Source organism: Buchnera aphidicola (Muscaphis stroyani) (assembly GCF_005080865.1).
Lineage (GTDB): Bacteria > Pseudomonadota > Gammaproteobacteria > Enterobacterales > Enterobacteriaceae > Buchnera > Buchnera aphidicola_AG.
Window position 1 is genome coordinate 173015 of sequence record NZ_CP034861.1, and the last position, 115343, is coordinate 288357.

At 25.8% G+C, this 115343-nt stretch carries 92 protein-coding genes, 3 tRNA genes, 1 rRNA gene, 1 other RNA gene and 8 pseudogenes (1 of these 105 cut by a window edge); 56 read left to right on the forward strand and 49 right to left on the reverse strand.

The window, feature by feature from the left end; all coding sequences use genetic code 11:
• A protein-coding gene (gene folC / locus D9V75_RS00795) for a bifunctional tetrahydrofolate synthase/dihydrofolate synthase (RefSeq protein ID WP_261979435.1) crosses the window boundary here: on the forward strand, nt 1-1127 show its 3' portion. The gene continues 88 nt to the left of window position 1, outside the view; the window shows 1127 of its 1215 coding nt (coding positions 89-1215); its start codon lies off the left edge, out of view; it ends in the stop codon at nt 1125-1127.
• Between the two features lie 286 nt (nt 1128-1413).
• A complete protein-coding gene (locus D9V75_RS00805; protein WP_158344043.1) occupies nt 1414-1647 on the forward strand; it encodes a CvpA family protein in 234 nt (77 codons plus the stop codon).
• Nucleotides 1648-1765: 118 nt separating this feature from the next.
• On the opposite strand, the gene D9V75_RS00810 is transcribed toward D9V75_RS00805, so the two are convergent.
• From D9V75_RS00810 to ispE, 3 genes are all read right to left on the reverse strand, one after another.
• Nucleotides 1766-2713, reverse strand: a complete 948-nt coding sequence (locus D9V75_RS00810) for a ribose-phosphate pyrophosphokinase (protein ID WP_158343335.1) — start codon at nt 2711-2713, stop codon at nt 1766-1768.
• Between the two features lie 83 nt (nt 2714-2796).
• Complete coding sequence (locus D9V75_RS03035) at nt 2797-3075, reverse strand: hypothetical protein (RefSeq protein WP_261979437.1); 279 nt, start codon at nt 3073-3075, stop codon at nt 2797-2799.
• Between the two features lies 1 nt (nt 3076).
• Nucleotides 3077-3676: a 4-(cytidine 5'-diphospho)-2-C-methyl-D-erythritol kinase gene (gene ispE / locus D9V75_RS00815; RefSeq protein ID WP_261979438.1), complete on the reverse strand. Its 600-nt coding sequence runs from the start codon at nt 3674-3676 to the stop codon at nt 3077-3079.
• Nucleotides 3677-3871: 195 nt separating this feature from the next.
• Between ispE and prfA the strand changes: the two genes are divergently transcribed.
• From prfA to sirB1, 3 genes are all read left to right on the forward strand, one after another.
• Entirely contained in the window at nt 3872-4948 is a 1077-nt protein-coding gene (prfA, locus tag D9V75_RS00820) for a peptide chain release factor 1 (RefSeq protein WP_158343337.1), read from the forward strand.
• Between the two features lie 4 nt (nt 4949-4952).
• Nucleotides 4953-5786, forward strand: a complete 834-nt coding sequence (gene prmC / locus D9V75_RS00825; protein WP_158343339.1) for a peptide chain release factor N(5)-glutamine methyltransferase — start codon at nt 4953-4955, stop codon at nt 5784-5786.
• A gap of 159 nt (nt 5787-5945) precedes the next feature.
• Nucleotides 5946-6755 carry an invasion regulator SirB1 gene (gene sirB1 / locus D9V75_RS00830; RefSeq protein ID WP_158344045.1) on the forward strand — a complete coding sequence of 270 codons (810 nt, stop codon included), beginning with the start codon at nt 5946-5948 and terminating at the stop codon, nt 6753-6755.
• A gap of 17 nt (nt 6756-6772) precedes the next feature.
• Here the strand turns inward: sirB1 and nadE are convergent, their stop codons facing one another.
• Nucleotides 6773-7579 (reverse strand): ammonia-dependent NAD(+) synthetase, encoded by an 807-nt coding sequence (gene nadE, locus D9V75_RS00835; RefSeq protein ID WP_158343342.1) that lies wholly within the window; start codon nt 7577-7579, stop codon nt 6773-6775.
• Between the two features lie 129 nt (nt 7580-7708).
• Between nadE and D9V75_RS00840 the strand changes: the two genes are divergently transcribed.
• On the forward strand, nt 7709-8917 hold the full coding sequence (locus D9V75_RS00840) for an acetate kinase (protein WP_158343345.1): 1209 nt from the start codon (nt 7709-7711) through the stop codon (nt 8915-8917).
• A 43-nt stretch (nt 8918-8960) separates the two neighbouring features.
• Complete coding sequence (gene pta / locus D9V75_RS00845) at nt 8961-11093, forward strand: phosphate acetyltransferase (protein WP_158343347.1); 2133 nt, start codon at nt 8961-8963, stop codon at nt 11091-11093.
• Nucleotides 11094-11138: 45 nt separating this feature from the next.
• Here pta and yfaE read toward each other — a convergent pair.
• The 4 genes and pseudogenes from yfaE to gyrA form a co-directional block, all read right to left on the reverse strand.
• A pseudogene (gene yfaE, locus D9V75_RS00850) lies at nt 11139-11419 on the reverse strand (class I ribonucleotide reductase maintenance protein YfaE).
• 1 nt (nt 11420) lies between these two features.
• Nucleotides 11421-12551, reverse strand: coding sequence for a class Ia ribonucleoside-diphosphate reductase subunit beta (gene nrdB / locus D9V75_RS00855; RefSeq protein ID WP_158343349.1), 1131 nt, complete (start codon nt 12549-12551; stop codon nt 11421-11423).
• Nucleotides 12552-12616: 65 nt separating this feature from the next.
• A complete protein-coding gene (nrdA, locus tag D9V75_RS00860; RefSeq protein ID WP_158343352.1) occupies nt 12617-14902 on the reverse strand; it encodes a class 1a ribonucleoside-diphosphate reductase subunit alpha in 2286 nt (761 codons plus the stop codon).
• Between the two features lie 144 nt (nt 14903-15046).
• Nucleotides 15047-17593: a DNA topoisomerase (ATP-hydrolyzing) subunit A gene (gyrA, locus tag D9V75_RS00865; RefSeq protein WP_158343355.1), complete on the reverse strand. Its 2547-nt coding sequence runs from the start codon at nt 17591-17593 to the stop codon at nt 15047-15049.
• A gap of 269 nt (nt 17594-17862) precedes the next feature.
• Between gyrA and D9V75_RS00870 the strand changes: the two genes are divergently transcribed.
• A complete protein-coding gene (locus D9V75_RS00870; protein ID WP_158343357.1) occupies nt 17863-18564 on the forward strand; it encodes a DUF2076 domain-containing protein in 702 nt (233 codons plus the stop codon).
• A 121-nt stretch (nt 18565-18685) separates the two neighbouring features.
• Here the strand turns inward: D9V75_RS00870 and D9V75_RS00875 are convergent, their stop codons facing one another.
• On the reverse strand, nt 18686-19279 hold the full coding sequence (locus D9V75_RS00875) for a peroxiredoxin C (RefSeq protein ID WP_158343360.1): 594 nt from the start codon (nt 19277-19279) through the stop codon (nt 18686-18688).
• A gap of 154 nt (nt 19280-19433) precedes the next feature.
• Here D9V75_RS00875 and ung point away from each other — a divergent pair, with 154 nt between their 5' ends.
• Nucleotides 19434-20090, forward strand: coding sequence for a uracil-DNA glycosylase (ung, locus tag D9V75_RS00880; protein WP_158344047.1), 657 nt, complete (start codon nt 19434-19436; stop codon nt 20088-20090).
• A gap of 116 nt (nt 20091-20206) precedes the next feature.
• On the opposite strand, the gene grpE is transcribed toward ung, so the two are convergent.
• Nucleotides 20207-20743 carry a nucleotide exchange factor GrpE gene (gene grpE, locus D9V75_RS00885; protein WP_158343363.1) on the reverse strand — a complete coding sequence of 179 codons (537 nt, stop codon included), beginning with the start codon at nt 20741-20743 and terminating at the stop codon, nt 20207-20209.
• Between the two features lie 115 nt (nt 20744-20858).
• Between grpE and nadK the strand changes: the two are divergent.
• Nucleotides 20859-21736, forward strand: a pseudogene (nadK, locus tag D9V75_RS00890) (NAD(+) kinase).
• 104 nt (nt 21737-21840) lie between these two features.
• Entirely contained in the window at nt 21841-22152 is a 312-nt protein-coding gene (locus tag D9V75_RS00895) for an outer membrane protein assembly factor BamE (protein ID WP_187306304.1), read from the forward strand.
• A gap of 25 nt (nt 22153-22177) precedes the next feature.
• Here the strand turns inward: D9V75_RS00895 and ssrA are convergent.
• Nucleotides 22178-22546, reverse strand: a transfer-messenger RNA (tmRNA) gene (gene ssrA, locus D9V75_RS00900).
• Between the two features lie 160 nt (nt 22547-22706).
• On the opposite strand from ssrA, the gene grxD reads away from it, so the two are divergent.
• Nucleotides 22707-23033, forward strand: coding sequence for a Grx4 family monothiol glutaredoxin (gene grxD, locus D9V75_RS00905; RefSeq protein ID WP_158343368.1), 327 nt, complete (start codon nt 22707-22709; stop codon nt 23031-23033).
• A gap of 142 nt (nt 23034-23175) precedes the next feature.
• Here grxD and rnt read toward each other — a convergent pair whose 3' ends face one another.
• On the reverse strand, nt 23176-23820 hold the full coding sequence (rnt, locus tag D9V75_RS00910) for a ribonuclease T (RefSeq protein ID WP_158343370.1): 645 nt from the start codon (nt 23818-23820) through the stop codon (nt 23176-23178).
• A 315-nt stretch (nt 23821-24135) separates the two neighbouring features.
• On the opposite strand from rnt, the gene D9V75_RS00915 reads away from it, so the two are divergent.
• From D9V75_RS00915 to ychF, 3 genes are all read left to right on the forward strand, one after another.
• Nucleotides 24136-24750: a Fe-Mn family superoxide dismutase gene (locus D9V75_RS00915; protein WP_158343372.1), complete on the forward strand. Its 615-nt coding sequence runs from the start codon at nt 24136-24138 to the stop codon at nt 24748-24750.
• Between the two features lie 221 nt (nt 24751-24971).
• Entirely contained in the window at nt 24972-25508 is a 537-nt protein-coding gene (pth, locus tag D9V75_RS00920) for an aminoacyl-tRNA hydrolase (protein ID WP_158344048.1), read from the forward strand.
• A gap of 58 nt (nt 25509-25566) precedes the next feature.
• On the forward strand, nt 25567-26655 hold the full coding sequence (ychF, locus tag D9V75_RS00925; RefSeq protein WP_158343374.1) for a redox-regulated ATPase YchF: 1089 nt from the start codon (nt 25567-25569) through the stop codon (nt 26653-26655).
• A gap of 67 nt (nt 26656-26722) precedes the next feature.
• Here the strand turns inward: ychF and thrC are convergent, their stop codons facing one another.
• From thrC to thrA, 3 genes are read right to left on the reverse strand one after another with little or no spacing between them, the layout of a single operon-like run.
• A complete protein-coding gene (gene thrC / locus D9V75_RS00930) occupies nt 26723-28012 on the reverse strand; it encodes a threonine synthase (RefSeq protein WP_158343376.1) in 1290 nt (429 codons plus the stop codon).
• A gap of 3 nt (nt 28013-28015) precedes the next feature.
• Nucleotides 28016-28945, reverse strand: a complete 930-nt coding sequence (gene thrB, locus D9V75_RS00935) for a homoserine kinase (protein WP_158343378.1) — start codon at nt 28943-28945, stop codon at nt 28016-28018.
• 17 nt (nt 28946-28962) lie between these two features.
• Nucleotides 28963-31410, reverse strand: coding sequence for a bifunctional aspartate kinase/homoserine dehydrogenase I (gene thrA, locus D9V75_RS00940; protein ID WP_158343380.1), 2448 nt, complete (start codon nt 31408-31410; stop codon nt 28963-28965).
• A gap of 683 nt (nt 31411-32093) precedes the next feature.
• Between thrA and hpt the strand changes: the two genes are divergently transcribed.
• Nucleotides 32094-32624: a hypoxanthine phosphoribosyltransferase gene (gene hpt, locus D9V75_RS00945; RefSeq protein WP_158343382.1), complete on the forward strand. Its 531-nt coding sequence runs from the start codon at nt 32094-32096 to the stop codon at nt 32622-32624.
• Nucleotides 32625-32780: 156 nt separating this feature from the next.
• On the opposite strand, the gene dksA is transcribed toward hpt, so the two are convergent.
• On the reverse strand, nt 32781-33233 hold the full coding sequence (gene dksA, locus D9V75_RS00950) for an RNA polymerase-binding protein DksA (RefSeq protein ID WP_158343384.1): 453 nt from the start codon (nt 33231-33233) through the stop codon (nt 32781-32783).
• A gap of 311 nt (nt 33234-33544) precedes the next feature.
• On the opposite strand from dksA, the gene truA reads away from it, so the two are divergent.
• The 4 genes and pseudogenes from truA to D9V75_RS00965 all read left to right on the forward strand — a co-directional run bounded on the left by truA (nt 33545) and on the right by D9V75_RS00965 (nt 38925).
• The gene (truA, locus tag D9V75_RS00955; RefSeq protein ID WP_158343387.1) at nt 33545-34351 is read left to right on the forward strand and encodes a tRNA pseudouridine(38-40) synthase TruA; all 807 of its coding nucleotides are present in this window, start codon (nt 33545-33547) and stop codon (nt 34349-34351) included.
• A gap of 1528 nt (nt 34352-35879) precedes the next feature.
• Nucleotides 35880-38357: pseudogene (gene secA, locus D9V75_RS00960) on the forward strand (preprotein translocase subunit SecA); the annotation flags it as partial.
• A 21-nt stretch (nt 38358-38378) separates the two neighbouring features.
• Nucleotides 38379-38501 carry an SEC-C metal-binding domain-containing protein gene (locus tag D9V75_RS03080; protein ID WP_410051788.1) on the forward strand — a complete coding sequence of 41 codons (123 nt, stop codon included), beginning with the start codon at nt 38379-38381 and terminating at the stop codon, nt 38499-38501.
• A gap of 25 nt (nt 38502-38526) precedes the next feature.
• Nucleotides 38527-38925 carry an NUDIX domain-containing protein gene (locus tag D9V75_RS00965; protein WP_158343392.1) on the forward strand — a complete coding sequence of 133 codons (399 nt, stop codon included), beginning with the start codon at nt 38527-38529 and terminating at the stop codon, nt 38923-38925.
• Between the two features lie 21 nt (nt 38926-38946).
• Here the strand turns inward: D9V75_RS00965 and coaE are convergent, their stop codons facing one another.
• The gene (gene coaE / locus D9V75_RS00970; RefSeq protein ID WP_158343394.1) at nt 38947-39594 is read right to left on the reverse strand and encodes a dephospho-CoA kinase; all 648 of its coding nucleotides are present in this window, start codon (nt 39592-39594) and stop codon (nt 38947-38949) included.
• A 106-nt stretch (nt 39595-39700) separates the two neighbouring features.
• On the opposite strand from coaE, the gene D9V75_RS00975 reads away from it, so the two are divergent.
• From D9V75_RS00975 to lpdA, 4 genes are all read left to right on the forward strand, one after another.
• The gene (locus D9V75_RS00975) at nt 39701-40750 is read left to right on the forward strand and encodes a GMP reductase (protein ID WP_158343396.1); all 1050 of its coding nucleotides are present in this window, start codon (nt 39701-39703) and stop codon (nt 40748-40750) included.
• A 238-nt stretch (nt 40751-40988) separates the two neighbouring features.
• Nucleotides 40989-43652 carry a pyruvate dehydrogenase (acetyl-transferring), homodimeric type gene (aceE, locus tag D9V75_RS00980; RefSeq protein WP_158343398.1) on the forward strand — a complete coding sequence of 888 codons (2664 nt, stop codon included), beginning with the start codon at nt 40989-40991 and terminating at the stop codon, nt 43650-43652.
• Between the two features lie 13 nt (nt 43653-43665).
• Nucleotides 43666-44895, forward strand: a complete 1230-nt coding sequence (locus D9V75_RS00985) for a 2-oxo acid dehydrogenase subunit E2 (RefSeq protein WP_158343400.1) — start codon at nt 43666-43668, stop codon at nt 44893-44895.
• A gap of 58 nt (nt 44896-44953) precedes the next feature.
• Nucleotides 44954-46375 (forward strand): dihydrolipoyl dehydrogenase, encoded by a 1422-nt coding sequence (lpdA, locus tag D9V75_RS00990; protein ID WP_158343402.1) that lies wholly within the window; start codon nt 44954-44956, stop codon nt 46373-46375.
• A gap of 171 nt (nt 46376-46546) precedes the next feature.
• Here lpdA and speD read toward each other — a convergent pair whose 3' ends face one another.
• From speD to D9V75_RS01090, 20 genes and pseudogenes are all read right to left on the reverse strand, one after another.
• Complete coding sequence (gene speD / locus D9V75_RS00995; protein WP_158343404.1) at nt 46547-47356, reverse strand: adenosylmethionine decarboxylase; 810 nt, start codon at nt 47354-47356, stop codon at nt 46547-46549.
• Between the two features lie 29 nt (nt 47357-47385).
• Nucleotides 47386-48246 carry a polyamine aminopropyltransferase gene (gene speE / locus D9V75_RS01000; protein ID WP_158343406.1) on the reverse strand — a complete coding sequence of 287 codons (861 nt, stop codon included), beginning with the start codon at nt 48244-48246 and terminating at the stop codon, nt 47386-47388.
• A gap of 199 nt (nt 48247-48445) precedes the next feature.
• Entirely contained in the window at nt 48446-49147 is a 702-nt protein-coding gene (locus tag D9V75_RS01005) for a 5'-methylthioadenosine/adenosylhomocysteine nucleosidase (RefSeq protein WP_158343408.1), read from the reverse strand.
• A gap of 73 nt (nt 49148-49220) precedes the next feature.
• A complete protein-coding gene (gene erpA / locus D9V75_RS01010; protein WP_158343409.1) occupies nt 49221-49565 on the reverse strand; it encodes an iron-sulfur cluster insertion protein ErpA in 345 nt (114 codons plus the stop codon).
• Nucleotides 49566-49973: 408 nt separating this feature from the next.
• A complete protein-coding gene (ftsZ, locus tag D9V75_RS01015) occupies nt 49974-51128 on the reverse strand; it encodes a cell division protein FtsZ (protein ID WP_158343411.1) in 1155 nt (384 codons plus the stop codon).
• Between the two features lie 54 nt (nt 51129-51182).
• Nucleotides 51183-52439, reverse strand: a complete 1257-nt coding sequence (gene ftsA, locus D9V75_RS01020) for a cell division protein FtsA (RefSeq protein WP_158343413.1) — start codon at nt 52437-52439, stop codon at nt 51183-51185.
• 89 nt (nt 52440-52528) lie between these two features.
• Entirely contained in the window at nt 52529-53458 is a 930-nt protein-coding gene (locus D9V75_RS01025; RefSeq protein ID WP_158343415.1) for a D-alanine--D-alanine ligase, read from the reverse strand.
• Between the two features lie 4 nt (nt 53459-53462).
• Nucleotides 53463-54845: a UDP-N-acetylmuramate--L-alanine ligase gene (murC, locus tag D9V75_RS01030; RefSeq protein ID WP_261979445.1), complete on the reverse strand. Its 1383-nt coding sequence runs from the start codon at nt 54843-54845 to the stop codon at nt 53463-53465.
• A 108-nt stretch (nt 54846-54953) separates the two neighbouring features.
• Nucleotides 54954-56018 (reverse strand): undecaprenyldiphospho-muramoylpentapeptide beta-N-acetylglucosaminyltransferase, encoded by a 1065-nt coding sequence (gene murG / locus D9V75_RS01035; RefSeq protein ID WP_158343419.1) that lies wholly within the window; start codon nt 56016-56018, stop codon nt 54954-54956.
• Nucleotides 56015-57222, reverse strand: a pseudogene (gene ftsW, locus D9V75_RS01040) (cell division protein FtsW). The gene murG and the pseudogene ftsW overlap by 4 nt, the downstream one beginning before the upstream one ends.
• Nucleotides 57222-58541 (reverse strand): UDP-N-acetylmuramoyl-L-alanine--D-glutamate ligase, encoded by a 1320-nt coding sequence (gene murD / locus D9V75_RS01045; RefSeq protein ID WP_158343421.1) that lies wholly within the window; start codon nt 58539-58541, stop codon nt 57222-57224. Before murD ends, ftsW begins: the two are co-directional and overlap by 1 nt.
• On the reverse strand, nt 58541-59614 hold the full coding sequence (gene mraY, locus D9V75_RS01050) for a phospho-N-acetylmuramoyl-pentapeptide-transferase (protein WP_158343424.1): 1074 nt from the start codon (nt 59612-59614) through the stop codon (nt 58541-58543). Before mraY ends, murD begins: the two co-directional genes overlap by 1 nt.
• A 2-nt stretch (nt 59615-59616) precedes the next feature.
• Nucleotides 59617-60975, reverse strand: a complete 1359-nt coding sequence (gene murF / locus D9V75_RS01055; protein ID WP_158343426.1) for a UDP-N-acetylmuramoyl-tripeptide--D-alanyl-D-alanine ligase — start codon at nt 60973-60975, stop codon at nt 59617-59619.
• Entirely contained in the window at nt 60972-62465 is a 1494-nt protein-coding gene (murE, locus tag D9V75_RS01060) for a UDP-N-acetylmuramoyl-L-alanyl-D-glutamate--2,6-diaminopimelate ligase (protein ID WP_158343428.1), read from the reverse strand. Before murE ends, murF begins: the two co-directional genes overlap by 4 nt.
• Nucleotides 62462-64163 (reverse strand): annotated as a pseudogene (ftsI, locus tag D9V75_RS01065) (peptidoglycan glycosyltransferase FtsI). The gene murE and the pseudogene ftsI overlap by 4 nt, the downstream one beginning before the upstream one ends.
• Before the next feature lie 115 nt (nt 64164-64278).
• The gene (gene ftsL, locus D9V75_RS01070; protein ID WP_158343430.1) at nt 64279-64533 is read right to left on the reverse strand and encodes a cell division protein FtsL; all 255 of its coding nucleotides are present in this window, start codon (nt 64531-64533) and stop codon (nt 64279-64281) included.
• 1 nt (nt 64534) lies between these two features.
• Complete coding sequence (gene rsmH, locus D9V75_RS01075) at nt 64535-65479, reverse strand: 16S rRNA (cytosine(1402)-N(4))-methyltransferase RsmH (protein WP_158343432.1); 945 nt, start codon at nt 65477-65479, stop codon at nt 64535-64537.
• A 210-nt stretch (nt 65480-65689) separates the two neighbouring features.
• Nucleotides 65690-66166, reverse strand: coding sequence for an acetolactate synthase small subunit (gene ilvN, locus D9V75_RS01080; protein WP_158344050.1), 477 nt, complete (start codon nt 66164-66166; stop codon nt 65690-65692).
• Nucleotides 66167-66168: 2 nt separating this feature from the next.
• Nucleotides 66169-67887, reverse strand: coding sequence for an acetolactate synthase 3 large subunit (gene ilvI / locus D9V75_RS01085; RefSeq protein ID WP_158343434.1), 1719 nt, complete (start codon nt 67885-67887; stop codon nt 66169-66171).
• A gap of 407 nt (nt 67888-68294) precedes the next feature.
• Nucleotides 68295-69374: an FAD:protein FMN transferase gene (locus tag D9V75_RS01090; RefSeq protein ID WP_158343436.1), complete on the reverse strand. Its 1080-nt coding sequence runs from the start codon at nt 69372-69374 to the stop codon at nt 68295-68297.
• A 247-nt stretch (nt 69375-69621) separates the two neighbouring features.
• On the opposite strand from D9V75_RS01090, the gene degP reads away from it, so the two are divergent.
• Nucleotides 69622-71052, forward strand: a complete 1431-nt coding sequence (gene degP, locus D9V75_RS01095; RefSeq protein WP_158343438.1) for a serine endoprotease DegP — start codon at nt 69622-69624, stop codon at nt 71050-71052.
• Nucleotides 71053-71107: 55 nt separating this feature from the next.
• Here the strand turns inward: degP and dapD are convergent, their stop codons facing one another.
• Both dapD and map read right to left on the reverse strand, forming a co-directional pair.
• Nucleotides 71108-71932, reverse strand: a complete 825-nt coding sequence (gene dapD / locus D9V75_RS01100) for a 2,3,4,5-tetrahydropyridine-2,6-dicarboxylate N-succinyltransferase (RefSeq protein WP_158343440.1) — start codon at nt 71930-71932, stop codon at nt 71108-71110.
• 73 nt (nt 71933-72005) lie between these two features.
• Complete coding sequence (map, locus tag D9V75_RS01105) at nt 72006-72797, reverse strand: type I methionyl aminopeptidase (protein ID WP_158343442.1); 792 nt, start codon at nt 72795-72797, stop codon at nt 72006-72008.
• Between the two features lie 262 nt (nt 72798-73059).
• Between map and rpsB the strand changes: the two genes are divergently transcribed.
• From rpsB to dnaE, 9 genes are all read left to right on the forward strand, one after another.
• Nucleotides 73060-73788, forward strand: coding sequence for a 30S ribosomal protein S2 (rpsB, locus tag D9V75_RS01110; RefSeq protein ID WP_261979447.1), 729 nt, complete (start codon nt 73060-73062; stop codon nt 73786-73788).
• A gap of 96 nt (nt 73789-73884) precedes the next feature.
• Nucleotides 73885-74691 carry a translation elongation factor Ts gene (tsf, locus tag D9V75_RS01115; RefSeq protein WP_158343444.1) on the forward strand — a complete coding sequence of 269 codons (807 nt, stop codon included), beginning with the start codon at nt 73885-73887 and terminating at the stop codon, nt 74689-74691.
• Between the two features lie 66 nt (nt 74692-74757).
• Entirely contained in the window at nt 74758-75483 is a 726-nt protein-coding gene (gene pyrH / locus D9V75_RS01120; RefSeq protein WP_158343445.1) for a UMP kinase, read from the forward strand.
• 76 nt (nt 75484-75559) lie between these two features.
• The gene (frr, locus tag D9V75_RS01125; RefSeq protein ID WP_158343447.1) at nt 75560-76117 is read left to right on the forward strand and encodes a ribosome recycling factor; all 558 of its coding nucleotides are present in this window, start codon (nt 75560-75562) and stop codon (nt 76115-76117) included.
• A gap of 95 nt (nt 76118-76212) precedes the next feature.
• Nucleotides 76213-77409 (forward strand): 1-deoxy-D-xylulose-5-phosphate reductoisomerase, encoded by a 1197-nt coding sequence (gene ispC / locus D9V75_RS01130; protein WP_158343449.1) that lies wholly within the window; start codon nt 76213-76215, stop codon nt 77407-77409.
• 87 nt (nt 77410-77496) lie between these two features.
• Nucleotides 77497-78234: a polyprenyl diphosphate synthase gene (uppS, locus tag D9V75_RS01135; protein WP_158343451.1), complete on the forward strand. Its 738-nt coding sequence runs from the start codon at nt 77497-77499 to the stop codon at nt 78232-78234.
• A gap of 99 nt (nt 78235-78333) precedes the next feature.
• Entirely contained in the window at nt 78334-80745 is a 2412-nt protein-coding gene (bamA, locus tag D9V75_RS01140) for an outer membrane protein assembly factor BamA (protein ID WP_261979441.1), read from the forward strand.
• 197 nt (nt 80746-80942) lie between these two features.
• Complete coding sequence (fabZ, locus tag D9V75_RS01145; protein WP_158343453.1) at nt 80943-81398, forward strand: 3-hydroxyacyl-ACP dehydratase FabZ; 456 nt, start codon at nt 80943-80945, stop codon at nt 81396-81398.
• A 161-nt stretch (nt 81399-81559) separates the two neighbouring features.
• Complete coding sequence (gene dnaE, locus D9V75_RS01150; protein WP_158343455.1) at nt 81560-85039, forward strand: DNA polymerase III subunit alpha; 3480 nt, start codon at nt 81560-81562, stop codon at nt 85037-85039.
• Between the two features lie 56 nt (nt 85040-85095).
• Here dnaE and D9V75_RS01155 read toward each other — a convergent pair whose 3' ends face one another.
• Entirely contained in the window at nt 85096-86802 is a 1707-nt protein-coding gene (locus tag D9V75_RS01155) for a proline--tRNA ligase (protein ID WP_158343457.1), read from the reverse strand.
• A 294-nt stretch (nt 86803-87096) separates the two neighbouring features.
• On the opposite strand from D9V75_RS01155, the gene flhB reads away from it, so the two are divergent.
• Nucleotides 87097-88248: a flagellar biosynthesis protein FlhB gene (gene flhB, locus D9V75_RS01160; RefSeq protein ID WP_158343459.1), complete on the forward strand. Its 1152-nt coding sequence runs from the start codon at nt 87097-87099 to the stop codon at nt 88246-88248.
• Nucleotides 88241-90331, forward strand: coding sequence for a flagellar biosynthesis protein FlhA (flhA, locus tag D9V75_RS01165; protein WP_158343461.1), 2091 nt, complete (start codon nt 88241-88243; stop codon nt 90329-90331). Before flhB ends, flhA begins: the two co-directional genes overlap by 8 nt.
• A 123-nt stretch (nt 90332-90454) precedes the next feature.
• Here the strand turns inward: flhA and argS are convergent, their stop codons facing one another.
• Nucleotides 90455-92194 carry an arginine--tRNA ligase gene (argS, locus tag D9V75_RS01170; protein WP_158343463.1) on the reverse strand — a complete coding sequence of 580 codons (1740 nt, stop codon included), beginning with the start codon at nt 92192-92194 and terminating at the stop codon, nt 90455-90457.
• A 314-nt stretch (nt 92195-92508) separates the two neighbouring features.
• Here argS and D9V75_RS01175 point away from each other — a divergent pair.
• The 3 genes from D9V75_RS01175 to D9V75_RS01185 all read left to right on the forward strand — a co-directional run bounded on the left by D9V75_RS01175 (nt 92509) and on the right by D9V75_RS01185 (nt 94278).
• A 16S ribosomal RNA gene (locus D9V75_RS01175) occupies nt 92509-94058 on the forward strand.
• A 55-nt stretch (nt 94059-94113) separates the two neighbouring features.
• Nucleotides 94114-94190, forward strand: a tRNA-Ile gene (locus tag D9V75_RS01180).
• A 15-nt stretch (nt 94191-94205) separates the two neighbouring features.
• A tRNA-Ala gene (locus D9V75_RS01185) sits at nt 94206-94278 on the forward strand.
• 4 nt (nt 94279-94282) lie between these two features.
• Here the strand turns inward: D9V75_RS01185 and gloB are convergent.
• Both gloB and rnhA read right to left on the reverse strand, forming a co-directional pair.
• A complete protein-coding gene (gloB, locus tag D9V75_RS01190; protein WP_158343465.1) occupies nt 94283-95038 on the reverse strand; it encodes a hydroxyacylglutathione hydrolase in 756 nt (251 codons plus the stop codon).
• Nucleotides 95039-95057: 19 nt separating this feature from the next.
• On the reverse strand, nt 95058-95543 hold the full coding sequence (rnhA, locus tag D9V75_RS01195) for a ribonuclease HI (protein ID WP_158343467.1): 486 nt from the start codon (nt 95541-95543) through the stop codon (nt 95058-95060).
• Between the two features lie 51 nt (nt 95544-95594).
• Between rnhA and dnaQ the strand changes: the two genes are divergently transcribed.
• From dnaQ to D9V75_RS01220, 5 genes are all read left to right on the forward strand, one after another.
• Nucleotides 95595-96308, forward strand: coding sequence for a DNA polymerase III subunit epsilon (gene dnaQ / locus D9V75_RS01200; protein WP_158344054.1), 714 nt, complete (start codon nt 95595-95597; stop codon nt 96306-96308).
• A 75-nt stretch (nt 96309-96383) separates the two neighbouring features.
• A tRNA-Asp gene (locus D9V75_RS01205) sits at nt 96384-96457 on the forward strand.
• An 87-nt stretch (nt 96458-96544) separates the two neighbouring features.
• Complete coding sequence (gene lpcA, locus D9V75_RS01210) at nt 96545-97123, forward strand: D-sedoheptulose 7-phosphate isomerase (protein WP_158343468.1); 579 nt, start codon at nt 96545-96547, stop codon at nt 97121-97123.
• A gap of 117 nt (nt 97124-97240) precedes the next feature.
• Nucleotides 97241-97696: a xanthine phosphoribosyltransferase gene (gene gpt / locus D9V75_RS01215; protein WP_158343470.1), complete on the forward strand. Its 456-nt coding sequence runs from the start codon at nt 97241-97243 to the stop codon at nt 97694-97696.
• 117 nt (nt 97697-97813) lie between these two features.
• A complete protein-coding gene (locus tag D9V75_RS01220; protein ID WP_158343472.1) occupies nt 97814-98386 on the forward strand; it encodes a nucleotide exchange factor GrpE in 573 nt (190 codons plus the stop codon).
• A 91-nt stretch (nt 98387-98477) separates the two neighbouring features.
• Here D9V75_RS01220 and D9V75_RS01225 read toward each other — a convergent pair whose 3' ends face one another.
• On the reverse strand, nt 98478-98750 hold the full coding sequence (locus D9V75_RS01225) for an RnfH family protein (protein WP_158343474.1): 273 nt from the start codon (nt 98748-98750) through the stop codon (nt 98478-98480).
• Between the two features lie 123 nt (nt 98751-98873).
• Between D9V75_RS01225 and smpB the strand changes: the two genes are divergently transcribed.
• Nucleotides 98874-99362 (forward strand): SsrA-binding protein SmpB, encoded by a 489-nt coding sequence (smpB, locus tag D9V75_RS01230; RefSeq protein WP_158343476.1) that lies wholly within the window; start codon nt 98874-98876, stop codon nt 99360-99362.
• An 8-nt stretch (nt 99363-99370) separates the two neighbouring features.
• Entirely contained in the window at nt 99371-99838 is a 468-nt protein-coding gene (gene tadA, locus D9V75_RS01235; RefSeq protein WP_158343478.1) for a tRNA adenosine(34) deaminase TadA, read from the forward strand.
• Nucleotides 99839-99848: 10 nt separating this feature from the next.
• Here the strand turns inward: tadA and acpS are convergent, their stop codons facing one another.
• The 5 genes and pseudogenes from acpS to lepA form a co-directional block, all read right to left on the reverse strand.
• The gene (gene acpS, locus D9V75_RS01240) at nt 99849-100229 is read right to left on the reverse strand and encodes a holo-ACP synthase (protein ID WP_158343480.1); all 381 of its coding nucleotides are present in this window, start codon (nt 100227-100229) and stop codon (nt 99849-99851) included.
• Nucleotides 100230-100345: 116 nt separating this feature from the next.
• Nucleotides 100346-101203, reverse strand: a complete 858-nt coding sequence (gene era, locus D9V75_RS01245; protein ID WP_158343481.1) for a GTPase Era — start codon at nt 101201-101203, stop codon at nt 100346-100348.
• Nucleotides 101200-101880, reverse strand: coding sequence for a ribonuclease III (rnc, locus tag D9V75_RS01250; protein WP_158343483.1), 681 nt, complete (start codon nt 101878-101880; stop codon nt 101200-101202). Before rnc ends, era begins: the two co-directional genes overlap by 4 nt.
• 122 nt (nt 101881-102002) lie before the next feature.
• Nucleotides 102003-102963 (reverse strand): annotated as a pseudogene (gene lepB, locus D9V75_RS01255) (signal peptidase I).
• 17 nt (nt 102964-102980) lie between these two features.
• The gene (gene lepA / locus D9V75_RS01260; RefSeq protein ID WP_158343485.1) at nt 102981-104774 is read right to left on the reverse strand and encodes a translation elongation factor 4; all 1794 of its coding nucleotides are present in this window, start codon (nt 104772-104774) and stop codon (nt 102981-102983) included.
• Between the two features lie 274 nt (nt 104775-105048).
• Between lepA and mnmA the strand changes: the two genes are divergently transcribed.
• The 10 genes and pseudogenes from mnmA to pyrF all read left to right on the forward strand — a co-directional run bounded on the left by mnmA (nt 105049) and on the right by pyrF (nt 115331).
• A complete protein-coding gene (mnmA, locus tag D9V75_RS01265; protein WP_261979449.1) occupies nt 105049-106128 on the forward strand; it encodes a tRNA 2-thiouridine(34) synthase MnmA in 1080 nt (359 codons plus the stop codon).
• Between the two features lie 31 nt (nt 106129-106159).
• A complete protein-coding gene (gene hflD / locus D9V75_RS01270) occupies nt 106160-106789 on the forward strand; it encodes a high frequency lysogenization protein HflD (RefSeq protein ID WP_261979442.1) in 630 nt (209 codons plus the stop codon).
• Between the two features lie 31 nt (nt 106790-106820).
• Complete coding sequence (gene purB, locus D9V75_RS01275) at nt 106821-108191, forward strand: adenylosuccinate lyase (RefSeq protein WP_158343489.1); 1371 nt, start codon at nt 106821-106823, stop codon at nt 108189-108191.
• Nucleotides 108192-108298: 107 nt separating this feature from the next.
• Nucleotides 108299-108892, forward strand: coding sequence for a transglycosylase SLT domain-containing protein (locus D9V75_RS01280; RefSeq protein WP_158343491.1), 594 nt, complete (start codon nt 108299-108301; stop codon nt 108890-108892).
• Between the two features lie 122 nt (nt 108893-109014).
• Nucleotides 109015-109793, forward strand: a pseudogene (locus D9V75_RS01285) (enoyl-ACP reductase).
• 375 nt (nt 109794-110168) lie between these two features.
• A complete protein-coding gene (gene rnb, locus D9V75_RS01290) occupies nt 110169-112106 on the forward strand; it encodes an exoribonuclease II (RefSeq protein ID WP_158343493.1) in 1938 nt (645 codons plus the stop codon).
• A 78-nt stretch (nt 112107-112184) separates the two neighbouring features.
• Nucleotides 112185-112829, forward strand: coding sequence for a YchE family NAAT transporter (locus tag D9V75_RS01295; RefSeq protein WP_158343495.1), 645 nt, complete (start codon nt 112185-112187; stop codon nt 112827-112829).
• 51 nt (nt 112830-112880) lie between these two features.
• A complete protein-coding gene (lipB, locus tag D9V75_RS01300) occupies nt 112881-113519 on the forward strand; it encodes a lipoyl(octanoyl) transferase LipB (RefSeq protein ID WP_158343497.1) in 639 nt (212 codons plus the stop codon).
• 109 nt (nt 113520-113628) lie between these two features.
• Nucleotides 113629-114483: pseudogene (gene lipA, locus D9V75_RS01305) on the forward strand (lipoyl synthase); the annotation flags it as partial.
• 104 nt (nt 114484-114587) lie between these two features.
• On the forward strand, nt 114588-115331 hold the full coding sequence (pyrF, locus tag D9V75_RS01310; RefSeq protein WP_410051787.1) for an orotidine-5'-phosphate decarboxylase: 744 nt from the start codon (nt 114588-114590) through the stop codon (nt 115329-115331).
• The last annotated feature ends 12 nt before the right edge of the window (nt 115332-115343 follow it).

Below are 115343 nucleotides of genomic sequence, written 5' to 3' on the forward strand. Positions count from 1 at the left end.
ATTTAAGATCTTTTGTGTTTACTGTAGGAGGTACTAATGGAAAAGGAACCACTTGTGCAATGCTAGAAAATTTACTTTTAAATGCAGGTTATACAGTAGGATTATATACCTCACCTCATCTTTTGAATTTTTTAGAACGCGTAAAGATTAATGGTTGTTTTGTAAGTGAAGAAGAGCATGTTTCTTCTTTTATATCTGTAGAATCAGCTCGACGTACAGTATTATTAACTTATTTTGAATTTATAACACTTTCAGCTTTTCTGATATTTCAAAAAAAAAAATTAGACGTAATCATATTAGAGGTTGGATTAGGTGGTAGATTGGATGCCACTAACATTGTAGATTCAAATCTTTCTATAATTACAAATATAGCAATAGAGCATACTGATGTTTTGGGAAAAGATCGTTCAAGTATTGCATGTGAAAAGTCTGGAATTTTTAGAAAAGAAAAAATTTCTGTAATAGGAGAAAACAATCTACCTGATTCTATTTATGAAATGGCAGAGAAGAAACAAGCAATATTAAAAATAATTAATTTAGATTGGTTTTGGAAAAAAACATCTAATTCTTGGAATTTTATTCATCCATACATTAAATTATTTTGTTTACCATTAACTCAAATACCATTATGCAATGCATCTGTAGCTTTAGCATCTTTCTTTTATGCTGGATTTAGAATTAATGAAACTCTTTTAAGGAACTCTATTGATAAAGTTTTATTACCTGGTAGATTTCAAAAAATTTCTTGTTCTCCTCAAATCATTATTGATGTTGCTCATAATCCAAGTGCTTCTCTGTATCTTTCTAAAAAAATAAATCAATTAAAAATACAAGGTAAATTATATGCAATATTAGGAATGTTAAATGATAAAGATATTTTGGGTATTATTAATCCGTTGAAAAGAAAAGTTGATTTTTGGTATGCTGCTCCTTTGAAACACATGCGTACTGCTAATATAAAAAAATTAAAAAAATTTTTACCCATTCATAAAACTATTTTTTTAAATAGTATTCACGAGTCTTGGAAAACTGTTCAGAAAATTGTTAATAAGAAAGATATAATTTTAGTTTTTGGCTCTTTCTTTACAGTTTCAGAATTTATTCTTGCTAAAAGTTTAGAAAATTAAATAAAAATTAAACGAATGATATTATTCATGGCATTAAAAAATATTTTTTGGAATTTTTTATGTTGTTAGTTGATTATATTATTATATTAATTATTTTTTTCTCTTTTTTTTTTGGTTTATTGCGCGGATTTCATCGTGAATTAAATTCTGCTATTTTTTGGTGTTTTAATTTTTACTTTTTTGATAATTATTATTATTTTTTATTTTTTTATTCGCATATTTTTAAAAAAAATTGTTTAGAAAATGATATTTTAATAGCAACTTTAATCATTATTTTTTTTTTGCAATTAAAAAATTTTTTAATTTTCTTTTAAAAATTTTTATTTTAAAAATTAAATTGTCTCGTTTTAATTTGATCTTAGGAGGAGGTATTGGAATTTTACGTGGCTTATTTTTATCATATCTTTTCTTAATTATATTTTCCTATTTTAATTATAAAAAATATACTTTTTATATAAAAAACTCTATTTTTTTTTCTACTTTTTTACATTTAATAAATTATTGGATAGATTGTTCTTAATTTTTATAGCAAGTACTTTCTTTAAAGTAATTAAAAAACTAAGCACATTCTATATTAGAATTTACACTAGTAATAGTGTGCTTAGAATGAAAATTGAAATAAACATTCTTTTTTTCATTTAATGCTCAAACATAGCGGAAATAGATTCTTCATTGCTTATTCTTCTAATTGCTTCTGCAAGCATTCCTGATAGAGTAAGAGTTCGTACATTTGAAAGAGATTCAATTTTTTCTGATAATGGAATAGTATCACATACTACTACTTCATCAATAACTGAATTTTTCAAATTTATTGGTGCTTTTCCAGAAAAAATAGGATGAGTGGCATAAGCAAATACTCTTTTAGCTCCTCTTTCTTTAAGAGCTTCAGCGGCTTTGCAAAGGGTACCTCCTGTATCTATCATATCATCAACTAAAATGCAATCACGATTAGCTACATCACCAATAATATTCATAATTTGAGAAACATTAGCACGAGGTCTTCTTTTGTCAATAATAGCCATGTCAGTATCGTATAAAAGTTTAGCAATAGCTCTTGCTCTAACTACTCCCCCTATATCTGGAGATACAACAATGGGATTTTTTAGTTCTCTTTGAAGCATATCTTCTAAAAGAATTAAACTTCCGAATACGTTGTCAACGGGAACATCAAAAAAACCTTGAATTTGTTCTGCGTGAAGATCTACTGTTAACACTCGATCTACTCCAATACTAGACAAAAAATCAGCAACTACTTTAGCAGTTATAGGCACTCGTGAAGATCTAACTCTTCGATCTTGACGCGCGTATCCAAAGTACGGTATCACTGCAGTAATTCTTCCAGCAGATGCTCTTCTTAATGCATCAACCATAACAACAAGTTCCATAATGTTATCGTTTGTTGGAAAACATGTGGATTGAATAATAAAAACATCACTTCCTCGAACATTTTCATTAATTTGAACACTAACTTCACCATCACTAAAGCGACCTACAGCTGCACTTCCTAAACTAATATACAACCTATTAGCAATAAACTTTGCTAATTTTGGAATAGAGTTTCCAGCAAATAATTTCATATCTGTCATAAAAAACCTTATTTTTTATTTTTACACCTTGATTCAAAAAATTTAATTTTTGTTATTAGTATAATACTAAATTTTTTTTTGATTTACATCTCTCGTAAAGATATTATTTTATTTTTAAGAAATTGATGATCTGGCGAGATATCGATGCTTTTTGCTATAAATCCTTTCATATTTTTTGGTATTAAAGATAAAATTTTTTGTGCAGATTTTTTATTATTGAATTGAGAAAAAACACAAGATCCTGTTCCGGTAAGGCGTGATGGTGCGTATTGAGAAAGCATTTCAATTAAATTTTTAATCTTGATGAATTTTTTTTTAATTATGTGTTCAAAATCATTACTAAATGAACTTTTTAACAACATTTTAATAGGTTTTTTTTTTTATTCTTAATAGTGGATTTGAAAAAATATTTCTTGTTAAGATTGGAATATTAGGATATACAACTAGATACCATTTTTTTTGGCTTTTAATTGGATACAATACATCACCTATTCCTTCAGCAAGTGCTGTATGTCCCATAATAAAAAAGGGAATATCTGCTCCAACTTTCACTCCTAATGAAGATAATTCTTTCAATGTCAATTGTACATTCCATAATTTGTTTAAGACGATAAGTGTTGTTGCTGCATTAGAAGATCCTCCTCCTAATCCACTACCTATTGGTAATCTTTTTTTCAAAAAAATTTTAACTCCGTAATTTAAAGCATGTTTTTTTTTTAAAATAAGAGCTTGTTTTTTTAATAACGCAGCAGCTCTAAAAATGATATTATCAACATTTAAAAATATTTTTTTTTCATTAAAAATCTGAATAAAACCTGTTTGATTAGGTATAATTTTTAATGTATCTCCATAATCAAGTAATTGAAGAAAAGTTTGTATGTAATGGTATCCATCTGAACGAATGCCTGTTACGTAGAGAAACAAATTAATTTTTGCAGGAGAAAACCATGTAGTATTTATCATTTTAATATTAGTATAAATTGAAAATTTTTTATTATAAATAATTTATTATAATTATAATATAAAATTAAAAAATTATATTACTACAATAATTTAAATTTTCCAAATTTAATATTTTTTAACAGTGAATAAAATACATGTTATTAATGTCAAGTCAAAAATGTTTTTTAAAATAAATGCTATTATATAGGATAATGAATGAATAACTCTATGTTAAATAAATTAAAGTCTTTACATAATCGTTATAAAGAAATTGAAGTTATGCTTTCCGATAAGAATATAATATCAAATTATAAAAAGTTTAAAGATTTATCAAAAGAACACTTAAAACTTTCTGAACTCATGCAATATTTTTCGGAATGGGAAAAATTAGAAATTGATATTAAAAATATTTACTCTTTATTAGAAGATGAGGAGATGTACAGTATAGCTAAAAAGGAGTTATATTTAGTTAAATCAAAAAAAAGAATTTTAGAAGAAAAAATTAAAGTATTATTGTTACCAAAAGATCTTGAAGATGAAAACAGTTGTTTAATTGAAATTAGATCAGCTACAGGTGGTGATGAATCTTCAATTTTTGCTGGTGATTTATTTAAAATGTATACACGATATGTTGAATTTTGTATGTGGAAATTAGAAATATTGAGTATTAGTGAAGGAGAAAAAGGAGGATTTAAAGAAATAATAGTAAAAATTACAGGAAAAGGTGCATGTGGTCGATTTAAATTTGAATCAGGAGGTCATCGAGTGCAACGTGTTCCAGAAACAGAATCTCAAGGCAGAATTCACACTTCAACATGCACTGTTGCTGTTATGCCATTTAGACCTCAAATGGAAAAAGAAGAGATCAATTTATCTGATTTAAAAATTGATACTTTTCGGTCTTCAGGGGCCGGAGGTCAACATGTAAATACAACTGATTCTGCTATTCGCATCACTCATATTCCAAGTGGAAATGTAGTTGAGTGTCAAGACGAGCGATCTCAGCACAAAAACAAAGCGAAGGCTTTATCTATTTTGTCTGCTCGAGTTCATTCGGAAAAAATGAAAAAAAACCATAAAGAAAATTCTTCTATGAGGCGTCTTTTATTAGGAAGTGGAGAGAGGTCTGATAGAAATAGAACATACAATTTCCCTCAAAATCGTGTTACCGATCACAGAATTAATTTAACTATATACAGATTGGATGAAATACTTCAAGGCAAATTAGATTTGCTCATACAACCTATAACTCAGGAGTATCAAGCAGATTTACTAGCTTCTTTATCTGAATAAAATTATGAATATTCGAGAATGGTTAAATCAAACTGCTTCAAAGTTTTATTTTATTAAAAATTTTCAAAATGAATCTGAAATTCTGTTAAGTCATGTTTTAAAAAAAAATCGAATTTGGATTATTGTTAATGATGATTTTGAATTAGATAAAAGAGTAATAAAATATTTAGATGACCTCATTTTTAGAAGATCACTTGGTGAGCCTATAGCTTATTTAACTGGAAAAAAAGAATTTTGGTCTTTGTCTTTAAGCGTTTCATGTGATACTCTTATTCCAAGGCCTGATACTGAAATTTTAGTGGAACAAGTATTATCTAAAATTAATAAAAATTGTTTAAATATTCTTGATTTAGGAACCGGTTGTGGAGCTATCGCTTTAGCTCTGGCCAGTGTTTGTTCTACCTTAAATATTGTTGGTGTTGATAAATCAAAAAAAGCTATTCAAATAGCTAAGTTAAACGCTTTTAAGTTGAATTTAAAACACGTTTCTTTTTTTTATAGCGATTGGTTTTCAAATATAAAAAAAAAGTTTCATATTATTATCAGTAATCCTCCATATATTAGTTTTAAAGAAATTAAATTACTAAAAAAAGATATTTTTTTTGAACCACATAAAGCGCTTTTTTCCAGTAATAATGGACTTTCAGATATTGAATTTATTATAAAAAAATCTTGTAATTATTTATTAAAAGAAGGTTGGTTGTTAATAGAGCATGGATGGACACAAAAATTACATGTACAGCATTTTTTTAAAAAATATAATTTTATTGATATTCAATCGTATAAAGATTATGGAGGTAATGATCGTGTTACTGCTGGAAAAATAAATAATAAATAACAACTTTTTCTGTTTTTGAATTTAATTTTTTACAAAATTAAAACAAAAAAATAATTTTTCAAAAATGTAAAGTCATATTTGGTACAAAATGTATCATCAAATAATTTTTTATATAATTTTTTATTTTTAATCATTTAAAACATGACTATAGCTAATAATATGAAATCGCTTTCCAGTATTAATTTTTCTAAATTATCTCTTTTTGACTCAATTATTGCAACTTCTCGCGCTATTCGAAAAGATTTTCCAACAGATGTAGTTTTGTCTAAATTACATAATAAAATTCAAGAAGCTAAGTCTTATGTTTCTTTAGAAATTGAACCTAATGAAAAGTTAAAAAAATTATTAGAATTATTCTATAAACGTTGGAATTTTGGAGGAGCTAGTGGTATATATAAATTATCAGATGTGCTATGGATCGATAACGTACTAAATACTCATCAAGGTACTGCTGTTTCATTGGGAATTTTGCTGTTACATATTGCTCAAGAATTAAAATTACCGTTAAATCCGGTAATATTTCCTACGCAATTAATTTTGAGAGCTGATTGGACAAATAAGAAAAAATGGTTAATTAATCCTTTTAATGGAGATATTTTAGATAAACATACATTAGAAGTGTGGTTGAAAGGAAATATCAGTCCAACGTCAGAATTATATGAGAACGATTTATATAAAGCTGAATCAATAACTGTTATCCGAAAAATGTTAGAAATATTAAAATCAGCATTAATGGAAGAAAAAAAAATGGAATTAGCACTAAATGCTATTAATTTATTACTTCAAATAGACCCTAATGATCCTTATGAAATTAGAGATAGAGGTTTAGTATATGCTCAATTAGAATGTAATCATGTTGCTTTAACTGATCTGATTTATTTCGTTGAACACTGTCCTGAAGATCCAATTAGTGAAATAATTAAAGTTCAAATCCATGCTATGGAACAAAAAAAAATGGTGTTACATTAATTAAGAAAATGTTGTTTTTATTGAGTCACAGGTTTTTTTCTTTTATGTTTTGTTTGTAAGTATAATTTTTCAATTCTTTTTTTACTTAAATCGTTTATTTTTTTTCCTTCTAAATAATCATCAATTTCGTTATATGTTACACCTAAAACAGATTCATCTGGTTTTTGAGGGTGTTTGTCTTCTAAATCAGCAGTAGGATTTTTTAAATATAAATGTGGAGGACACTTTAAAAATTTTAATAATAATCGACCTTGTCTTTTATTCAATCTTGAAATGGGATTTATATCTGTTGCATTATCTCCATATTTTGTAAAAAATCCAGTAACTAACTCTGCTGCATGACCGCTTCCTACAACTATTCCTTTTTTTACAGCTGCGATGCTGTACTGAACCTTCATTCTTTCTCTAGATTTTTCATTTCCTTTAATGTAATCTGAAATCTCTATTCCTGCTATTTTTAAAGATTTTTCACTATTTAATACTGCATTTTTAATGTTGACATAAATAATTTGATCTGGTTTGATAAAATTAATAGAATCTTTACAATCTTCTTCATCATGTTGATTACCATATGGCATTCTTATAGCTAGAAACTGATATTTTTTATTTTTTGTTTCTTTTCTAAGTTCTTTGGCGGCTATTTGACATAATTTTCCAGTTAAAGTTGAATCTTGACCCCCGCTAATCCCAAGTATTAAGGATTTTAAATACCAATGATTTAAAAGATATTTTTTTAAAAAATTAACACACTTTCTAATTTCTATTGATGGAGTAATTATTGACTTTACTTTCATTAATCGAATAATTTTATTTTGAAGTGTCATTTTGATAACCTTTAAGATTCTTAACAGTATTTTAACAAAAAATATAATTTTAAATATAAAATTATTTTTTATATTTATACAATTATATTTTATTTTTTTTAAATTAAAAAAACAATTAAAAAGGTAATTATATTGAATAATTTAATTTTAGTTTTAAATTGTGGAAGTTCTTCTTTAAAATTTTCAATATTGAATCCTGATAGTGAAAAAAAGTATTTATTTGGTTTAGTAGAAAGATTATTTTTACCAGATACAAGCGTTACTTGGCAATATTTAGAAAAAAAATATCAAGTATGTATAGGTTCAAATATGTCCCATGAAAATGCATTAGATTTTGTTCTGAATCATATTTTCTTACAAGCAGAAAAAATTTTTAAAAGAATTATAGGAATAGGTCACAGAGTTGTTCATGGTGGACATAAAATAAATAAATCAACGTTAATTAACGAAAACATTATTAATATTATTAATGATTCAGTTTGTTTTGCGCCATTGCATAATCCATCGAATTTAATTGGAATTAAAATAGCAATGAACAAATATCCTCACTTAATTAAAAAAAATGTAGCAGTTTTCGACACTTCATTTTATAACAATATTCCTAAAACTTCTTTTTTATACGCTATTCCTTATAGATTCTACAAAAAATATCACATCAGACGTTATGGCGCTCATGGCATCAGTCATCACTATGTTTCTTGTAAAACAGCTCTTTTATTAAATAAAAAATTTAGTTCATTAAATATTATTACCTGTCATTTAGGAAATGGTTGTTCTATTTCCGCTATTTGTAATGGAACATGTGTAGATACTTCTATGGGATTAACTCCATTAGAAGGTCTAGTAATGGGAACTAGAAGTGGAGATATTGATCCTTCAGTAATTTTTTTTATGCACAGAAAACTTAATTTAAGTATAGATGAAATTGAAGTAATTTTGACAAAAAAATCAGGTCTGTTAGGATTAAGCGAAGTTAGTAGCGACTTTCGTTATTTTGAAAAAAATTACACACTAAAAAAAAGTGCAAAAATATCTGTAGATATTTTTTGCCATCGTTTAGCTAAATATATTTCAGCTTATATGTCTTTAATGGAGAATCGTTTAGACGCTTTAGTCTTTACCGGGGGTATTGGTGAAAATGTTCCTTTGATTAGACAATTAACTTTATCTAAATTATCTTTGATTGGATTTAAATTAGATTTTAAAAAAAATTTATCTTTAAAATCGGGAAAATCTGGATTGATTTCTTCAAAAAATTCACATATGGTTTTTGTTATTCCTACTAATGAAGAGTTGGCAATAGCTAAAGAAACTATAAGTATTATTCATAAAACGTAATTTTTTAAAAAAAACAGGTTACTTATTTGATAGCAGGATAATTATGTCACGTATAATAATGTTAGTACCTTTAGAAAATAACATTGGTTTAACATCAATCAGTTTAAGTTTAATATATTTTTTGAAAAAGCAAGCAATTATTAATAATTCGTTTAAACCTTTTTTTTATTTTTCTTTAAAGAGTAATTTTTTAGATAGCACTCAATTTATTATTAAAAAATATTTTTCAAAATTTGTACATACACTTGATGATCAAAATCTTTTTAAACAAAAAATGCATTCTTACAAATATTTATCTTTGTCTGATCAGATTTTTAAGGAATGTTACTCTAAATCTCTTTTATATGAAGTTTTTTTAATTGAAGGAATGAACTATATTGAAAATCAATATTCGTTTCAAATCAATTATGATCTTTCAAAGAATTTAGATTCAGAAATAATATTCATATCTAATTTAAAAAAATTATCTTTAAATTCAATGAAAGAAAAAGAAAAAGAAATAGAAATTTTGTGTAAATTATATAAACATAGCAATGTTTTAGGAGTGATTTATAATAATATTTTTTCTTCTTTTAGGGAAAAAAATAATTTTTTTGATAAATTATTATGTCCAAAATATACACAAAAATGTAAAATTTATAAAATTTTTAAAAAAAATTATTTTAAAAAATCTTCTGTTCCTATATTATCTTGCATTCCTTGGAATAATAAATTAGTTAAAATTTCGATAATTGATGTTTTTAACTTTTTAAATCTAAATGCTCTATATAAAAAACCAATAAATAACTGGATTTTAAAAGAAGTAGTTTTATTTGAAACAAATTGTTGGAGTTTGTTAAGTAAAAATAATTTAAGTTTTTCCTTGATAATATTAAATATTAATATTATAGATGTATTTATTAATTTTTTTAACTCTAAAAATATAAAAATTTGCATTGGAGGAATTTTATTAACTGAAGTATCAAAATCAAAAGAAACAAAAAATTTTTTGTTTAAAAAATTTAAAAATATATGCGCTACTATTTTTTTTACAAAAAAAAATACTATGGACATTTTTGAAAAATTAAAAAGTTTTACTTTTAATATTAATATGAAAAGTAAATCAAGTATTCATAAAATTCAAAAATATTTTTCTAGTTTTTTTTATCATGATTTTTTTAGAAATTTTTTTATAAAAAAAAAATATAATAACTTAAAATATTCACCTAAAAAATTTTGTTTTTTTTTAGAAAAACTATCAAAAAATAGTAAAAAAAGAATAATTTTACCGGAATCATATGATACTCGAATATTAAAAGCAGTTTCTATTTGTCACGAATCTAGAGTTGCTAAATGCGTTCTTTTAGGTCAACCTGAAACAATTTATAGAATATCTGAAGAACAAGGAATAAATTTAAATAGAGAAATTGAAATATTAAATCCTGATCTAATAAGATATAAATATATTTCAAGATTAATAGAGATTAGAAAGAATAAAGGAATAAGTAAATATTCTGCAATAAATCAATTAAAAAATAATACTATTTTAGCAACACTAATACTAGAATCAGGAAGAGTAGACGGATTGGTTGCCGGAGCATCTAATACAACAGCTGATACTATACGTCCAGCTCTTCAACTTATCAAGACTAATCCAGTTTATTCTTTAGTTTCTTCTATTTTTTTCATGTTATTGCCAAATCAAGTTGTAATATATGGTGATTGTGCCATTAATATTAATCCAACTTCTGAAGAGTTAGCAGAAATTGCGATTCAATCAGCAAATTCAGCAAAAATTTTTAACATTGAGCCCAGAATAGCAATGTTATCTTATTCTACTGGATATTCAGGAAATGGAGATCAAGTAGAAAAAGTAAGAAAAGCTACTGATATTGTAAAAATAAAAAGACCAGATTTAATTATTGATGGTCCTATTCAATATGATGCAGCTATTTCAAATACAGTTTCTAAATTAAAATCTCCTAATTCACCAATTTTAGGATCTGCAAATATCTTTATATTTCCAGACTTAAACTCTGGAAATATAACTTATAAAGCAGTCCAGCGTTCTTCTGAATTAATTTCTATTGGACCCATGTTACAAGGATTAAGAAAACCAGTAAATGATTTATCAAGAGGAGCTTCAGTTCAAGATATAATTTATACTATTGCATTAACTTCTGCTCAGTCTGTTTAAATTTTAAAAGATAAAATATAGATATTCAACTATATAATTATTTTTTTAAATTTTAATTTGAATATTTCCATTAGGTTGACAGCAACATGGAAAAATTTCTAATTTATCAGAAAAAGAAGCTATAGGTTGTTTTATTAAATATAATACTTTTCCATGAATTAAACGAATGCGACATGTTCCACAATAACCAGATTTGCATTGGTATTCCATTTTAATATCATTTTTTTCTAAAATGAATAATAATGAAATTTTATGCTTTATAGATAATTGTTTGTTATAAAGTATTTTTTTTTTAAATTTTTTATATAAATAATAGAATAATTCATTTTATAATTTAAAATTCTTAAATTCATTTTTAGATATTTCTGAGTCAATTTGACCAACTAAATAAGAACTAATTTCTGTTTCTTGAGAAGCGGTTTGTACGAAATCGGAAGTTAACCAAGAATTAATCCAAGGTATAGGATTTGATCGTTTTTGAAATGGCATTTTAAATCCAATGGCATTCATACGAATATTAGTAATATATTCGATATACTGACATAATATATCTTTATTAAGTCCTAGCATGGAACCGTCTTGAAACAAATATTGAGCCCATTTTTTTTCTTGTTCTGCAGCTGAAACAAAAATATTACATGCTTCTTCTTTGCATTCTAAAACAATTTTGTTCATTTTTTCATTATTTTCATTATTTCTAAAGATATTTAAAATATGTTGAGTTCCAGTAAGATGTAAAGCTTCGTCTCGTGCAATTAATCTTATAATTTTTGCATTTCCTTCCATTAACTCTCGTTCTGCAAATGCAAATGAACACGCGAAGCTTACATAAAATCTAATAGCTTCAAGTACGTTCACGCTGATAAGAGCTAGATACAGTCTTTTTTTTAACGTATTTAAACTTATATTAATATTTTTTCCGTTGATTAAATGGGTTCCTTCTCCTAGCAAGTGCCAGTAATTAGTTAATTCAATTAACGTGTCGTAATAAATAGAAATGTCTTGAGCTCGATCATTAATATTTTTATTTGAAATAATGTCATCAAATATTAAGGATGGAGAATTAACAATATTTCTAATAATATGAGTATAAGAACGTGAATGAACAGTTTCCGAAAAAGACCATGTTTCAATCCATGTCTCTAATTCTGGAATGGAAATAATAGGTAAGAAAGCTATATTTGGACTTCTTCCTTGAATAGAATCCAGTAATGTTTGATATTTTAAATTACTGATAAATATATGTTTTTCATGATTGGGTAAATTTGTAAAATCAATTCTATCACGAGAAAGATCTATTTCTTCCGGTCTCCAAAAAAATGAAAGTTGTTTTTCAATTAATTTTTCAAAAATACAATATTTTTGTTGATCATATCGAGATATGTTTACTGGTTGCCCAAAAAACATAGGTTCTTTAAGTTGATTATTATTTTTTTTGGAAAAAATTGTATACGTCATTTTTATACCTAATTAGTAAATTTTTTATTTTTTAAAATAACTTGAATTGATGTATTTATCTGATATCAAATAACGCAAGCTCCACTTTCGCAAGTGTCTTTTTCTATTGTTTCGGAGCGAATACTTTGATTATCTTCAGCGTTATCACGAGTATTTTGATAATATAATGTTTTCAAACCAAGCTTATATGCTATAAGCAAATCATAAAGAAGTTGTTTCATGGGAATTTTTTTATTTTTAAATTTATTAGGATCATAATTAGTGTTAACTGAAATAGATTGATCAATAAATTTTTGAATAATAGCCGTTAGTTGCAGGTATCCAGTGTTATTTGGAATACTCCAAAGTAATTCATATTGTGATTTTAGTTTTTTATATTCAGGAACAACTTGACGCAAGATTCCATCTTTTGAGACTTTTATACTAATGAATCCTCTTGGCGGTTCAATTCCATTGGTAGCATTAGAAATTTGAGATGATGTTTCCGATGGCATAATAGCAGATAAAGTGGAATTTCTTAATCCATATTTCTTAATTTTGGAACGTAAAATATCCCAGTCTAAATGCAATGGTTCATTACATATTTTATCAACATCTTTTTTATACGTGTCTATTGGCAATTTTCCTTTATAGTAATTTGTTTGATGAAATAAAGAACATGATCCTTTTTCTTTTGCTAATTCGCAAGATGCATTTAATAAATAGTATTGTATTGCTTCAAATGTTCTATGTGTTAAATTTTTTGCACTTCCATCTGAATAACGCACTTTATTTTTAGCTAAGTAGTAAGCAAAATTAATAACTCCAATTCCTAATGAACGTCTAGAGATAGAAGATTTTTTAGCAGCTATTACTGGATAGTTTTGATATTCTAATATTTCATCAAGAGCACGAACAGATAATTGAGATAATTCATTGAGATCGTTGAGATCTTTGATAACTCCTAAATTTAAAGCAGACAAAGTACATAGTGCAATTTCTCCATTTTTATCATGAATATCGTTTAAAGGTTTAGTTGGGAGAGTAATCTCTAAACATAGATTAGATTGTTTTATTGGCGCTAATTTAGGATTAAATGCACTGTGTGAATTACAATGATCTACATTTTGTATATAGATTCTTCCAGTAGAAGTTCTTTCTTGCATTATTAATGAAAATAAATCGAGTGCTTTTACATTTTTTTTTCTTATTTTTTTATCACTTTCATATTGAACATATAATTTATTAAATTTTTCTTGATTAGAAAAAAAAGAATCGTATAGTTGAGGTACATCTGAAGGGCTAAATAACGTAATATCTGATCCAGATAACATTCTCTGGTACATTAATTTGTTAATTTGAACTGCATAATCCATATGACGTACTCTATTCTCTTCAATACCTCTATTATTTTTTAAAACTAGTAAATCTTCAACTTCAAAATGCCATATTGGATAAAAAATAGTTGCAGCACCACCTCTAACTCCTCCTTGTGAGCAAGATTTTACAGCACTTTGAAAGTGTTTATAAAACGGTATGCAACCAGTATGAAAAGCTTCTCCATTTCTAATAAAACTACCAATAGCTCGAATTTGTCCAGCATTTATACCTATTCCAGCTCTTTGAGAAACATACTTTGTAATAGCGCTGCTTGTTGCATTAATAGAATTTAAACTGTCTTTACATTCTATCAATACACAAGAACTAAATTGACGAGTTGGAGTTCTTACCCCTGACATTATTGGAGTTGGTAAAGAAATTTGAAAAGTAGAAATAGCATTATAAAAACGTTTAATATAGTTCATTCTTAACTGTTTAGGATATTTTGAAAATAAACAAGCCGCTATCAGTATATAAAGAAATTGTGCACTTTCATATATTTTTCCTGTAACTCTATTTTGTATTAAATATTTTCCTTCTAGTTGCTTAACGGCTGCGTAAGAAAAATTCATATCTCTCCAATGATCAATTAAAATATTCATTTGAAAATATTCTTGAGAAGAATAGTTTTTTAATAAACTAACATCGTATTTTCCCATTTTTACCATTTTTTTTACATGATCATATAAAACAGGAGGTTCAAATTGACCGTAAGCTTTTTTTCTAAGATGAAAAATAGCTAATCTTGCAGCCATATATTGATAATCTGGGGCATCTTGAGATATAAGATCTGCTGCTGCTTTGATAATAGTTTCGTGAATATTGACAGTAGTTATATTATTATAAAATTGAATTCTTGATCTTAATTCTACTTGAGATACTGATACGTTTTGAAGTCCTTTTGCCGCCCAATTTAATACTTTATGAATTTTATCTAAGTTTAGTTTCTCTTTTTTTTGATTACGCTTTATAACAAATAAGCTATTATTCATATTTTTTGAACTTATTAAAAAGTATAAAAGTAAAGATGGATTTTAATTTGCTGTAGTAGCGAATAAAACTAATAAAATAAATGGTTAGTAATGTCATATTTAATTAATAATAAATTACTTCAGTTTGCGCACATATATATATGTTTAATGACACATTTTTTTTATAGGTTCAACAATTCTTTGTAAAGCAACAACTTTTTCATTTTTTGATGTTCTAATTAAAATTACACCTTGTGTGTTTCTGCTCAGAATACCGACTTCTGAAACTCTGATTCGAACTAGAGTTCCCGCATCAGTAATCATCATGACTTCATCTTTTTCTATAACTTGTATAGCTCCAACCATTTTTCCATTTTTTTTTGTTATTTTAATTGAAATTACTCCTTGAGTAGCACGTGATTTTATAGGAAAATCAGTTATTTTAGTTCTTTTACCATATCCATTTCTTGTAGTTATAAGAATGCTTTCTTTTTTCTGAGGAATAATTAAAGAAACCACTTTATCATCTTTTTTTATTTTGATACCTTTAACTCCTGATGCAGTTCTTCCCATAGTTCGCACACTTTTTTCTAAAAATTGAACTACTTTTCCATTTTGTGTAAATAACATAACATTATTGTTTCCATTAGTTAAAGCTACTCCAATAAGTTCATCATTGGCTCTGAGGTTGATCGCGATAATTCCAGCAATTCTAGGTTTTTTAAATTCACTCAAAGCGCTTTTTTTGACTATTCCATTCGAAGTCGCCATCAAAATGTTTAAGTTGTCTTTATATTCGTGAACTGGCAAAATTGCTGTAATTCTTTCTTTAGTGCTTAGTGGCAATAAATTTACAATAGGACGGCCTTTTGCATGTCTGCTAGATTCTGGTAATTGATAAACTTTCATCCAATATAATATTCCTCTGCTTGAAAAGCACAGTATAGTATCATGTGTATTTGCTATTACTAAGCTTTCTATAAAATCTTTTTCTTTCGTTTTTGCTGCTGATTTTCCCTTCCCCCCTCTTCTTTGTGCGTTGTAATCTGAAAGAGGTTGGTATTTTACATATCCTAAATGAGACAGAGTTACTACTACATCCTCTTTATTGATTAAATCTTCAATGTTAATATCAGAGTTATGTTCTGTAATTTCTGTTCGTCTTTTATCACTGAAATTATTTTGTATAAATAGCAGTTCTTTTTTGATAACTTCCATCATATGATCAGAATTTTTTAAAATACTAGTTAAAAATTTTATTTTTTTTGTTAAATTATTATATTCTGTAATAATTTTTGTTTGTTCTAAATTAGTTAATTTATTTAAACGTAAATCTAAAATCGCTTGTACTTGTTTTTCAGTAAAAAAATAAAAATTATTATTTAATTCATTAACATCGTTTTTTTCTTTAGTTTGTTTTATCTTATCTTTCTTAATAGGATTAGAGTATATAATTTTTTGAGATGTCCATTTTTGATTCATAATCAATTTTTTTGCTTCTAAAGAGCTTTTTGATTTTTTTAATAAATCAATAATTAAACCTATATTTTCTAACGCAACGCTCAGCCCTTCAAGGATATGTGTTTGATTTTTAGTTTTATGTAATTCAAAAATACTTCTTCTTGTAACTATTTCTTCTCTGTGAGATAAAAAATGTTTTAATATTTCTTTTAAAGATAAAGTTTTAGGTTGTCCTTTGCATAGTGCCACCATATTAATGCCAAAAGAAATTTGAAGTTGCGTAAGAGAATAAAGTTGATTTAATACTATTTCGGACATTGTTTCTTTTTTTATTTCAATAACAATTCTCATTCCGTCTTTATCAGATTCATCTCGTAAAGCGGAAATTCCGTCAATTCTTTTTTCTTTTACTAATTCAGCAATTTTTTCAATTAAACGTGCTTTATTTACTTGATAAGGAATCTGGTAAAAAACAATTGATTCTTTTTTGTTTTTTTTATTTTTTTCTATTTTATTTCTAGCACGAATATAAATTTTTCCTTTTCCTGTTTTATAAGCTTCTTCAATTCCTATTTTTCCATTTATTATTCCAGCAGTTGGAAAATCTGGACCTGGAATATGTTTTATAAGATCTTTTAAAGAAATGCTATTGTTATCCATATAAGCTAAACATCCATTAATTACTTCATATAAATTATGAGGAGGAATGTTTGTTGCCATACCTACAGCAATTCCTGATGATCCATTAATTAACAAATTTGGTATTTTTGATGGAAGAATTTCTGGTATGTTCTCTGTTCCGTCATAGTTAGGTAAAAATTCAACTGTATTTTTTTCCAAATCACTTAGTAATTCATGAGCGATTTTAGACATTCTAACTTCTGTATATCTCATTGCTGCAGCAGAATCTCCATCTATAGAACCAAAGTTTCCTTGTCCATCTATTAGTATATAGCGTAATGAAAATTTTTGAGCCATTCTAACTATGGCATCATATACTGCTGAATCTCCATGAGGATGATATTTTCCTATTACATCTCCAACAACTCTAGCTGATTTCTTATATGCTTTGTTCCAATCATTATGAAGCACATGCATTGCAAAAAGTATTCTTCGATGAACCGGTTTAAGACCATCTCGAACGTCAGGTAAAGCTCGTCCAACTATTACAGACATAGCATAGTCTAAATAAGATTTTTTTAACTCTTCTTCAATATTGACCTGTGGGATCTTTTGTTCAAGGTCTTTCATAAAAACATTGTCTCTTTTTTTTTAGATTGATAACATAATATTAAGTATAAAAAAGTATAACATAATTGAAGTATTGAATGCATTGATAAGAAAAGTATTCTTTACGAGTGTTTTTAATATAGAATAAATTTAAGTTTATAAAAAAATATCTTTTATGTTGTGTATTTTAAACGAACGTATTATGATAGAAATTAATTTTGTATTTTTTGATTTAAAAAATAACTAAACAAGTAATAACTTCTTAAATATTATTAAAAATGAGGTATTATATGAAAGATGAAGAAAAAAATTTAATAGAAAATTTGTTTCATCGCTTAAAAAATACCGAATTAAATTCTGCAAATCGAGATCAATCAGCAGATAATTTGATTCAAAAATTAGTTAGAAAACAACCTTTTTCTTCTTATTATATGACTCAGACTATATTAATTCAGGAAGCTGCTATAAAAAAAATGAGTCTTAAAATTGAAGAGTTAAATAAAAAAGTTGAAAATAACAATTTAGAAAAAACAAAAAAACAACCAAGTTTTTTATCTAGTTTTTTTAAAAATAGCCCTTCTTCCGACTTAACGTCTCATAATCAAAACAATGTTTGGAAAAACAAAGAATCTCCGCTTCAATACCATGCTTCTCCAGTTGTTTCCGCACCTAGAAGTAGTGGATTTCTTGGTAATGCTTTGCAAACTGCAATGGGTGTAGCAGGAGGTATGGTATTAGGAAATATGCTTATGAACGTTTTTGATCATTCAAAACCGGAAGAAGAAATATTTGATACCATTAATCATTCTTCAGAACATCTCGATGAGAATATACCGATTCATGATTCTACTGCTGATAGTAATTTAGTAAATTATGAATCAAATGAATCAGCATATGAAGAATCTGAAAATGATCAATCAAATTCGGAAGATATGAGCTACATAAACAGCAGCGAAGATTGTATTGATACTAATGACGATAATTTTATATAACAGTGTCATTTTTATTTAAAGAATTAAAAAAAATAACATAATTTCATTATTTCAAGATATTAAAAAAATAAAGCCAGCATAAAACATTTTTGCTGACTTTACATTTTTTAATATTTTTTTCTTAATAATACTTTCTTAAATATTTAGATACTCCTTCTAAAGAAGCCTTCATACCTTGTTTGCCTTTCTCCCAATTTGCAGGACATACTTCTCCATTCTGGTTATAAAAATCCATGCAATCAATCATTCGAATCATTTCTTGAATATTTCGACCAAATGGAAGGTCATTAACAACTTGATGACGAACAATCCAATTTGAATCAATTAAAAACGAAGCTCTTAATGCTATACCCATATCTGGATGTTCAATTCCGTACGATTTTTGAATACTATGTTTTAAATCAGATACCATTGGAAAAGTGATTTTTCCGATTCCTCCATTTTTAGTTGGAGTATTTCGCCATGCTTGATGAACAAAAACACTATCAACAGACACACCTACAATTTTAACATGTCTTTTTTTAAATTCTTCATGAATATTATTAAATTCTATGATTTCTGATGGACAAACAAAAGTAAAATCCATTGGCCAAAAAAATAATACGATAGATTGACCTTCAGAATATTTTTTTAAATCAAAATCATTAATAATTTCACCATTTTTTAAAATTGCTGGAGCTATAAAATTTGGTGCATGTTTAGCTACTAAAACCATTGGTTTTCCTATAATATTTATATAAATATGAAAGATAAAATATAAAAAATTTAAATCGTGCTTTTTAGCATGAAATAGAATAAAATCTTTAATAGATTTTTTTGGTTAATAATTTTGTTACATTCTAAAATAAGAGATAAATATTCAAATGAATATAAGTTTAACTTGGAAAGATGTACTTTCTCAAGAAAAAAAAAAATATTTTATTAATATGATGAACTATATTAAACATGAAAGATTAAAAAAAAAAATTTATCCATCCTCTAAAGAAATCTTTAGTTCTTTTATCTTGACAAAATTTAAAAATATTAAAGTTGTAATTCTTGGTCAAGATCCATATTTTTCTAAATTTCAAGCTCATGGATTAGCTTTTTCTGTTCCTAAGAATTCTTCTATACCACCTTCTTTAAGGAACATATTTAAAGAGTTAAATAACAATTTTCATAAAAATCATATTTTTCATCATGGATGTTTAGAGAGTTGGTCAAAACAAGGTGTTTTTTTGCTTAATACTATACTTACTGTTGAAGAAAAAAAGCCTAAATCACATAGTAAAATAGGATGGGATATTTTTACCAATCAAGTTATCTCTATGGTTAATTTACACCATAAATCTTTAATTTTTTTACTGTGGGGAAAATGCGCTCAAAAAAAATCTATTCTAATTAATTCCAAGTATCATTATGTATTAAAATCGTCTCATCCTTCTCCATTATCTGCAAATCGAGGTTTTTTTGGATGTAATCATTTTTTTAAAACAAATGAAATTTTAATAAAAAATAGAAAAAAACCAATTAACTGGTTTTTTTAGTTTTAAAAAATAGAAAAAATTTTAAAATTTTTTCTATTTTTATTTAAAATTAATGATTCATTTTCAATACAATTATTGTGTGATATGTTAATATTTTTTTGTATAAAATATTATTTTTAATTTTTAGAAACTATAACTTTTGCTTTTCTTAAAATTTCGGTATTAAAAGAAAATCCCTTTTTATAAACAGAAATAATACAATTTGGTCTTGTTTCGTTTGAGATTTTTGTTGATATAGAATCATGAATTTGAGGGTTAAAAATGTCTTTTTCTTTTCCTTCAATTTTTATACCAAATTTAAACATCATTTTTAATAAAGATTCTGATGTGAGTTTAATTCCTTCAATGAAAGGTTTTTCTTGAAGATTAAGAGAATGAGATAAATTTAATAAATCTTCGAAAGAATCTACAACAGGAATTATATTTTCAAAAAACTCTTTCATTTTCAAACGTTTAATTTCTTTTATTTTAGTTTCAGTTTTTTTTTTGATATTTTCAATTTCAGCTAATTTTCTTAATTGAATATCATTTATTTTTTTTTTATTTTTTAGTATACGTAATTTTAATTCTTCAATTTTTTTATTTTTTATATTAATTATATCGTTTTCATTATTTGACATTTTTTCTTTTAATTCATTTTTTTGATTATTCATATGTTTCACCATTTTATAATTAACTAATTTATTATAGATTTTATAATAAATGTTTCAAGATAACTCTTTTATCATAATAATATACATTGTTTTCTTTATTGGGAATATTTATGTAATGAAAAAGCATTTTGATTGTATTGGAATAGTTGGATACCCTCGTTATTTGAATGCATTGATCACACATGAAATATTGTATAAATGGTTAATTAAAAAGGGTTATAAAGTTTTTATTGAAAACACTGTTGCAAAAGCATTAAAATTAGACAATCCTAATACTGCTACATTAATTCAAATAGGTCAATATTGTGATTTAGCAATTGTAATTGGAGGAGACGGAAATTTATTGTGCGCTGCACGTATTTTGTCGTATTTTAAAATTAAAATTATTGGAATTAATCGAGGAAATTTAGGTTTTCTTACTGATTTAAATCCTGACAATGGATTTCAAAAATTATCAGAAGTATTGTCCGGAAATTATTTTTCAGAAAACCGTTTTTTACTTCACGTTCAAGTGCATCAAAAAAAAAAAATTTTAAATCTGGAGTCGCAATCAATGAAGTGGTTTTACATCCAAAACATGTTGCTCATATGATAGAATTTGATGTTTATATTAATAAAAAATTTGCTTTTTCTCAACGTTCAGATGGATTAATTATTTCTACTCCAACAGGTTCAACTGGTTATTCGCTTTCAGCAGGAGGTCCTATTGTAGATGCTTCATTGGATGCAATTGTCTTAGTTTCTATGTTTCCTCATACCTTGTCTTCCCGTCCTTTAGTAATAAGCAGTGATAGCATTATTTGTTTAAAATTTTCTAATATAAAAAATAAATTAAAAATTAGTTGTGATAGCCAAATTGCATTATCAATTGAAAAAGGAGAATATGTGTTTGTTCGTAAAAGTAGCTATTATCTAAATTTAATTCATCCTAAAAATTATAATTATTTTAAAACTTTAACTTCAAAGTTAAATTGGTCTAAAAAATTTTTTTAATTTTATATTTAATTTTTTAGTATAATATTAATTAAGTATATTTTTATAAAATCTGTGTAAAATTTTAAAAAATTGTTGTTTTTTCTATGTATAGGAATTATGTAATGAATTATAAGATGATAAGTCTGTTATTAATAGTTGTTTTATTATCTAATTGTTCTTTTTTAGATAAAAAGTCTTATAGTTCTGATGTGTTTCAAGAAGCTTGTTTTAATCAACATAATTTAGAGAAAATTCATTCAGGCATGAGTAGAGATGAAGTAATATATATTTTTGGAGAGCCAATTATTTCAGATATTTTTAATGATGAATATCATTATGTTTTTTATGAATTAAAAAATAAATGTACTTTAAATAGGAAAACATTAAATTTAACTTTTAAAAATAATAAAGTACTTTTTTTTAATATAAAGTAATATTATTTAATTGTTAAAAATTTTTTTGGAGCTGGCGGGATTTGAACCCGCGTCCAAAATTTCTACAAATAAAGTTCTACATGCTTAGTTTTTACTTAACTGAATTCTTTGTCTAATCTGTAAAAACTTATTTTAGACATATATCTTGTACTTTTATGACATATCACTTTCCAAGCAAAGTTTTATGTTTTCTCTTTTAAAATTAACCTTTCTAAGTTTCTTTTTTCCTAAGAGAGAAGGATCAGAAGAAAGGGCTTTATTAAGTTTTTTAAGCTGCTAAAGCGTAGTTTTGTTGATTTTTTGCAGATATTGTTTTACGGTTTTTTTCGAGGCAAACCGTTCCTCGACATGCTCTTTATTTTTTGATAATTTTGTCGAATCCTTAAACAGCCCCATGATAATGATTAAAATATTTTAAATAATAATATCATATAAACAATGAGTTTGTCTATATTTTTATGGTATAAATTTAAACGTATAATTTATACTAAGACTATTTTTAATAGTATAAGTTAAAATGTATACTAGACGATTTTAAAAAAAGGATTAAATGTATGAACGTTGTTGAAAAAATTAAAAATCAAATTAAAAATAATATTATTCTTATTTATATGAAAGGAAATCCTCAATCTCCTAGCTGTGGTTTTTCTGCTCAAGCAGTTAAAGCTTTATCTTTTTGTGGCGAGAAATTTGCTTATGTTGATATATTAAAAAACCAAGATATTCGAATTGAATTGCCAAAATATGCTAATTGGCCTACATTTCCCCAATTATGGGTAGACGGTGAATTGATTGGTGGTTGCAGTATTATCCTTGAAATGTTACATAATGGACAATTGCAAAAATTAATATCAAAGGCAGTCAAAAAAAATAAAAAATAAAAAACTTATTTTTAAAATTTATAAAAAGATATAAAAGATATGACATTACATGGAAACTATTTTTTGAAAGATGTTTTTATGCTTAATGTCATGTCTTTTAATTTTTTGTAAAAAATTAAATATAAAATATTTTTTATCTCAATTAATATTTTTTTATTTTTGTAGGCCAACCACCTAAATATTTCCAACGATTTACTATAGCACAAAAAAGATTGGCGGTTTGCAAAGTATCATAAAGCGCAGAATGAGCTTGGTTGTTATCAAAAGGAAGACCTATAGCTTTACATGCTTTTGCTAGCACTGTTTCACCTACAGCTAGAGCGCTTAATGATGCAGTATCAAATGTAACAAATGGATGAAATGGATTTTTTTTAACTTTTTCTCTATCCATTGCTGCCATTAAAAAATTATGATCAAAGTTAGCGTTATGAGCCACTACAATTCCTTTACTGCATCCTTGCACTTTAATTCCTTTATTTACCATTTTTAATATTGATGTAATTGCTGTTTTTTCGCTTATAGCACCTCTTAATGGATTAAATGGATCAATTTTGTTAAATGCAATAGCGTCGGGTTTTATAATGGATCCTTTAAATGGTTTTATATGAAAGTGAAGTTTACTTTCTTTGTGCAGCCATCCTGATTCATCCATTCTTAATGTAATGATAGAAATTTCTAATAATGCATCAGTTTTAGCATTAAATCCAGCTGTTTCAATATCAATAATAACAGGGTAAAAAGTTCGGAATCGATCGCTTAATAAATTACACTTTTGAGTTGTAGACATCAAAATCTCATTATTTAAAATTACTTCTTATGTATTAATTGAATAATTAATTAATTTTTCATTTTTTATTTTAAAAATTTATTATAAAATAAAATTATATAAAAACAAAAAATTTTAATAATTTTTTAAAATAAAGATATAATATAATTTTATTTTTTAAATTTTAATTTAAATAAAGTATTATACATTACTAATAATGTAAACTAGTGTACTATAATTTATTAAGTTCTTTAATATTTAAGATTAAATTTTAATTTTTATCAAATATTTTTAAATTCTTTTTCTAAAAATTTTTTACTCGAATAGGATAATAAAATGAGCTATGTTTTACCTAATTTACCTTATGAATATAATGCATTAGAGCCTTTTTTTGATAAAGAAACAATGAAAATTCATCATACAAAACACCATCAAAATTACGTGAATAACACAAATTCTATTTTAAAAAAAACTGTTTTTTCTTCTTTATCCATTGAAGAATTAATGTCTATTTTTAACGAAATTGAATTAGAAAATAAAACTGCTTTACAAAACAATGCAGGAGGACATATAAATCATAGTTTTTTTTGGAAAAGTTTAAAAATTGGAACGTTTTTGCCTGAAATTTTAAAAATAGAAATTGAAAAAAAATTTGGAAGTATTGACGTATTTAAAGAAAAATTTGAAAGAATTGCAATTAATCATTTTGGATCAGGTTGGATATGGTTGGTTAATCAAAATGGTGTATTATCTATAGTCTCTACCAGTAATCAAGATAGTCCTTTAATGGGTGTAAAAATATCAAAAACATACGGTTACCCAATTATTGGTTTAGATGTATGGGAGCACGCATATTATTTGAAATATCAAAACAGACGAATAGACTATGTTAAATCTTTTTGGAATGTAATAAATTGGGAAGAAGCCTGTAATCGTTTACAAAATCAATAATATAAAAAAATATGATTTTAATTATTTACATAAAACAAATCTAAAATTCATATTTCCATACTTTCAAGGCATAGAGAATCAATTTATTAAATTTTTTAATAAAATTTTTATAAAACATGCGATATAAAATATATTGTGTGTTTTGATACTTTATAAAATTAAAAAATTTATTAAAATAAAAAATTTTATTTTTTAAAGGATGTTTTTTGAGCATTATTAAAATAATAGTAGGATTATCTAATCCTAAAACAAAATATCATTGCACACGTCATAATGCAGGATCACGTTATGTTTACCAATTAGCTAAACTTTATTTTCAAGTGCTAATAAAAGAAAAAAAATTTTCTGGTTTTACTTCCTCTTTTTTTATTAAATCTAGTTATGTAAGACTATTTGTTCCTGATGTATTTATGAATTTAAATGGTGAATTAGTATATAAAATAGCTTCATATTACGATATAAAATTAAATGAAATTCTAATAATACATGATGATTTAGAACTAAAACCGGGAATAATAAAATTAAAATACAGCTATGGACATAATGGACACAATGGATTAAGAAGTGTTATTAGTCATTTTGGAGATAAAAAAATTAACTTTTATCGATTGAGAATTGGTATTGGTCGACCAATTAATAAAAAACAAGTATCTTCGTTTGTTTTGTCAAATCCTACTGATATTGAAAATATTTTAATTAACCAGTGCATTGTAGATTCTATAAAAAAAAACCATTTCTTAATTACTTCAATAAAGTAATCTATCACAATATTACATAGATCTTTTATTATAATTTGTATATTAAGGTATCATAATAATGAGTTTTAAATGCGGGATTATAGGATTACCAAATGTAGGAAAATCTACTTTATTTAATACATTAACAAAAGGGAATTCAGTAGTTGCTAATTTTCCTTTTTGTACTATCAAACCGAATATTGGAATTGTTTCAGTTCCTGATACTCGCATTGATGAGTTGTCAAAAATTATTAATCCTAAAAAAATCATACGTGCATGTATAGAATTTGTAGACATTGCGGGATTAGTAAAAGGAGCCTCCAAAGGAGAGGGGTTAGGAAATCAATTTTTAAATACTATAAGAGAGTCAGATACTATAGCGCATGTTGTGCGTTGCTTTAAAGATCGTAATATTACTCATATTTATAATCAGATAAATCCAGAAAAAGATGTATCAATTATTAATAATGAATTGATACTGTCTGACTTTGAAACTTGTAATAAAGCAATATTTCAGTTAAAAAAAAACATAAAAATTAATAATCAAGATAAAGAAAAAATATTAATTACATTAAAAAAATGTATGGATTGTTTAAACAATTTCAAAATGATTAAGAATATTTTTTTAGATGATAATGAAAAAAAATTAATTAGTCATTTTCGATTTTTAACGCTAAAACCAACAATGTATATTGCTAATATTGATGATAGTCAAGAATCTCTTATTTTTTTAAATTCTTTAAAAGAAATAGCTAAAAAAGAAAATTCTAAAGTTATTCCGATTTCCGCCCTTCTGGAGTTGGATTTATCCAAAATGGATAATTTGGATCAAAAAGAATTTATGAAAGAATTTAATATAAAACAATTAGGTTTAAATAATATTATTATACAAGGCTATCAATTACTTAATTTAATTACTTTTTTTACTGCTGGAAAAAAAGAAATTCATGCTTGGTCTATTCCCAATGGAAGTACTAGCCTTCAAGCGGCTGATAAAATACATAGTGATTTTAAGAAAGGTTTTATTCGATCTCAAATTATTAAATTTTCAGATTTTTTAAAATACAAAAATGAAGTTAAAATAAGAGAATTAGGAAAATTTAAAACTGAAGGAAAAGATTATTTAGTCCAAGATGGTGATATAATTCATTTTTTGTTTAATGTTTAGTAATCGTTACATTTTAAAAATATTTTAAGAGAGGAAAGTATATTTTATCCTCTCTAATTTTATGAATTTATTCTTCAATTAAAAATTTTTTTAACTTACTAAAATTAGGATTTATATTATGAGATAATAATGGTGAATTAATTCTATTTTTTAAAGATTTTGGCAATAAAATATTATTTTTTAGTATTTTTTCTACTGTATTTTTAAACTTAGCTGGATGTGCAGTTCCTAAAAATAAACCAAATTCACCTGGTTTTAATTGATCTTTTAATAATCTGTATGCAATTGCAGCATGAGGCTCAGATTCATAACCTAATTTAAATAGTTCCTGTAATGTCTCTATTGTCGTATCATCAGATACGCTTCCAAACCTTAGTTCTTTTAAATTCCAACTTTTTCGATGGAATAGTTCTTCTATTCGAGTCCAATTATTAGGTTGACTAATATCCATAGCATTAGAAATAGTTGATATAGTTTTTTTTGGTTTCCATTTACCACTCTTTAAAAATCTTGGAACAGTATCATTTGAGTTTGTACATGCTATAAAAGATTTTATTGGTAAACCAAGAGATTTCGCTAATAAGCCAGCTGTTAAATTTCCAAAATTTCCACATGGAACAGATATTACTAGTTTTTTTTGTTGTTTTTTAGAAATTAAAGAAAAAGCTTCAAAATAGTAGCATATTTGAGCTAATAAGCGACTGATATTAATTGAATTAGCTGAATTTAATCCTATAGATTCTTTTAGTTTTTTATCATCAAATGCTTCTTTTACTAATTTTTGACAATCATCAAAGCTTCCATTAATTGATATAGTTTTTATATTTCCACCTAATGTGCAAAATAACTTCTCTTGTAAATCACTAATTTTTCCCTTTGGATATAAAATAATGACTCTAACATTTTTCATTCCGTAAAAAGCATGCGCTACTGCTGCACCAGTATCTCCAGAAGTCGCAGTTAAAATAGTAAATAATTCATTATTTTTTTTAAAAGACTGTATCATTTGAGCCATAAAACGAGCTCCAAAATCTTTAAAAGCTAGAGTTGGTCCATGAAATAATTCAAAACAACTGATATCTTTTTTGATATCTACTTTTAATGGGTACTGAAATGAAAACGCTTTTTTGACATATTCATATAATTTTTCTTTAGATATTTCATGAGAAATAAATTTAGATAATATTTCAGTACTTCGAGTAATAAAATCCATTTTTAACATTTTTGACAGCTCTTGAGGTTTAATAGTTGGAAGTTTTACTGGAAAAAATAATCCTTGTTTTTCTCCTAATCCTAATTTTATAGCAGTCTCAAAATTTACTTGCTCAGTATGATTTTTTAAATTATAAAGTTTCATTATTCACCCTATTATTCGAGCGCCTTTTAAGTCTAAAGCGCAAATGTGTACAAATCCTGTATTATTTTGTAAATAATTTTTTGATAACCACAAAGATATTTTTTGAGCTATTTCTATATCATCCGAAACAGCAAAAATAGTAGGACCTGAACCAGATATACCACAGCTCATGGCTCCTATTTTTTTTATTTCTTTTTTAGTTTTTAAAAAATTAGGTAATAATTTAATACGATATGGTTCAGCTATAAAATCTCGCATCAATCGTGCGGCTAAATCTGGTTGCTTACTATATAAAGAATGAACAAATCCAGACAGGTATCGACTGTTTTTTATGCAAATTTCTTTCGTGTATTTTTTTGGTAGTATTCCTCTTGCTTCTGCAGTTGAAACATTAATTCCTGGCCAAGCAACAATCCATAGCCAATTTTTAAAACATGGAAGTTGTTGGCTAATTATTTGTGAGTCTTCAAGAATTAATTGTAAACCTCCCAAATAAGACGGGGCAACATTATCATAGTGTATACTTCCTGATATTTCTCCTTCCAACTCTCCCATTAAAGATAAAAGTTCTTGAGAATTTAAAGGATTATTGCAAATTTTATTCATTGCAAAAAAAGTAGAGACAACTGAACATGCACTTGAACCTAATCCAGATCCAACAGGCATATTTTTTTCAAGAACAATGGAAACTGGTACATTTTCATTTATTACATTACAAAATTTTAACCAACATTTCCAAACAATATTTTTTTTAACATCTTTAGGTAGTTTATTGGAAAAAACACCTTTATTTTCTAGTGTAAACTTATTTGATAATGTTACTGTTATACAATCACCTAAATGATTTCCATTGATAGGCTTAATTGCTGCTCCTAAAATATCGAATCCAACTCCAACATTACCAATAGAAGCTGGTGCGTAAATTTTAATCATTTCTATGCTCCTAACATTTATGATATTGTACGCAGTAAGTCAGAGAATACTCCAGATGCAGTAACATTTTTACCAGCACCATAACCTCTTAATACAAGAGGAATTGGTTGATAATAATTGGTATAAAAAGCTAATACATTTTCACCATTTTTTACTGTATATAATGGATCATTAGGATGAATTTCTTCGATCTTTATGGAACATTTTCCCCTTTTTTTTATTATTCCTACAAAACGTAGAACATTGTTTTTTTTATGTGCTTTTTTAACGCGATTTAAGAAAATAGGATCTAATTTCTTTAATTTAATAAAGAATTCATCTATATTACGATATTTTTTAAATTCATTAGGTAATAAAGGTTCAATTTGAATATCTTTTAGTTCAATTTGATATCCAATTTCACGAGCGATGATTAACAATTTTCTAGCTACGTCGATTCCAGATAAATCATCGCATGGATTAGGTTCAGTGAAACCAAGATCTTTAGCTTCTTTCGTTGCTTGTGATAATAATAAACCTTCTTCTAATCTTCCAAAGATAAAAGATAGTGATCCAGATAATATTCCTTTAAAATGAATTAAATTGTCTCCTGTATTAAATAGATTTTGAAGTGTTTGTATCACTGGTAATCCAGCTCCGACATTAGTTTCATATAAAAATTTTTTATTTGTTTTCAAAGAAGCAGATCTTATCTGTTGATAGTACGTCCATTCACTAGTATTTGCTTTTTTGTTTGAAGTAATTACATGAAATCCTTGATTAATAAAATAAACGTATTTTTTTGACAGTAATTCATCAGATGTACAATCTATTATCACTGGATTAATAAAAGAATTATTTTGTACTAAATTACATAGAATTTCTAAATTAAATAATTTTTTTGATTCTAAAAATTTTTCTTTCCAATTATGTAAATCTATGCCTTCATAAGAAGTTAGCATTTTCTTAGAATTTGCAATAACAACGACTTTAATTACTATATCTCTTTTATTTAATATTTTTTTTTGACTAAAAATTTGATTTATTAACTCATTTCCTACTCCTCCTATTCCGATTAAAATAACGTCAATAATATTTTTGTTGAGAAATAAAGCATTATGAACATGTTTTACTCCTGTTAAAATATTTTTTTGATCAATAACTAATGATATTAAATTTTCCGAAGCACCTTGAACAATTGAAAAAATATTAATTTTATTCATACCTAAAACAGAACAAATTTTAGATGCTATGTTATGTTTTTTTTGAATTTGAGAGCCAATAACTGATAAAATAGATAAATTTTTATAAATTTTAAAAGTGTTCATTAATTTTTCTTTTAGTTCTAATTGAAATTCTCTTTCTAATAAAAATTTTGTTTTGTTAGTTAAAGACTCTGATATACAAAAGTTAATTTTATTTTCTGATGATGATTGAGTGATTAATATAATCTTAATATTGTCTTTTGATGTCGTTGTAAATATACGAGATATTATGTTACCTACATTTTTAATTCGACTTCCAGATATATTAAACATTGCTATATGATCAAGATGTGTAACACCTTTTAAGATCTGTTCTTTTGAATCGTTTTGTTGACAAATTAAAGTGCCAACAGATTTTATATTATCTGTATTTTTAATAAAACATGGAATTTTAAATTGAGAAATTGGTTCAATAGTACGAGGATGCAGTACTTTGGCTCCGAAATAAGACAGCTCCATTGCTTCTTGATAAGATATTGATTTTAATAAATGAGCATTTTGAACCTCTCTAGGATCACAGGTAAAAACTCCATTTACATCTGTCCAAATTTCACAGCAACTTGCTTCTAAACAAGCAGCTAAGACCGCTGCGGAATAATCAGAACCATTACGCCCTAATACTACTAACTCTTCTTTTTCATTTCCAGCAATAAATCCAGACATTAAAATAATATTTTTTTTATTTATATTAAGACTACTGATACGATCTTTAGATTTTAATATATCTACTGTAGAATCCAAGTAGTTTCCTATAGAAACTAAACTTTTAACAGGATTTATAATAGATACTTTGTAATTTTTAGCTTTTAATATTTTCTTCATAATAGAAACTGATAGCACTTCTCCACAAGAAATAACGCTTGCTTGAGTACTTTCTGGGCATTTTCCTAATAAAACAATTCCTTTCATTATTTGTTTTAAGTGATGAAATTTTTCATTGATTGTTTTTTTTAATGATTTATATTCAAAATTTACTTGCATTTTAAAAAGATCAGTTATTAATTTAATAAAAATGTCTTCTGCAAAAGTAATACTTTCTGCTATTTCTTTATTTTTTATTGCATTTTCAATAAGATTTACTAGATGATTAGTGACTTTAGCTGGAGCCGAAAGAACTGCTGCAATTTGTTCATTTTTTAGATTATTTTCTATAATTTTAGCTACGCATAAAAATTTTTGTGCATCAGCTAATGAAGTACCACCAAATTTTAATAGTTTCATATTTTGGTTCCTTTATTTTATTTCATAAAAAAAACCCGCGTTAAAGTATGAGCGGGTTTTTAACTAAATATGTATTAGCTCACGCAATGACTAGTTATAATAATAAACACAGTTGCTTCAGTAATAGGATACAAATAAATTTTAATAATTTTTTGAATAATTTTTAGAAGAAGTTTATTTTTTAAAAAAGTATTTAATAAATTAAGTAGTATTTTTTTGAATATAAAACATTTTTATTATTTAATATAATAAAATTTTAACAATTATTTATTTTATCATAAAATTAATTATTTCAATGTTAGTTACAACATTTTAATAAAAACATATTTTTTTACATAATAAACGATGGTTATGTAGAAAATAATAGATAAAAGATGTATAAAATATGATTTAATAGTTGTCGATGTACGTTCAACAAAGAAATAAGAAATTTTATTTTAAAAGTCTCTATTTGATTTCATAAAAAATGGTGTTTTTAATCAGTATTTACAATTTCAAAAAATATAATTTTTATAACATAATGATCATAATCAGTGCAACAGTTAAAAAATAAATATTTATTTCTTTAAATTTAAATCATTTTCTATATAAAAATGATTTTTTTACTTGAATAGGTATCAGTATTTTACTGTTAACTAAAATATAATAAAATTTAAATTTATCATTAAAATTTAGAAGATATCATGAAACATGTGATTGAAGTTATTATTTCCGAAAAAGAGATCGATACTCGTGTTCGTGAGTTAGGAAAAGAAATTACTGAAAAGTATCAATATACTCGTCATAAAATAATATTAATTGCATTATTAAGAGGTTCATTTGTTTTTATAGCTGATTTATGCCGAAGAATTCAAATTGAGCATGAAGTAGACTTTATGACTACCTCTAGCTATGGAAGGGGGGTTTTATCTAGTGGAGATGTAAAAATCATAAAAGACTTAGATGAAGATATTTATAATAAAAATGTTTTAATTGTGGAAGATATTATTGATTCAGGAAAAACTTTAAGTAAAGTGTTAGAAATTTTAAGACTCAGAAGTCCTAAATCATTATCAATTTGCACTCTTTTAGACAAACCAGAATGTCGTGAAGTTAATATTCTAGTTGATTTTATTGGATTTTTTATTCCAGATGATTTTATAGTAGGTTATGGAATCGATTATGCTCAATGTTATCGTCATTTACCGTATATAGGGAAAGTGGTTTTTTCGTAAAAACAAAGATTTAAACTGATTTATATGAATTGTTGTTATGAATTTATTATTTTATCAGACAATTTATAAAAAATTTAATACGTTTATTAAATAGATTTAAAAAAAAGGATACTCGAGGTTATAAATTAAATTAATCGAATATCCTTAATTAAAAATTTAGCCAGTCATTTGTTTTTCTCTAATCTCTGCTAGAGTTTTACAGTCAATACAAAGATTAGCAGTAGGTCTAGCTTCTAATCGAGGAATACCGATTTCAATACCACAAGAATTACAATAACCAAAATCTTGTTCTTTAATTTTTTTTAAAGTAATTTCTATTTTTTTAATTAATTTACGACTTCGATCTCGATTTCTTAATTCTAGACTAAATTCTTCTTCTTGTGTAGCTCGATCAACAGGATCTGGAAAATTAGTAGATTTATCTTTCATGTACAGCAGAGTGTGGTTAATTTCACTTTTTAATTGATTTTTCCATGTTTCAAGTATTTTTTTAAAATGTAATATTTGATTATCATTCATATATTTTTCATCTGTTTTTTTTTGATAAGGCTTTAAACCTGCGCTAGAAAGAACATTTAAAGATGATTTTTTTTTGTTTTTTTTTTCCATAAATTTCTCCAATGATAATATTTTTATATAAACTAAGTATTAATATATATGCGTTAATGAAACTATACTTTAATAAAGCGCATTAATTATTTAAAAATATTTTTTAAGTTTATGTATATTTTGTTTGTTAATCTGTTATAAAAATATTTATATTATAAGTTTTATGAAAAAAAATCAAAGTATTAATAATTTTATAGTGCAGTTTAACTAAACATATTAAATATGGATCAAAAGCTTTTATAAAATTTATCTTTTATAAAAATAAAATTTTTATCATTCATCTTTATAATTACAATACAGGAAGAGTCATTTTGAACGAGATTAAAAATGATAAAAAAAAAATTGCTTTAGGAATTCAGTATGATGGAAGCGCTTATCATGGATGGCAATTTCAGAAAACTGTGTCTAGTGTTCAAGAGGAATTAGAAAATGCTATATCTAGAATATCTAACCATAAAGTAAATGTTACATGCGCCGGAAGAACTGATGCTGGAGTTCACAGTATGGGACAAGTTGTACATTTCAAAACTAATTCTGTTCGTAAAGAATCTTCTTGGACTATGGGTGTAAATACTTATTTATCTAAATATATTTCTGTTCAATGGGTCAGAGAAGTTCCTATTTTTTTCAATGCGAGAAGCAGCGCTATTGATCGATCTTATCGATATATTATATATAATAATACTTTTCGTTCCGGTATTTTTCATAATCAATATAAACATGTTTATAAAAAATTAGATGAATTTAAAATGAATTCTGCATCTCAATATTTATTAGGAGAGCATGATTTTACATCTTTTCGAGCAGTTAATTGTCAATCCAAGTCTCCTTGGAAGAAGATAAAAAAGTTACATGTTTGGCGCTGTAATAACTTAGTGATTATTGATATCACAGCTAATTCTTTTTTATATCACATGGTTCGAAATATTGTAGGTTCTTTAATTGAAATCGGAACATCTAAAAGAAAAAAATATTGGATAAAAGAATTGTTAAATAAAAGAAATAGAATTTATGGAGGACCAACTGTAGAGCCTCAAGGTTTGTACTTATTTTTTGTAAAATATCCTGATTATTTTAATTTACCTAAATTTAAAAATAATTTTACTTTTTTTATCTAAAAATAAATATTAAAAATTTTTTATAAGATATATAAATAGTAAAATAATTATTTATTAATAAGTTAAAATATGTAAAATATTTTTTTATTAATGCTTTTTTTCATTTCTAGTGCGTATAGCATGTTATAGATTTTATTTATATTTTCAGATAATTCAATTAATAAAGGGCATGAGTATTCAAATATCCTATTTTAACATATAGTAAAATAATAAAATTAAAGCCTATCAATTTATTTTCTAAAAAAGATATATCCAATTTTTTATAAAATGTTATGTATCGAAAAACAGATATTGTAATGATACTGAGATAATTTTTTATCTAAGATAATAGAATAAGAGTTCATATTTTGATTTTTCAATTTTTCTGATAAAAAAGAAGAGTTTTATGCAAAAAATCATGTTTTAATAAAGATTTTATAATTAAATTTAACAATATTTCAAATAAAGACAATTTTATTATTTTTTATTTTAGAGTTTAAATTGATTTAAATGATCAATTCTCTTAAACAAAAGAAATAAATGTTTTTATTCCTCTAGTAAAAATTTTTTTCAATTGAAGATAGACTTTTTTATATTTACTATGGAATGGATATGTTTTCTATTACAAAATTTGTTTAAAAAATCTAGTATCTAACTGAATAATAAAAAGTAGTAGTAATCTTACTCAATGATCAGTTAAAAATTTATTGTTAAATAGTATTTAATCATTATGAAAAAAATTAATAAAATAATACACATCTTTAGTTTAAATTAGTTTTGTAAGAAATATAAAATTTTAGATTTTTTATTTAAATAAAATATATTTAAGTTAAGGAAGAAATGATTAAATTCTTGAATTTTTTCTTATTTTTCATTTGAAAATTAATAAATAAATTAACTTTAAATTAGTATGAACTATTATTTAACGCATTTAAAAAAAGCATCTTTATATAATTTTAGACGCATCCAATTTTTTTTAAGAAAATAAATTTATAAATATTTAAACATAAAATTTTAAGAATTTAGCCTAAAAGTTATTTAATTTTATCTTATTATGATTTTTTAAAACTTTTTCAATTAGAATTAAATAGAGATTAAGTCAATAAAATTAAAAATTTATTAGGTTCTAAAATATTTATAGCTTTTGATTGAATTTCAAAAAAAATACAGAAGAAAATTTGTAATATAAAAACATCTGTACTACAGAAATAAAAAAACTAAAAGATTTAGAGATTTTTATAATATTAACGAATTGTTTTACCAGAGAAATTTAAGATCTTTATAGAGGTAATAATCTATGATTTATGTAAAAAATTTGTATTTTCTCATCAAATATTGTTTGAAAATTTTATTTTTTAATAATTTTTTCAAAGTAAATTTAAAAAATATAAAATATTAAATTTAAAAATTCTTTTTTTGTAAATATTATAAATCACTTTTTTATCAAAACTTAATCAGTATTATTATAGATAATGTTTTTGTAAATTTAAAAAATTATAAAATAAAAAATTATTAATCAATCTAAAAATTAAATTATGAGAATTAGAGTATGTTAATAAAATTATTAACTAAAATATTTGGCAATCGAAATGATAGGATTTTGAATAAATTTAAGAAAATAGTTTTTTCTATTAATGAATTAGAGAAAAATTTTGAATTATTATCTGATAAACAGCTACAAGACAATACAAAGTTATTTCGTTTAAGATTAAATCAAGGTGAAACTTTAAATGAGTTATTGCCAGAAGCTTTTGCCACAGTAAGAGAAGCTAGTAAAAGAATTTTTAATATGCGTCATTTTGATGTTCAAATCCTTGGAGGAATAGTATTGAACACACAATGCATTGCAGAGATGAGAACAGGTGAAGGAAAAACTTTAACTTCAACATTGCCTGCATACTTAAATGCATTAAGTGGAAAAGGTGTTCATATTGTAACAATGAACGATTATTTAGCTGAACGAGATGCTAAAAAAAATGCTCCATTATTTGAATTTCTCGGTTTAAAAGTAGGCTTAAATTTATCTAATAAATCTTTAAAAGAAAAAAGAATCGCTTATTTGTCTGACATAACTTACGGAACTAATAACGAATATGGATTTGATTATTTACGTGATAATATGATTTTTTTTCCAGAAGAAAAAGTTCAACGTGAATTAAATTATGCTCTCTTAGATGAAGTTGATTCTATCTTGATAGACGAATCTAGAACGCCTTTAATCATTTCTGGACCTTCTGAAGATAGTTCTAATTTATATTTAGAAGCTAACAAAATTGTTCCTTTTTTAAAATTTCAACATAAAGAAGATTCAGATGATTTTCATGGAAAAGGTCATTTTTCAATTGATGAAAAATCAAAACAAGTTTATTTAACAGAACGTGGATTAATTAAAATTGAAGAAATTCTACGTAATAAAAAATTAATGCATTTAAAAGAATCTTTATATTCTTCAAACAATATAATATTAATGCATCATATAATATCTGCTCTACGTGCTCACAAATTGTTTATTAAAGATATAGACTATTTGGTTAAAGATGACAATGTCATTATCGTAGATGAACATACTGGTCGTACCGTTCCAGGAAGAAGATGGTCAGATGGCCTTCATCAAGCAATAGAGGCGAAAGAAAACGTTACTGTTCAAAATGAAAATCAAACGTTGGCATCTATTACTTTTCAAAACTATTTTAGATTGTATAAAAAAATAGCAGGTATGACAGGAACAGCCGAAACGGAAGCTTTTGAATTTAGTTCAATTTATAATCTTGATACTATTGTGATACCCACTAATCAACCAATGATTCGAAGAGATATGTCTGATCTTGTATATATGACCGAAAAAGAAAAGATTCGTGCTATTATTAAAGACATACAACAGTGTATAAAAAATAATAGACCAGTTTTAGTTGGTACAGTATCTATTGAAAAGTCAGAGCTTATCTCTAAAAAATTAAAAAATTTAAACATTAAACACAGTGTTTTAAATGCTAAATTTCATGCTAAAGAAGCAGATATAATTTCTCAGGCTGGTAAACCAGGATTTGTTACTATTGCTACTAATATGGCTGGTCGTGGAACAGACATAGTCCTTGGAGGAAATTTAGATTCTGAATTGCATAAAAATTCAAAAATTTCTTTAGATGAATTAAAAAAAATTAAAATAAATTGGAAAAAACAGCATGATTTAGTTGTTTTTTCTGGTGGATTGCATATTATTGGCACTGAAAGACACGAGTCTCGTAGAATTGATAATCAATTAAGAGGTCGATCTGGTCGTCAAGGAGATAGTGGCTCTTCACGTTTTTACCTTTCAATGGAAGATTCGCTAATGAGAATTTTTGCATCTGATAAAATTATAAGTATGATGAAAAAATTAGGTTTATCTTCTAATGAAGCAATTGAGCATCCTTGGGTTACTAAAGCTATAGAAAATGCTCAAAAAAAAGTAGAAGCTAGAAATTTTGAAATGAGAAAGCAATTATTAGAGTACGATGATATTTCTAACGAACAGCGTCGAGTTATTTATGCTCAAAGAAATAAGTTAATTAACGCAATTGACATTAAAAAAACAATAGACAATATTTTGCAAGATGTTTTTACTAAAATTGTAAAAATGTATACTACTAAAAATTATAAAAAAAATGAGTGGAAAATTGTTGAATTAGAAAATAAAATAATTACTGATTTTAATTTAAAAATATCAATTAAAACATGGATCTTAAAAAATTCTTGTTTTAATCAAGAACAAATTATAAACAAAATTATTCAATGTGTAAAAACTAATTATTTTAATAAAGAACGCTTAATAGGATCAAAGCATATGAGAACAATTGAAAAATCTATTATGCTGCAGACTTTAGATTCTCTTTGGAAAGAACACTTATCATCTATGGATTATTTAAGACAAGGTATTCATTTGAGAGGATATGCTCAAAAAGATCCAAAACAAGAATATAAATTAGAATCTTTTCATATGTTCTCAAATATGTTAGAACTATTAAAATACGAAGTAATATCTTTTCTGGTAAAACTTGATTATTCTGAAATGAGTAATCAGATAAATTCTGATATTTCAAAGTCATTGTTTAATAATACTCACATTAGTCGAAATAAAGCTTGCACTTGTGGATCAGGCAGAAAATATAAGCACTGCCATGGGCGTCTATAAAATTTTTTAATTGGTAATTCATATAATGAATCATGTACAAGTAGCAATTGGAATAATCATAAAAAATAATAAAGTTTATATTACTCAAGGTCAAAACAAAGATAAAATGTGGGAGTTCCCTGGAGGAAAAGTTAAAAAAAATGAAAATATTATCCATGGATTAAAGAGAGAACTAATTGAAGAAGTTGGAATTAAAATTATAAAATTTAAGTTTTTAAAGTATATTGAATTTAATAAAAAGAGTACTCAATTAAGATTAAATTTTTTTTTAATTCAGAAATGGAAAGGGAATCCTTATAGTAGAGAAAGATTTTTATACAAGTGGATATCTTTTTATGATTTAAAATTTATAAATTTTTTACCTGCAAATTTTGATATTATTAATTTAATTAATGAACATAAAAATATTTATGTAAACTATTAATAATAGATTAAATGTTTTATTTCAATGAAATATTGTTAATTTATTTTTTTTGAAATTTTTTAATTTTTTATTTTTTTTTGATAATAGAGTGTATAAAGAATCAAAATAATAAGAATACCAATCTAGTTTGTGAATTTTTTCGTTGTTATAAATAATATCATCTGATACAGATATTCTTTCATATCGAGTTGATTGTAGGGAAACAATTTTTTTAGCTTCTTCACTATTGATTTTATCTCTTTGAATCATTCGTTTTATTTGAACTTTTATAGGCGCATCAACTAATAGAATACGATTTACTCTTTTTTCTAATTTCTTTTCAATTAGTAATGGAACTACCCATAAGCACCAAACAGATTTTTTTGATTTTATTTGTAATTGACTTTCTTTATATATTTTTGGATGTAATAAATTTTCTAACCATAATTTGTTATTTTTATTATAAAAAATATATTTTTTTAAAACTGATCGATTTATTGAATTATCAATGTTTAGTACTTTTCGTCCAAATTTTTTTTTAATAGCATTAAATACTAAAAAATTATTTTCTATTATTTTTTTTGAAATAACGTCAGAATCGACAACATGAATTCCAATTTTTTTAAAACTATTAGATATAGTAGTTTTTCCGCTACAAATACCTCCAGTAAGTGCTACAATATAAGTCATAATTGTTAATAAATATTGTGATGTAAAGTATTTTAATTAAATATTTTAAATTTAGGTTGTTTCCAAAATTAATAAATAGATCTAATGTAAAGTAGGATGTCAATTCATGCGTATTGAAGAAGATATAAAATTAGGTTTTAAAGATGTTTTAATTCGACCAAAGAGGTCTACACTTAAAAGTCGTTCATTAGTTAATCTTACACGTAATTTTTATTTTAAATATTCTAATCAAAAATGGTCTGGAATTCCAATAATTGCTTCAAATATGGATACAATCGGAACTTTTAATATGGCAAAATCTTTATCAGAATTTAATATATTAACTGCAGTTCATAAGTATTATTCTATTAATGATTGGAATCATTTTATTAAATCATCTTCTAAAGACATATTAAATCATGTAATTGTATCAATTGGAACATCTAATTTAGATTTTATAAAAATTAAGCAGATTTTTCTATTAACTTCTGAAATTAAATATATTTGTATTGATGTGGCTAATGGTTATTCTGAGCATTTTGTATCTTTTTTAAAAAAAATTAGAAATTTTTTTAAAGATAAAATTATTTGTGCAGGAAATGTTGCAACTGGAGAAATGGTAGAAGAACTTATATTGTCTGGAGCTGATATAGTAAAAGTTGGTATTGGACCAGGTTCAGTATGTACTACTCGAATAAAAACTGGAGTGGGTTATCCTCAACTTTCAGCTATCATAGAGTGTTCTGATGCTGCACACGGATTAGGTGGTCAAATTATTAGCGATGGAGGATGCTCTGTTTCTGGGGATATTGCTAAAGCTTTTGGTGGAGGAGCTGATTTTGTTATGTTAGGAGGAATGCTTTCAGGTCATAATGAGTGTTCAGGAGAAATTATTGAAGAAAAATCAAAAAAGTTTATGTTATTTTATGGAATGAGTTCTAAATCAGCAATGAATCTTCATACTGGAGGAATAGCAGAGTATCGAGCATCAGAAGGAAAAACTGTAAAAGTACCTTTTAGAGGTAGCGTTTATGCAACTGTTAGTGATATTTTAGGAGGTTTGCGTTCTTCTTGTACTTATGTTGGAGCTTCAAAATTAAAAGAGCTAACTAAAAGAACTACTTTTATAAAGGTTACTGAGCAAGAGAATTGTGTTTTTAACAATGTTAAAAAATAAGTAAAAAATTAATAGCGCGCAACACATCATTAACATTTGATGTAAAAAATTAATAAAATTAATTATATTATATTTATTTAATTTTATTGATTTTTTATTACTTTATAATTAATGTTGAATTTTTTAATAATACATAAAACATTTTTTTATTGTTTATAAAATTAACTAATTTCATATCTTTAATTAAATTAAATATTTAATTTTTTAAAGATATGTAATAATTTAAGGAATTTATACCATGTCAGAACGTTTTTATGATGACGTGGATCCAGTCGAAACCAGTGATTGGGTGGAAGCGATTGAATCTGTTATACGTAATGAAGGGTTAGAAAGAGCTAAGTTTTTGATTGAACAAATTCTAAAAAAATCTAAGATAAATAGAGTTGATTTTTTTCGGTTCTTTTCTACTAGTGACTATATTAATACTATATCTAAAGAAGATGAAGTTCAATATCCCGGAAATCTTGCATTGGAAAAGCGAATTTGTTCAGCAATTCGATGGAATGCTATAATGATGGTCTTAAGAGCATCAAAAAAAAATTTAGAATTGGGTGGTCATCTATCTTCTTTTCAATCATCAGCAACAATGTATGAAGTTTGTTTTAACCATTTTTTCCGCGCTAAAAACAAAAATGATGGAGGTGATTTAGTTTATTTTCAAGGACATATTGCTCCTGGTATCTATTCTAGAGCTTTCTTAGAAGGTCGTTTGTTGGAAGATCAGATTGATAATTTTAGACAAGAAGTTCATGGCAAAGGTCTGCCTTCTTATCCTCATCCTAAATTAATGCCCCATTTTTGGCAGTTTCCAACAGTTTCTATGGGATTAGGTCCTATCTGTGCAATTTATCAAGCAAAATTTTTAAAATATCTAAAAAATAGAAAATTAAAAAATACTTCTAAGCAAACAGTTTATGCTTTTATAGGTGATGGAGAAATGGATGAACCTGAATCTAAAGGTGCTATTTCTGTGGCTGTTCGTGAAAAGTTAGATAATTTAATATTTATAATTAATTGTAATTTGCAAAGATTAGATGGACCAGTGATTGGTAACGGAAAAATTGTTAATGAATTAGAAAGTTTTTTTTATGGAGCTGGATGGGAAGTAATAAAAGTTATATGGGGTAGCAAATGGGACGTTTTATTAAAAAAAGATAAAACTGGAAAGTTAATTCAATTAATGAATGAAACGTTGGATGGTGATTATCAAACATTTAAATCTAAAGATGGAGCATATGTTCGAAAACATTTTTTTGGAAGATATAGTGAAACGTTAACATTAGTGAAAGATATGACCGATGAAGAAATATGGAAACTTAATAGAGGAGGTCATGATCCTATAAAAATGTTTAATGCTTTAAGAAGAGCTAGTTTTGTCAAAGATAAACCAACAGTTATTTTAGCTCATACTGTTAAAGGTTATGGAATGGGTGTAATTGCAGAAGGAAAAAATATTGCTCATCAAATAAAAAAAATTAATATAAACGGAATTAGATATATTCGAGATCGTTTTAAAATCCCTGTTTCTGATGATAATATTGAGAAATTACCATATATTCATTTTAAAAAAAATTCTAAAGAATACGATTATATACATCAAAAAAGAAAAGAATTAGGTGGTTATCTCCCTTTTCGATTATCAAAATTTACTGCATTATTAATTTTACCAAAGCTAAAAGATTTTAAATCTTTGCTAGAAAAACAAAATAAAGATATTTCAACCACTATAGCTTTCGTACGCGTTTTAAATATTATTTTGAAAAATAATTTTATAAAAGACTTAATAGTACCAATTATTGCAGATGAAGCCCGTACTTTTGGAATGGAGGGTCTATTTCGAAAAATTGGAATTTATAATCTAAGAGGTCAAAAATATATTCCTCAAGATAGAGAACAATTAGCATATTACAAGGAAGAAAAAAAAGGTCAAATATTACAAGAAGGAATCAATGAATTAGGAGCTGCCTCTTCTTGGTTAGCAGCAGCCACTTCTTATAGTACAAACGATTTTCCAATGATTCCTTTTTATATTTATTATTCAATTTTTGGTTTTCAACGAATAGGTGATTTATTTTGGGCGGCTGGTGATCAGCAAGCAAGAGGTTTTTTGATTGGAGGTACATCTGGACGGACTACTTTAAATGGTGAAGGATTGCAGCATGAAGATGGTCATAGTCATATACAATCTTTAACGATTCCAAATTGCATATCTTATGATCCTTGTTTTGCTTATGAAGTTGCTGTTATTATTCAAGACGGGATAAGACGAATGTATGGAGAAATGCAAGAAAATATATACTATTATATTACTACTACTAATGAAAATTATCATATGCCAGAAATGCCTAAGGGAATTGAAAAAGGAATATGCCGAGGCATTTACAAATTAAAAACTTTATTAGGAACTTCATTAAAAGTTCAATTGATGGGTTCTGGAGCTATTTTACGTTCAGTTTGTGAAGCTGCTGAAATTTTATTAAAGGATTATTCTATTACTACTGATATTTATAGTGTTACATCATTTACAGAGTTAGCTAGAAATGGATCAGATTGCGAAAGATGGAATATGCTTCATCCTGGTCAAGAAAATAAAATAGCATATATAAAAAAAGTAATGAACACAGCTCCTGCAGTTGCTGCAACAGATTATATGAAATTGTTTGCTGAACAAATTCGTCATTTTATTCCAGCAATTAAGTATTATGTTTTAGGGACAGATGGTTTTGGTCGTTCAGATAGTCGTGAAAATCTTCGGGATCATTTTGAAATAAATTCACATTATATCGTAGTAGCTGCATTAAGTCTATTAGCAGAATTGAATAATATTAGTAAAATTGTTGTAGAAGATGCAATTATTAAGTTTAACATTAACATAGATAAAATTAATCCTCGTTTATCTTGATAGGTAAAAAAAAGTGGATATCGAAGTAAAAGTACCAGATATTGGTTTAGATGAAGCAGAAGTAACAGAGATATTAGTGACAATTGGTCAAAAAATAGAATTAGAGCAAGGATTAATTACTATAGAAGGAGATAAATCTTCTATAGAAATACCTTCACCTTTTTCAGGAATTGTTCACAATATTAATGTTAAAATTGGAGATAAAGTTAGAACTTCTTCGATTATAATGATTCTTAAAACTAATGTTATTCATGATACTAAAAAAGAAGAAAATTTCCAAAAAATTAAAAAAACAAATTTATTAAATAATAATAATATTGATATTGATGTCAACAGAAAGATTAAAAATAAAAATTTATTTCATGCTACACCAGTTATTCGACGTTTAGCAAGAAATTTAAATATTGATCTAAATAAAATAAATGGTTCTGGTCGTAAAAATCGAATTTTGAAAGAAGATATAATACTATATAAAAAAAATAATTTTTCTGAATTGGGAAAATATAATATTTCAATAGAAAGTTACTCAAATTCTAATCATATAGAAAACGAGAAAATAAAGCTCACTTCTATTCAAAAATTAGTTGGTCATAATTTGTATCAAAATTGGATAAATGTGCCTCATGTAACTCATTTTGATGAAGCTAATGTTACAATATTAGAAGCTTTTCGTAAGAAGTATAATAATGAAAAAAAAGAAGAAAAACATGGTAACAATATTACTATGTTAGTTTTTATTATAAAAGTAGTATCTTATGCTTTAGAAAAGTTTCCGATTTTTAACAGTTCTTTATCTTTAGATAAAGAATCAATTATCTTTAAAAAATATATTAATATTGGTGTTGCTATAAGTATAAAAAACGGATTAGTTGTACCTGTTTTAAGAGATGTTAATAAAAAAAATATTACTCAACTGTCTAATGAATTAATATTGATGTCAAAAAAAGCACGTGAAGAAAAGTTAAGCTCATCAGATATGAAAAAAGGATGTTTTACAATATCTAATTTGGGAAGTATCGGAGGATCTTGGTTTTCTCCAATTGTAAATTCTCCAGAAGTCGCTATTCTTGGTGTTTCAAAATCCACAATAAAACCATTTTGGGATGGAAAAAATTTTGTTCCTTCTTTAATGTTACCATTGTCTTTATCATATGATCACCGTGTAATAAATGGAGCAGATGCTGCTTATTTTATGACGTTTATCAGAAAAGTACTGTCTGATATTCATTTTTTAATCATGTAATTTTATAAAATTTCATTTTAATGATTTTTTTTAAAAATTTTTTATTAAAGAGGTTACAATGCACCAAGAAATTCATGTACAAGTTGCAGTAATTGGTTCAGGTCCATCAGGATATTCCGCTGCTTTTCGATGCTCTGATTTAGGTTTAGATACCATTTTGATAGAGCGATATGACACGTTAGGAGGCGTTTGCTTAAATGTTGGATGTATTCCATCTAAGTCGTTATTACACATAGCTAAAGTAATAAAAGAAGCAAAAGAGCTGTCTGATACAGGAGTTTTTTTTGATAAACCAGTAATTAATATAGAAAAAATTAGAAATTGGAAGAATAGTGTTATACATAAATTAACTAGTTCATTGTCTCAAATGAGAAAAAAAAGAAATATTAAAATTATTCAGGGACATGCAATTTTTGATTCTAATAAAAATTTATTCGTTAAAGGAATAAAAAATGATTTAACTATTCATTTCGAAAATGCAATTATTGCAACAGGTTCAAAACCTATAAAATTACCTTTGATGTCTGAAAATAATTCTATGATATGGGATTCTACTGATGCTTTGTTATTAAACAACATACCTAATCGTTTTTTAATTATAGGAAGTGGAATTATTGGTTTAGAAATGGCAACAATATATAGCGCTTTAGGGTCAAAAGTTGACATAGTAGATCGATTTCAACAGTTTCTTCCTGCGATTGATCAAGATGTTACCAACGTATATTTAAAAGCAATGAATAAAAAATTTAACATATTATTAAATACTCATGTGGAGAAAGTGAATTTTAAAGATAATGTTTTATCAGCAAAAATAATAAGAGAAAGCGGATCTGAAGATCACTTAAACTATGACGCGATATTAGTTGCTATAGGAAGAAAGCCTAATATTGATGCTTTGGGTCTCGATCGAATAGGATTAAAGATTAATGATCTTGGTTTTATTGAAGTAAATCAACAATTAAAAACAAATGTAAAAAACATTTATGCTGTTGGAGATGTAACTGGAATGCCTATGCTAGCTCATAAAGGAATACATGAAGGGCGCATTGCGGCAGAAGTCATTTCCGGAAAAAATCATTATTTTGAACCTAAGGTAATTCCATCTGTAGCATATACGGAACCAGAAATTGCTTGTGTTGGAGTGAGCGAGAGAGAAGCAATTAAAAAAAATATAAACTATGAAGTTGCAAAGTTCTCATGGAGTGGATCCGGAAGAGCGATGGCATCTAATTGCAGTGTAGGATTAACAAAATTAATCTTTGATAAAAATAATAATCAAATTATTGGGGGATCTATAGTAGGAACTAATGCGGGAGAGCTAATTGGTGAAATTGGATTAGCAATTGAAATGGGATGTGATTCAGAAGACATTGCATTAACTATTCATTCACATCCTACTTTAAATGAATCTATTGGTTTGGCTTCAGAAATTTTTCAAGGAACAATTACTGATTTATTAAATATAAAGAAAAATAAATAGGAATTAATATTTACGTAAAAAAGAAAAGATTATATAAAAATTGATCTTCTTTTTTTTACGAAAATATTATTTGATATTTTGATTTTTTAAAAAAATTTAATTTTTTCTCAATAAAACATATTCTATAACTAAAAAATGTATTTTTTAAACAAAAATTTTTTATTTTAACAATTATATTCTATTAGGTTTTGACATTGAAATATTTTTTCCATAATATATTTCTTTCATTTCTTTTAATACTAAACGAGTAATGTGAGAACGTTCTTCTTGTTTTATATCTTCTAAACTAGCGTTAAATAAATAATTTTTTAAATCAAATTCTTTAATTAACATTCGAGTATGAAAAATGTTTTCTTGATGTATATTAACATCAAACATTTTATACATTGATTTAATGTCGTTAGACATAAAATTTTGAACAGAATTAATCTCATGGTCGATAAAGTGTTTAATTCCATAAATATCTCTAGTAAAGCCTCGTACTCGATATTCAATAGTTACAATGTCTGATTCTAATTTATGTATCAGATAATTTAAAGCATTAAGAGGAGATATAATTCCGCATGTTGAAACTTCAATATCAGCGCGAAAAGTACAAATTCCATTTTGAGGATGACTTTCAGGATACGTATGTACACAAATATGACTTTTATCTAAATGAGCAAGAACAGAAGATGGTAATATATTAGTATTATTTAAAATATTAATTTTATCTGAATGTATTGGTTCTTCACATACTAAAATAGTGACACTTGCGCCTTGAGGTTCGTAGTCTTGATAGCATATATTTAAAACGTTAGCACCAATAATTGAACAAGTTTTTTTTAAAATTTTAGTCAACCGAATAGCATTATATTGTTCATCAATATAAGAAATATAGCTATTTCGCAAATAATTAGTATTTGTATAACAAATGTCATAGATACAAAAACTTAGGCTTTTAGTTAGATTATTAAAGCCATGCAATTTTAGTTTTTGCAATTTCTTTGCTCTCTTTTATGAAAGGATTTTTAACTTTTATCTAATGTGTTGAGAATATATTGAGGTAGATTAAAGCTATTCATATGAATTTTAGCATTATAGTAATTAAAGTATAACTGTTTGTTTTTTATTTTTAATTTTAAATCTTTAAAATTAATTTTACGCCATGCTTTATGATCAGTTCCCCAACAAAAAAGCATTGTTCCTCCGTAATAAGTTGGAACATGTGCTTGATAAAATTGTACATCATAAAAATATTTTTTTAATTTTTTGTAAGTAAGAAGAATTTCTTTTTTTTGAAGAAAAAAAACACCATTTTGTGATACAAAAATTCCATTTTTAACTAGACGTTTTTTGCAATTGGAATAAAATTCTAATGAGAATAGTTTTTTACCGCAGCCAATAGGGTCTGTTGAATCTGATATAATTAGATCAAATTTTTTTTTTGTATTTTTAATAAATATTGATGCGTCATCAATAATTAATTTTAAACGAGAATCATTATAAGCATTTTTACTGTGATTAGGAAAATATTTTTTGCATAAACTAATAATATTTAAATCAATTTCAACCATAGTTATGCTTTCAATATTCATGTGACGACATACTTCACGCAGTATTCCTCCGTCTCCACCGCCTATGATTAATACTTTTTTTATTGATTCATGAGAAAATATAGGAACGTGAGTTAACATTTCATGATATATAAATTCATCTTTTTCTGTTGTTTGAACCACTCCATCAATTGTCATAATTTTTCCCATAATAGAATTTTTAAATATTTTTACTTCGTGATATGGTGTTTTGTTTTCATATAATAATTGATCTATTAAAAAATATTGCCCAAGATTATTGTAAAGTTTTTCATGCCATATTTTTTGATTATGCATGGTTATTAAGTATCCTACAAAATATAGAGTTGTAAATTATTTAAAGATGAATGCTATAAATTTGAACATAGTTAAAATAATATAATTTTTATTAGATTTTTTTAAAAAGAATGATAGTTATCTTTCATAATAATTTTTTCTTAAAATATTATAAAACATAAAAATATAAATTCTGTTGTAAATTAAATCATTTATTTAATTATTTAAGATTAATGACATTTTCCAATACAATTTTAACTGCTTTTGAAGATTTATTTGATGCAATGGAAATATTTTTTTTAAAATTTTTAGTAGCACTGTTATCTGAAAAGTCAGATATTGATTTTATAGCTATAAAAGGAACATTAAATTTATAACATACTTGAGCTATTGCAGCAGATTCCATTTCAACAGCTATTGCGGAAGGAAATAATTTTTTTAATTTTTTTACATAGGAACAATCTCTGACAAAAGAATCGCCGCTAATGAGTAATCCATTAAAAAAATTAAATTTAAATTTATAAAAAATTTTTTTAAAAATGTTGTATATGTTAGAATTTATAACAAAATTTTTGGGAAAACAAGGAACTTGTCCAAGATCATATCCAAAATTAGTTAAATTGACATCATAGTAACATATTTTTTTAGGAAAAATAATGTCTCCTACATGTAGCGATTGATGCAAGCTTCCTGAAGAACCATTGTTAATAATAAGATCAGGTTTATATAAATTAATAAGAAGCATAGTTGACATACTGGCACACACTTTTCCTATTCCAGATTTAATCAGTATGATATTAATTTCTTTAAATTTTCCTTTATAAATTTTAAAAGATGATATTTTTTTTTTTTGATATGGATATAAGATATTTTTTAATGTTTTAATTTCGTCTTCAATAGCTGCTATTATTCCAATTTTCATATTTTTTAAATATTTATGTGTTATAAAATAAAATGCATAAATAATAACTAATACACAATAAAATGTATACGTTTTAAATGCTAAATGATGAACCACATCCACATGTATTTTTTGCATTGGGATTAGAAATTATAAATTTTGAACCTTCTAAGTTTTCTATATAGTCAATTTCTCCGCCATACAGGTACTGCAGACTAATAGGATCAATGATTAAATCAGTATTGCACTGATTGATAATTATATCATCTTTATTAATCTTGTCGTCCAAAATAAATTGATATTGAAAACCACTGCACCCACCTCCGCTAATATATACTCTTAATTTTAAATTTTTATTTTTTTTTTCTAAGATCAGATTTTGTATTTTTTGAGCTGCTTTATCAGAAAAATTAATGTATTTTTTAATTTTATTTTTCATTTTTTTCTCAAAATATTTTATATGATATTTATAAAACAATTTTTTTATTTTAATGTAAAAAATTTTATATATTTATACAGTGTAAATGATATTTGTTAAATTTAAATAAGTTAATAAAAAAATTATTAATGTTAATTAATAAAATATTTTTAATTAAATTAAAAAACAATTTTAACATCAAAATCAAAAAAATATTAGAAATCTTATTTTCTATATTTTAGATAAATGTGTAAAATCCATGCGCCGATAGATTCTTGACTATTCATTGGCGCAGGTTATTTGCAAATTAATATAACATAATTATACTTATTTAAAAAAATATATTGACTGTATTAAATAATTTTTTATCAAACAACTATTTTCGTTAATTAATATATATTTATTAATTCAATAAATCCTTAAAAGATATTAATCAGATTTTTTTCTGAGAAAGGAAGGAATATCTAAATATTCTGTTTCTCTGTTTTTTTTATGTTCTTGTTTTATCGCATCTATCTTTATGTTTTTTTTGTCTGATATATTTAGAGATTTATTTAAATATTGGTAACGATAATCCATTAATATTTTTTTAGAAGATTTATTTTTTTCTTGATTTATATCTGCACACATTTCCATTCCAATACCTGTAGCTACTACTGTTACACGAAGAGTGTCATTCATGTCTGGATCTAATGAGGTTCCTATGACTACTGTAGCATTGTCTGAAGCGAAAGATCTAATTGTATTTCCTACTGTTTCAAATTCATCTAGTTTTAAGTCAAATCCGGCAGTAATGTTAACTAAAACTCCACGAGCGCCTGAAAGATCTATATCTTCTAATAAGGGACTTGATATAGCTATTTCAGCGGCCTCTTCTGCTCGGCTCTCTCCTGAAGAAATTCCAGTTCCCATCATAGCATATCCCATTTCCAACATTACGGTTCGAACGTCAGCAAAATCAACATTCATTAATCCTGGTCTTGTAATTAACTCTGCAATACCTTGTACAGCCCCTTTTAAAATGTTATTAGCAGCACTAAAAGCATCTAATAAGGAGATTCCTCTACTTAAAACTTTTAATAATTTATCATTAGGAATAGTAATTAAGGAATCTACATATTTAGATAATTCAACAACTCCTTGATCTGCTACAATAATTCTCTTTTTCCCTTCAAAATTAAAAGGTTTAGTTACTACCGCAACGGTTAAAATACCTAATTCTTTAGCTATTTCAGCCACTACAGGAGCAGCTCCAGTTCCAGTTCCGCCTCCCATTCCAGCTGCTATAAAAACCATATCAGAACCTTCGAGAGCTGATTTAACTAATTCTTTATCTTCTTCTGCTGAAGTTTTTCCAATTTCTGGATTGGCTCCAGCTCCTAATCCTTTAGTTATATTGTTACCTATTTGTATAGTTTGCTCTACTTCTATTTTTCTTAAAGCTTGAGCATCAGTGTTGATTGCAAAAAATTCAACTCCTTCAATTCGTTCACGTACCATATGCTCTACTGCATTTCCCCCTCCACCTCCAACACCAATTACCTTAATTATTGCATTATTACTTAATTCTGAAGGCTCAAACATGATCTGATTCCGTTTATCTATTTTATATTATATAAAATTACTGAATACAATTCTTTAGAATTCTTTTTTAAACCAATTATTAATTTTTTGAATCCATGATTCAATGAAGGAATATTTTTTGTATGTATCCTTCATATGAAAATAAGATTCTTTCCCATATTGCAACAATCCAATTGTTGTTGAATAGCTTGGTTCTTTTATTTGTTCTGTTAATCCAGAAACATTCAAAGGATCTGCAATTCGAACTGGTTTATAAAATATTTTTTCTGCGCATTCTGATAAAAGTTCAATATTAGAAGCTCCTCCTGTAAGTACAATTCCTCCAGATAATTGATATATTTCTCTATTTTTATATAGTTTTTTTTGAATGTGAATGATTCTTTGGTTTACTAAAGATAATAATTCAATATATCTTGATTCAATTACTTCTATTAATGAATCTTGTTTTACATTTTTTTCAAGATGCCCATTCAAATTATAAAAATCAATATTTTTAGATGCGCTATTAGATGATTTTTTTGCAGAACCGTATTGAATTTTGATAGTTTCAGCATGACTATTCGAAGCACTAAAAGCATAAGCAATATCGCTGGTTACTGTATTTCCTGCATATGGAATTACTTGGCTATCTTGTATGGATCCATTAATATAAATAGTAAAATCCATTGTCCCTCCTCCAATGTCAATCATACATACTCCAAGTTTTTTTTCATCTTCAGTTAGTACTGCTTTGCTAGATGCTAAACCTGAAAAAATAACTTGATCAACTTTTAATCCGCATTTCTCTACAGCTTTAACCATGTTTTTGGCTATGCTGTGATGACAAGTAATTATATGAACTTTAACTTGCATACGCATCCCAGATAAACCTATAGGATTTTTTATTCCAGACTGTTGATCAATGGAATATTCTTGAGGAATTACATGCAATATATGATGTTCATTAAGAATCTGAACAGATTTTGCAGTATGTATAACATTTTCGATATCTTTTTTTGTTACTTCATCTTCATCAATGGGAACTATTCCTATTTCATTTTGGCAATTGATATATTTACTAGATAACGATAAGTATACTGAATTTATTTGGCAATTAGATGTAATTTCGGCTTGATTTATAGATTTTTTGATGCATTTTACCACTGCATCCAGATTATTAATACGACCTTTATCCATTCCTTTAGATGAGCATGTTCCAATCCCAATTACTTTAATTTCACCATTGTCAATAATTTCTCCTACTAAAGTTGTAACTTTAGTGGTTCCAAGTTCTAATGCGACTACTAATTTTTTATCTTTTGACGTGATCATCGCTCTTTGACCTGTACTCTATTTCTTTGATAACAAAATATTGTCTTTTTACATCTATCTAATTTTGAGACTTTGATTATATGTTATCTTTATTCAAATTTATTATTTATATTTAAAATGTTTAATACTAAGTCATCAAATGAAATTCCATATTTTTTTGCTGAAATTGGGACTAAGCTTTGATCAGTCATTCCAGGAATTGTATTTACTTCTAACAACCAAAATTGATTTTTTTCGTCCAAAATTACATCAATTCTTCCGCATCCACTACATCCTATTGTTTTCCATGCTTTCATTGCTAATTGTTTTAATTCTTTTTCTTTATTAATCTCTAATTTACTGGGGCAAATATATTGCGTAGAAGAAGAAAAATATTTAGCATTATAATCATAAAAGAAATTTTTTGTAGAAATTTGAATAGTAGGTAATATTTTGTTGTTTAAAATAGATACTGTGTATTCTTTTCCCTTTAAAAACGTTTCAATAAGAACATTGTCATCATAAAAAAATGCGTGTTTTAAAGCTTTTTTAATATTTTTAGAATGATAAACTAACGTAATGCCTATACTAGATCCTTGGCTATTAGGTTTCACGAGAATTGGGAATTTTAATTTTAATATTTTTTTTATAATAGTTGGATATAAAAATTCTTTGATTTCTTTTTTTTGAAGATAAATATAAGGTCCTATCGGAAGGTTAACAGATTTCCATAATAATTTTGTTTGTAGTTTATTGATAGAAATAGAAGAAGCCATAATTCCACTTCCAGTATATGGTATATTTAAATATTCAAGAACTCCTTGAATACTTCCGTCTTCTCCTCCTTTTCCATGAAGGGCAATGTATGCTTTTTTAAAATTCTGTTTCTTCAAATGAATGATAGGAAAATCGCGAACGTCAATTGGGTACGCAGATAGTCCAGATTTTATTAAACTTTTAAGAATAGAATATCCAGACTTTATAGAAATTTCTCTTTCAGAAGAATTCCCGCCTAATAATACTGCTATTTTATTATTCATATTTTCACTTTTTTATTTTTTTAAAGATTTTATACATTATTTCTCCTATATTTCCAGCTCCTTGAATGAGAATAATGTCATTTTCATTCAGACAATTAATAATTGTAGAAAGTATTAATTTATTATTTTTTATAAAAACTGCATTTGTTTTTTTTGTTTTTTTTATATCATGATATAATGATAAGCTATCTGATCCAGAAATAAATGATTCACCTGAAGAGTATACATTTAATATCAAAAGATGATCAACTCTTGATAGCACTTTTATAAATTCGTGATACAAATCTCTTGTCCTTGTGTATCGGTGAGGTTGAAAAATCATGATTAAATTCTTTTTAGGCCAACTTATTCTTATTGTTTTAATTGTTTCAGACAGTTCTGTAGGATGATGACCATAATCGTCTATTAACATAACGGTTCCATAATAGATGTTATTATAATTAATAGAAAATGTTCCTAAAAATTCAAATCTTCTTTGAGTTCCTTTAAACTTTTTTAGTGATTTAACAATATATTTATCTTTAATTCCTTGGTATGTTGCTAAACATATCGCTGCTGATGCATTTAATGCGTTATGTCTTCCGGGTATGTTTAATGTTATATTTAAAGGAAAATGCTGTTTTCTGATTAATTTAAATTTTCCACAAAAATTTTTTTGTTCATAAAAAATTATTTGAAAATCAGCTGTTTTATCAAATCCGTATGTTAATAAATTACATTGTATTTTTGGTAAAATTTCTCGAACGGCACAGTTATCTATACATACGATGGCTATTCCATCTGATGGTATTTTATTTAAAAAATTTAAAAATGTATTTTTTAATTTTTTGAAACTTCCGTTATAATAATCAAGATGATCAGGTTCAATGTTAGTTATAACAGCTATTTTAGGACTTAAATAAAAAAAAGAGGCATCACTTTCATCAGCTTCGACTATAAAGTAAGGGCTACTTCCAAGTTGAGCAGAAGTGTTAATTGATTTTATTATTCCTCCATTAATAAAAGTAGGATTTAAACCACTTGAAATATATATTTCAGTAATCATTGAAGTAGTGGTAGTTTTTCCATGTGTTCCAGAAATCGAAATTCCAAATCTAAAGTTCATTAATGCTCTTAGTATTGTTGATCTTAATAGAACAGGAATATTCATCTTTTTAGCTGCTATAATTTCTGGATTATTTTTTTGAATTGCATTAGATATAATTATAAAATCAACATTTTTAATATTTTTTTCTGTATGCTTAAAATATATAATTGCTCCTTTTTTAATTAATTTATCTGTCATTTTGTTCTTAAATAAATCTGATCCGCTAATTTGATATCCTAATTTTATCAAAATTAAAGCAATACCACTCATTCCAGATCCACCAATCCCAATTAAATGAATTTTTTTATTTTTTTTTTAAAATTAATAAAATCATATTTCTGTAGATAATTCATGATCATTTTTTATTTTTTAATGTAAAACTCTTGAAAAATGTAAAAAATATATTTTTTATTTTTGATTAGCTATTTTACTAATTATACTAGAAATTTTTAATGCAGAATTTCGAACACCAAGAGAATACGCTTTTTTTGACATTATTAACAATTTTTTTCTGTTTAACTTTTGAATAATTTGAACAATGATTCGTGCATTAAGTTTTAATTGATCAACAATTTGTGCGGCACCAATAGAATGCAGTTCCAATGCGTTGAGATATTGCTGCTTATCTTTATGTGGATAAGGTATAAATATTGCAGCCAATCCCACTACGGATATTTCACTTACAGTTAAGGCTCCAGAACGACAAATAATTAAATCTGCCCATCTGTATGCAAGATTGATATGTTCGATAAAATTATCTATTTTATAGTTATAAAATCCATATTGATTATATTTTTTTTCTATTTTTTTTATTGAAAAATTTCCAATTTGATGCCAAATAGTAATTTTTTTTTTTAATAAAAAACAAACTTTTGGTAAAATTTTGTTTAAAATTAAAGATCCTTGACTTCCTCCCATTATTAGTATTCTCAAAGGACCTTTTCGATTTTTGAATCGATGAATAGGTTTAGGAATTTTAACAATATTTTCTCGGATTGGATTTCCTGATACTATGGCGTTTTTTAATGTTCCTGAAAATGCTTGTATATTTTTGGTAGAAATTTTAGATAAAAATTTATTTGTAATTCCTGCTACTTTATTTTGTTCATGTATGATAAGTGGAATTTTTAAATTCCAAGCGGCAATTGCTCCTGGACCAGATACATATCCTCCCATGCCTAAAATAACATCTGGAGACCAATCTTTTATAACTTTCTTAACTTTAAAATAAGAAAATAGTAAACGAACAGGAAGCGATATTAATGTTGTAAAATCAGCATTAATAAATCCTTTAATATTAATGAAAGTAATCTTTATTCCGTATTTAGGAATTACTTTAGATTCTATGCTGTTTTTTTTTCCAATCCAATGAATTTCCCATCCTTTTTTAATTAAATCACATGCGATGGACAGTCCCGGAAAAACATGTCCACCACTTCCTCCTGCCATAATAATTATTTTTTTGCAAATCATCGATCACCTTTCGAAAAAGCTTGTGATGCTCTTATTTTTGTTTCAAAATCTATTCTTAAGAGAAAAAAAATCGATATTAAATTTATTATTAAACTTGAACCACCATAACTAACTAACGGAAAAGTTAATCCTTTAGTTGGTAGAAGACCAGTAGCAGCTCCAACATTGATAAATGTTTGAAAACTAAACCATATACCGATAGAAAATGCTAAAAATCCAGAAAACACTTGTTTCTTTTTTATAGCATTTTTTCCGATATGTATAGCTCTAAAAGAAATTAAAAAAATCATTAATAGTACAAAAAAAGATCCTGCATATCCTAATTCTTCACCTATAATAGAAAATATAAAATCACTGTGAGCTTCAGGTAAATAATGAAGTTTTTGTATTGAATTTCCTAATCCTTGACCAAAAAAATGACCTCTTCCCAGTGCTATTAATGATTGTGTTAATTGATATCCATTACCGAATGGATCTTCCCAGGGATGCCAAAAAGATGTAATTCTTTTAATTCGATATGGATTCATCATTATCAATAATATCAAAGTACAAATACCTATTAAAATAATTGATATAAATTGAACTATTTTTACTCCAGAAAGAAATAAAACAGATAAAACAGTAAAAATCAACACAATTACTGTACCTAAATCAGGTTCAAGTAATAACAAAATTGATTCTAATACTATTATACATATAGGTTTTAAAAAACTCCAAAAACTATTGCTGACTTGATTAATTTTACGTGATAAATAGCTAGATACATAAAGAAATGAAGAAATTTTGCATAACTCTGAAGGTTGCATATGAAATAATCCCAAATTTATCCATCTACAGGATCCGTTTTTTGGATTTCCTATTAATAAAACAAGAAAAAGAAAAAATATGGCGATCATTAGTATTGCACTGCTATTTTTTTTCCAAAAAACCATTGGAATTTTTAAAAAAAAAATGATATTATGAATGTAATAAAAAAATAACAAATTTCTCTTTTTTCAAAAAAAAATGGATCATGATACAAACTTTCTCCTAACGGAAGAGATGCTGAAGTTATCATCACAAATCCAATAACAGATAAACTTAAAGTTAACCATAACAACATTCGATCATACAAAATAGGGCTATATTTTTTAGTACTCTTTTTTTTATTTAAATATTTTTTTTTATTATGTGATTTATTACATAAAAATTTATAGAAAAACATCAACTAATTTCCTTTACTAGTTTAGTAAAAAATTCACCTCTTTCTTGAAAATTAGAGAATTGATCCAAACTGCTGCAACCTGGAGATAATAAAACAACATCACCTGGGATAGCTTTTTTTGAAATTAAAATAACAGCTTGTTCTAAGCTTTTGATATAAATAGATTTTTTTTTATATATTTTAGCAAGACTATTTCCATCTTTTCCAAAACAATAGATTTTAATTTTTAATTTTTTAAAAAAATGCTTTAAACTATTAAAATTTGCCGATTTACTGTCTCCTCCTAGTAATAACCATATTGTCCCTTTAATTTTTAAATTTTTTAAAGCAACTTTTGTGTTTTCTACATTGGTAGATTTAGAATCATTAATCCAATGAATTTGATTTTTAAAATGTATTGTTTGAAACCGATGTGGTAAATTTGAAAAATTTTTTATTGTATTTATTGAATAATTTCTGTCAATTTTAATTTGATCGCATATTGCAATTGATACTAATGCGTTGATGTAATTATGATGTCCTTTTATTAACATTTGATTTGTATTAATAATTTTTTTATTTTTATGACATAAAAAAATTTTTTTTCTGTAATATCGAATTTGATAATTGCTGTTTTTAGTTCCAAAGCTCACGTATTTTTTTAAAGAAAATTTTTCTGAAATATTTAATATTTCATTTGAATTTATTATACAAACATCTGCGTTATTATATACAGATGTTTTTATCTTTTTATACTGTTGATATCCTTCTGGATATCGATTTATATGATCTTCACTAATGTTTAACACAACAGCTATTTTTGATTTTAAATGAAATGTTGTTTCTAGCTGAAAACTAGATAATTCAATAATGTATAAATTAGATTTTTTTTCAAGCATATTTAAAACAGGCAATCCAATGTTTCCTCCTAATGCAGTTTTGTAACCAGCATTTCTGGCTATTCTTTCAACCATTGTGGATACAGTACTTTTTCCATTAGTTCCCGTAATAGAAATAATAGGATATTTTGCTTCTCTAGCAAATAACTCAATATCACTAATAATTTCAATTTTCATTAAACGAGCTTTTTTTAAAATAGGCTTAAATGAAGATATTCCAGGGCTTATAATAATCAAATCTGATTCTAATATCCAATTTTCTTCAAGATTTCCAATTTTATACATAATGTTTTTTGGTATTTGATTTAAAAAAGTAGGTGAATGAGATTCATCTATTATTTTTGGAAGAATTCCTTTTTTTAAAAAGTAATTGATGCATGATATTCCAGTTAATCCCATTCCTAAAATTAATATTTTTTTCCCAAAATAATTGTACGACATTAATGCACCTTTATAGAAGCAATTCCAATTAGTACTGATAAAAACGAAATAATCCAAAATCTAATAATGATAATAGGTTCAGGCAATCCTTTAATTTCATAGTGATGATGAATTGGAGCCATGAGAAAAATTCTTTTTTTTCTGATTTTAAACGATATAATTTGGAGAATAACAGATATAGTTTCTATTATGAATACGATTCCCATAATGATAAGTAAAAATTCTTGGTGTAATAAAACTGCTATTGCTCCTAAAGATCCTCCTAATGAAAGAGATCCTACATCTCCCATAAAAATTTGAGATGGGTAAGTATTAAACCATAAAAAACCTAGTCCTGATCCTGCTATTGACGCGCATAATATAGTTAATTCGCTGGAATTTCTTATATAAAAAATGTTAAAAATATCAGAATAATCAGAATATCCGGTTAATAAAGAAATAAATGCAAAACCGCATGCTAATAATATTAATGGAAAAATGGCTAAACCATCTAGTCCATCCGTTAGATTTACTGCATTGCTAGTTCCTACAACAACAAAATAAGATAAAAAAATATTAAAATAATTGATGTGAAGAACTATTTTATGAAAAAAAGGGATTATAAATTGATGAGGAGTTATATTTTGCCCATATATATAAATACTATATTCAAAAATCAAGGAAACAATGGAAAGCCAGAAATATTTCCATTTTAAAGGAATTCCTTTAGAATTGTTACATTTAATCTTTTTATAATCATCTATAAAACCAATTAATCCATATCCTATTAAAACACTTATTACAGACCAAATATAGAAATTAGATAAATCAGAGTATAAAATTATAGATGTTAGTATGGAAATAATAACAAATAATCCTCCCATAGTTGGAGTGTTTTTTTTTAAAAAGTGTGTTTTTGGTCCATTTTTTCTTATGATTTGATATATTTTTAATTTTTTAAAACAATTTATAAAGAATTTCCCAATGTATATATTAAAAAAAAAAGAAGTTAATAAACTTAATATTGATCGAATTATAATGCAAGTTAATGAATGATAATCATAATTAAGATGTTGATTAATTAAAAAAAACATTTTTATTTATTCTCCTTAATCAAATGATTAACAACTTTTTCCATCTTTGAACTTCTAGATCCTTTAATTAAAATTGTAATTTTTTTCTTTTTTAAAATCATTTTTTTTAAAGTTTTTGCTAATTGACTTTGATGATAAAAATGTCTGCTATTGTTAAAAATTTGAGTAATGTTATTACTTATACTACCAATACTAAAGATTTTATTAATTTTTGATATATTTGCAGTATTTCCTATTACCTGATGATATACAATACTGTTCTTTCCTAATTCAGCCATATCTCCTGTAACTAATATTTTGTATCCTGGCATCTTTTCTAAAACTTTAATTGATGCAATCATAGATGCAATATTTGAATTATATGTATCATTAATCAGAATTTTATTAGGATTTAAAAAAGTTGTTTCTAATCTTCCTGGTATCATTGGTGATTCTAATAATCCTTTTTGAATTATGTGAAGTGGTATTTTTAAAGAAAATGCACATGCGCTTGCTGCCAGTGCGTTTGATACGCTTTGATACCCTAAAAAAGGCAATTTGATCTTTATTTTTCCATATGGAGAATGCATAGTAAAAGATGTATAAGTAACATTTGTTTTTATATCGCTAGCAAAAAAATGACTTAATTTTTTTCTTTGAGTTGAAAAATAAATAGAATTTCTGTCTTTAATTTTTTTTTTCCATTGAGAAAGATGATGACTGTCTAAATTAACAATAGCAGTTCCTTTTTCTTTTAATCCTGAAAAAATTTCTGATTTTGCTTTAGATACCCCCCATAATGATTTAAATCCTTCTAAATGAGCGTAATTAATGTTATTAATTAAAACAATATCAGGTTGTACAATATTAGCAGTATAATGAATTTCTCCAGGATGATTAGCTCCTAATTCCACAACTGCATATTTATGTTCATATGTTAATTGAAGCAATGTTAAAGGTGCTCCGATGTGATTATTTTCATTTTTAATAGTACATATTGTATTTCCATTTCTTTTTAAGATAGAAGATGTCATTTCTTTAACTGACGTTTTCCCTGAAGAACCTGTAATAGCCAGTATTTTTGCATGTGCCATATGACGAATCCAACATGCGATTTTTCCTAAAGCAATAGATGTGTTTTTTACTAGAACATGAGAAATATGAAATTTTATTTTTTCTTGAGTTAAAATAGCAGAGCAATTTTTTTTGATAGCATCTTTTATAAATGTATGCGCATTAAATTTTTTTCCAATTAAAGCAACAAATAAGCATCCAGGAATAAATTCATTTGTGTTGGTTGCAATTTCATGTATAATTATATTTTTTCCGTATAACTTTCCATCAGTAACTTCAGCAATTTTTTTTAATGATATAGGGATCATATTTTTTTCCCCATCAATTGTAATACTGTTTTTTGATCTGAGTAATTAATATATTGATTTCCAATTATTTGTTGATTTTCGTGACCTTTTCCAGCTATTAAAATAATATCATTAATTTTTGATTGAAAAAAAGCATGTGATATTGCATTTCTTCTATTTGGAATAATTAAAATTTTATCTTTTTTTTTACATCCTTTTAAAATATCCTGAATGATTTTAAATGGTTCTTCTCTTCTTGGATTATCATTAGTAATGATAACCTGATCTGATTCTTTTTCTGCAATTGCTCCCATTAAAGATCTTTTTGTTCGATCTCTCTCTCCTCCGCATCCAAATATGCACCATAATTTTTTTTTATAATTCGTTTTGATAGTTTTTAGTGTATTTTCTAAAGCATCAGGAGTATGAGCATAATCAATAATAAAAGTTGGATGATTTATACCATAAAATTGTTGCATTCTACCACATACTGCCTTTAATTGATTTACTGTACGAATTAAATCGGACAATTTATACCCTAGCTCTAAAAGACAAGCCATTGATAATAATAGATTAGTTACGTTAAAATTTCCAATTAAGTAACTAAAAATTTTTCCGCTCCCCCAGCTAGATTCAAATTTAACAAACATGTGATTATTTTTAAATTTAATATTAGTTGCATTCATCCATTTATTTGAATATTTTTTTTGTGTGTCATCTTCAATAGTGACAGCTATAGTATAATGATTAAACAGTTTTTTTAACCAAATTTGTCCATATTTATCGCTTGCGTTAAGTATTATTTTTTTTACTTTATGACAAGTAAAAAAGGACCATTTTGATTTTTCATATTCTTTCATGCTTTTGTGATAATCTAGATGATCTGGTGTTAAATTAGTAAAAATTGCAATATAAAATGGAACATTTTTCACCCGATTCTGAACTAATCCATGTGAAGACACTTCCATTGATACTAAATCAGTTTTATTTATTAATGCTTTTTTTAAAAATGATTGAATAAAAACAGCAGAAGAAGTAGTGTTCATGGTTGGTTTTAAAGATCTATGATCACCGTTTCCTAAAGTTCCCATAACTACAGATTTTTTCCCTAAGATTGTGCTCCATTGACTAATTAAATGTGCAACAGTGGTTTTTCCATTGGTTCCAGTGATTCCAATAATTTTTAATTTATTACCTGGTTCATGGTAAAATCTACTAGATAATGAAGATAGTACTATAGGAAGTTGAAAAAAATAAATTATTGGAATATTTTTAATATAGTAAAATATTCCGTGTTTTTTAAAATCTTGAGTTTCATATAATATTGCTGATACTTTATTTTGAATTGCTTCAAAAATAAATTTTCGACCATCTTTTTTTGATCCTTTAATCGCTACAAATAAATCTCCTGAACTTGTTTTTTTGCTATTTATAGTTATATTTTGAATTGCTCTTTCTGGAATTTTTTGCATCCAGGGTGATAACAAATCTTTTAAATTGTTTCTTTTCATGTAATATTTTGAGTGTTATTAAAAATAATATTTTTATTAAGACAGATAGTTAGGTTTTATATGCGTCATTTTTAGAACTGATTTCATAGTTTTACTAAACACTGGAGCTGCAACCAAACCGCCATAATACTTTTTCATTTTAGGATTATCAATAACAATTGTAAGAGAAAATTTAGGATCATGAGAAGGCACAATGCCTGCAGTATAAGCTATATATTTATTAACATAATGACCATTAGATCCTATTTTTTTTACTGTTCCCGTTTTAACCGCAACTTTATATCCTTTAATTGCCGCTTTAATACCTCCTCCTCCAGATTCGGCGACACTTTCCATCATATGAATTATATTTTTTACATATTTTTCAGGAAAAACTCTGGTTCCATGTTTAGGTTTTTTTATTTTTAAAATAGAAAGAGGACGATCAATTCCATAATTTCCAATTATAGTATACAATCTAGCCAGCTGGAGAGGAGTAACCATTAGTCCGTATCCAAACGAGAAAGTAGCTTTTTCTAAATTTGATAAAACTTTTTTATGAGGTAATAAACCATTTTTTTCTCCAATTAAACCTAAATTTGTTGGTTTTCCTAATCCAAATGCTTTGTAACTATTTAATAATTCTGAAGTAGACATAGATAATGCAATTTTTGAAACTCCAACATTGCTTGATTTTTGTATAATTCCAGTGATTGTTAATTTTTTATGATAGGACACATCTTTTATTATGTGTTTATTTATTAAATATGAATTAGTATTTATAATTGAATCTTTTTTTATTATTCCTAATTTTAAAGCTTGCATAATTACTATCGGCTTAACAGTTGAACCTGGTTCAAACATATCCGTGATGGCTCTGTTTCGAATGGCATTTTTCGTTGTATGTTTTATATTATTAGGATTGTATGAAGGGCTATTAGCCATTGCTAAAATTTCACCAGTTTTTACATTAATTAAAATTGCTGTTCCTGAATCAGCTTGATTTTCTTTTACTGCCTGATTCAACTTTTGATATACAATATCTTGTAATTTTTTATTAATACTAAGCGTTAAATTATTTGCTTTAGATCCGCGAATTAAAGGTATATTTTCGACAATTTTACCTTTATTATCTTTTCTTATTTTTCTTTTGCTGGGATTTCCTGTTAAGAATAAATCAAAACTTTTTTCTATGCCTTCAATTCCTTTTCCATCTATATTTGTTAATCCGATAAGTTGAGCTGCAATCTTACCAGAAGGATAGTACCTTTTTGATTCTTCTATTGAAAAAATTCCTGGTAATTTAAGTTTCATAATATAATTTCTAATTTCAGGATGCACTTGTCTGGCTAAATATATAAATTTTAATTTAGAATCAGATTTTATTTTATTAATAATTTTTTCTAATGGAGTCGAAAGTACTTCCGATAAAGCTTTCCATTGAGGATTGGTATTGATATTTGTATATTCTGTAATTTTTGAAGGGTCAACACATACAGCATTAACTGGTACAGTAACTGCTAATGGATATCCTAAACGATCTCTTATGATTCCTCTTATATTGAATAAAGATTGTATTCTTAAAGTACGACTATCGCCTTCATATATAAGTTGATCAGGATTGATTATCTGTAAAAATAATATTTTTAGTATTAATATAAAAAATAAAAAAAAAATAAAACTGCACAATAAAAATAAACGCTGATTTACATAAATTATTTTTTTTTTTTTTTTTTACAAGAAAAAAATATTTTTTATGCATTTTTTGTGAATTGTCCATTAATGTAAATTTTTTAAAAATACTTTATGTTTACTATTTTTATGATTTATTTCTTTAATTTTTTATAATTGCTGAATTAATAGAGATAGAATATTTTTCTATTATTAAATTTCTCCATTCAGATTTTTTTTTTTTTATTTGAAGCTTAATTTTCTCATTTTGAGAAATTAATAAACGCGTATTATAGACTGTAATTACGATACAATTAGCAGATAATATAATAGATAATAAGAGTATTAAATGTATTTTACTGTATTCAAAAAAATCATTTTTAATAATTTTAGGTAAATTATATCGCTGTTTTTTCATGTTAATTATTTTTTTTAAGTTCAGCCGTTCTAAGTACAGAACTTCTAGATCTTGGATTTTTTTTTATTTCCTCTTGAGTAGGAAATAATCGATTAATAATTTTTAATCTATTTTTTTGTAAAGAATTAATTTGTTCTTCAGTAATAGGCAATCCTCGAGGAATGTATGCTTTTTTACTATTTTTTAACATAAAACTTTTTACTATTCTATCTTCTAAAGAATGAAAACTAATAATTGATATTCTTCCTCCTGGTTTTAAAATTTTAAGTGTATCTTTTAGTGCTATTTTGATTTCTTTTAACTCTTGATTAATATAAATTCTAATTGCCTGAAAGGTTCTTTTTGATGGATGCTTAAATTTATTTTTTATCGGTATAGCTGTTTTTATTATTTCAGACAACTCAAGAGTGCTAGTGATTTTTTTTATTTGATTATTTTTTTTAATAGATCGTGCTATTCTTTTTGAAAAACGCTCTTCTCCAAATTCTTTTAGTACTGAAGAAATTTGATTAACGTTGCTTTTAAATAGCCACTCTGAAGCTGTAATGCCGCAATTAGGATTCATTCGCATATCTAAAGGTCCGTCTTTTTTAAACGAAAAGCCTCTTTTTTTTTCGTTTATTTGAGATAAAGACACTCCCAAATCAAATACAATTCCATCTACTTTTCCATCTATTTGATTTGCTTTTGCATAGTCTAGTATTTTTGAAAAAGTTCCGTGAATTATTTTAAATCTTGAATCTTTAATATTATTTGCTATGGAGACAGCATAAGGATCTTTGTCAATAGAATATATTTTTCCTTTTTTTCCTAATTTTTTTAAAATTTCTAAAGAATGTCCTCCCATTCCGAATGTTCCGTCAATATAAATTCCATTAGATTTAATATTTAATGAGTTTATTACTTCTTTTTTCATTACAGAAACATGCTGTATTTTTTGGTTCATATGATAAAATTTTATGATATTTTAATTTTAATTAATTTTTTAAGATAAAGAAAGCATGGTCATTTAGACTGAATTATGACCATGTTGGATATATGATTTATTTTTTAATAAGAAATTAAATAAATTGATAATAGATATTATATTTTTAAAATTTTTTTGAAATATATAAATTTATTTAAAATACTAGTGTTTATACTAACTAAAAAATATTTATCCCCTAGAAATGCCAATAATTCCAGAACGAGAAATTTCAATTATTTCTGATATGTTACGTACTATTTTGATAAAAGAATCTAGTTTTTTTGTTGTTCCAGAAAGCTGCAATATGTATGTGGTAGAGGTTATATCTATAATTTGACCTCTAAATACGTCAGTAATATGTTTTATTTCATCTTTTTTGTAGTTGTTTAAATAAACTTTAATAAGCATAATTTCGCGTTCTATGCAAGAATCTTGTTTAATTTGAACAACTCTTAAAACATCTATTAATTTGTGAAGCTGTTTTTCAATTTGTTCAATTGCTTGCTCATTTCCTAAAGTTTGTACAGTCATTTTAGATAAGGTAGGATCTTCTGTAGGAGCTACTGTGATAGTTTCTATATTATATCCTCTTTGTGAAAAAAGACCTATGACTCGTGATAAAGCACCTGACTCATTCTCTAAAAGAATTGACAAAATTCTTCTCATTTTTAAGACCTCTCTTCTTTTTTCCTTAACCACATTTCATTCATACCACCTCCTTGGATTTGCATAGGATATACATGTTCAGAACCATCTATATCAATATCTAAAAAAACTAAATGACCATCAGACAATTTTTTTAATGCTAGCATCATTTTTTTTTCTAATTCTATAGGTTTAGTTATTTTAATGCCTATATGTCCATATGATTCCGATAATTTTACAAAATCTGGAAGTGAATTCATATATGAATGAGAATGTCGTCCAGAATAAATCATATCTTGCCATTGTTTAACCATTCCTAAAGAAGAATTATTTAAATTGATTATTAACACTGAAAGATTATATTGTCGAGCTGTGGATAACTCTTGAATATTCATTTGAATACTACCATCTCCAGTGATACAAATTACAGTTTCTTCTGGTAAGGCTAATTTAACACCCAATGCAGCAGGAAGTCCAAAACCCATTGTTCCTAATCCACCTGAATTTATCCATCTTCTTGGCTTATTAAATGGGTGATATAAAGCCGTGAACATTTGGTGTTGACCTACATCGGAAGTAATATAAGATGTTCCTTTAGTAAGTTGAAATAAAGTTTCAATGACTTTTTGAGGTTTAATACGGCTACTTTTCTTATTGTATTGCAAGCTATTAATCATTTTCCATTGATTAATTAAAGACCACCATTTTTTTAAGCAATTTATTTTTTTTTCTTTTCTAACAAGTTCTATCATTTTTTTTAATATTTGCTTTGCATCTCCTACAATAGGAATATTAGCTGATACAGTTTTAGAAATAGAAGTGGGATCAATGTCAATATGTAAAATAATAGCGTTTGGACAATATTTTTTTAGATTGTTGGTTGTTCGATCATCAAATCTTACTCCAATTGCAAAAATTACATCAGCGTTGTGCATAGTCATGTTTGCTTCGTAAGTACCGTGCATACCTAACATAGAAATGCTTTGAGAATGAGTTCCTGGAAAAGCCCCGAGCCCCATTAAAGAAGTAGCAACAGGGCAATTCATCATTTCTGCAAAAACTCGTAATTCTTCACTACTATTGGAGCTAATTATTCCACCTCCCGCATAAATAACAGGTTGTTTAGCTTTTAATAGTGTTTGAAGCGCTTTTTTTATTTGACCTTTATGTCCTTTAGTCGTAGGATTATATGATCGTATATAAACGTTGTTTGGCCATTCATAATGATATTTATTTGATATTTTTAAAATATCTTTTGGCAAATCAATAACTACTGGCCCTGGACGCCCACTAGATGCTAACCAAAAAGCTTTTTTAAAAATAATAGGAATATCTTCTGTTTTTTTTACCAAAAAGCTATGTTTAACTACTGGACGAGAAATTCCAATCATATCACATTCTTGAAAAGCGTCATAACCAATTAATGAAGAAGAAACTTGTCCAGAGATCACAACAATAGGAATAGAGTCCATATAAGCAGTTGCAATTCCAGTAATAGCGTTAGTTGCTCCAGGTCCAGAAGTAACTAATACTACTCCAGTTTTTCCGGTGGATCGAGCATAACCGTCTGCCATATGAGTTGCTGCTTGTTCGTGCCTTACTAAGACATGTTTAACTCCTCCGATGGTTTTTAGAGCATCATAAATGTCTAATACCGCTCCTCCAGGATAACCAAATATGTGATCTATTCCTTGATTAATTAACGATCGAATGACCATTTCGGCTCCTGATAACATTTCCATTTTTTCCTCCAGGATATTAAATATTAAGTTAATATATCTTAGTTTAAGATTTTTATTGTATATTCATAAAATAAGTGATTTGCTCTTCAATGAAGAGAAATTTAAAAGTTGATATATTAGGTTTATTTACACATGTATGTAATAGATATTTTATATGTTAAAATTTTATTATCTTAATTAAATTTTGAATTAATTTTATTAAGTTAATTTTAAAGATTTTTAAATTTTATATAAAATATTAACAAATATTAATTTTTTAAAATAAAGAAATTTTAAAATATTTATACTTGATTATATTGACATTTATTATGACAAATATAAAAAATATTATCAATAAAATCTACTAATCATGATTTATTTAAAATAATTGTTGTTAATCATTGTTTATTAAATTTTATAATATTTTTTTAAATCAAAAATTTTTTAAAATGAGGAGAAATCCAAGTTAAAAAAGATTTTTTTTCCTTTATGATTAAACAAGCTGCTAATTTTTCTTTTAATATTATTTTTTTTGCTTTTTCAAATCCTAATGTTAATAATCCAGTGTCCCATCCATCCGCCTCCAAAGCAGTCTTAGCAATTACACTAACTGACACCAAATTGTGTTTTATAGGAAACCCTGTGAAAGGATCAATTATATGAGAAATTTTTTTTCCATTTAATCTATAGTAATTGCGATAACTTCCTGCTGTGCTAATTGCATGGTTTTTTAGATATAGTATTAACTGTATTGCATTTTCTTGATCTGTAGGTTTTTGAATAGCGATTATTTTTGGTGGTTCTCTCAAATTTTTTATTTTAACTAACACTGCACCTCCAACAGATATCGTGTAATTTTCTATTCCTTGTTTTTGAAGAAGGTTTGATAAATGATCTACAGCAAAACCTTCTCCGAGAGAGGATAAATTAATTTTTATACTATCAATATCTTTTTCTAAAAATTTTCCATTAGAATTTTGAAATAATTTTAAATGCTGGTTTCCTATTAAATTCATGTTTTTTTTAATTTTATATAAGGAAGGAAATCTACTAGGTTTTTTTCTAATTCCAAATCCCCATATATCTATTAATGATCCAGTTGTAATATCTAATTTTCCTTGAGTTTTTTTATTTATACAAAATGCCATTTTAAGAATTTTAAAAAAATCATTACTAATCAATTGAGGTGTTTTTTTTTTACATTTATTAAATTTAGATACTAAAGATTTTTTTTTCCAAGGTGACAGCATATTTTCATCTTTATCTAATAATTTTTGGATTAAGTACTTTATTTTTTCTTTATTTATAAGTCTTAAACTTCGAAATTTTACTTGCCAATATGTACCCATGGTTTTTCCTTGTAATATAGAAACATTTTTATCTATATGATTTTTATATTTTTTATTAAAATTGTTTAATGTTAAAGAAAATAAAAATATTGATAAAAATACAGGTAATAATAGAAAATATAAAATTTTACTGATGTAAAAAAAAATTCTTTTTATCATTTTATACTCATTTTATTTTATATAATTAATGCATTGCACATTCTTAAAATAGATTTATATTTTTGAAAATTTTCAAAAAATATATTTTTTAGTTATTAATGAACACAACTTTTTTAAATTTAAAAAAAAAAATATAAATTTTTATGTCTAGATCTTAGTAGATGATGAAGTGTATAATAAAAATTTATTGTTGTGATAATATTATTTCTTTATTTACATATCAGATTGTAATTATGAGACACACAAAATGAAAAAAATAACTATAGTATTCAGCGAAGTAATGCTAGCGCTAACGCTATTACTAAGTTCAGGAATGTCTTGGAATCATTTTATTTCTAAAGAAAAAGAAAATATTCCTACTGAGCAACTAGTTCCTAGTTTAGCGCCAATGTTAGAAAAAGTTATGCCATCAGTGATAAGTATCAACATTGAAGGAAGCACTGTGGTACGAACTTCTAGTTTACCTCGTCAGTTTCAACCATTTTTTGGAGATAATTCTCCATTTTGCCAGGGAAATTCTCCTTTTAAAAATTCTCCTTTTTGTCGTTCTAATCCTCATTCTGATAATGATTCAGATAAAAAATTTAAAGCTTTAGGATCTGGAGTTATAATTAATGCAGATAAGGGATATGCTGTAACAAATAATCATGTAGTTGAAAATGCAAACAAAATTCAAGTTCAATTAAGTGATGGACGTCGTTATGAAGCTCAAATTATAGGTAAAGATGCAAGTTCTGATATTGCTTTAATACAACTAAAAAATGCGCATAATTTGCAAGCAATAAAAATTGCTGATTCTGATTCTTTAAGAGTTGGCGATTATACTGTAGCTATTGGAAATCCATATGGTTTAGGAGAAACTGTTACTTCAGGAATTATTTCGGCTTTAGGAAGAAGTGGATTAAATATTGAACATTATGAAAATTTTATTCAAACAGATGCAGCTATTAATAGAGGTAACTCTGGAGGAGCGTTAGTTAATTTGCATGGGGAGTTAATAGGTATTAATACTGCCATTTTAGCCCCTGATGGAGGTAATATCGGGATAGGTTTCGCAATTCCCGGAAATATGGTTAAAAACCTTACATCACAAATGGTCGAATTTGGACAAGTTCGGCGTGGTGAACTAGGAATAATAGGAATGGAATTGAATTCAGATTTAGCTAAGATAATGAAAATAAATGCTCAAAAAGGCGCATTTGTCAGTCAAGTTTTACCTGATTCTTCGGCTTTTGAATCAGGGATTAAAGCTGGAGACATAATTATTTCTTTAAATAAAAAACCTATTTCTAGTTTTTCTTCTCTTAGAGCTGAAGTTGGATCTTTACCAGTAAATACAAAAATGGAGTTGGGAATATTTAGAAACGGAGAAATCAAAAATATTATTGTGGAACTTAAGCATTCCTCACAGAATAGAATGGAATCAAGTAATTCATATATTGAAGGTGCTGAGTTGAGCAACTATTCATCGAATCAAATCAAAGGTGTAAAAGTAGAAAATGTGAAATTAAGTACTTTAGCTTGGAAAATTGGATTTAAAAAAGATGATATTATAGTAGGGATTAATCAGAAATCAGTAATTGATCTAAATGAATTAAAAAAAATTCTAGATACCAAACCTAATATGTTGGTTTTTAGCGTTAAAAGATTAAATAACAGTATATACTTAGTAAGTTAATAATTCTTTTATAGTTCCGCCCGAAAAATTTAAACCGGGCGGTTTTAATAAAATGTTATTTAAGATTTCTTAACATTTGATTGATTTCTACTTTACTTAAAGTTTTAGTATCTACTTTTTTTACGATGATAGCAGCATAAAGATTATAATTTTTATTTTGATCAGGCAAGCTTCCAGACACTACTACTGAATTAGAGGGTACTTTACCATAAAAAATTTTTCCTGTTTCTCTTTCATATATTTTTGTACTTTGACCAATAAAAACTCCCATAGAAATTACTGATCCTTTTTCTACAATTACTCCTTCGACTATTTCAGATCTCGCTCCAATAAAACAGTTGTCCTCAATAATTGTCGGATTGTTTTGTAAAGGCTCCAAAACTCCTCCAATTCCAACTCCTCCTGAAAGATGAACATTTTTTCCAATTTGAGCGCAAGATCCTACAGTTGACCATGTGTCTATCATAGTTCCTGAATCTATGTATGCTCCGATATTAATGTAAGAAGGCATAATAATTGAATTTTCTTTGATACAAGAACCATATCTAACTGTTGCTGGTGGAACTATTCTTACTTTTTCTATTTCAAATTGAGTTTTGTTGTATTTAAAATATTTTAGTGGAATTTTATCATAATAATTATTCTCTACTCCTTTAAATACTTTATTTTCTCTAAAATACATGTATAGTAAAACTGCTTGTTTTATCCATTGGTGAGTTATCCATAAGTTATTTTTTTTTTCTGCAATTCTAATTGATCCATTATTTAATAACTCAATAACATGATTAATTGTCTGATAAACATCAGAATCTATTTCATTAAAATTAATTGTGTTTCTTTTTATATAAGTATCTTCAATAATTTTTTTAATTTTTTTCATATTTTTTAACCTGATAGATGTAGTTAATAGATTCAATAGCAAAAACCTTACAAGTTATTTATATATTTTTAATTTATTTATTAACTAAACTTTTGCAAATTTTTTCGTTTTTTTGCCATGTTAAAATGTCGCATCCGTATTTTGTTACTAATACCGTGTGCTCATATTGTGCTGATAAAGAATGATCCTTAGTTTTTACAGTCCATCCGTCATTCAGACATTTCACTTGACTATTTCCTGCATTAATCATCGGTTCTATAGTGAAAATCATACCTTTTTTTAAAATAATGTTATTTTCTTGATTTTTATAGTGTAATACATGAGGTTCTTCATGAAAGTTTAGACCAATACCATGACCACAGTACTCTCTTACGATGGAAAAATTATTTTTTTCAACGTTTTTTTGAATAATTTCTCCGATTTTATTTAAACGAATTTTTGGCTTGATAATAAATAAGGATTTATAGAGACTTTCTTGAGCTACTTTGCACAAACGTTGAGATAAAATACTTGTTTTTCCAACATGAAACATTTTAGAAACGTCTCCATGATAACCATTTTTTACAATTGTAATGTCTACGTTAACTATATCACCTTCTTTTAATATTTGATTTTTATTTGGAATTCCATGACATACTACATCATTAACCGAAATACAAATTGATTTAGGAAATCCTTTATATCCTAAACACGCTGATTTTGCATGTTGTTTATTTGTAATATAATTATGACAAATATCATTAATTTGTTCGGTATTTATATTTGGTTGAATATGTTTTTCAATCATTTCTAATACTTCAGCCGCTAATTTTCCAGATATTCTCATTTTTTCTATTTCTGATTCTGTTTTAATAATACTATTCATAACAATTACACCATATTTTGCAATTAATTAGTTAAATACAATATGTACTTTATTAAATTTTCTAAATTTAACTTTAGAATAATTTTTTCATAAAAATGTAAAGCATTAATAATTATTAGTGTTTTTAATGATAAATATGATATAAATTATTTTATAGAAACAGTAATAATTAATTTTTAATAAATTAACCAATTTTTTGAGTTTATATATATTTTACATTATTATAAGATTTAATATCTTAAGTTTTTTATTTAAGGAAGGTATAGAAATGATATCAATGAGAGAAATGTTAAAGGCTGGTGTTCATTTTGGTCATCAAACACGTTATTGGAATCCTAAAATGAAGCCTTTTATTTTTGGATCACGCAACAAAGTACATATTATCAATTTAGAAAAAACTCTCCCAATGTTTAATTATGCTCTTGCAGAATTAAAAAAAATTTCTTTTAGAAAAGGGAAAATACTCTTTGTTGGAACTAAGAAAGCTGCCAGTAAAAAAATAAAAGAAACTGCTATTAATTGCCATCAATTTTATGTTAATCATCGTTGGTTAGGGGGAATGTTAACTAATTGGAAAACTGTTCGTCAATCTATAAAACGACTAAAAGATTTAGAAATTGAATCTAAAGATGGAACTTTCGAGAAGTTAACTAAGAAAGAAGCATTGATAAGATTCAGAGAGCTGAATAAATTAGAAAATAGTTTAGGTGGAATTAAAAACATGGGAGGGTTACCTGATTGTTTATTTGTAATTGATGCTTTGCATGAAAATATTGCCATTAAAGAAGCGAATAATCTAGGAATACCTGTTTTTGCAATAGTTGACACAAACTCTAATCCTGATGGAGTAGATTATATTATACCTGGGAATGATGATGCAATTAGATCTATTAATTTATACTTAAAATCTATAGTTTCATGTATTATTAAAAAATACCAAGAAGATTCGTTAGAAGATACATTAAAAAATCCTGCAATAGTTAAAGACTAAAAAATATAATGTAAAAATTGTAATACTAATATAAGTAAGTATTCAAAACATATTTTGTATTGAGTACTATTTTTTGTAAAAGGAGAAAATAAAATAATGATTATTGCTGTTAAATCTGATCTTATAAAAGAATTAAGGTTCCGCACAGGGGCAGGTTTTATGGAGTGTAAAAGAGCTTTAATTGAAGAAAATGGAGATATAGAATCCGCAATTGACAACTTGCGTAAATCGGGAAAAGAATTTGCTGAAAAAAAAATTAATAATGTGGCTAATCAAGGTTCAATATTTTTAAAAATCATTAATAATATAGGTGTTATGATCGAGTTGAATTGTGAAACTGATTTTGTAGCTAAAGATGAGTCATTTATTTCTTTGGGACAGGAAATAATATCTGAAGCGCTAACAAAAAAAATAAAAAAATTTAATGATTTGAAAGAAATTTTTGAAAAAAAAAGAATTGAATTAATTTCAAAATGTGGTGAAAATATTATCATAAATCGATTTCACTTTATGGAAGGTGACTATATTTCTTCGTATTTACACGGTTGTAGAATTGGTGTTTTAGTGAATGCTAATCGTTTTGATAAAAGTTTATTAAAAAATATTTCTATGCATATAGCTGCAAGTAAACCAAGATATTTACATCCTGAAAATGTCTGTCACTCTATTTTTAATAGAGAATATGAAATTCAAAAAGAATTAATTAAAAAATTTAAAAAACCATCTCATATATCGAAAAAAATTATAGAAGGAAGAATGAATAAATTTGTGAATGAAATTTCTTTAAGCAGTCAAAAATATATTATAGATTCATCAAAAACGATAGGCGAATTATTAGAAGAACATAATATTAGCATTATTTCATTTAAAAGATTTGAGATTAGAAAAAAAACAAGTAGTTAATTTAAAATTTTTATTTTTTAAAAAAATCTAAAAAAATTTTACATGAAGTATATTCAGGCAAATAATATGTCTAATAAAAAAAATCCAGTTTACCGACGTATTTTATTAAAAATCAGTGGAGAATCTTTTCAAGGAGATAACAAATTTGGAATTGATGTAAATACTGTAAAAAAATTAGCACAAGAAATTAAATTTATATCTCAACTGGGAGTTCAAGTAAGTTTAGTAATCGGAAGTGGAAATTTATTTCGTGGAGGAATATTATGTAAATCAGGAATTAACTTAGTCACATCTCATCATATAGGCATTTTATCCACAATAATTAATAGTTTAGCTATGAAGGATGCAATGCATTCTATTTCAACTAAAACTTATTTAATGTCAGCTATTCCAATAAATGGAATATGTAACATATATAACTGGGAACAAGCTATCAGTTTATTATCTAAAAATGTTATAGTAATTTTTTCTGCTGGTATAGGAAGCCCTTGTTTTACAACTGATTCTGCCGCTTGTTTACGTGGCATTGAAACTCGATCTGATATTGTCTTAAAAGGAACAAAAGTAGATGGAGTTTATTCATCAGATCCTAAAAAAGATAAGAAAGCAATTTTATATCGGCATTTGAAATATAAAGATGTTTTAAAAAAAGAACTCAAAGTAATGGATCTATCAGCTTTTATACTTGCCCGCGATCACAATTTACCCATTCGAGTATTTAATATCAATAAAAAAGGAAATTTATATCGAATCATAATTGGCAAAAACGAAGGTACACTGATTCATTCTTAATAAATAAAATTTTTATTTGAATTATTCTACAAATTAATTTTTTAAAACTAAAAAAATCTATTATATAGGTAATCATGTGATTAATCAGATTAAGATAAATACTAATAAAAAAATGGAAGTGTGCGTTCAGACTTTTCAAAACTATGTAAATAATCTTAGAACTGGAAGAGCATCTCCAGCGTTTCTTAACAGTATTTGTGTTGAATATTTTGGCTCTCAAGTTCCTTTGCGTCAAATATCTAATATAGTAGTGGAAGATTATCATACTTTAAAAGTTAATGTTTTTGATCATTCAATTATACCAGTAGTAGTGAAGTCTATTTTAAATTCGAATCTTGGTTTAAATCCCATTGTAAATAATGAAGACATTCGAATTCCAGTACCAGCGCTGACTGAAGAGAGGAGAAAGCATCTTATTAAAGTAATACGAAGCAATGCAGAGCAGAGTCGAATTTGTGTTCGAAAAATTAGGAGGGATGCTAATGAAAAAATTAGTAATTTTTTAAAAAATAAAGTTATTAGTTCAGATGAAGAGCGTATTTCAGAAAATTATATTCAAAAAATAACAGATAAATACATTCAAAAAATTGATTTGATTTTATTAAAAAAAAATAAAGAATTAATGAGCTTTTAGTATTTTTTATTGTACAATAAGTTTATATAGCCTGCTTATTTAATTAAAATACTTTATTTTAAAGACAGAATATTATTTTCTTAAAAAGAATTTTTATGAAAAAAATAACTATTTTAGGATCAACAGGTTTTGTTGGAATGAGTGCTTTGTCAGTAATTAGAAATAATCCAACTTTGTTTCAAGTAGTTGCTTTAGTAGCCAACAAAAATATTATTACTATGTTACAGCAATGTAGATTTTTTACTCCTAAATTCGTCGCAATGAGAGACGAAAAATCTGCTAATATACTTAGAAAAAAATTAAAATTCTTAAACATAAAAACACAAGTTTTATCTGGAAAGAAAGCTATTTGTCATTTAGCATCTTTAGATGAGATAGATCATGTAATAGCTGCTATTGTTGGAATATCGGGTTTAATGCCAATTTTATCAGCTATATATTCCAGTAAAACGATACTTTTAGCTAATAAAGAATCTTTAATTACATGCGGTCATTTTTTTATGAGAGCTTTATCTAAAAATAACTCAAAAATTATTCCTATAGACAGCGAACATAGTGCTATTTTTCAAGTTTTACCCTCTAAAATTCAAAATAGTTTAGGTAAGTGCAATTTAAAAAATTATGGAATAAAGTCTGTCATTTTAACTGCTTCTGGAGGTCCTTTTTATAATTCACCGTTTTCCGAATTGTCTTCTGTGACCCCGAAACAAGCATGTGCCCACCCAAATTGGGTTATGGGTAAAAAAATATCAGTAGATTCAGCAACTATGATGAATAAAGGTTTAGAATATGCCGAGGCTAGATGGTTATTCAATGCTTCACATTCAGAAATTGAGATCTTAATTCATCCACAATCAGTCATTCATTCTATGGTTAAATATTGTGATGGTTCTTATTTAGCTCAATTGTCAAGTTCTGATATAAAAATTTCAATTGCATATGCTTTATCTTGGCCAATTCGTATTGATTCTGGATCTAGTTTTTTAAATCTTGAAAAGATGCAAAATTTATCTTTTTTTGAACCTGATTTTAATCAATTTCCATGTTTAAAATTAGCTATAGATGCATTTTCTAACGGTCAGTCTGCTATGATTGTTTTAAATGCCGCAAATGAAAGTGCAGTTAAAGCGTTTTTAAATTTCAGAATTAGCTTCATTAAAATTGCTGAAATTAATAGCGACGCATTAATGTCTTTTTGCTTTAAAGAACCTAATTCTATTGAAGAAGTTTTAGATATAGATAGAAAAACAAAAATTTTAGTAGAAAAAAAAATAGCATCTTTAGAGTTTTAATTTTTTAAAAAATATTGTTTATAATCATAAAATATTACACAATAAGCTCAAAATATTCAGTTTTTAAGAGAAACTTATATAAATATTATGCTAAATATACCTTCATTAAAAAATAAAAAATGTTTAATAGGTAAAAATCCTCATCACGTTGCAGTTATTATGGATGGCAATGGTCGTTGGGCAGAAAAAAAAGGGAAAATGCGTGTTGTAGGTCATCAAGAAGGTTTGAAAGCAGTCAAAAAAGTAGTAAAATTTGCATTCATTAAAAAATTAAAAATATTAACTTTATATGCGTTTAGCAGTGAAAATTGGAAGCGTTCAGAGTTAGAAATAAAAGCACTTATAAAGTTGTTTTTATTTGCTTTAAATAGTGAAATTCATAATTTAACAAAATATAATATTCGTTTAAAAATTATTGGAAACTTAAAACATTTTAATAAAGATTTTCAACATTGCGTTCAGAAAGCAGAAGAAATTACTCTAAAAAATAGTGGTTTGCTTTTAAACATAGCTATAAATTATGGTGGACGATGGGATATTATCCAAGGAATAAAAAAAATTTTTAATAGAATTCAACAAAAAAAATTAAAATTAGAAAAAATAAATGAAAACATGTTTTCTCAATATTTATCAACCGGAAATTCATTACCAGTAGATTTAGTTATTAGAACCGGAGGAGAAAAAAGAATAAGTAATTTTTTACTATGGCAAATAGCATATTCTGAGCTATATTTTACTGATGTTTTATGGCCTGATTTTAATCAATATATTTTTCAAGATGCCATTAATTTTTTTATTTCCAGAAATCGTCGATTTGGAGGATGAAATTTTGATTAAAAAATTTTTTATTTTATAACTTTAACTATTTCAAATATATAAAATATTATCAAATAAATAATAAGATCTATTTCAGGAAAAATTATAATGATAATGAAAATTAAATATATTTTCATATCTTTTTTAATATTTTTTAGCATTAATGTTTATGCTGAAAATTTATTATCTGTATCAAATATTAAGTTTCAAGGTTTAGTAAATTTATCTAAAGATGAAGCGTTAAATACTATTTTGTTTAAAATTGGAAGCAAAGTATCTAAAAAAGATATTAAAAATAGTATTCATGCTTTGTTTAAGACTGGTAAATTCGATAATATTTCAGTTTCATATAAAAGTAAAACTATTATTTTCAAAGTTAAAGAAAAGCCAATTATTTTCAGTATTAATGTTACAGGTAACAGTATAGTTCAAACTGATGTTTTAAAAAAATATTTAACTCAATTAGGCATTGAAACTGGTGGCTCTTTAAATTCTTTTTTAATTAACTTATTTATTCAAAATATAAAAAATTTTTATTATGAAATGGGAAGATATCAATGTAATGTTAAAATATTAAAAACATTTTCTTTTAATAATATTGTAAATTTAAAAATAGTAATTTATGAAGGTGAATTAACACAAGTTAAAAGCATTAAAATAATTGGAAATAATGATTTTTCTGAAGAAAAATTAATGAAATTGTTTCAATTAAAAGATCATAAACCTTGGTGGAATTTATTAGAAAAATGTACTTATTACTCAAACAAATTACAGATTGATTTAAATAATTTAAAAAATTTTTATTTAAACAAAGGGTATTTTTATTTTCATGTAAGAAGCAAAAAAATCAATTTTTCTAAAGATAAAAAAAATGTTAATATTTTAATAGATATTTCAGAAGGAAAAAAGTATAAAATATCTAATTTTTTTATAAACGGTGATTTATTTCATTATTATGAATTCATTAAAAAAATTGTTAAAATAGATAAAAATACACTTTATAATCAAGAAAAAATTAATCTTATAGTAAATAATATAAAAACATTTTTATTAGAACATGGTTACTTAAATTCTAAAGTTGAAGTAAATCCTGAAGTTAATCACATTAATAAAAAAATAGTATTGAATTTTAACATAGATTTAAAAAAACGTTATTTTGTAAATAAAATAATTTTTAGTGGAAATGAATTAACTCAAGATAAAATTTTGCGTCGTGAAATAAAACAGATAGAAGGTGAATATTTTAATAATAGATTAGTTGAATCCGGTCGAGTATCATTAGAACAAACTAAATATTTTAGAGATGTATCTGTTGCGACAGACATGGTTTCTAATTCTTCAAATAAAGTTAATGTTATTTACACGGTAAAAGAAAAACCCACTGGTTCTTTAAATTTCGGCGTAGGATATGGAATAGATAGTGGGTTAAGCTTTAACTTCTCTGTTTCTGAAGATAATTTATTTGGTTTAGGAAACTCTTTAAAAGCCACGGCAGTAAAAAACAACAATCAAAAATATATTGATTTCTCGACGTTACATCCATATTTTTTTTCTAACAATATCAATTTCAGTAGTAGAATTTTTTATAGTGACTTAAAATATAATTTAAGTAATATTTCTTCTTTTATGAATAACACTTATGGTCTAGAAAGTGATCTGAGTTTTTTAGTAAATGATTTTAATACGATCAATTTTGGCTTTGGATATACTCATAACAATATTTTTTATTTAGATAAACCAAAATCTTATTTAAACAAAATAAAAATAGTTTCAGACGACATTTTTTTTGATAATGTAGTAAGTGATTTTACTTTAAATTATGCTTGGTCGTACGAAAATCTAAAATATTTATATTTTCCTATTTCTGGAAATCAAATTCACATAAGTGGTAAAAATACAATTCCAGGTTCAGACAATAGTTTTTATAAGTTAGTGTTAGATGGAGAAAAGTATGTTCCATTAAATAAATATAAAAATTTTATATTAATGAATCATGTTCGATTAGGCGTAGTAAATAGTTTTAATTCAAAAAAAACACCTTTTTATGAAAATTTTTATTCTAATAGTTTAAATAATGTTCGCGGTTTTCGTGCCAATACTATTGGTCCTAAAAAAATTGATAATACTGATAATATAAACGTTTGCAATAAATACAAAAATAATAATATTTGTGAATCAATTGATTCTATTGGAGGAAACGCTTTAATCATGACTAACGTAGAACTGATTACGCCTATTCCTTTTATAAATCCAATTTATACTAAATTTTTTAGGTCTTCATTTTTTTTTGACGCAGGCGGTGTTTTTGATTCTGGATTAAATCATGATGATAAAAGTATAAATTTATCTGATATTTCTAACAATATTTCTTCTGATAATAATATATATGCGTCTATTGGTTTTTCTTTTCAGTGGTTTTCACCTCTTGGTCCTTTAGTTTTTTCTTATGCTTTTCCTATTCAAAAAAATAAAAATTATCAATTAGAACCGTTTCAATTTAACATTGGTAAAAATTGGTAGTATGATTAGTATCATCTTAAATATTAGTGTAAAATTTTTTTTCAAAGTGTATTAAATACATCATTTATTAAAAAATATTACTGAAATATAATTTTTTTTATATGTTAATTATTCATACATTTAATAAAAATATATTAATAAACAATTTTATCATGCTTATAAAAAATAAGATTATATTTAAAATAAGGAAAATTTTTTTGAATTCTTATCATTCTAATATCAATATAAATAATATTTTTAAAATTCTACCACATCGATATCCTTTTCTTCTTATCGATCGAGTTTTAAAATTTAAAAAATTTAAATTTTTACACGCTATTAAAAATTGTACTATAAATGAACCTTTTTTACAGGGTCATTTTTTTCAAAAACCAATTTTTCCTGGTGTTTTAATTATTGAATCTATGGCTCAAGCTGCAGGAATTTTGATATATAAAAGCATAGGAAAGCTAGACATAAATAAATTATGCTATTTTATAGGAATTGATAATGCTCGTTTTAAAAAAAATGTCATACCTGGTGATCAAATGTTTATAAAAGTTGATTTATTAAATTCTACTAAAAATATAAATAAGTTTAAAACAATTGTTACAGTTAATAAAAAAATTGTTTGTGTTTCTACAATAATTTTTTTTATTAAATTTATAAATTAAATTAGATTTATTTTTTTATTTTTTAAGATTTAACTTTAAATAAAAATAAAAAATTAATTTATTTAAAGCATCTACGTTTGAAGGTAATATATATTAATTTTTTAACAATTGCATACTATATGTTGTCATGTTAAATAAATTTTTTATAACTTGGATAAAGAATGATTGATCCTCAATTTGTACATCTTCATGTGCATAGCGATTACTCTATTATTGATGGTTTATCTAAACCAGAAGATTTAGTAAAAAAAGCAGCATTATTAGGAATGAAAGCATTAGCTATTAACGATTTTAATAACTTATACGGTGTAATAAAATTTTATAATACTGCTCATACATTCGGATTAAAACCCATTATTGGAGTAACAGTAAAATTTTTTTCTGAATATAAACAATATAAGCTGACTGAATTAGTTTTGTTAGCTGTTAATCAAAAAGGATATAAAAATTTAATTTTAATCATTTCAAAATCTTTTAAAAAAGGTTACATTGATAATTATAGTATAACAATAAAAAAAAAATGGCTTTCAGAAATAAATGAAGGATTAATTGTACTTTCTGGTGGGTGCAAAGGTGAAATCGGAAAAGCTTTACTATATAATCATAAGCGCATAACATCTGATTGTATTTCATTTTATGAAAAATACTTTCCTAATGCTCATTATTTAGAATTAGTTCGAACAGGGAAAGAAAATGAAGAAAAATATATAGATTTAGCTTTAGAATTATCTCTTTCTAAAAATATTCCAGTAGTGGCTACTAACGACGTTTGTTTTTTAACAAAAGAAGATTATGACGCTCATAGAATAAGAATTGCAATTAACGAAGGAAAAATACTAAAAGATTCAAAAATTCAAAACAATTATAGTGATCAGCAATTTTTAAAAACTGAAAAAGATATGTGTGATTTATTTCATGATATTCCTGTTGCTTTAGTTAATAGTGTAGAAATTGCAAAACGTTGTAATGTTTTTATAAATTCAGGAGAATATTTTTTACCACAGTTTCCTACAGGAAAAATTAGTGTTGAAGATTATTTAGTCATTGAAGCTTACAAAGGAATAAATAAACGTTTAAATTTGCATCATAAAAATCATAAAAATTTTAAAAATATTTATAAAGAATATAAAAATCGATTAGACATTGAGTTAAACATAATTAATCAAATGGGTTTTCCTGGATATTTTTTAATTGTAATGGAATTTATAAAATGGGCAAAAGATAATGGTGTTCCAGTTGGCCCTGGAAGAGGATCAGGTGCCAGTTCCTTAGTAGCGTACGCTTTACAAATAACAGAAGTTGATCCATTATCATTTGATCTTGTATTTGAGCGTTTTTTAAACTCAGAACGTATTTCTATGCCTGATTTTGATATTGATTTTTGTATGGAAAAACGAGATAAAGTTATTGAACATGTTGCAGATATGTACGGAAGAAGTTCTGTGGCACAGATCATTACTTTTGGAACAATGACAGCAAAAGCAGTTATTAAGGATGTGGGTCGAGTTTTAGGTTATTCTTATGGATTTATTAATAATATATCTAAGTTGATACCTTCAGATCCCGGTATAACATTGAAGGAAGCATTTTCTAGAGATTCAGAATTGTCTAGTTTATATAAAAGTAACGAAGACGTAAAAATATTAATTAATATGTCAAAAAAATTAGAAGGCACAAATCGAAACGTTGGAAAGCACGCAGGTGGATTAGTCATTTCACCTACTAAAATCACTGATTTTTGTCCTTTGTATTATGATAATCAAGGAAAAAATCCAGTTACTCAATTTGATAAAAATGATATAGAATTTATAGGATTAGTTAAATTTGATTTTCTTGGTTTGCGTACGCTAACTATAATAAATTATGCAATAAAGATGATTAATAAAAATTTAAAATTAAATAATCGACCGATATTAAACATAAATTCAATTAATCTTAATGATAGTAAATGTTTTGAATTATTAAAAAAATCGCACACTACCGCTATTTTTCAATTAGAATCTTACGGAATGAAAGATTTAATTAAAAGATTGCAACCTGATTGTTTTGAAGATTTAATTGCTTTAGTAGCTCTTTTCAGACCTGGTCCTTTACAGTCAGGAATGGTAGATAATTTTATTAACAGAAAGCACGGACGTGAAAAAATATCGTATCCTGATAATACTTGGCAACATATGTTATTGAAACCAGTATTAGAATCAACGTATGGTATTGTTTTATATCAAGAACAGGTAATGAAAATAGCGCAAGTTTTAGCAGGATACTCATTGGGAGAGGCTGACATTTTAAGAAGAGCTATGAGTAAAAAAAATTTAAAAGATATGATTCAACAAAGATCCATATTTGAAAAAAGAGCCTATAAAAATGGAATTAATCAAAAATTAGCAATTAAAATATTTGATTTGTTAGAAAAATTTGCAGGATATGGATTTAACAAATCTCATTCAGTAGCTTATGCTTTAGTTTCTTATCAAACTTTATGGTTAAAAAAATATTATCCTTTAGAATTTATGGCATCAGCTATGACTTCTGATATTGACAACACGGATAAAATTGTTATTTTAATAAACGAATCAATTTCTATGGGGCTTCAAATCAAACCTCCCAATGTTAATTTAAGCAGATATGAGTTTTATGTAAGTAGTGATAGTATAATTTATGGTCTTGGAGCCATTAAAGGGATAGGAAGTAATTCTATAAACCACTTAATTTCAGAGAGAAATAAAAATGGTGAATTTCAAGATTTATTTGATTTATGCATGAGAATAGATCTTAATAAAATTACTAAAAAAATATTAGAAAAACTTATAATGTCTGGGAGTTGTGATTGTTTTAATTCAAATAGAAGCAGTATGCTTAAATTAATTGAAAGTGCTATAAAAGTATCAAAAGAATATACTAAATCAAAAAATTTTGTACAAGAAAGTCTTTTTGGAAATTTAAAAAATGATTTAATTCAAGTAAAAAACAATCATTGTTTACATTCATCATATTCAGAACAAGTTAAGCTAGATCAAGAATATCAAGTTTTAGGTTTATACCTCACAGGTCATCCAACAGATCAGTATTTAGAAGAGTTAAAGCATTATTCTAATGGATTAACATTATTAAAGGCATTGTCTATAGAACATGATAAAAAAATTTCAGTAACAGGAATAATTGTATCAATAAAAATTAAAAGAACGAAAAATAAAAATCGAATGGCAGTGATATTATTAGACGACAACAGTAGTCGTTTAGAAATTATAATATTTGAGCGTTTGCTTGAGACATGTGAACCTTTATTAAATTTAAACAAAATCTTAATTATATCCGGTGTTGTAAAAGTTAATGCAATTAACAAAAGCGTTAAAATGATAGCTTATAGCTTAATGAATTTAGATATGGCACGAGAAAAATATATTAATAAAATTATAGTCACGTTAAAAAAAGATAAAGATATGTTTTTTTTAGAAAATTTATATAATTTTTTAGAAAAACAGATACAAGGAAAGGTGCTTGTTTGTATTGTTTATGAAAAAAAACTGATTAGTTCAGATGTAAACATAAATAAAAAGTGGTTTGTTTGCATTACTGATGAATTAATAAATAAGTTTAAAATATTAGTTAAATCAGATAAAATCAAATTAAATTTTTACTAAATATAAATTAGGATTTTAATTAAAAAACGAAATAAATCAGTTTTATTTTTTTAAATTTAATTTAAAAATTTTTTATTTTTTAATTTTTTTATTATAAAATTGACAATGTTTTCTTGTTGAATAAAAATACTATTTTTATCAATTCGAGATCGATATTCAATATTATGATTATTAATACAGCGATCACTAATTATAATTTGATGAGGAATTCCGATAAGATCCATTTCGTTAAATATGATACCTGGTCGTTCATTTCTATCGTCTATAAGTACATCTATTTTTTTTTCTTTCATTTCTTTATAAAGTGTTTCTGCTATTGTTTTTACTTGAATAGATTTATGCATATTTATAGGTAAAATTACTACTTCAAAAGGAGAAATAGAATCAGGCCAAATAATTCCGTTCGAATCATGATTTTGTTCAATGACAGCAGCTATCATTCGAGTTATTCCTATTCCATAGCATCCCATATACAAATTTTTTTGATTCTTGTTTAAACTTATCAATGCTTTCATTTTTTGAGAGTATTGTTTATCTAATTGAAATATGTGTCCAATTTCAATACTTTTTTTAATATTTAACAACCCAGATCCATCAGGACTTATATCATTTTTAGTAACTTTTCTAATATCTTTAAAGATTGGAATAGGTAAATCTATACTCCAATTCATGTTTTTAAAAAATTTATTTTCAATATTAGCTCCAATTGTAAAATTTTTCATTTCGTAAAGTGATATGTCAGCAATGATTGGAATTTTCAGATTCAAAGGCCCTAAAAACTCTTTTTTCACACCAGAATAAGAAATTACTTCTGATTCACTTAAAAATTTTAATGGTTTCAAGATAAAGTTAATTTTTTCTAATTTGAAAAAATTTAATTCATGATCAGATCGAATAAGTAAAGCTGCTATTGAATGATTGTTGTTTTTTAAAGTTCGCACTAAAATAGTTTTTATTTGATTTTTTTTAGATATTTTTATTTTCTTTTGATTGATAATATTTTTTTCAATAGAGTTATTTTTGTATTTTAAAAAATTTATAACATCTATTGATTGAGCTGTATTTATATTTTCAGCATATGAAGAATTATTAGAAAACGCTATTTCATCTTCTCCATTTTCAGAAAGCGCTTGAAATTCGTGAGAAACATTCCCCCCCATTGATCCAGAATCTGCTTTTACTATGCGAAACTTTAATTGCATTTGATTTAAAATATTTATATAACTATTATAAACTTTGTGGTAAGTTTTTTCTAAGCAATTTTTATTTATATGAAAAGAGTAAGCATCTTTCATAATAAACTCTCGTGATCTTATCATTCCAAAACGAGGTCTTATTTCATCTCTGAATTTTGTTTGTATTTGATACATAATTAATGGAAGCTCTCTAAATGAACAAATTTCTTTTCGAATTAAATCTGTAATAATTTCTTCATTTGTAGGGCCTAATATAAATTCATGTTTTTGGCGATCATATAATTTAAATAATTCTTTTCCGTACAAATCCAATCGTCCACTTTTTTTCCATAAAACAATAGGTTGTACAATAGGCATAAGAATTTCAATTGCGTTAATTTTATTCATTTCTTTTTTTATAATTTTTGTAATTTTATTAAGAACTCTTATGCCAGTTGGTAACCATATGTATATACCTGAAGATACTTTCCGAATCATACCAGTTTTTAACATTAATTGATGGCTAATAATTTTTGAATCATGGGGAGTTTCTTTTAATATAGATAATAAATATTGAGTTGTTCGCATTTTTTTGAAATCTCAGATAAATAGAATATATTTTTTTATAGAGAATTTAATTTTAAACATTTTTTAAAATGCATAATTTTTTATTAATGAATATAATTTATTATATAATAAAATTTTATTAAAAATCGTATTTTCAAAAAATATTTTTAAATAAAAAAATAATTTTATATTTTTTTAAAATAAAATAGATTTTTTTATGTTTTACTTATACTAAAAATTAACTTGTTTTTTTTTAAATACAGAGGTTTAATAAATTTTTTTAAAAACAAAAAATAAAATGGTAAAAAATTGATTATGAATCAAAATATGAATGAAGAAAAAACAGAAACCCCTACTGAATATAGAATTAAAAAATTTCGAAAAAATGGAAAAACAAAGTATTCTCAAGAACTAAATTCGTTATTAATTTTATTAATTGGATCTATGAGCTTATGGTGGTCTAAGGATTTAATTATTTTAGATTTTATAAAAATTACATCTCATAGTTATCATTTTAATATCAATATTGCTCAAAATCAAAATACTTTTTTATTAGAAACATTTGCATTTTTAAAAGATATTGCGTTTGCTTTTGTTCCATTTTTTTTATTTTTGATACTTGCTTCTGTAATTCCTCCAATATTATTGAGTGGGATAAATTTGAATTTTAAATCTCTATCTTTTAATTTTAAAAAATTAAATCCATGTTTGGGTTTAAAAAGAATTTTTTCTATTCAAACAATCATTAATTTTTTTTTAATAATGTTAAAACTACTGTTTATCAGTAGCGTATCCTATTACTTCTTTCGGGTTCATTTAAAAGAAATATTGTTTTTAATTTTAGAAATTCCTATATCTGCTTTGTCTCATGGATTTAAAATTATTTCTATTTCTTGTATTTTAGTAATATTAGGATTAATTCCAATTGTTTTATTTGATGTAATTTGGAAACAATTTATTCAAAATAAGCAGTTAAAAATGACTCATCAAGAAATTAAAGATGAATTAAAAGAGAGAGAAGGAAATCCAAATATTAAAATTCGAATTCGTCAAGAAATGAAAGCAATTGTTCGAAGAAGAATGATTTTAGACATTCCTAAAGCAGACGTGATTATAACTAATCCTATGCATTATGCAGTGGCTTTAAAATATGATAAAGAAAAAATGAATGCACCTAAAGTTATCGCAAAAGGAGCAGGAGAAATTGCTTTAAAAATAAAAAAAATAGCTTCTATAAATCAAATTGCTATCATTTCTTTACCATCATTGGCTCGTTCGTTATATCGTTATTCTGAAATAGGAAAATATATTCCCAGTCCTCTTTATCAAGCTGTTGCAGAAGTTTTGGCATGGGTTTGGAAAGTAAGAAAATGGAAAAAAGAAGGTGGAGTTTTCCCTGAAAGACCGAAAAATATATCAGTTCCATCAGAATTAAATTTTACAGGAGAACACAAAAATAATGATTAATTTTTCTTCTTTTTTTCGTATCTTCAAAAATTTAAAAGCAGCTCAATGGCAGATACTTGCAGGTCCAATACTGATTTTAATCATTTTATCGATGATGGTATTACCATTGGCTCCTTTTGTATTAGATATTTTTTTGACTTTTAACATTTCATTGTCAATTATAATATTACTTGTTTCTATGTTTACTCGTCATACTTTAGAATTTGCTGCTTTTCCAACAATTTTGCTTTTTTCTACATTGCTTCGTTTAGCATTAAACGTTGCTTCTACTCGCGTAATTTTTTTAAATGGTCATACTGGAACTAATTCAGCGGGCCAAGTAATTGAATCATTTGGTCATTTTTTAGTCGGTGGAAATTTTGCTATAGGTATAGTTGTTTTTATAATTTTAGTTATTATTAATTTTATGGTCATTACCAAAGGAGCTAGTCGAATTGCTGAAGTTGGTGCTAGATTTATGTTAGATGCTATGCCAGGTAAACAAATGGCAATTGATGCTGATTTAAGTGCTGGTTTAATTGGAGAAGAGCAAGCAAAGAAGAGAAGAATAAAAATCACACAGGAGTCAGATTTTTATGGATCCATGGACGGTGCTAGTAAATTTGTTCGTGGAGATGCAGTTGCTGGAATTTTAATAATGGTTCTTAACATTTTGGGAGGATTAATTATTGGGTTAGTTCAGCATCATATGCTTTTAAATAAAGCCGCAGAAGTTTATACATTGCTAACTATAGGAGATGGGTTAGTAGCTCAAATCCCAGCTTTAGTAATTTCCACTGCCGCTGGAGTTATTGTTACACGAGTTAGTACTAATCAAAATGTAGGAGAACAAATGATTAGTCAATTATTTTACAATCCTCAGGTTATATTTTTAAGTGCAATTGTTTTAGGAATTCTTGGATTAGTTCCTGGTATGCCAAATATTATATTTTTAATGTTCACGGGTTTATTATTTATACTTTCATGGTGGTTGTATGAAAAACAACATTATGTGAAAAATAATTTTTTACATTCTCGAGAAAAATATCAATCAATACAAAACTCAATTTCAGAAGCGTCTTGGAGTGACGTTTTACTAGAAGATCCGATAAGAGTAGAAGTAGGGTATAATTTAATATCAATAATTTCAGAAAATAATCAACAAGGAGATTTATTAGATAAAATTCGTATTATTCGAAAAAAAATTGCTCAAGAAATTGGTTTTCTTCCACCATTAGTACATGTAAAAAATAATATTAATTTAAAAGAAAATACGTATAAAATTTTTATTAAAGGAGTAGAAATTGGTCATGGTGAATGTTTTTGTAATCGTTTAATGGCTATTAATTCAGGAAGAGAAACAGGGCCATTGCCTTTTAAAAAAATATACGAACCCACTTTTGGTCTTTCTGGTTATTGGATTGATAGAGAATTTAAAAACGAAGCACAGAAAAAAGGATATTCTGTTGTAGAAGCTAGTACAGTAATTGCAACACATTTAAATTTTTTAATTTCTAAAAATGTAGATGAATTGTTTGGTCGTCAAGAAACACAAAAATTATTAGATTATGTAAGCATAGAAATGCCTAAATTAACTGAGGATTTAATTCCAAATGTAATTAGTTTAACTGTTCTAAATAAAGTGCTTAAAAATTTACTATTAGAAAATGTTCCAATACGTGATATGCGAACTATTTTAGAAATATTATTAGAATATGCAACAACAGAAAAAGATCCTGATAAATTAACTAGTATTGTTCGTGTTGCTTTAAGTAAAATGATTGTTCAGAAACTATTTTCTAAACAAAAGACAATCAGAGTTATCGGACTTGAATCAAATTTAGAGCAAATTTTGTTAAATAGTATAAAAGATAAAAACTATTCTATTGAACCAGGATTGTTTACAACTTTATTAGAAAAAACACAAGAAGCGATTGAGAAACAAAAATTAATAACTCTTTCAATTGTTTTGTTAGTTAGTCATCCGCTTCGTCATTTTTTATCTAAATTATTAAGAAAAAATTTTCCAGATTTAAACGTTTTATCTCAATTGGAGATTCGATCTATTAAAAATATACAAATTACTAATTTTATTGGAAATTAATTATTTTTTATAAACTGATATTTCTCAAATTAATACAAACAGGTTGGTGCGGTTTCAAGTAGTGCACTTTTATAGAGGTTTTGCATTACTCCCTCCGCCTGGTTAAAATGAAATTTATTTATTTTACATTTTTTTTATTGTTTTGATTCCTAAAATGTTTAACCCTTTTTTTATAGTTTTTGCTGTTAAAAAAGACAGTTTAAGTCTACTTTTAGTTATTTTGATTGCGCTAGAAAACAAAACTGAGCAATTTTCATAAAAAATAGAAAAGAAAGAAGCAAGATCATAAAGATATTTACACATAACATGAGGATATCCTTTTTGAGCTATTATTAAAATAATTTCTTCAAATTCTAGTATTTTAATTGCTAAATTAATTTCGCTTTCTTCAATTAAAATAATATTTGTATTTAATTTAGACACAGGAATAGTAGATTTTTTAAGCATTGAAGTAATTCTTGTATACGCATACTGTATATAAAGAGCCGTATTGCCTTCAAAATTTAGCATTGTATCCCAATTAAATACATAGTTTGTATTTCTATTTTTAGATAAGTCTGAATATTTAATTGAACTAATTCCTATCGTATCACTTAAAGACATAAGTTTTTTTTTCGATAAATATGGATTTTTTTCTTTTATTAAACACATGGCTTTTTTTGAGGCTTCTTCAAGAAGTGCGGAAAGTTTTATAGCATTACCATCACGAGTTTTAAATGGTTGCTTTTCTTTTGATAGCATTATTCCAAACATATGATGTTCTAGCAATAAATTTTTTGGTACATAATTAGCTTTTCTAGAAATTTCCCATATTTGCATCAAATATTGATGTTGACGAGAATCGGTGTAGTATATTATTCGATCAGCATGCAATGTTTCAAATCGGTATTTTAAACATGCAATATCTGTAGTAGAGTATAAAAAACCAGTATCTTTTTTTTGAATAATAACACCCATGGATTTTCCTAATCTGTTTTTGAAATTATCTAAAACGACTATGGTGGTTCCTTCTTTTTTAATTGCAATTTTTTTATTTTTTAAATCGTTAACAATATTAGGTAGCATTTTATTATACAAACTCTCTCCCATCGTGTGTTTTAATGTCAACGTTACATTGAGTTTTTTGTAAATTTTTTGGTTTTCTATCATAGTAATTGACACTATTTTTTTCCACACAGCTAAACAATACTTATCTCCATTTTGTAATTTTACTACGTATTCTTTAGATTTTTTTGAAAAAACATCGTCAGAGTCATATTTTTTTTTCGCTTTACAGTAAAAATTTTCAAGATTTTTTAGAGAAAGAGAATGATAGTCAAATTTTTTCTTCGATCTTTTATGTTCTAAATATGCGATTAACATTCCAAATTGAGTCCCCCAATCGCCAATATGATTAGATCTAATTACATTGTGACCTAAAAACTCTAAAACTCTTGCCATAACGTCTCCTATTATTGTTGACCTTAAATGTCCAACATGCATTTCTTTTGCAACATTCGGAGATGAATAATCAATTACAACATTTTTTTTTAAAATATGTTGAACGCCAAGTCTACATGAATAAAATATCTCTTCTAATTTTTTAGACAACCAATGATAGTTGAAAAAAATATTAATAAATCCTGGATGCGAAAAAGTTATTTTTTTATATCTTTTTTTATTTTTAATATTTAAGATTATCATCTTAGCTAGTTGATCTGGTTTGATTTTTAATGCATTAGATATTTTAATTAAATTATTAATCTGGTAATGACCTGTTTTTATTATTTTACTTGGTTGTACTAATAAATTAAAATTAATATTAAATCCTAAATTCATTAAAGTGTATTCAATGTCTTTTTTTATTATATTTTTTAAGCGCATGTGAGATTCCTTTTATATAAAATTAATTGTTAGAAATGTACTTCTTTATTCTTAGATAATATATTGTTTATATTAATCAACAATAAATTATTTTAAAATTAAATTTTTAAAAAATATAAAAATTAAAATTTTTTTTATAAAAAGGTTGACAAGATAATAAAAAAAATGTATTCTTTTTCTAAAGTTTCAAAAAATTATTTATAACGCTCTTTAAAAAAATATTAGATAATCTGTGTGGGCACATAAAATTAAGTACAAACGTCTTTTTATTTGTTTTTTCTAAAAAATAATTAATTTTTTAGATAAGAGTTTTTCAATTGAAGAGTTTGATCATGGCTCAGATTGAACGCTGGCGGCAAGCCTAACACATGCAAGTCGAGCGGCAGCGAAAGAAAGCTTGCTTTCTTGTCGGCGAGCGGCAAACGGGTGAGTAATATCTGGGGATCTTCCCAAAAGAGGGGGATAACTACTAGAAATGGTGGCTAATACCGCATAATGTTGGAAAACTAAAGTGGGGGATCTTTTTAAAAAGACCTCACGCTTTTGGATGAACCCAGACGAGATTAGCTAGTTGGTAGGATAATAGCCTACCAAGGCAACGATCTCTAGCTGGTCTGAGAGGATAACCAGCCACACTGGAACTGAGACACGGTCCAGACTCCTACGGGAGGCAGCAGTGGGGAATATTGCACAATGGGCGAAAGCCTGATGCAGCTATGCCGCGTGTATGAAGAAGGCCTTAGGGTTGTAAAGTACTTTCAGCAGAGAAGAAAAAAATAAAACTAATAATTTTATTTCTTGACGTTACCTGCAAAAGAAGCACCGGCTAACTCCGTGCCAGCAGCCGCGGTAATACGGAGGGTGCAAGCGTTAATCAGAATTACTGGGCGTAAAGAGCTCGTAGGTGGTTTTTTAAGTCAGATGTGAAATCCCTGAGCTTAACTTAGGAACTGCATTTGAAACTAAAAAACTAGAGTATCGTAGAGGGAGGTAGAATTCTAGGTGTAGCGGTGAAATGCGTAGATATCTGGAGGAATACCTGTGGCGAAAGCGGCCTCCTAAACGAATACTGACGCTGAGGTGCGAAAGCGTGGGGAGCAAACAGGATTAGATACCCTGGTAGTCCATGCCGTAAACGATGTCGACTTGGAGGTTGTTTCCAAGAGAAGTGACTTCTGAAGCTAACGCATTAAGTCGACCGCCTGGGGAGTACGGCCGCAAGGCTAAAACTCAAATGAATTGACGGGGGCCCGCACAAGCGGTGGAGCATGTGGTTTAATTCGATGCAACGCGAAAAACCTTACCTGGTCTTGACATCCACAGAATTTTTTAGAAATAAAAAAGTGCCTTCGGGACCTGTGAGACAGGTGCTGCATGGCTGTCGTCAGCTCGTGTTGTGAAATGTTGGGTTAAGTCCCGCAACGAGCGCAACCCTTATCCTCTGTTGCCAGCGGTTAGGCCGGGAACTCAGAGGAGACTGCCGGTTATAAACCGGAGGAAGGTGGGGACGACGTCAAGTCATCATGGCCCTTACGACCAGGGCTACACACGTGCTACAATGGTTTATACAAAGAGAAGCAAATCTGCAAAGACAAGCAAACCTCATAAAGTAAATCGTAGTCCGGACTGGAGTCTGCAACTCGACTCCACGAAGTCGGAATCGCTAGTAATCGTGGATCAGAATGCCACGGTGAATACGTTCCCGGGCCTTGTACACACCGCCCGTCACACCATGGGAGTGGGTTGCAAAAGAAGCAGGTTTCCTAACCTTAAAAAGAAGGAGCCTACCACTTTGTGATTCATGACTGGGGTGAAGTCGTAACAAGGTAACCGTAGGGGAACCTGCGGTTGGATCACCTCCTTAAAAAATTATACTTTTTTTTAAAGTGCCCACACAAATTATCTAATAATTTAAAAACAGGCTTGTAGCTCAGATGGTTAGAGCGCACCCCTGATAAGGGTGAGGTCGGTGGTTCAATTCCGCTCAGGCCTACCATTATAAAAATCTTGGGGGGCTATAGCTCAGCCGGGAGAGCGCCTGCCTTGCACGCAGGAGGTCAGCGGTTCAATCCCGCTTAGCTCCATAAATTAATTTAATAAATTTTTTATTAATCTAAGTCTTACAAAAGTTTCAAAAGAACTATTCTCTTTGCTTAATCCAACTGATTTTTTTACAGTCTCTTCATGAGTTTTTAAAAACAAATTTATTACTTTTTCTTCTTTAAGAAAAGAAGGAATAGTTTTTTTATTTTTTTTTGTTCTTTTTAACATTTTATTATAATATCTTTTTATTTTTATGTCATTTGATAAAATTAGCATAGAAAATGTTAAGTTAGATAAAGTATATTCATGAGAACAACAAATTAAAGTATTTTCAGGAAAAGAAGAAATAATTTTTATTGAATTATACATTTTTATATAATTGTTTTTGTATATACGACCACAACCTCCTGAAAATAAGGTATCACCGCAAAACAAATAAGGCATTACATAATAAGACACATGTCCCAAAGTGTGCCCAGGAGTTAAAAAAACAGTAAAAATTCTATTTAATAAAGTTAGTTTATCACCCGCATAAACAATTTTATGAACGTTATTTTTTCGAGTTTCATAGGGGCCATATACGGTAACATTAGAATATTTTTTTATTATATTTTTAACTCCTTTCACGTGGTCAATATGATTGTGAGTTAATAAAATTGATATTGGTTTTAATTTTCTTATTTCTATAAAATTTATAACAGATTCAGACTCTCCAGGATCTACTATTATACAAAAATGATTGACATCGTAAAGAATCCAAACATAATTGTCATGCAATATAAAAACTTCTTTTAATTTCATATATTTTTTCCGTTAAAAACTAAATATTATTTTTTTTAAAATTTATTTTTTCATAGTAAAAATCTCTCATTAATGGATATTTAGCAGATTCACGAGCTATTTTATCGCATTTTTCATTTTCTATATGACCAATATGAGCTTTGATCCAGCACCATGTTACAATATGATTTCTCAAGGCAATATTAATTCGTGTCCATAAATCTATGTTTTTTACTAATTTTTTTTTATTCGTTTTCCATTCTTTAATTTCCCATTTTGGCATCCAATTGACAATTCCTTTTTTTACATATTGACTATCTGTTATAATTTCTACTTTACATGATTGATTGAGATGTTCTAATCCTGATATTACCGCCATTAGTTCCATTCTATTATTAGTTGTTAAATAAAAACCTGAAGTTAATATTTTTTCATGAAATTTATAGCGTAATATTGCGCTGTATCCTCCAGATCCTGGATTTCCTAAGCATGATCCGTCCGTGAATATTTTGACTTTTTTAAACATTAGAATATTCATCTCCTAATAACATAAATTAAAGTACTTTTTTAAATCATGATTAATAATAAAAGAAAAATTATTTTGGATACTGAAACAACTGGTATAAATCGATCTGGACTTCCTCACATTAACCACCGTATTATTGAAATAGGAGCAGTTGAAATTATTAATCGACGTTTTACTGGAAATAATTTTCATGCATACGTCAAACCAAATAGATCAATAGAACTAAGTGCTTTAAAAATACATGGAATAAGTGACGATTTTCTTTCAAATAAACCTTTCTTCAAAGATATAGCCAAAAGTTTTTTAAACTATATTTTTGATTCAGAATTAATTATTCATAACGCGCCCTTTGATATAGGATTCATTAATCAAGAACTTAAAATATTATATGGTAATAAAAAAAATATTTTAAATTTATGCTCAGTAACCGATACTTTGAGCATGGCTCGAAAATTTTTTCCTGGAAAGAAAAATACATTAAACGCTCTTTGCAATCGTTATAAAATTAACATCTCTCATAGGGCTTCTCATAGTGCTATTTTAGATGCTAAACTTTTAGGTAAATTATATCTTTTGATGACTGGAGGTCAAGAGTCTTTTTTGTTTTCTAAAAATATAAAGAATAAAAAATCTTTTTCATATAAAATGACATCTAAAGAAAAAAAAATAAATTTAAAAATATTAAAAGCAACTAAAGAAGAAATAAAATCTCATGAAAAATACTTAAAATATATGAAAGATAAAAAAATTTGCTTGTGGTATTAATTTTACATTCTTAAAGATAAAAAGATTATTGACTGATTTTTTCAAAATGTGTACAATATAAAAATAAAAAATTAAGGTGCGGTAGTTCAGTCGGTTAGAATACCGGCCTGTCACGCCGGGGGTCGCGGGTTCGAATCCCGTCCGCACCGAAAAATATCATTCTTATTTAAATAATTTTATGTTTTTTTAGATATAGTTGAATCTAATCTATTTTTTTAAATTAAGCATCTAAAATCATGTATAAAAAAATTATTTCTCTTGAATTGAATTCTGCATTAAGCATACTAAAAAATTTCTTAAAAGATAAAAAACAAATAAATAATATTCAAGAATCTGCTATTTTAATTGCTAAATCCTTTCAAAAAGGAAAAAAAGTAATATCATGTGGAAATGGTGGTTCATGCTGTGATGCAGTTCACTTTGCGGAAGAGTTAACTGGTATTTATCGAAAAAAAAGATTAGGTTATCCTGCTATACCCATTTCTGATACTGGTCACATTTCAGCAGTAGGAAATGATTTTGGATATAATAAAATTTTTTCACGTTATGTTGATAGCATTGGTTGCTCAGGAGATGTATTGTTAGCAATATCAACTTCTGGAAACTCTATGAATATTATTAATGCTATAGAATCTGCATATAGAAGAAAAATGAAAGTGATTTTGTTAACAGGAAACAACGGAGGAAAAATGAAAGGATTATCTAATATAGAAATTTGTGTCCCTCATTATGGATATTCAGATCGAATACAAGAAATTCATATTAAAATTATTCATATATTAATATTAATTATTGAAAAAGAAATGAAAAATTAAAAATTGTATTAAATAAATTTTTTACAAGATTTAATTTACTAACTTAACATCCTATATTTTCAGCTTATTTCCACTTTTTCTAATAAATACTATTTTATAGTTGCGGAATTTCTTTTTATGAGTGAGAAATATATTGTTACATGGGATATGCTTCAAATTTATGCTAGAAAATTAGCGCATCGTTTAATTAAAATTAATTCTTGGAATGGAATCATTGCTGTTAGTAGAGGCGGCCTGGTCCCATCAGCTTTATTAGCAAGAGAGTTGGGTATCAGATGCGTAGATACTATTTGTATTGCAAGTTATAACAATCATTTTTTAAAAAAAAATAGAAAAGTAATTAAAAAAGCAGAAGGTAATGGAGAAAAAATTATCGTAATAGATGATTTAGTAGATACTGGAGGAACAGCTAAAATTATTCGAAATTTGTATCCAAAAGCACATTTTGTAACTATTTTCGCAAAACCTCTTGGTCGTTCATTAGTTGATGATTATATTATAGATGTTCCTCAAAAAATATGGATTGAACAGCCATGGGATATGTCATTGTCTTACATCCCTCCTCTTATTTAGTTAGAAAAATTATATTAAAATCACTTCTCAAAAAAAATTCATACATGATATTTTATAATTCTTTTAAATAGTTTTAAAAATATTTTTTATAAAATTAACGCACTAAAAGAGTTTGATATGACAAACAAAGAAGAAAAAAAAGAAATAAAAAAAAATTTAAATCAAGAATACAATCAAAAAGATAAGAAAAATAACTGTATAGACAAAACAATCATTCAAAATTTAGAAGATGAATATCAAAAATCTAAAGAAAGCGTTTTAAACAATAAAATTAATTCAGAATTAGAAATAACAAAGGTAAAAATTAGGTTAGAAAATGAAATAAATAAGTGTAGAAATTTTTCTTTAGAAAAAATTATTTTAGATTTTATTAACATTGTTGATAACGTAGAACGTGCAAAAGAAACTATAAAAAATAATAAAGAAGAGAATTATATAAAGATTAAAAATCAATTAAGTTCAATTTTATCTGATTTAAATAATATTCTTAAAATATTTAATATAAAAAAAATTGATAATATAGATGTATTATTTGATCCTAGTGTTCACCAAGCCATGTGCATGCATTACAGTAATGAGTTAGAACCAAATAAAATAGTTAAAGTAATGCAACCCGGTTATATTTTAAATAAACATCGTTTATTACGTCCAGCCATGGTGATTGTTTCAAAAAAAGAAAATAAAAAATAATAAAAATTATTTGTTTTAGATTTAATAATATTTAAAAGAATTTTAAAAATTTATTAAATCTAAAAAATTCATAATTTTAAAAATTATTTTTTTAAAAAAATAATTTTTTTCTTCTTTCATTAGGGGTTACTATTAAAGGTCTATAAATTTCAATACGATCTTCATTTTTAAGAATAGTATTTAAATAAACTTGTTTATTATAAATACCTATTTTGTTTTTATATAACGATATGTTTTTTATGTTTTTTAATATCTTAGAAGATAGTATTGCATCTTTTACAGTAGATCCTAAACAAACGTTTACTTGAAATATATGCTGAATGTCAGGAAAAGCATATACAATAGTTACTTTTATTAACTTCATAAAATTATTACCATAATTAAATTAATTATATTCGACGTATATATCATATATTAAATTTATGCTATATAATTATTTTAATTTTTTAAATCTTTTTAATTAACTATTGTGGAAACATATATAATTATGCTTCATAAAAAAAAAAATAAAATAAAGTCTTCAAATATTATTTTGAATAAAAAAGCATATTATGATTATTTTGTAGAAAAAAAATTTGAATCTGGTTTGATCTTACAAGGATGGGAAGTAAAATCAATAAGATCAGGTCAAATAAATATTTCAGAAAGTTACGTTATGCATGATAAAAATGAAATGTATCTTTTTAATGCTATAGTTCAACCTTTACATATGTCTTCGAATCATAAAATTTGCGATCCAAAAAGAAAAAAAAAGTTACTTTTACATAAAAAAGAAATTAATTTTTTATCTATTAAAAATAAAAAAAAAGGATATACACTTGTTGCTCTTTCTTTATTTTGGAAAAAATCTTGGTGTAAGTTAGAATTTGGTCTTGCCAAAGGCAAAAATATAAGAGATAAAAGAACAGAAAATCAAAAACAACAATGGAAAAAAGAACAATCTAAAATACTCAAAAAAGTAAAAACTATTTTTTAAAATATTTTATGCACTTTAAAGAAGACAAAAATTGGATGAAATTTGCTTTAAAATATGCAAATTATGCTCAAAAAATAGGAGAAATACCGATAGGAGCTGTATTAGTTTTAAAAGAGCGTATTATTGGTGTTGGATGGAATTCATCAATTTCTAATCATGATCCTACTGCTCATGCTGAAATTATGGCTTTTCGTGATGCAGGAAAAAATTTAAAAAATTACAGATTAATAAATTCTACTTTGTATGTTACTTTGCAACCTTGTATAATGTGTTGTGGAGCAATAATTCACAGTCGAATTAAACGTTTAGTTTTTGGAACTAATAACAATAAAAATGATAAAAAGTGCTCTTTTAAAAATATTTTTTCTAATTCTAAACAAGATTATAATTTAAATATAAAAAAAAATGTTATGAAACATGAATGTTCTAAAATTTTGATTGATTTTTTTAAACGTAAAAGATTAATTGAAAATTAAAATGATGGAATCAAGATTCCAAAATAACTGAAGCATGTGCAAATAATTGACTATCACTTATACTAACATGTATATGTGTACATTTCATTATAACAGCCTGTTTTAAAGCATTTTTTAAAAAATTTAACTTTGGCTGACCGTATTTATTATGATATAAATTAAACTGATTGAATGTTATTCCACAATTCATTCCAGTTCCTAGTGCTTTAGCTGCTGCTTCTTTTACAGCAAATCTTTTTGCAATAAAATTTATTTTGTTTTTGATTAAAACATAAGAATTCCATTCTGAAGCAGATAAAATCTTTTGTGCAAATTTATCTCCAAAATTTATTATAATATTTTTTATTCTGCATACTTCTACACTGTCTATTCCTATTCCTATTATTGCCATTATTAAAATAAACCTTTATTTTTTGAAAATAATGAAATTGTTTTATAAAAAAATCTTGTAAATATAATTTTTAAAAAGTGAATAATTTACTTTAAAATATTAAAAAATTATTTTATTTAATTTTTATTTTTTTCTTTAACCCATAAAAATAAATGCACTTTTTTAAGTATTTTTTTTTCGATTGAATATCGAGATAAAATGCTTATTTTTTTTATTTTTTCTCCATTATGACCAATAACAATTTTTTTTTGTCTTTTGTTTTTGACATAAATAATAGATTTTATACATAAATATCCTATTTTTTTTTCTTCTAATGAATCAATAGATACTGTGATAATTGAAGGCAATTCATCTTCTAAAAGTGCTATTAATTTTTCCCTAATAATTTCAGATATTGTAAAAAACCTAGAATTAGTTGTAAAACAATTTTTTGGAAATATGTGCATTTTTTGAGATAAATAAGATTTTACTATACTTTCTAAAAGTACAATATTGTCTCTTTTTTTAGCTGAAATAGGAACAATTTCTGCAGAATCAATCATTTTTTTAATAAAATTAATGTAAGGAAGTAGCTTTCTTTTTTGAGCAATCTTATCAATTTTATTAATAACAATTATAATTGGAACATTTATATTTTTTATGTTTTTTAAAATAATTTTATCATTTTTTGTCAAATTCGTACAATCTACAACAAGAATCATTAATGCTAAATTTTTTACTATATCTTTAATGTTATTATATTTTTCCTGTATATGAAATTTATTTTGATCAATGTTGATTCCAGGCGTGTCTATATAAATGTATTGATGATATAGTTCTGTTTTTATTCCAATAATATTTTGTTTTGTCGTGTTTTTTTTTTTGGATGTAATAGAAATTTTTTGTCCTATTAATTGATTTAAAATTGTAGATTTTCCTACATTTGGCTTTCCAGTAATGGTTATATATCCACAATATTGTTTGTTTATATTCATTCTACTCCTAATTTTATTAATGCTTTTTTTGCTGCGTTCTGTTCAGCTTTTCTTCTGCTGGTACCAGTTCCAATTAAATATACAGGGATAATGCTAACTTTACAATGAATAGTAAATAATTGATTGTGAGCTTCTCCATATATTTCTACTATAAAATATGTAGGTAAAGGTAAATGTTTTGATTGTAAATGCTCTTGTAAACGTGTTTTAGGATCTTTTTGAGTATCTCCTGGACTTATTTTTTCTAATCGTTTTTCATACCATTTAAGTATCAGTTCTTCAACTGTTTTAATGTTACTATCTAAATAAATGCTGCCAATTAAAGCTTCTATTGTGTTAGCTAAAATAGATTCACGACGAAAACCGCCGCTTTTTAACTCACCTTGCCCTAATTTTAGGTACTCTCCTAAATCAAATTCATATGCTATTTCTGCTAATGTGTTACCTCTAACTAAAGTTGCTCTCATTCGACTCATATCACCTTCATCCACATATGGAAAATTATGATATAAAGCATTAGCTATTACAAAACTCAGTATAGAATCACCTAAAAATTCAAGTCTTTCGTTATGCTTGCTATTTGCACTTCGATGGGTTAGTGCCTGTTTTAAAAGATTCTTATGAGTAAAAGTATATCCTAGTACTTTCTGTATTTTGTTTGTTTCGATATAGTTCATGTTGTACCAGTGTTAATAATATTTGAATTATTTTAATTATTTTGAAAAAATATTAAAATTTTAAAAAATTTTTAAACAATTTTTTATGATACTAGTTTATATAATTGATATTAATAGTTACTTTAATATATGTTACCAATACGATTAATACGTATTCCAGTTGGCCATTCATTTTCTTTTTTATTTAAACTCATCCATATTTTTGTAGCTTTTCCTATTATATTTTCTTTTGGAACAAAACCCCAGTATCTGCTATCAAAACTATTATCACGATTATCTCCCATCACAAAATATGAATTTTTAGGAACTATCCATGTTAATTTTGACATTCCTTTTTGTTGGTAATAATTGTTTTTTTTATTTAAAAAAGTATTTAAAAATAACACACTATGCTCTAAATTATTAATTTTTTCTTTTGACGAATAAAAACGTAATGAATTATATATTTTATGATTTTTAATAGCGCTCTGTCTTGATTTTATCGAATTTAAATTGTTATATATATATATTCTTTGAATAAATTCACTCAATTTAGTTTTTGAGTAATTCATGGATATTTGAATTTTACAATTTTGAATGCGCGTATAATTTGAACAAATTTTTAAGTGTTTGCTGTGTGAATCATACTGTATTTTATCTCCAGGTAGCCCTATAATTCTTTTAATATAGTTTATATTATATTCTTGAGGATGTTTAAAAACTACAATATCACCTCTTTCAGGTTCATTTATGTTAATTAATATTTTTTGTGTAATTGGTTCTTTAATAGCGTATGAAAACTTTTCTACTAAAATAAAATCTCCAACTAAAAGAGTCGGCATCATTGAACCGGAAGGAATTTGAAAAGGTTCATAAATAAAAGAACGAACTATAAAAATAACTAAAAAAGATGGAAAAAAAGAAGCTATAGATTTTAGAAAAATACATTTTTTTTCTATTAATTTTGAAAAATTTTCACATGATTTTTTTTTTTTGTTTTTTTAATCTAAAAAATTTATTAATCAATTCAATTTTAAAAATAAACCAAAGAAACCCAGTAATTAACACACTAATCAGTAAAAAAATATTTAATATATTAGACATTCTTTGTTTTCCTTAAATTAATTTTTATGAATATTTAAAATAGAAAGAAAAGCTGTTTTTGGTACATTAACGTTTCCGATTTTTTTCATTCTTTTTTTTCCATCTTTTTGTTTTTTTAGCAATTTTTTCTTTCTACTTATATCTCCTCCATAACATTTTGATAAAACATTTTTTTTCAATTGTTTAATAGTAGATCTAGCAACAATGGAATTATTAATAGTTGCTTGAATCGATATATCAAATTGATGTCTAGGTATCAACGTTTTCATTTTATCAACTATTTGACGAGCATAATTTTTTGAGTTTTTATAATGAGAAATCATTGTTAATGCATCTACTCGTTCTGAGTTTATTAATATATCTATACGAACCATTTTTACAGATTGAAAGTGTGTAAAATCATATTCTAGAGAGGCGTATCCACTTGATACTGACTTTAGTTCATCAAAAAAATTTAAAACAACTTCGTTCATAGGAATATGATATTTTAACAAAACTTGTGTAGTGTGATAAATTAAATTAATCTGAATGCCTCTTTTTTTTATACATAAATTTATTACAGAACCAAGAAATTGAGGAGGTAACAAAATATTACATTCTACAATAGGCTCTTTAATCTTTTTAATACTGTTCATTTCAGGAAAATTTGAAGGAGTATCTAAATAGACTGTTTTTCCATTGATAAGTTCAATTTGATAAATAACAGTGGGAACCGTAGAAATTACATCAATGGAATATTCGCGTTCTAAACGCGCTTGCACAATTTCCATATGAAGCAAACCTAAAAATCCACATCTAAATCCAAAACCAAGAGCAGCAGAATTTTCTGGTTCATAAAATAATGATGAATCATTTAAACTCAATTTTTCTAAAGCATTTCTAAAAGCTGTATATTGATGTGAAGTGGAAGGAAATAAACCAGCATAAATTTGAGGTTTGACTTTTTTAAAACCAGTTAACATATTAAGTGCTGGATTATCAAATTTTGTTAAAGTATCTCCAACTGGAGCGGCTCCAACATTTTTAATATTACAAATAATCCAACCCACTTCTCCGCATTTTAATTGATTTTTATATCGAATTTTTGGAGTAAAAATTCCTAATTTTTCAACAATGTAATGTCTTCCTGTGCTCATTACTATTATTTTTTCTTTTTTAGATAACATGCCATTTTTAATTCTTATCAAAGATACAACACCTAAATAATTATCAAACCATGAATCAATAATTAAAGCTTGCAAAGGTGCATCGATGTTTCCATTGGGATGAGGTATATCAATGATAATACGTTCCATTAAATTTGTTATTCCGTCTCCTGTTTTAGCAGAACATCTGACTGCATTTAATGCAGAAATTCCAATCATATCTTCGATTTCTTTAGCTACTTGTTCTGGATTTGAATTAGGTAGATCTATTTTATTTAAAATTGGAATCACTGTTAAATTCATTTCTAAAGCGGTACGGCAATTAGCTAGTGTTTGTGCTTCTACACCTTGACTAGAATCGACAATTAATAATGCTCCTTCACAAGCAGATAAAGATCTAGATACTTCATAAGAAAAATCAACATGTCCAGGAGTATCGATAAAATTTAAATGAAAAATATTGTTGTGCTCATCTTTATAATCAATCATGACACTCTGAGCTTTAATGGTAATTCCTCTTTCTCTTTCTAGTTCCATAGAATCTAAAACTTGATTAGACATTTCTCTGTCAGATAAACCTCCACATATTTGAATTAAACGATCAGACAAGGTTGATTTTCCATGATCAATGTGAGCAATAATAGAAAAATTTCTTATATTTTTCATTTTTAAAATTTTTACCAAATTAATTTTTAAGATAATTTAATTTATTTTATCATGTGACAAAAAACATTTTAAATTAATTTTTTTGTACAATATATCGACTTGGAAAAAATCTTTAAAAAAATAATATTTTAATTAAATTCAAGATTAATTAAATTATTTAATTAAATTTGATTTTTTTATTCATAAAAATGTATTTTCATATAAAATATAATAAAAATATATTTTTTACTAAAAAAATACAAAATGAGTGATTCATGATTAAAAAAAAAAAGTAATTATAGCTATGTCTGGAGGAGTTGACTCATCTGTTTCTGCTTGGTTATTAAAACAAAAAAATTATCAAGTAGAAGGATTGTTTATGAAAAATTGGGAAGAAGATGATAAACATAAATATTGTAATTCTGCGAAAGATTTACACGATGCTGAATTAGTATGCGAAAAATTAAAAATATCACTTCATAAAATAAACTTCTCTCAAGAATATTGGGAAAATGTTTTTGAGCATTTTTTAAAAGAACACAAAAAAGGAAAAACACCAAATCCAGATATACTGTGTAACAAAGAAATTAAATTTAAAGTTTTTTTAAAATATGCTATTAAAGAACTTAGAGCTGATTACATTGCAACTGGACATTATGCTCGTATTAAGAAAATTAAAAATAAATATTTCCTTTTTAAAGGAACTGATCTTAATAAAGATCAAAGTTATTTTCTATACACCTTAAAAGATAACCAACTTAAAAAAATTTTATTCCCAATTGGGTTTTTAAAAAAAATTCAAGTAAGGAAAATTGCTAAAAAAATTAATTTAGATGTAGCTGAAAAAAAAGATTCCACTGGAATATGCTTTATTGGACCAAGAAAAATGAAAACTTTTCTCAGCACGTATTTTCCTCATAAAAAAGGAAAAATTACCACAGTTGATGGGGAAGTTGTAGGAACTCATAATGGAATTTTTTATTACACTCTAGGGCAAAGAAAAGGATTAGGAATTGGTGGAATAAAAGAAAAGTATAATATTCCATGGTATGTAGTCGAAAAAAAAGTTGATACAAACATTTTAATTGTTGCTCAAGGATCAAAAAATAGATATTTAATGTCTATAGGATTAATTGCTAATCATGTAAACTGGATAAATTATAATCAATTGTTATTTCCTTTTAGTTGTAAGGCTAAAATAAGATATCGTCAAAAAGACATTCAATGTAGTATAGAAAGTGTAAATAATTTTTCTATAAAAGTACTATTTAAAAATCCTATTTCAGCAGTTACTCCAGGTCAATCAATAGTATTTTATTTTCATGACAAATGCTTAGGTGGCGGAGTAATTACATCCAGATTGCCATTATTATAATATTTTAATTAGAATTAATAGGGAGATGATTATGATTAACAAGAATTACTCGATTACATTGTCACTTGCAGGTCTTTGTCAATCTGTTTATTTGGTTCAAGAATTAGCTCAATTAGGAAAATGTAACGAATGTGCCTTTGAAGTATGCTTAAAAAGTATTTTAGATATACAACCTATTTCAGTAATTAAAATTTATGGTAATTGTGAAAAAAACATTTGTTTAGGATTAGAAGTTTTAATTTCAATACTAACTTTTTCTAATTTTTCCAAATCAGGTTTAAAACTAATTAAATACATTTTAAGAATAATGATTCTTGAAGAAAAATTAAAAAAAAATAGTAAAGTTATAAATATTTTAAAAAAAAAAATATCTCAAATATCTCATCAATTGTATGTAGATAATATAAACATAGATATTTTAACAACAAAAATAGCAGAATTATATATTGAAATATTTAGTAATTTAGGGCCTCGAATAGAAATTAAAGGAGCTAAATGTTTTTTGGAAGATTTAAAAATACAGCAAAAAATCAGATGTTTATTGTTCTCTGGAATTCGCTCTTTATTTTTGTGGAAACAATTAGGTGGAAATAAGTTTAAACTCTTTTTCTTTCGTAACAAAATCATTAAACAAGCACAAAAAATATTGTCTAACTTTTAAAAAATTTTGATATTAAATTAGGAATTTAAAGATGAAATTAACTTCATTAACAGTAATTTCACCAATTGATGGTAGATATGGTCATGATACTGAATTGTTAAGAGATATTTTTAGTGAATTTAGTTTTTTAAAATATCGTCTTAAAGTAGAAATTGAATGGTTTAAAAAAATAGTTTTAATTTCTAAAGAACTAAAAATTAATTCAATAAAATCTGAAAAATTATTGTTAATTGATAATATTTTAAACAAATTTAATGAAAAAGATGCAAAATTTATTAAACGTTTAGAAAAAAAGACAAATCATGATGTAAAAGCCCTAGAATATTTTTTAAAAAATAAAATTTTTAAATTAAAAGAATTATCGTTTCTTTCAGAATTTGTGCATTTTGCATGTACTTCTGAAGATATAAATAATATAGCATACGCTCTAATGATTAAAGATGCTCGAAACAAAATAATTTTACCTTTATGGTCTAAAATAACAAAAATTCTTAAAAAAATGATTTTTCAATATAAAAGTATTCCAATTTTATGTATGACTCATGGACAACCAGCTACTCCCTCTACTGTAGGAAAAGAAATTGCAAATTTTTATTATCGAATAAATCGTCAATATAAAAAAATTCAGAATATAGAAATACTAGGGAAAATAAATGGCGCTACTGGTAATTATAATGCACATTTATCAGCATATCCAGATATTGATTGGCATCACATCAGTAAAAAATTTGTTATTTCATTAGGAATAGGATGGAATCCTTATACCACTCAAATTGAACCACATGATTATATTGCTGAGTTTTTTAGTTGCATATCATTAGTCAATACAATACTAATTAATTTTAATCGAGACATTTGGGGATATATTTCTTTAGGTTATTTTAAACAAAAAATAGTAGATAGTGAAATAGGTTCTTCAGTCATGCCGCATAAAATAAATCCTATTAATTTTGAAAATTCTGAAGGTAATTTAGGATTATCAAATGCTTTAATGAATCATATGATACAAAAATTACCGATTTCAAGATGGCAACGTGATTTAAGTGATTCAACTGTATTAAGAAATTTAGGAGTTGCAGTTGCATATGCAGTAATTGCGTATCATTCTGTTATATTAGGTCTTGGAAAATTAGAAGTAAACACCGTACAATTATTAAATAATCTAGAACAAAATTGGTCAATTTTATCTGAACCTATTCAGACTGTCATGCGTCGATATGGTATTAAAAATTCTTATGAAAAATTAAAAAAATTAACTAGAGGCCAAAAAATAAATAAAGATATTATACATTTATTTATTTCTAAACTAAAAATTCCCAATTGTGAAAAAGAACGATTGAAGAAAATGACTCCTTTTAATTATATTGGAGAATCAATTAGAATTGTTGATAATATAAAATAAAAAATAATTTATTTTATTTTTTTATACAATCTTTCGATTGAAGAAAATGTATATACTTTAAATTTATTTAACACTTAATAATTATTTTGATTATTTAAGGAATTTTTGTGGTATTTGGAATCTTATTTTTTTCTATTATATTACTGACTGGACATAGCAGTTTTTTAAAAAAAACAGAAAATTTTAAAAAAATCTCATTTTTAAATACAGCAAGCATAGAAAATACTTTACATAAATGGAATAAATTAATCCAAATTGCTTCTTATAAATACAACGTTGATTTGAAATTAATTAAATCTATTATCTATACAGAATCTTTTGGTATTCCATGTGCAAGAAGCAAATCTAATGCTATCGGATTAATGCAAATTAAACCTTCAACTGCAGGTGCCGAAGTGTATCGTTTAAAAAAAAGAAAGGGACAACCTTCTATTCAAGAATTATGTAATCCCAATAAAAACATTGATATCGGTGTTTTTTATATTAGTATATTACAAAATAAATATCTTATTGGTATTAAAGATAAAGAAATTATGCGATATGCTACTATTTTAGCATATGTTAATGGAGCCAGTGCGTTGTTAAAAATATTTGACAGAAATACAAAAATGGCGATACAGATGATTAACAACATGACAAAAAAAGTTTTTTTAAAATACGTAAAAAAAAACATCCAGCTTCACAAGCAGTGCATTATTTGATAAAAGTACTAAAAGTTTACGATTTAATTTAGAAAAAATATAATATAATATGAATTTTTTAATTCAAATTACAAATATTTTCAATCATTTTATAAAAAAACATGTATAATTGAGATGATAAAATGACACTTTTAAAAGGTAAAAAAATTTTAATTTTTGGTGTTTCTAGCGAAAAATCTATTGCTTTTGGAATAGCAAAAGCTATGTATTTACAAAAAGCAGAATTAGGATTTGTTTGTCAAAATGAAAAAATAAAAAAAAAATTAAGTGCTTAGTTAAATTAGTTAACTCTAAAATAATTTTGTCGTGTGATGTTTTAAGTGACAAAAATATTAAAAAATTGTTTTTAAGATTGAAAAAAATATGGAAAAATTTTGATGGAATAGTTCATTCAATTGCGTATTGTCCAAAAGAACAATTTCAAGGAGATTTTATTCATAACATTAACAGAAAAGCCTTTAACATTTCTCATGAAATTAGTTCATATAGTTTCATAGCTTTGATTAAAGAGTGTCGTAATATGTTAAACGAAAATTCTTCTTTATTAACTTTATCTTATTTAGGAGCCAATAGAGTGATGACTAATTACAATGTTATGGGTTTAGCTAAATCATCTTTAGAATCAAGTGTTCGTTATATGGCTAGTGCATTGGGTGAAAAAAATATCAGAGTAAACGCTATTTCTTCCGGAATAATTAAAACAGCTTCTTCTTATAAAATTAAAAATTTTCATAAAATAAAAAAAAAATATTACGAATCCGCATTAATTAAAAGTCACATTACTAGTGAGCACATAGGAAATGTTTCTACTTTTTTGCTATCAGATTTGTCTATTGGTATAACTGGATCAGTTATTTATGTTGATAATGGTTTTAATGTAAGTAATGCACATAACGTTTAATAAAATGATACAAAAAAATTTTTGAATATGATTCAAAAAAAATATTTTATATTATCTTATTTTAAAGATTTTATTTTTTAATTTTTTAATTTAGAATATATCGTGTTCCTAAAGATTATCAGAATAAATTAAAAAATGTTTTAATTAATACCAAATACGTTTGATGCAATTTTTTAAATTTTAAATTTATAAAATATTAAAAATCTAAAATTATCATCACTTATTCAGTTGAAAAGAATGTAAAATATTTGTTTTTTAATTTCATTTTTTATTTATTTCAAATTTAAATAAATTATATATTTATTCCGAATTTAAAATTTATACAATAATTAATTATTTGTGTATGAACTATAACATTCAGTAGGTTTTATTACTATGTTTCAAAACAATCCATTGCTTGAACAGTTAAAAAAAAAATTACATGCTAAAACACCAAGAATTGAAGGTGTTGTAAAAAGTACTGAAAGAGGATTTGGATTCTTAGAAATCGATTCGCAAAAAAGTTATTTTATTCCTCCTAAAAATATGAAAAAAGTCATGCATGGAGATAAAATTTTAGCTCTTTTAAAAATAGAAAAAGAAAGAGAAATTGTTGAACCAGAACAGTTAGTAGAACCTTTTTTAAACAGATTCGTAGGTAAAATTGATAAAAAAAATGGTAAATTATGGATTTTACCTGACTATTCATTTTTAAAAGATTTCATTGCATGTAAACCTCATAAAAATTGCTTAGATATTTTTCGTACAGGAGATTGGGCTGTAGCAAAATTAACAAAACATAGACTCAAAGGTGACTCTGTTTTTTATGCAGAATTAATTGAGTCGATAGTAGCAGATAACAACCCTTTAGCCCCATGGTGGGTTACTTTATCTCGTCATAATTTAGAAAAAAAAGAACCTGTTATAGAAGACAATAATCTTATTTTAAGAGACGATTACAATCGAAAAGATTTAACTCATTTAGACTTTATCACGATAGATAACGCCAATACTAAAGATATAGATGATGCTCTTTATGTATTTGAAAATTCTGAAGGACATTTATATTTAACTATAGCTATTGCAGATCCCACTTCTTACATAGAAAATGGTAGCAATCTGGATGTAATTGCTTCTAAAAGAATTTTTACTAATTATTTACCTGGATTTAACATTCCTATGTTACCAAGAAATTTATCAGAAGATAAATGCTCTTTAAATCCTAATAAGAAGCGACCTGCATTAATTTGTGAAATTATTATCTTAAAAGATGGTAGCATATCAAAAGAAATTCATTTTTCTTTAGCCTGGATAAAATCTAAATCCAAATTATCTTATGAAAACGTATCAGATTGGATTGAAAAAATAGGAAATTGGCAACCCCCAACAAAATCTATTGAAACTCAAATATTATTACTTCATCGTCTATGCTTATTGCGAATAAAATGGAGATCAATAAATGCTGTTATCTTTAAAGATAATATAGAATATAGATTTCATTTTTCTGATTCGGGTAAACTAATAGATGTTTTTGCTGAAAAAAGAAGAATTGCTCATAAGATAATTGAAGAATCAATGATTGCTGCTAATATATCTGCAGCTAATTTTTTATCAAAAAATGTTGGTTTTGGTATATATAATGTACATTCTGGTTTTGATTCTATCAATGCTAAAAACGTAGTTTCTTTTTTAAAAAATTTTAATTTAAAATTTAGCTCTAAAGAATTGATGACATTAAAAGGATTTTGTAACTTAAGACGTGTATTAAATATACTTTCAAATAATTATATTAATAGTCGAATTCGTCGATTTCAATCTTTTGGAGATTTTAGTATTACACCCAAACCGCATTTCGCGCTTGGTTTTTCAGAATATGCAACTTGGACTTCTCCTATTCGAAAATACAGTGATATAATTAATCATCGTTTGTTAAAATCTATTATAAACAATGAAAAAATTTTAAAACCTAAAGAAGAAATCAAATTAAAAATAGTCGATCAAAAACGTCGAAACAGAATGGCTGAAAGAGATATTTCGGATTGGCTTTATGTTTTATTTCTTCAACAAGAAAAATACCGAAATAAAATATTCAGTGCTGAAATCATTGATGTATCTAGAAGTGGTGTACGAGCTAGATTAATAGAAAATGGAGCAAATGTTTTTATTCCAGGTCCTTTTTTGCATCCCATACGAGAAGAGTTAATTCTTAATCAAGAAATGGGTCAAGTGTTAATTACTGGAACATTATTTTGTCAGGTATCTGATTTAGTTTCAGTGAAATTATTTGATATTCGATTAGAAACTAGAAGCATTATTGCTAAAATTCAAAGTTGAAAGTAATAATTAAAATCTTAAAATAATATAATTTTTTAAAAAAAAAGTAAACATTTGAAGTAATTTAGGAGTAAAAACGTGAATATCTCAATTTTTGATTTATCTATATATATTAAATTTTTTGTTGGTTTATGTGCTCTAGTGAATCCAATTGGAATGATACCTATATTTACCACTATGACTAGTCAACAGTCTATTATAGAAAGGAATAAAACTAATTTAGTAGCTAATTTTTCAGCATCATTAATTCTTTTAATATCATTATTTTTTGGAAATAGTATTTTAAATATTTTTGGGATATCAATCAACTCTTTTCGTATTGCTGGTGGTATACTTATAATCAGTATTGCATTTTCCATGATCAGTGGAAAATTTATAGAAAAAATGAATTCCAAACAAAGAAAAACAGAAAATAACATGATTCATGATAACATCAGCGTTGTTCCACTTGCTATGCCATTAATAGCAGGACCTGGAGCAATAAGTTCTACTATTGTATGGAGTACATATTACTCTACTTGGTTGAACTTATTTAGTTGTAGTTTAGTAATTTTTTTATTTTCATTTGTTTGTTGGTTGTCTTTTCGAGCAGCTCCATGTGTAGTCACAATATTAGGGAAAACAGGAATTAACATTGTTACTCGAATCATGGGTTTATTATTAATGTCTCTTGGTGTAGAATTTGTCAGCGCTGGTATAAAATCTGTTTTATTAAGTTTTTAGAATTAATTTTTTAACAAATAATCTTATAGAATAAGTAATTGGATATTTTTTTTGAAAAACAACATTATTTTTTTTCGTCATTTAGGAGTAGAAGAATGGTCTACTACTTTTAAAAAAATGAATGATTTTACAAAATCTCGTAACTGTTACACATCTGATGAAATTTGGTTTGTAGAGCATTATCCAATATTCACAACGGGTTCATTAGAATCTCAAAAAAATATATTTTCTAATAATGTTCCTGTAATACAAACGAATAGAGGTGGAAAAATAACATACCATGGACCAGGGCAGCAAATATTATATTTTTTAATTGATCTTCATCGCAGAAAAATTAATATTCGTGAATTAATAAATATATTGCATGTCATAGTTATGAAAACTTTGAGCAATTTCTCAATTGTGTCTTATGTTAAAAAAAAAGAGCCAGGTGTATACGCACATGATAAAAAAATATGCTCTTTAGGGTTAAGAATTAGTAAAGGATGCACTTTGCATGGTTTAGCTCTTAATGTAGATATGGATTTAACTCCATTTAATTTTATTAATCCCTGTGGAAATAAAAATATAAAAATGACACAGATAAAAGATTTTTATCTTAATGTTAAAATAATAGATGTATGTATTTTTTTAACTCAAAATATATCTAAATATTTAAAATCTCATATGATTCAGTCTTGTAAAAAATAACATCTATATTATGAAAAAAGAAGAAAACGTTTTAGAAAATACTAAAGGTAAAACAGAATCTAAAAAAATTAAAGTTATTTCAGTTAATGATTCTGATACTATAACAAATTTGAGAAAGCCTAAATGGATAAAAATTAAAATACCTCTTAATTCATCTAAAATTAATAAAATAAAAAACGCACTACGTAAAAATAATTTGAACTCTGTTTGTGAAGAAGCTAATTGTCCAAATCTGTTTGAATGTTTTAATCAAGGCACTGCAACATTTATGATTCTTGGATCAAAATGTACTCGAAACTGTCCCTTTTGTGCAGTTTCACATGGAACTCCAAGTGCTATAAATGAAGATGAACCACAAAAATTAGCACAAACAATATTTGACATGAAGATTAATTATGCAGTAATTACATCTGTAGTACGTGATGATTTATATGATGGAGGAGCTCAACATTTTGTTAATTGCATAAAAGCAATTAAAGATAAAAAAAATATAAAAATAGAAATCTTAGTACCTGATTTTAGAGGAAGAATAAAATTAGCTTTGAAAATTTTTAATAAAGCACTACCTGATATTTTTAATCATAATATAGAAAACATTCCAAGATTATACAAAATTATTCGACCAGGTGCTAATTATAAAAAATCTTTAAATTTATTAAAATCATTTAAATATATGTATTCACATATACCTACTAAATCAGGTTTAATGGTCGGTCTCGGAGAAAAAGATAAAGAAATAATAAAAGTAATGAAAGATCTTTATTCAAGTGGAGTAACACTGTTAACAGTAGGTCAATACCTTCAACCAAGTATTCATCATCTTCCAGTTCAACGTTATATGTCACCTTTAGAATTTGAAAGTATTAAAAAAGAAGCTTTGTCTATTGGATTTACCAGTGCTTTTTGCGGTCCTTTTGTTCGCTCATCATATCATGCTGGTAATCAATCTCATTTAATTCTTTAAAAGGTATTAATTATTTTTTTAAAAATGATTTGTAATTTATGAGTATTTTATTTAATAAAAATTTCATATTAAAAATTTTAAAAATTTTACAATCATATTTTTTTATGAATAATTTTCAATATAACAGAGGTTTTATAGTGTTAAGTTCTAACATTTTAAGTATTCCAAAAATAATTATTGCTTTAGATTTTAGAGAGAAAAAAAATGCTATGAAATTAGTAAATCTTCTTGATCCATCTATTTTTTATTTAAAAATTGGAAAAGAAATGTTTACTTTATTAGGTTGTTCATTTATTAAAGAATTGCAAAAGATTGGATTTCATATATTTTTAGATTTAAAATTTCATGACATACCTAATACTGTTTTTAATGCCACTAAAGCCGCAGCGGATTTGGGTATATGGATGTTAAGTATTCACGCATCCGGAGGTAAAGACATGCTTATTGCTGCTAAAAGAGCTCTAAAATCTTTTAAAACAGGCCCCTTATTAATTGCAGTTACTGCGTTAACAAGTTTAAAAGAAGAAAATTTAAAAGATATAGGAATACATATTACATTAACAGAATATATTTTAATTTTGTCTCAATTATCATATGATTGTGGTTTAGATGGTATTGTTTGTCCGGGAAATGAAGCAAAAAATATTAAATCTTTATTTGGAAATCAATATAAAATCATTACTCCAGGCATTAGAGTATCTCAAGATTTATTTTACGATCAAAACAATGTTATTACTGCTCAAGAAGCAAAAAAATATAAAATAGATTACATAGTGATTGGTCGATCAGTTACTATGTCAAAAAATCCTATTAAAAAATTAGATTTTATTTTACAGTCTATAAAATAAGATTAATATTCA

Bases quoted from the DNA above. Each gene is read 5' to 3' on its own strand.
- D9V75_RS00810 (WP_158343335.1), bottom strand. From the start codon at position 2,713: ATGACAGATATGAAATTATTTGCTGGAAACTCTATTCCAAAATTAGCA.
- D9V75_RS03035 (WP_261979437.1), bottom strand. From the start codon at position 3,075: ATGTTGTTAAAAAGTTCATTTAGTAATGATTTTGAACACATAATTAAA.
- ispE (WP_261979438.1), bottom strand. From the start codon at position 3,676: ATGATAAATACTACATGGTTTTCTCCTGCAAAAATTAATTTGTTTCTC.
- prfA (WP_158343337.1), top strand. From the start codon at position 3,872: ATGAATAACTCTATGTTAAATAAATTAAAGTCTTTACATAATCGTTAT.
- prmC (WP_158343339.1), top strand. From the start codon at position 4,953: ATGAATATTCGAGAATGGTTAAATCAAACTGCTTCAAAGTTTTATTTT.
- sirB1 (WP_158344045.1), top strand. From the start codon at position 5,946: ATGAAATCGCTTTCCAGTATTAATTTTTCTAAATTATCTCTTTTTGAC.
- nadE (WP_158343342.1), bottom strand. From the start codon at position 7,579: ATGACACTTCAAAATAAAATTATTCGATTAATGAAAGTAAAGTCAATA.
- pta (WP_158343347.1), top strand. From the start codon at position 8,961: ATGTCACGTATAATAATGTTAGTACCTTTAGAAAATAACATTGGTTTA.
- nrdB (WP_158343349.1), bottom strand. From the start codon at position 12,551: ATGACGTATACAATTTTTTCCAAAAAAAATAATAATCAACTTAAAGAA.
- nrdA (WP_158343352.1), bottom strand. From the start codon at position 14,902: ATGAATAATAGCTTATTTGTTATAAAGCGTAATCAAAAAAAAGAGAAA.
- gyrA (WP_158343355.1), bottom strand. From the start codon at position 17,593: ATGAAAGACCTTGAACAAAAGATCCCACAGGTCAATATTGAAGAAGAG.
- D9V75_RS00870 (WP_158343357.1), top strand. From the start codon at position 17,863: ATGAAAGATGAAGAAAAAAATTTAATAGAAAATTTGTTTCATCGCTTA.
- D9V75_RS00875 (WP_158343360.1), bottom strand. From the start codon at position 19,279: ATGGTTTTAGTAGCTAAACATGCACCAAATTTTATAGCTCCAGCAATT.
- grpE (WP_158343363.1), bottom strand. From the start codon at position 20,743: ATGAATAATCAAAAAAATGAATTAAAAGAAAAAATGTCAAATAATGAA.
- D9V75_RS00895 (WP_187306304.1), top strand. From the start codon at position 21,841: ATGAATTATAAGATGATAAGTCTGTTATTAATAGTTGTTTTATTATCT.
- grxD (WP_158343368.1), top strand. From the start codon at position 22,707: ATGAACGTTGTTGAAAAAATTAAAAATCAAATTAAAAATAATATTATT.
- rnt (WP_158343370.1), bottom strand. From the start codon at position 23,820: ATGTCTACAACTCAAAAGTGTAATTTATTAAGCGATCGATTCCGAACT.
- D9V75_RS00915 (WP_158343372.1), top strand. From the start codon at position 24,136: ATGAGCTATGTTTTACCTAATTTACCTTATGAATATAATGCATTAGAG.
- ychF (WP_158343374.1), top strand. From the start codon at position 25,567: ATGAGTTTTAAATGCGGGATTATAGGATTACCAAATGTAGGAAAATCT.
- thrC (WP_158343376.1), bottom strand. From the start codon at position 28,012: ATGAAACTTTATAATTTAAAAAATCATACTGAGCAAGTAAATTTTGAG.
- thrB (WP_158343378.1), bottom strand. From the start codon at position 28,945: ATGATTAAAATTTACGCACCAGCTTCTATTGGTAATGTTGGAGTTGGA.
- thrA (WP_158343380.1), bottom strand. From the start codon at position 31,410: ATGAAACTATTAAAATTTGGTGGTACTTCATTAGCTGATGCACAAAAA.
- hpt (WP_158343382.1), top strand. From the start codon at position 32,094: ATGAAACATGTGATTGAAGTTATTATTTCCGAAAAAGAGATCGATACT.
- dksA (WP_158343384.1), bottom strand. From the start codon at position 33,233: ATGGAAAAAAAAAACAAAAAAAAATCATCTTTAAATGTTCTTTCTAGC.
- D9V75_RS03080 (WP_410051788.1), top strand. From the start codon at position 38,379: ATGAGTAATCAGATAAATTCTGATATTTCAAAGTCATTGTTTAATAAT.
- D9V75_RS00965 (WP_158343392.1), top strand. From the start codon at position 38,527: ATGAATCATGTACAAGTAGCAATTGGAATAATCATAAAAAATAATAAA.
- coaE (WP_158343394.1), bottom strand. From the start codon at position 39,594: ATGACTTATATTGTAGCACTTACTGGAGGTATTTGTAGCGGAAAAACT.
- D9V75_RS00975 (WP_158343396.1), top strand. From the start codon at position 39,701: ATGCGTATTGAAGAAGATATAAAATTAGGTTTTAAAGATGTTTTAATT.
- aceE (WP_158343398.1), top strand. From the start codon at position 40,989: ATGTCAGAACGTTTTTATGATGACGTGGATCCAGTCGAAACCAGTGAT.
- lpdA (WP_158343402.1), top strand. From the start codon at position 44,954: ATGCACCAAGAAATTCATGTACAAGTTGCAGTAATTGGTTCAGGTCCA.
- speE (WP_158343406.1), bottom strand. From the start codon at position 48,246: ATGCATAATCAAAAAATATGGCATGAAAAACTTTACAATAATCTTGGG.
- D9V75_RS01005 (WP_158343408.1), bottom strand. From the start codon at position 49,147: ATGAAAATTGGAATAATAGCAGCTATTGAAGACGAAATTAAAACATTA.
- erpA (WP_158343409.1), bottom strand. From the start codon at position 49,565: ATGAAAAATAAAATTAAAAAATACATTAATTTTTCTGATAAAGCAGCT.
- ftsZ (WP_158343411.1), bottom strand. From the start codon at position 51,128: ATGTTTGAGCCTTCAGAATTAAGTAATAATGCAATAATTAAGGTAATT.
- ftsA (WP_158343413.1), bottom strand. From the start codon at position 52,439: ATGATCACGTCAAAAGATAAAAAATTAGTAGTCGCATTAGAACTTGGA.
- D9V75_RS01025 (WP_158343415.1), bottom strand. From the start codon at position 53,458: ATGAATAATAAAATAGCAGTATTATTAGGCGGGAATTCTTCTGAAAGA.
- murG (WP_158343419.1), bottom strand. From the start codon at position 56,018: ATGATTTGCAAAAAAATAATTATTATGGCAGGAGGAAGTGGTGGACAT.
- murD (WP_158343421.1), bottom strand. From the start codon at position 58,541: ATGTCGTACAATTATTTTGGGAAAAAAATATTAATTTTAGGAATGGGA.
- mraY (WP_158343424.1), bottom strand. From the start codon at position 59,614: ATGTTTTTTTTAATTAATCAACATCTTAATTATGATTATCATTCATTA.
- murF (WP_158343426.1), bottom strand. From the start codon at position 60,975: ATGATCCCTATATCATTAAAAAAAATTGCTGAAGTTACTGATGGAAAG.
- murE (WP_158343428.1), bottom strand. From the start codon at position 62,465: ATGAAAAGAAACAATTTAAAAGATTTGTTATCACCCTGGATGCAAAAA.
- ftsL (WP_158343430.1), bottom strand. From the start codon at position 64,533: ATGAAAAAACAGCGATATAATTTACCTAAAATTATTAAAAATGATTTT.
- rsmH (WP_158343432.1), bottom strand. From the start codon at position 65,479: ATGAACCAAAAAATACAGCATGTTTCTGTAATGAAAAAAGAAGTAATA.
- ilvN (WP_158344050.1), bottom strand. From the start codon at position 66,166: ATGAGAAGAATTTTGTCAATTCTTTTAGAGAATGAGTCAGGTGCTTTA.
- ilvI (WP_158343434.1), bottom strand. From the start codon at position 67,887: ATGGAAATGTTATCAGGAGCCGAAATGGTCATTCGATCGTTAATTAAT.
- D9V75_RS01090 (WP_158343436.1), bottom strand. From the start codon at position 69,374: ATGATAAAAAGAATTTTTTTTTACATCAGTAAAATTTTATATTTTCTA.
- degP (WP_158343438.1), top strand. From the start codon at position 69,622: ATGAAAAAAATAACTATAGTATTCAGCGAAGTAATGCTAGCGCTAACG.
- dapD (WP_158343440.1), bottom strand. From the start codon at position 71,932: ATGAAAAAAATTAAAAAAATTATTGAAGATACTTATATAAAAAGAAAC.
- map (WP_158343442.1), bottom strand. From the start codon at position 72,797: ATGAATAGTATTATTAAAACAGAATCAGAAATAGAAAAAATGAGAATA.
- tsf (WP_158343444.1), top strand. From the start codon at position 73,885: ATGATTATTGCTGTTAAATCTGATCTTATAAAAGAATTAAGGTTCCGC.
- pyrH (WP_158343445.1), top strand. From the start codon at position 74,758: ATGTCTAATAAAAAAAATCCAGTTTACCGACGTATTTTATTAAAAATC.
- ispC (WP_158343449.1), top strand. From the start codon at position 76,213: ATGAAAAAAATAACTATTTTAGGATCAACAGGTTTTGTTGGAATGAGT.
- uppS (WP_158343451.1), top strand. From the start codon at position 77,497: ATGCTAAATATACCTTCATTAAAAAATAAAAAATGTTTAATAGGTAAA.
- bamA (WP_261979441.1), top strand. From the start codon at position 78,334: ATGATAATGAAAATTAAATATATTTTCATATCTTTTTTAATATTTTTT.
- dnaE (WP_158343455.1), top strand. From the start codon at position 81,560: ATGATTGATCCTCAATTTGTACATCTTCATGTGCATAGCGATTACTCT.
- D9V75_RS01155 (WP_158343457.1), bottom strand. From the start codon at position 86,802: ATGCGAACAACTCAATATTTATTATCTATATTAAAAGAAACTCCCCAT.
- flhB (WP_158343459.1), top strand. From the start codon at position 87,097: ATGAATCAAAATATGAATGAAGAAAAAACAGAAACCCCTACTGAATAT.
- flhA (WP_158343461.1), top strand. From the start codon at position 88,241: ATGATTAATTTTTCTTCTTTTTTTCGTATCTTCAAAAATTTAAAAGCA.
- argS (WP_158343463.1), bottom strand. From the start codon at position 92,194: ATGCGCTTAAAAAATATAATAAAAAAAGACATTGAATACACTTTAATG.
- gloB (WP_158343465.1), bottom strand. From the start codon at position 95,038: ATGAAATTAAAAGAAGTTTTTATATTGCATGACAATTATGTTTGGATT.
- rnhA (WP_158343467.1), bottom strand. From the start codon at position 95,543: ATGTTTAAAAAAGTCAAAATATTCACGGACGGATCATGCTTAGGAAAT.
- lpcA (WP_158343468.1), top strand. From the start codon at position 96,545: ATGTATAAAAAAATTATTTCTCTTGAATTGAATTCTGCATTAAGCATA.
- gpt (WP_158343470.1), top strand. From the start codon at position 97,241: ATGAGTGAGAAATATATTGTTACATGGGATATGCTTCAAATTTATGCT.
- D9V75_RS01220 (WP_158343472.1), top strand. From the start codon at position 97,814: ATGACAAACAAAGAAGAAAAAAAAGAAATAAAAAAAAATTTAAATCAA.
- D9V75_RS01225 (WP_158343474.1), bottom strand. From the start codon at position 98,750: ATGAAGTTAATAAAAGTAACTATTGTATATGCTTTTCCTGACATTCAG.
- smpB (WP_158343476.1), top strand. From the start codon at position 98,874: ATGCTTCATAAAAAAAAAAATAAAATAAAGTCTTCAAATATTATTTTG.
- tadA (WP_158343478.1), top strand. From the start codon at position 99,371: ATGCACTTTAAAGAAGACAAAAATTGGATGAAATTTGCTTTAAAATAT.
- acpS (WP_158343480.1), bottom strand. From the start codon at position 100,229: ATGGCAATAATAGGAATAGGAATAGACAGTGTAGAAGTATGCAGAATA.
- era (WP_158343481.1), bottom strand. From the start codon at position 101,203: ATGAATATAAACAAACAATATTGTGGATATATAACCATTACTGGAAAG.
- rnc (WP_158343483.1), bottom strand. From the start codon at position 101,880: ATGAACTATATCGAAACAAACAAAATACAGAAAGTACTAGGATATACT.
- lepA (WP_158343485.1), bottom strand. From the start codon at position 104,774: ATGAAAAATATAAGAAATTTTTCTATTATTGCTCACATTGATCATGGA.
- hflD (WP_261979442.1), top strand. From the start codon at position 106,160: ATGATTAACAAGAATTACTCGATTACATTGTCACTTGCAGGTCTTTGT.
- purB (WP_158343489.1), top strand. From the start codon at position 106,821: ATGAAATTAACTTCATTAACAGTAATTTCACCAATTGATGGTAGATAT.
- rnb (WP_158343493.1), top strand. From the start codon at position 110,169: ATGTTTCAAAACAATCCATTGCTTGAACAGTTAAAAAAAAAATTACAT.
- pyrF (WP_410051787.1), top strand. From the start codon at position 114,588: ATGAATAATTTTCAATATAACAGAGGTTTTATAGTGTTAAGTTCTAAC.